Below are 115343 nucleotides of genomic sequence, written 5' to 3'. Positions count from 1 at the left end.
GGCCGCATGACGCTTGCCCCCACGCCGGAGCAGTCGGAACGCGCCTTTGCCTTCTGCGACGTGCTGGTGATTGGTGGCGGCCCCACCGGGCTGATGGCGGCGCTGACCGCTGCGCGTTCGGGGGCTGACGTTATCTTGGTGGAGGAAACTGCCGATCTTGGTGGGCGTCTTTTGTCGGACGGTGACATCATTGATGGCTTGCCCGCCGACATTTGGATCACGGAAACGGTCGAGAAGCTGAAGGAAACCGGCCGCGTGCGCATCATGACCCGCACCACGGCCACCGGCGTCTACGACGGGCTCACCTTTGCCGCCGTAGAACGGGTCGGATGCCACCGCGCCGCAACGCCCGATTTGCCGCAGGAATGCTTCTGGCGCATCCGTGCGGGCCAAGCTGTGCTGGCCGCAGGCGCGTTGGAGCGCCCCATCGCCTTCCCCAACAACGACCGCCCCGGCATCATGATGGCCTCGGCCATCCGCACCTACGTCAACCGCTACGGCGTCAGCCCCGGCGAGCGCGTGGCGATCTTTGCCACCAATGATGACGCCCATAAGACCGCGCTGGAGTTGCAGGAAACCGGCGTTGAAGTAGCCGCCGTGATCGACAACCGCCCGGATGCGCAGGCCATAGGCGACTACCGCCTTCTGGCCGGGGCGCAGGTTACCGGCACCACGGGCCGCAAGGCCCTGCGAGAAATCACGGTGCGCAGCGGCGGGGCTGACATCAAGCTGGAGGCCGACTGCCTCGGCATGTCCGGCGGCTGGAACCCAACACTCCACCTCACCTGCCACTTGGGTGCGCGCCCCGTTTGGGACGACGCGATCCATGCCTTTATCCCCAAACCCGATGCCATTCCCGGCCTGCGCCCCGCAGGGGCCTGCGCCGGCAAGTTTGGCACCGCAAGGTGCCTGAGTGACGGCATCGACGCCGCGTCAGCGGCGGTGAAAGCGCTTGGAAAGCGCGTGCGCAAGCCCGAGCTGCCCCACGCCGAGAGCGCCGCAGGCGCGACCGAGCCGCTCTGGAGCGTGCCCGGCAAGGGCCGCGCATGGCTCGACTTTGCCAATGACGTGACCACCAAGGACGTGAAGCAATCCGCCGCCGAGGGGTTCAAATCGGTCGAGCATATGAAGCGCTACACCACCCAAGGCATGGCCCCCGATCAGGGGAAATCCTCTAACATCAATGCGCTGGCCATTCTGGCGGACACAACCGGCAAGGGTATCCCCGAGACTGGCACCACCACTTACCGCCCGCCTTTCACCCCCGTCGCCCTCGCCACCATGGGGGCCGGTGCCCAAGGCAAAGGCTTCGCACCGGAACGCTTCACCACTTCTGACAAGGCCGCGCGTAGCCGGGGCGCGCCGATGATCTCGGTCGGGCTTTGGTATCGCGCCTCCTACATGCCGCAACCGGGCGAGACACATTGGCGGCAATCGTGCGACCGGGAAGTTGCCATGGTCCGCAATGCTGTGGGGGTGGTCGATGTCTCGACCCTCGGTAAGATCGAGATCTTCGGCAAAGACGCCGGCGCGTTTCTCGACTTCTTATACACAAATAACTTCTCCGCCCTGAAACCGGGCCGCGCACGCTATGGCCTGATGCTACGTGAAGATGGCCACGTCATGGACGACGGCACCACCGCATGCCTTGCGGAAAACCATTACGTGATGACCACCACCACCGCCGCGGCGGGGCAAGTCATGGCGCATTTGGAGTTTGCGGCGCAGGTCCTGCGCCCCGAACTGGATGTGGCCTTCACCTCGGTGACGGAACAATGGGCGCAATTCTCGGTTGCCGGGCCTCTGGCGCGGGATCTGATCAACGGGGTGCTCGACCAGCCGATCGACAACGACAGCTTCCCCTTCATGCAATGCGGCGCGGTTTCGGCCCACGGCATAAAGGCCCGGCTTTTCCGCATCTCCTTCTCGGGCGAACACGCTTACGAAATTGCCGTACCAAGCCGCTACGGCGATGCGCTCTACCGCGATCTTGTCGCCCGGGCCGAGGCTTTGGGCGGCGGCGCCTACGGGATGGAGGCGCTGAACGTCTTGCGGATTGAGAAGGGCTTCATCACCCATTCGGAAATCCACGGGCGCGTGACCGCCTTCGATGTGGGCATGCAGGGCATGATGTCGAAGAAAAAAGACTTCATCGGCAAGGCCGCTGCCACCCGCCCCGGCCTTTTGGACGCCAATCGCGAACGCCTGATCGGGCTGAAACCGGTGGGTGAGGTCAAGGAACTCACCTCTGGGGCGCATCTGTTCGAGACAGACGCCGCGCTGACGCGCGAGAACAGCCAAGGCTACGTCACCTCGGTTGGATACTCGCCTACTTTGGGGCATTTCATCGGTCTAGGTTTCTTGCGCGACGGGCCGAACCGGGTCGGCCATCACCTGAAAATGGTGGACCATATGCGCGGCGTCACCGCTGAGGTTGAAATCTGCGACCCTGTGATCTTTGACCCTGAGGGAGGGCGTGCCCGTGGCTAATCTGACCCCGAAAACGCCCTTCGACGGGCTGCTTCCGATATCGCAGGGAAGCCTGACCCTGTCCGAGGCCTCCTACGATACAATCACATGGGTTGCGCCCGCCAAGGGCAAGGACGCGGCCGTGTCGAAGGCGTTGGAAAAACAGATCGGCGCGGCGTTCCCGGAACCGGAAAAGACCGCTGGGGCCGCCGTTTGGGCCGGACCGCGGCAGGCGATGGTCTTGGGGGAAACCCTGAAGCCGATCACCGGGGCCGCGCTATCGGACCAATCCAGCGCATGGGCCTGCTGCGTGTTGGACGGCCCGCAGGCCAAAGACGTGCTGGCGCGCTTGCTGCCGATAGATCTGCGCGACGCGGCCTTTGCCGTGGGCGACGCGGCGCGGACTTTGTTGGGTCATATGAATTGCGTAGTGATCCGCCGAGGCGCTGACCGGTTTGAGATCATGGTGTTTCGCTCTATGGCGGCATCGGCGGCCCATGAAATTCAGCGGGCTATGGGGATGGTCGCGGCTCGGGAAGCCGCGCAATAAGGGTAGTGGCTCGGGAAACCGCGCTCTAGATGTTGTCGTGGGGTTCCAGATGCCGCGCGTCCAGGGAAAACTCCAAGATTCGCACCAGATCAGCTGCTCGGCCCGGCTGAGAGTAAGCGGGGTCGGCCATGCGACGCGACCACGTGCGGTGGGCATTGCGAACCTGCGCGTCGGTTTTCCTCTCGGGGTCGCTCCAGATATCATAGCGCGAGCCCATGGCATTGGCCGAATAGAACTCTCTCGTGCCTTCCATCAAAACGGTCCGGCGGTCGCGCCCAAAGTTCTGGGTCATGAAAATCAGCTCTGAATCGGTGAGCTCGGAAACGATCTCGTCCGAGATGTTCTCAAGCCCGCCGCTTAACGCGGTGATTGTCGCGAAGGCTGCTCCGACCACTGCGGCGGTCATGAAAACATAATCCACAGTGACCGCGCCGTTTTCGTCGCGCAGGTACTGGGCCAACCGAGTGGCTATGGGAAAGCTCGAAGTCATGGCCCATGACATGGCACCCCAAATCGGCAACAGATAGACTGGAATACGCCACAAATGTGAAACTTCCGAGCGCCCGCCCAGAGTTAACCAATAGGGGCGTTCAGTGGCTAGACTTCCCGTCCCCGCGCTCCGATATTAGGGGCATGTCGATGCCCCCCGGATTCCTTGACGAGCTGCGCACCCGCACCTCCATCGTACAGGTGGTGGGCCGCAAAGTGATGTGGGACAACCGCAAGTCCAATCAGGCCAAGGGCGACATGTGGGCACCCTGCCCCTTCCATCAGGAAAAAAGCGCCAGCTTCCACGTCGATGATCGCAAAGGCTTCTACTATTGCTTCGGCTGTCAGGCTAAGGGCGATATGTTCAAATTCGTCCAGGAAACCGAGAATGTGGGCTTCATGGAAGCCGTGCAAATCCTTGCCACGGAAGCCGGGATGCCAATGCCCGAACGCGATCCGCGCGCACAGCAAAAAGCCGACAAGAACACGGAATTGGCCAAGGTCACCGAAGCGGCGGTTCAGCATTTCCGCCTGCAACTGAAGACACAAGCCGCCTCTGACGCCCGCGCCTACCTGGAAGGGCGAGGCATGGACGCCGCCACCCTTGATCGCTTCGAAATCGGCTTTGCCCCCAACGCGCGCCAAGGCATCCATCAGACCTTGATCGACAAGGGCATGGCAGAAGAGGACGTGATCCTTGCAGGCCTCTCCACCCGCCCCGACGACGGACGCGCGCCCTATGATGCCTTCCGCGACCGGATTATTTTCCCGATCCGCGATGCTCGGGGGCGCTGCATTGGCTTTGGCGGCCGCGCTATGGCGGCGGATGCACGGGCGAAGTACCTGAACTCTCGTGAGACGCCGCTGTTCGACAAGGGCCGCGCTTTGTACAATCACGGCCCCGCGAGGGAGGCGGCAGGTAAGGGCCAGCCCCTGATCGTGGCCGAAGGCTACATGGACGTCATCGCCTTGGTGAAAGCCGGGTTCGGCGCGGCGGTAGCCCCCCTTGGCACTGCGATCACTGAAGATCAGCTGCGCCTGATGTGGCGCATCACAGACGAGCCGATCATAGCCCTTGATGGCGACAAGGCGGGCCTTCGCGCCGCCATGCGCCTGCTCGATCTGGCGCTGCCGCTTTTGGAGGGCGGCAAGAGCCTGCGCTTCGTGATTCTGCCCGAAGGCCAAGACCCCGACGACCTGATCCGCGCGCAAGGGGCCGCCGCTATGCAAGCCCTTCTCGACAAGGCGCAACCGATGGTGACGCTGCTTTGGCAACGTGAGACTGACGGGCAGGTTTTTGACAGCCCTGAACGCCGCGCCGCCCTCGATGGACGCCTGCGCACAGCCCTCCAGCGCATCACGGACCCCGGCTTGCGCCGCCACTACGCCGATGCCATCGCTGAACTCCGCCGGGCGTTGTTTCGCCCGCAGCAATCCAATTGGCAGCAAAGCAAGGGCCAGGGGACGTGGAAAAAGGGCGGCGCATGGAAAGGCCGAGGCTTTGCCGAAGCGCAAATGCCGTTGGCCGCCACCCGTGCCCGTGTCGGTGCCCTCAGCGGGGAAAGCCTGCGCACCGGGCTGATCGTGGCCACCTGCATTCGCTTCCCCGAGCTGATTGACGTGTTCGAAGACCGACTCGACCGCCTGACCCCGCGCGACCCCGATCACGCGCGGCTGTCGGCGCATCTTCTGCGCACCCAAACCCGTGACGCGGCGACCTTGTTGGATGAATTAAATGCCTCCCCCCTCGCGCCTGCCCTTGAAAGCCTTCTGGGGCTTTCCCATCTGGCCATTACGCCCTTCCTGATCGGTGATGGTGATTCCTTTCGTGCCGAAGAATGTCTGACCGAAGAATTTGCCAAACTCGCCGCAGCCCGCGCCATAGAAGATGAGATGTTGGAAGCCAGCCAGGACGTGGCATCGGTTCCCGACGAAGGAGACCCGGCGCTGGCCTACCGCATGAACGAAGCGTTACGGGGCAAACATGCCGCCCAGAACCCGAAGGGTGAGGATAACGCTGAACAATTTGGCGAGACCAACGAAGCACGTTCCGCGTTCCACCAGTTGCTCTCAACCGCGGGACAGGGCAAGAAAAAAGGCGTCTAGGCCTACCCGAATCAGTGATTCGCTTTAAGGTATGGCTTTAGACGGAAGTGATTCGGGCCTCGCCCGATGTAATCCAAGCCCAAAGGGGTAGACGATAATGGCCAAAGACACCGACGATCGTAAGCAGGACGGCGACGAGCCCGAGATGGGCCTGGATATGAGCCAGGCCGCCGTCAAAAAGATGATCGCGGAGGCCCGCGTTCGTGGCTACATCACCTATGACCAGCTCAACACTGTGCTGCCGCCTGAACAGGTCAGCTCCGAGCAGATCGAAGACGTGATGTCGATGCTGTCGGAAATGGGCATCAACATTATCGAAGATGACGAAGCCGAAGAAGGCGACGACAAAACCGCCGGTGAACTTGTCACCGCAGAAGGCTCTCGTGAAGTGGCCGTTGCCGCGACCGAGACCGAAAAACTCGACCGCACCGACGACCCCGTCCGCATGTACCTGCGTGAGATGGGCAGCGTTGAGTTGCTGTCGCGCGAAGGCGAAATCGCCATCGCCAAACGCATTGAGGCCGGTCGCAACACGATGATCGCGGGCCTCTGCGAAAGCCCTCTGACCTTTCAGGCCATCACGATCTGGCGCGACGAACTTCTGGACGAAGACATTCTTCTGCGCGACGTGATCGACCTCGACACCACTTTCGGGCGCACCATGGGCGATGATAACGACACGCCCGTCGTGCCCGCCGGCGTTGGCTCCACCACGCCCACGGCCGCCGCTGCTGCCGCTGCTGCGCCGCCCCCGAAGAAGGAAGAGCCCGCGCAAGAGCTGGACGCCGACGGCAACCCCATCGCCAAAGACGACGATGAGGATGAAGACGAACAGGCCAACATGTCCCTTGCGGCGATGGAACTGGCGCTTAAGCCGCAGGTTCTCGCCACGCTGGACCAGATCGCGAACGACTACATCAAACTGTCCGAAATGCAGGACAGCCGCCTGTCCGCGACGCTGAACGAAGACAACAGCTTCTCGAAGGCGGAAGAGGCCGAATACCAGCATCTGCGCTCGGAGATCGTGGAACTAGTGAACGAGCTGCACCTCCATAACAACCGGATCGAGGCGCTGGTGGACCAGCTGTACGGCATCAACCGCCGCATCATGTCCATCGACTCCAGCATGGTGAAGTTGGCCGACCAAGCCCGCATTAACCGCCGTGAATTCGTGGAAGAATACAAGGGTCAGGAACTGGACCCGACCTGGATGGAGCGCATGTCGCAAAAGTCCGGTCGCGGCTGGCAAGCGTTGATGGAACGGTCCTCCGACAAGATCGAGGAATTGCGCGGTGACATGGCGCAGGTCGGTCAATATGTCGGCCTCGACATCCCCGAATTCCGCCGCATCGTGAACCAAGTGCAAAAGGGCGAGAAAGAAGCCCGTCAGGCGAAGAAAGAAATGGTCGAGGCCAACCTGCGCCTCGTGATTTCCATCGCCAAGAAGTACACCAACCGTGGCCTGCAATTCCTTGATCTTATCCAAGAAGGTAACATCGGCCTGATGAAGGCCGTGGATAAGTTCGAATACCGCCGCGGCTATAAATTCTCCACCTACGCGACGTGGTGGATCCGCCAAGCGATCACCCGCTCCATCGCCGATCAGGCCCGCACGATCCGTATCCCGGTCCACATGATCGAGACGATCAACAAACTGGTCCGCACCGGTCGCCAGATGCTCCACGAGATTGGCCGCGAGCCGACGCCGGAAGAATTGGCCGAGAAGCTGCAAATGCCGCTCGAAAAAGTGCGCAAGGTGATGAAGATTGCCAAGGAACCGATCTCTCTCGAGACGCCGATCGGCGACGAGGAAGACTCACAGCTTGGCGATTTCATCGAGGACAAGAACGCGGTGCTGCCGCTGGATTCTGCCATTCAGGAGAACCTGAAAGAGACCACGACACGGGTGCTGGCATCCCTGACCCCTCGCGAAGAACGCGTCCTGCGCATGCGCTTCGGCATCGGCATGAACACCGACCACACCCTTGAGGAAGTCGGCCAACAGTTCAGCGTGACGCGGGAACGGATCAGGCAGATCGAAGCGAAGGCGCTTCGGAAGCTGAAGCATCCGAGCCGGAGCCGGAAGTTGCGGTCGTTCTTGGATCAGTGAGGGGACCAATGAATAGAGTAACACGTGTCGTCACGACGGAGAGATCGCCCGTGTCCGGCCGATTGGATGCTGGCACAGAAAGCGGCTCAAATTCAGAGCGAACCGTCGTTATTAAGGATCCTAAAACAGGACGGGTGGTCACTACTTCGGCACGTTCTCAACGCGTCTTGAAAGACAGCGCTGAAACGCACAGGGAAGCCCTTGAGCGGCTCGCGAAGCGATAGCAGCACATTACAAAGTGTCCGTTGCTGACGCTTTCGCGGCGCACTTTGACGCACTTGAAGCCGGTGGCGGACGACGGGGTGACGTAAATCTGGCTTTGCTTGAATCTGCTCTGGGTCGTCCCTATTCAGGCTATCATAAACCAATCGCCAGAAAGTCTGCGGCGCTCCTGCACGCTGTCGTTAAGAACCACGCATTCGTCGATGGAAACAAGCGAACGGCGTTTCTTCTTATGGATCTCTTAATCACGCGGAGTGGCTACCAACTCAAGCTATTTGAAGACGATAGGATCGACGACATGGTCGTCGATGTCGCAAGCGATAGTATGGACTTTGAAAGCCTGGTTGAATGGCTCCGTTTACGTTTGGTTAGGTGCTGACAAGCACCACGAATGAGAGCGATACTGCTGAAGCTTCACGGTAGATTACCAGTGGGCAAAGCCGCTCCGCCACCTACCGCCCGGCAGGCTCTTTTGCAGCGCGAATGGTGCCGAGAGGGGGCGGGACTCCCCTCGGCCCGACGCCGGCGGCTCACGGCGCCTTCCGTAGACCGGGCCTAGGCCCGGGACGCCCCTCTGCCGCAGGTGGAGTGAAGCCCACCAACGCCCACGCAAGAATGCTCACCGCCTACGGCAACACCCTCACCGACCGTTACCCGAAACGCGCCGTCTCCGGCGTCACTGCCACACTCAATCCCTAGGCGCTCCCTCGGCATCGCCACCCATTGGGCCGGCGGCACGCACTTTAGCGGCGGCCGCTTTCGCAGCGTGCAAGATTGCGTTAGCTTTTACCTGACCCATATGACCCGGAGCCCCCATGTCCTTCCTCTCCAAACTCTTCGGCGGCAAACCCAAGCCGGAAGCCGAGCCTGTCCTCCACAGCGACTACCGCATTTTCGTGGACCCGCAGTCCGAGCAGGGTGGCTTTCGGGTCTCGGCCCGGATCGAGAAGGATGTGGACGGCGAAACCAAGGTCCATCAGATGATCCGCGCCGATACCTGCCGGACGCAGGAAGAGGCCGCAGACACCTCTTTGTTCAAGGCCAAGATGCTGATCGACCAACAAGGCGACAGCATTTTCCGGTGAGGTCCACGTCCGCCCTGCCCCACGCCCTGCAAGAGCGGTTGCTAGGACGTGATCTGATCGTGTTCGATGGCGAATGCGTCCTGTGCTCGGCCTTCTTTCGGTTCATCATTCGCGCCGACAAAGGACAGCGCTTCCACTTTGCCCATGCCCAATCGGACTTCGGCGGGCAGATCTACGCGGCGCTGGACATGCCGGTTGATGACTTTGACACCAATGTCGTTATCGTGGACGGCATGATTTATGAACGACTTGATGCCTTCGCCGCCGCGATGTCCGCCGTGGGCTGGCCCTACAAAGCGCTGGCCGCGACCCGTTTCATTCCCGAGCCTTTGCGCAGCTTCCTCTATTACCGGATCGCCAAAAACCGCTACGCCATGTTTGGCCGCTATGACGCCTGCATGATGCCCGACGCGGCCTTGCGGGCGCGCTTTATCGACGGGATGATCTGATGCTGTATCCACGCGCTTTAGGCGATGCTTTCAATGACTTACCCGCGCCATTGCAGGCGTTCCATGCGGTCGAGGATACGGTGTTCTACAAAGGCCGTGTGACCGTCACCCACGGCAATGCCCTTACTCGATTGATCGCGAAATCCGGCGGGATGCCGGTGAAGTCCGGTGAAATGCCTTTCAGTTTCCGCGCCACCCGCGACGGCGGCAAAGAGATTTGGGAACGTAACTTTGACGGCCATATGACCCGGTCCCTGCAATGGCTGCACACCGATGGTATCGTAGCCGAACAGGTGGGCACCAGCGAGTTCCTGATGGAACCGAAGGTGGAAGGCGACAAGCTTCTGATCCCGATCACCGGCCTGCGCGGCTTTGGCCTGCCGATGCCTCTTGCGGTACTGAGCAGTGCCGGAGGGGTGGAGGGCGTAACCGAAGACGGTAAGATCACATTCGACGTGCACGCCAGCCTTCGCGGCCTGGGGATGGTGATCCGCTACCAAGGCACCCTCGCCCCCGCGTAACACTTGTTCCGTAATTACGGAACCGTAGGGCGGGCTTAAGCCCGCCTCCCCCCTGCCCGATTTCCGAGGCCCGACGCCCGCTACTTCAAGCCGGCCAAAATCTCTCGTGCCGCTGCCGTTGGCGTCGCCTCACCCATTGCGACCGAACGCGCCAGATCGGCCATCGCAGCCTTCACGCTCTTGTCCTCTCGCAGGCGGGCCAAAAGCCCCTCTCTCACCTCATACTCAAACCAATGGCTTGCTTGGTGCGCCCGCGTCTTGTCCCAATGTCCGTTGTCTCGCCGCCAGGTGGCCAACTGCTGCATCTCGTCCCATGCTTGTTCCAGCCCGTTCCCCTCCACCGCTGAAACAGCCAGCGCTTTGGGGAAATCTGTCGGGTCTTGAGGCCGTTTGCGCAGCAGCCGCAAAGCGCCTGAATAATCGGCGACGGTGCGCGTGGCCGTGGCTCTCAGATCGCCATCGGCCTTGTTGACAAGGATCAGATCAGCCATTTCCATGATGCCGCGTTTCACGCCCTGTAATTCGTCCCCGCCGGCCGGGGCCAGCAGCAACACGAACAGATCGCACATCTGAGCCACCATGGTTTCTGACTGGCCGACCCCTACGGTCTCGATCAAGACCACATCGAAATTGGCCGCTTCGCATAGGGCAATCGCTTCCCTCGTGCGGCGGGCGACGCCGCCCAATGCGGCAGACGATGGTGAGGGGCGGATAAAGGCGTTGGGCTCGCGGCTCAACAAATCCATCCGGGTCTTATCCCCAAGGATAGAGCCGCCGGACCGGGCCGAGCTGGGGTCAACGGCCAGAACAGCCACCCGCAGACCCGCTTTTACAAGCGCCATGCCGAAGGCCTCGATGAAGGTAGATTTCCCGACGCCGGGGGTGCCCGAAAGGCCGATGCGCAGGGCTTGGCGGTTCAACCCGCGCAAACGTTCCAACAGGTCCGCGGCCTGCGCCTGATGGTCAGCACGGGTGCTTTCCACCAAGGTGACGGCGCGGGCCAAGGCGCGGCGCTCTCCTGTCGCAATTCGCTCTGCCAGATCATCGGTCATGCCTGCTCCTTCCTGTGCCCCCACTTGACCCATTGGCGCGCAAAGTGTCCAGCCGTTGACGCAAGCCCAAAGCCCGCCTATCGCCGTTGCCATGGACCTGCCCATTGATGTCATCCTGCCCGATCTGGTGGCCGCCCTGCGCGATCAAGGCCGTGCTGTTTTACAAGCCCCGCCCGGTGCCGGCAAAACCACCCGCGTGCCTCTGGCGCTACTGCCCGAGGTGCCGGGCCGTATCCTGATGTTGGAACCGCGCCGTCTTGCGGCCCGTGCCGCCGCCGAGCGCATGGCGCAGACCATGGGCGAAGACGTGGGGCAAACCATTGGCTACCGGGTGCGCGGTGATAGCGCCGTGGGGCCCGACACAAGGGTCGAGGTGGTGACCGAAGGCATCCTGCCCCGGATGCTGCAAGATGATCCAGAACTGCCGGGCGTCAGCGCGGTGATCTTCGATGAATTCCACGAACGGTCCCTGAATGCGGACCTCGGGCTGGCCCTGACGTGGGAGGTGCGCGGCGCGTTGCGCGATGACCTGTGGATCATCGTCATGTCCGCCACGCTGGACGCCGCCCCGGTGGCCGCTTTGCTGGACGATGCGCCGCTGATCTCGTCCGAGGGCCGCGCCTTTCCGGTAGAGACCCGCTGGCTCTCCAAGCCGCTTCACCGGGACGCGCGGTTTGAAGCCTCCGTGGCCGATCTGGTGGTGCAAGCCATGGGTGACGTCGAGGGCGGCTGTTTGGTGTTCCTCCCCGGAGAGGGCGAAATCCGCCGGGTGGAGGGCGCATTGCGGGGGCGATTGCCCGCAGATGTCATCGTGCGACCGCTTTACGGGGCGCTGAAACTGGCCGAGCAAAGGGCCGCGATCCGGCCCGAGGCATCGGGGCGCAAGCTGGTGCTGGCCACGTCGATTGCGGAAACCTCGTTAACGATTGAGGACGTGCGCATTGTGGTGGACGCAGGCCGCGCCCGTCGCGCGCGCTTCGACCCCGGATCGGGCATGACCCGGCTGGTAACAGACCCGGTCAGCCGCGCCGAAGCCGCCCAACGCCAAGGACGCGCGGGCCGCGTGGCTAAGGGCGTGTGCTACCGGATGTGGACCAAAGGCGCAGAGGGCGCTTTGCCTGCCTTCCCCCCCGCCGAGATTGAGGCCGCTGATCTGACCTCTCTCGCGTTGGAACTGGCACTTTGGGGCCGCGCCGAGGGGCTCGCCTTCCTGACCCCGCCGCCCGAAGGCGCGATGGCCGAGGCGCAGGCATTGCTGCACGGGCTAGGGGCCTTGGAGAACGGTAAAATCACCGCCCACGGACGCAAGCTGGCGCGTTTGCCGCTGCATCCGCGTCTGGCGCATATGGTCGCGAAGGGCGGGTCCGGCGCGGCGCGGTTGGCGGCGTTATTGGCCGAGAGAGATCCGCTTAGGGGGCGAGGGGTGGACTTGAAACTGCGCCTAAAGGCACTGGACGCCCCGAGGGAATTTAACGCCAACGAAGGCGTCATCGCCCGTGTGCGCCAAGACGCCAAACGCTTGCGACGCTACGAGGCAGGAGACAAGCAAAACCCCGGCGCACAGGCCGCCTTGGCCTACCCCGACCGGATCGGCCTGCGCCGCCCCGGAGATCAGCCTCGCTACGTTTTGTCTGGCGGCAAGGGCGCGGTTCTACCCGATGGCGATGGGCTGAGCGGGGCGAGGTTGATCGTGGCCACCGATCTGGATGGTAACCCAAGAGAGGCCCGTATTCGCATGGGCGTCGAAGTCTCCGAAAGGGATGTCAGGGCGCTATACGGTGACCAAATCACTTGGAAGAATGTCTGCCAGTGGTCCAAGCGGCACCGCCGCGTGGAGGCCCGCCAGCAAGAGCGCTTTGGCGCATTGGTGTTAGACGACAAACCCTGGCAAGGCGCGCCGCCGGAGGCGATGATCGGGGCCGCGATGGACGGTATCCGCGACCTTGGCCTTGCAGCGCTCGGCTGGAGCAAACGGGCCCGTCTGTTGCGGGCGCGAGTGGCGTTTTCAGGGGTTGCGGATATGTCCGACGAACGGCTCCTCAGCGCGCTGCCCGAATGGGCCGCCCCCTTCCTCGCCGGCGTGAAGAACGCGGACGACATCGCCCGATTCGACCCGGCCCCGGCGCTAGAGGCTTGGTTGGGTTGGGACGCCCTGCAAGAAGTCTCTCGACTTGCGCCCGATGCGTGGACGACCCCAATGAACCGCCAAATTGCGATAGATTACTCCGGCGAGGTGCCCGAAGTGTCGCTGCGCCTGCAAGAGGTTTTTGGCACGACAGTGCACCCGGTGATTGGCCCCGATCGCCTGCCCCTGAAGGTCACGCTGTTGTCGCCCGCGCAACGTCCGGTGCAGGTCACCACGGATTTGCCGGGGTTTTGGGATGGCTCCTACGCCGATGTGCGCAAGGACATGCGTGCCCGCTACCCGCGCCACCCTTGGCCCGAAGACCCGCGCGAAGCGGACCCTACGCTGCGCGTGAAACCTCGGGGGCAATAGCACGGCCAGTTGCCGCCGAAGGCGGCCTTGCAAAAACGCGCCGAAGGCGCATCAGCCCACTTACGCCGAAGGCACGGGGCGATTTGCGAAGCAAAGCGCAAGCGAGGCCCGAAGGGCGCTCAACCCGACGCGGCTTGGTCTCTGGGGGCCTCTAACTTGATACCCAGATCATCGGCCCAAGCCTGCGCACTGGGGTGCAGCGATTCCGAGGCATCCGCCCCGATCATCCGCCGCCGCCGTTCCCAGAACAACTTCCCAAAACCTGAGAAATTTCCCACCGACGCGGCAAATTCATCTGTGGGAAAGCGCTCTCTCCAATCGGGCGGCAGAGGCAGACCCGTGGCTTCGGCTTCTTCCAACATCCAAACCAATGACAGATTAGCCCTAGGCCGAGCGGCGTCGTTGCCGTTCAACTGCCCCCCGATATCCCCGTGAGAGCCCTTGAACCAAACTTGCGCCACGTCCTGCCCTGCCACGGCGCGGTCCGTATCCCAAAGGATCGGGCGGTAAGCGACCCGCGTTTCGTCCATCGCCAAGGCTTGCCGCGCGACCTTGACATGCTCACCCAGAGTATGAGTATGAAAGGGGTGCGGCAACGGCAAAAACCGCCACACCAATGGATAGCGCATGCCCAAGGCGCGCACTGTATCATAGACACCCAAAAAGCTGATCGGCACATCGTCAGACCGGCAATACTCGGCCCGCATCGCGTTGGCCTGCGCGCTGGCAGGGTCGTTGCGGTACAGGTCATACAGCGCCTCAACACGACTTTCCGTCGCCGAGTCCGAGCGGAGCAACCCCATTTTGTCGATCAGCCCGCCCAAGGATCGCACCGCATAGGCACCGCGCGAATACCCCATCAAAAACACCCGGTCTCCCGGTTGGTAGGACTTTGCCAGCCAGACATACGCGCGGCGGATTTGGCGGTTGATGCCGATACCTGCCATCACCTCATGAGCGTGCAGGATGCCGCGCCATTGGATACCGGGTTCATAATAGATGTTCAGGCGCGGGTCTTTAGCCTGATCTCCCGGTGTGTCCTTCAAAAGCCGATAGGTTAGCCCAATGTTGGTCTCGGACCCCGGCGTGAGAGAGGACATCGTCCCGTCAAGCAGCACCACATGGGTGCAGGGCACACGGGGCGAGGCATCGGGCGCAGGCTCTTGCCTAAAGCCCTTCAGCCACGCCCATATGGTCTTAAGTCCCAGCAATAGAAGCCTCTGTCGGGGCGTTTTGCAGCATCTCCCAGACCCTCAACGGGGTGAAGGGCATGTCCACCTGCTCTATGCCAAGGGGCCACAAGGCGTCTTGCACGGCGTTGGCTACCGCGCCCAATGCGCCGACGGTTCCGGCCTCTCCGCAGCCCTTCATGCCAAGGATGTTGGCGGTGGAAGGGACGACCTCGTTGCGGAACTCGATCATCGGCAAATCATCCGCACGGGGCATGCCGTAATCCATGAAGGTAGCGGTCAGAAGCTGGCCTTCATCGTCAAACACGGTGTGTTCCATAATCGCCTGACCGATGCCTTGGGCCACGCCGCCATGCACTTGGCCCTCGGCCAGCATCGGGTTCATCAACACGCCGAAGTCATCGACAACGCTGTAGCGTTCCACGCGGGTTTCTCCGGTGGCGCGGTCAATCTCGACCTCGGCGATGTGGCAGCCGTTGGGGTAGGACCGCCCCGGTAAGGTCGTCGTCTCGGACGCTTTCGCCAAATCCGCTCGTCCTGCCGCCTTGGCCCGTGCGGCGGCCTCCAGCAAGGTGACCACCACGTTGGAGCCGGGGGCGCGGAATACGCCTTCTTCCGCGTCAAAGCTGATGTCGCGGGCGTCCATATCATCCTCCAGAAAACCAACGAGGCCCGAGATTAGCACATCTGCCGTGGCCCGCATCGCCGTTCCTTGAGTTGTGACCGAGCGTGAGCCGCCAGTGCCGCCGCCCGTGGCGATCCGGTCACTGTCGCCTTGCACGACCTCGATCTGATCGAGGGGCAGGCCGGTCTGGTCGTGCAGGATTTGACGGTAGACCGTTTCATGGCCCTGCCCGTTGGACTGGGTGCCGACGTAAAGCGTCGCCCCTGTTTCCGTCAGTTCGACCGTGGCGGTTTCGTCTGGCGAGCCGAGGATACTTTCAATGTAGAACCCAATCCCAAGGCCACGCAGACGCCCTTTTGCCTCGGATGCGGCGCGGCGGGCAGCGAAACCAGCCACGTCCGCCTCTTCCACGGCACGCGTTAGCACGCGGTCAAACTCGCCCACGTCATAAAGCTCTCCGGTGGCGGAGGTGTAGGGAAAGGCGTCGGGCTTGATGAAGTTCTTGCGGCGCAGCTCCAGTGGGTCCACGCCCAGTTCCCGGGCCGCATGATCCATGGCCCGTTCTAGCGCATAAATCGCCTCGGGGCGGCCCGCGCCGCGATAGGCATCGACTTGGGTGGTGTTGGTGAAAATCCCGCGGTTGCGGAACGCGGTGGTCTGGATGTCGTAGGGGCCACATAGCACTTTGGCGAAAAGATCGGCCTGAATGCCCTGCCCAAATTCTGAGTTATAGGCCCCCATGCTCGACAGACTATCGACCTTGTAGGCGGTGATCTTGTGATCGGAGTCAAAACCCAAGGTGCACGTCACGCTCAGGTCCCGGCCGGCGTTGTCGGACAGCATGGATTCCGTGCGCTCCGCCATCCAGCGTACCGGGCGGCCCAGTTTTTTGGCGGCAAGAGGCACCAAAAGGTTCTCGGGGTAGACCATCGCCTTCATCCCGAAACCGCCGCCCACATCGGGGTTGGTCACGCGGATCTGCTCGGCATCGATGTTGAACAATTTGGCGAGGTCTTTCTTGATCCCCCAAACGCCCTGCCCGTTCACCGACAAATGCAGGCGGTCGCCGTCCAGTTCAGCAAAACACCCGCGCGGCTCCATCGCGTTTACGATCACACGGTTATCGTAGCTGGTATAGGTCACCACATGGGCGGCCTCGGCCAATGCGGCTTGCGTGGCGTCTTCGTCCCCCAAGCCGAAATCGTAGACGACGTTATCAGGGGCGCTTTCATGCAGAACGGGCCCGCCGGGGGCGATGTCCAGCTTCACCGGCAAATCATCCACATCAAAGACGATCAGCTCTGCCGCGTCCTTGGCCTGTTGCAAGGTTTCGGCCACCACAAAGGCCACCGGCTCACCCACAAACCGCACATGTCCTTCGGCAAGCATCGGGCGCGGCGCGGCGTTGCCCTTGGTGCCATCGCGGTTATCCGTCCGGTAAAAGCGCATCGCGTTGGCGATACCTTCGGCCTTCAGATCAGCCGCCGTGATGACCGCATAGACGCCCTCCGCTGTCAGCGCGTCCGAGACATCCAAATCGGTGATGACACCGTGGGCCATAGGGGACCGAAAGACATAGGCGAATAGCGCGTCTTTCGGGGCGATATCGTCCACATAGCCGCCTGCCCCGGTCAGGAAACGGGTATCTTCAAATCGAGTGACAGACTGGCTGGAACCGAATTTCGACATCTGGCGCGCCTTTCAAAAGGGTGATTTGTGCAGACACTAGACGCGGAGGCTGTGGTGTCCAGTAAGTCTTTACCGGAAGGACAGGCCCGGCGTTTGTGTCACCGTCCCGATGCGTTTGGCATCCTGGATCGTCTCGACCAGTTCAGGGGGGATCGCCGCCAAAAGGCCGCCTGCGGTTTGGGGGTCAAACATCAGATCGGCACGCGGGGTCTCTGGGGCCGCGACCACGACCGAGGCCCGGTTCTGCGCCCAAAGGCTTGACCGGATGCCACTGCGGGCCAGCGCCTCGGCCCCGGCCAGTAGCGGCACGGCTTCAAGCGTGATTTCCGCCCCCACGCCAGAAGCTTGGCAAATGTTGCTCAGGTGACCAGCAAGGCCAAACCCGGTCACATCGGTCATCGCGTGGGCAATCGGGGCCAGCGCCTTGGCCACGGCTCCAGAAGACGTCGCCATTGCCTGCCAGCAGGTCAAAACGTCCTCTCCGTTGGCTTTGGTTTGCATCTCTGCCGCCAGAATAACGCCTGTGCCGATGGGTTTAGTAAGTATCAAAGCATCCCCCACCTGAGCGCCCTTGAGGGTGATCGCGGGGCCATCCAGCAACCCGGTGACAGAGAACCCAACCGTCAGCTCTGCCCCGGCAGAGGAATGGCCGCCCACAACCGCCGCGCCTTCTGCGGCGAAGACCTCGGCGGCGGCGTGCATCACCTCGTCCAGCCATTGCCCCTGCAAGCGCGCCGCCACCTGAGGCAAGATCACTTGCGCAAGGGCCGCCTGCGGGGTGGCTCCCATGGCCCAGATATCGCCCAAGGCATGGACAGCAGCGGCCCGGGCCACCAAGGCGGGGTCCAGCGCGAATCCGCGCAGGTGGTCGGTGCTGATAACTTGACGGGCCGCCCCCATTTTCAAAACCGCAGCATCGTCGCCCGGCACGGCCTCCACATCGTCGCGGGCGGCCCCAGTGGTTTGCGCCAAGACACCCTTTAACGCGCCAGAGGCCAGCTTCGCCCCGCAACCGCCGCAGGGCACAGGCCCCTCCATCTCTGTCGCGACACCTAGGGCAGCACCTTTGGGGGCTTGCGGCTGGGGCATATCCGGCAGGTGGCGGAACTTGTCCATGAACGCTTGGTCGATGCGGTTCTTGAGGGTCCAAAGCGCCCTCCCCGCCAGTGAGATCCCGGATTTCTCGGCCACGGCGACCCTGTCGCCCAACGACACCAGCTTCAGGAAATCCTTCTGCGGGTGGAAAGGCTTGGCCCGCTGCCCCAGCAGATCAGCCCGAATGTTATGGGTAAGGATCGGCGCTGCCCGCACGGCATAGACGCCCGCCTTGGGGCGCGGGTCATGGACCAGATGCACGCAATCCCCGGCGCCGTAAATCGACGGATCAGCGGGCGAGCGCAGATATTTGTCGACCTCCAGAAAGCCATCGCGGCAGGGCAGACCGCTTTCCGCCACCCAAGCCTGCGGCGTGGCCCCGGCGGCGCCGATGGTCAGGTCTGACGCGACGCGACGCCCGTCCTCCAGCGCCACAGCATCTGCGGTGACGCGGGCGACATTTGCCCCCTCGATCAGCGTAACCCCGTGGTCGTGCAAACCCGCCAACAGCTTGGCACGGGCCGAGGATGCAACGCGGGAAAGAACCTCGCCCCGGTCAATCACGCTGACACTCGCCTCGCGGCCCAAGGACCGCATCCGGTGGACGGCGGCCATGGCAACCTCGCATCCCGCGACACCGCCGCCAATCACCGCGATCTTAATCGGGCCCTCTTCGCCACAGACCTGCGCCCAAAGGTCCGCAAACCGACCCAGGGGTTTCGCCGCTACGCCATGTTCCGAGAACCCCGGCAGCTTGGGCATTTCCGAGGTGATCCCCACGTCCAGCGACATGATGTCATAAGCCACCGCCCGCCCCGAGGCCAAGCGCACCAGCTTGGCCGCCGGATCAATCGCCACGGCGCGGTCCACCAAAAGCCGAGCATTGGCAAACCGTGCCAGCCGCACCAGATCAATATCAAGGTCTTCGCGGGCGTAATGCCCCGCCAAATGCCCCGGCAACATGCCGGAATAGGGCGCCGTCGCGCCGGGATTAATCAACGTAACCCGCACGCCGGGGACCGGGTTCATGCCCCATTTGCGTAGGACTAATGCGTGGGTATGGCCCCCGCCCACGAACACCAGTTCTTTGACGATCGGGACCATCGGCGTCATGCCTCTTTCCACCCTTCCGCGAACGGATCATCAGGGTAGCCCACCCCGGTCATATACAGCCCATGTGGCGGGGCGACGGTGCCGCATTCAGCCCGGTCACAGGCCGCCAAGGCACGGCGGATGTTATCGGGCTCCCACGCGCCAGAGCCCACATGCTCTAGCGAGCCAACGATAGAGCGGACCTGATTGTGCAAAAAAGATCGCGCTTTCAGGTGAAAGCGGATCTCCTGGCCCGCAGGTAATTTAATCTCCTCCAGCCGGACCTCATCCAGCGTCTTGATCGGAGAATTTGCCTGACATTGGGTGGCGCGGAAGGTGGTGAAATCGTGTTGCCCCAGAAGGTGCTTGGCCCCTTCCGCCATCGCCGCCACGTCCAACTTGCCGCGCACGCCCCAAGCAAGGCCCGCATCATGGATGAGCGGTGCCCGGCGAGAGATCAGGCGGTAGGTGTAGCTGCGCCATTGGGCTGAAAAGCGGGCGTGAAAATCCTCGGTCACTTGCGCACAGGCGGTGATTGCAACGGGATGGGGCCGGAGGTGATGGTTCAACGCCTCAGCCAGCCGGAACGGTGTCCAATTGCGCTGCATATCGGCGTGGGCCACCTGCCCCACCGCATGAACGCCCGTGTCGGTGCGTCCGGCCGTGGCGATGGTGGGCACGTCCTTTTCCAGCCGCGCCAAGGCGGCCTCGATCGTGCCCTGCACCGATGGCAGGTCCGTCTGGCGTTGCCAGCCGACAAAGGGCTGACCATTATATTCGATCTTTAAAGCATAACGAGGCATGTTACGGGGCTATCCCATGTCAGCTTCCCCGTCCATTGGCCCTCGAAACCTTTGGTGCGAATGACTATCTTTAGGCGATCACGAAGCAGAGAGGACGCCCCCCTTGGTCATCGGAGCCATCGCAGACACCCTTGGCCGGGGCATCGAGACCGTGTCGGACACGGTGTCGGAGACGTTTTTTGAACCGGTAATCCGCCTCGGCGTCACCGGATTGGCGCGGTCAGGCAAGACGGTATTCATCACCTCTTTGGTTGCCAACCTGTTGGATCGGGGCCGCATGGCCGGGCTGGAGGCCGCGTCCTCGGGGCGGATCGAGGCGGTATACCTGCAACCGCAACCCGACGACACGGTGCCAAGGTTCGAGTTTGAAAGCCACCTTGCCGCGATGACGGGGACGACGCCCTTTTGGCCCGATAGCACAAGGTCGGTGTCGGAATTGCGTGTGTCGTTGCGGGTGCGCCCCAAGGGATTGCTGTCGGGCCTATCGGGGCCGCGCACGGTGCATCTGGATATCGTGGATTACCCCGGCGAATGGTTGCTGGACCTTGGTCTGCTGGAGCAATCCTACGCCACCTGGTCGGCTGAGGCCCTGGCCAAGGCCCGCGTGCGCAATGAGGGCGCGCGCTTCATCGCACGGCTCGACGCTGTGGACCCAAGCGAGCCGTTGGACGAGGCCGTGGCAAGCGAGTTGGCCCGCGACTGGACGCGCTATCTGAACGCCGCCCGCGACGCGGGCTACAGCGATTGCACGCCGGGGCGGTTCCTGCTGCCCGGTGATCTGGAAGGCTCGCCCGCGTTAACCTTTGCGCCCTTGCCAGAGGGGGCCACGCCGCGCGGCAGCTTGGCCCGCGAATTCGCCCGGCGGTTTGAGGCCTATAAATCGCAGGTAGTGAAGCCATTCTTCCGGTCTCATTTCGCACGGCTCGACCGGCAGGTTGTGTTGGTAGACGCCTTGGGTGCCATTCATAATGGCCCCCGCGCGGTGGAGGACCTGAGGCAAGCGCTAACAGGTATTCTGGGAAGCTTTCGCCCCGGTCGGAACACGTTTTTGACCTCGATCCTTGGCAAGCGGATCGACAAGATCCTGTTTGCGGCCACCAAGGCGGACCATTTGCACCATGAACAACATGGGCGGTTGCAGGCGATAATGGAGGCGCTGGTCGCCGACGCGCGACGGCAGGCGGATTTCTCGGGCGCGGGTACGGGGGCGATGGCCATCGCCTCGCTGCGCGCCACGGTGGAAGAGATGCGGCGCGTAAATGGCGAGGATTTGGGCGTGGTGCGGGGCGCTTTGTTGGACAGCGGACGGCAGGCGGCGCTGCATCCGGGCGACTTGCCCGCTGATCCGAACGCTTTGCTGGCCCCGGCCCGGGATGGGGCAGAGACTTGGTTGGACGGGGATTTCGGCGTTATGCATTTTGCCCCAGCGCCCCTGTCGTTGCGCGCCGGAGAAGGCCCGCCCCATATTCGGCTGGACCGGGCGGCGGAGTTTTTGATCGGGGATAAGTTGCGATGAGTGGCACTGTTGACAGGGGCTCTGCCCCTTATGCGCCTCCGAGGGAGGCGCAAACCCCGGAGTTGTATAGCCAAGGTGAATTAGGGAGCCTCCGCGATGAGCGAGCGTAAGGGCCCCGTGCTGATCGAGTTGGATGAGGCACCGCAAGCCGGGCCAGAAGTGGCGGAGCCAGTGCCTGACGCGGGCGGCGTGGCCGATGGGCGCGCGATGCAGGTCGTGGCGACCTTAGGGGCGAAGCGAGCGTCAAGATTGGCGCGTTTTTTCTGGTCGGCGCTTCTGGGGCTGGTCGGCTTTCTGGCGTCGTTAGCGGCATGGAATTTCGTGACAGGGTTGCTGGCGGAAAACCCCGTTCTGGGGTGGATCGCTTTGGGCTTAGTCGGCGCTGTATTGCTGGCGTTGGTGTTGGTGGCGCTGCGGGAATTGGCGGCGTTCTCTAGACTTGGGCGATTGGACCGGGTGCACCGGGCTGCGGAAGCGGCCTTGGCGGAGGGGGATTTGGCCGGGGCAAGGCGCGTGGTGGGGCAGATCTCTGGCCTCTATGCGGGGCGGCCTGAGTTGCGGCTCGGGCGCGATGCGTTGGAACGGCAGCGGGAGGAATTGTTTGATGCGGCGTCCTTATTTGCTTTGGCGGAAGCAGAGGTGATGACACCGTTGGACCGCGCGGCCAGCGCTGAGATCGAGGCGGCCGCCCGACAAGTGGCGACGGTGACGGCCCTTGTGCCCTTGGCCTTGGCGGATGTGATCGTGGCGCTGACGGCGAATTTGCGGATGATCAGACGGATTGCAGAGGTCTACGGAGGGCGCGCGGGCACCCTTGGGTCGTGGCGACTGACGCGGGCGGTGATGACGCATCTGGTGGCCACGGGGGCCGTGGCCATTGGCGATGATCTGTTGGGGTCGGCCTTGGGCGGCTCGGTCCTGTCGAAGCTGTCGAGGCGCTTCGGCGAGGGCGTCGTGAACGGCGCATTGACCGCAAGGGTGGGCCTTGCGGCGATGGAAGTCTGCCGCCCACTGCCATTCGGAGAGGGTCGGCGGCCAAGCGTGACGGGCCTGATCCGCCGCGCGCTTACGGGTTTGCTGAACCGAGGCGAGGGATAAGTCCGCAGCCACGCATGGCGAGTTGATGACAAGCGCCCCGCACCGTGTCATGGAGGGCCATGGCTGCTTCCACAAACAATGAAGATCGCCCGTTACTCGGCATTCTATTGATGCTGGGGTTTTGCGTGGTCATCCCCTTTTCAGACGCCCTTGCGAAGGTATTGGGGGATGATTTCCCCCTGATGCAACTGGTCGTCGTGCGCTTCGCAACGCAGACGCTTTTGTTTGTGCCGTTGGTACGGATGGCCGGGGCGGCTTTGTTCCCGTCACGCAGAATCGCGGGGCTGACGCTGTTGCGGGCCTGTTTGCAGATCGGCGGCCTGGTGCTGATGTTCTCGGCGCTGAGGGTCCTGCCCTTGGCCGATGCGGTGGCGATTGCCTTTGTGATGCCGTTTCTGATGTTGATCCTTGGACGGTTCTTCTTGAACGAAGAAGTGGGGCCGCGACGCCTGTGGGCCTGCGCGGTGGGGTTCATCGGCACGTTAATGGTGGTGCAACCGAGTTTCGTCGCCGTCGGATGGGGGGCGTTGCTGCCCGTGGGCGTCGCGTTTTGCTTTGCGTTTTTCATGTTGGTCACGCGCGCAGTGGCGAGGGAGATTGATCCCCTAGCGCTACAGGGGGCCTCGGGTATCGTGGCGCTGCCTTTGGTGGTGCCTTTCCTGTTCTTTCCGGTAGCCGAAGTTGCGCCATTGGTGGGCGTTACGTTGCCAGTCGGCGGGGAAGTCTGGCTGTTGGTCGCCTTGGGGATTTTCGGGTCCATCGGCCATTTGCTCATGTCGTGGTCACTGCGCTATGCGCCCTCGGCCACGCTTGCCCCAATGCAATATCTGGAGATCCCCGTGGCAACGCTGGTGGGCTTCTTGATGTTCCGGGACCTGCCCAACGGATTGGCGGCCTGTGGCATCGCTGTCACCATCGCCTCGGGGCTTTACATCGTGTTTCGCGAACGTCGCCTTAGTCGCGAGGGCGCGGTGTAAGCGCCGGCATGGGCGGGATGATATCACCGCAGACAAGCCGTGTCAGAACCAGCGGCAACGGCCATGTCTGGCTAAGGGGCGCTAAAACGTGATCGCGCAAAAGGGGCAGTGCGGTGCTGTCGGATTGATATTGAGGCGTAAAGGCGGCTGAGAAGGCTTGGTAGAGCTTCACATGATATTTGCGCGCTTGGGCGTAGGATCGCAGCGCCTCCTCGCGCCCGACGGGCGCTCCTCGCAGCGCAAGTTGGAGGGCTTGGGCATCCAGTAGCGCCATATTCGCGCCCTGCCCCAATTGCGGAGAGGCACGGTGGGCGGCATCTCCGATATGAACCAGCCCCTCGGCATAAGGGCGGCGCAGGGCACCGTGGGTATAGCGGGCCGGAGTGAAATCTGCGTGAGTCAGATCATCGGGCAGGAAGGCCGCGAAGTCGGGCCAAAGTTGCGTCGCCTCGGCGCGCCAACCGGCGAAGGGACGCGCGAAGTGAGCGTCAATCTCTGACACTGGCAGGGAATAGAAGATCGCGGCCAGTTGCGTCTCTGGCGCATCCGCCATGGACCCTACCGGCAAGATGCCAAGCATCCGGTTCGCCTTGCGATAGCGTTGCGTCAGGCGGCTTTGCGCAAAAGGCGCGTCTTTCGGCCAAGGGACCGTGGCCCAAACCGCGCCGTAAGGCAGGGCGCGGGCAGACAGCGGCGAAAGGGCAGACCCCGCGCCAAGGGCATCAACGATCAGATCAAACGGGCCGCTTTGCTGGCCATTCACCACAAGGCTTTGTCCGTCGCGCCCGGACACGGTGCTAGAGGGCACGATCCGCGCCCCCTCCTTTTGCGCCGCCCGGTAAAGCGCCCCGAACAGAGCGGCGCGATGGATACCGAGACCCTGACGCTCGGGCGTTTTGCCATAGCCCACGGACAAGACGACCTTTCCACTGTCCGCCTCATCCCCGTACATATGCTTAATCAGGGTGCCGCGGGTGGTGGCCTCTGGCGCGGCACCGCAGGCACGAAGCACATCCATGCCGACGGGCTGGATCACCAAGCCAGATCCCACCGGGCGGGGCGCCTCGAACTGGTCGAAAACCGTGACCTCGTGACCATCGCCCGCCAAAAGCGCCGCTGCGGCCAACCCGCCGATCCCGGCCCCTGCAATACCTATATTCATCCTCATAGGGCGCACCTTACCCCACCCCCCGGCGCCGCCTATGCGACCCGGAGTCCCCCTACAGGGTTTCCCGCATTGCAGACAAAATCCGTGCTATGTTTAGATTGCACACTTCAAATTAAGGATTTCTGTCGTGAAGATTTCAGACCTGACCACCCTTTCAAAACTCGCCATTGGTCTCGTTATTGCGGGCGGCGTGCTCAGTTTCCAAATGACCAGTTCGTCGTCTGTCAACGGTGTCTCGACCTGTGAGTTCATAGACTACGGCAAACTAATCTTCGGCGCATTGGCCGTGATCGTGGGCGGCCTGGGCGAATTCGCTGCGCTGCGCCTGACGGACACGCGGATGGTGAACCTTTTGGCCTCGGGCGGGGCGTCAATGTTGGGCATCTTGCTGGTGCTGATGGGCCTCGGCATCATCGGCGGGCCTTGCTAACAGCCCTTTGACCTTACCGGGCCGGGGCGTTATACGCCCCCCATGGCACGGCAATTCGGCATATTCATTCGAATTAGCACCCCGGCGCTCTGATCCAGAGACGCCGGGATTTTCGCGTTGCATTGGGGCTTGAGCCTCTGCGTCGCCCTGCTACACCCACACCAGACATTTGAATATGAGGAGCGCCCGACATGTGCGCCGCTGAACCCGTGGACTACAAAGCCACATTGAACCTGCCCAAAACCGATTTCCCCATGCGCGCGGGATTGCCCAAGCGTGAACCCGACTGGCTGGCCCGTTGGGAAAAAATCGGCGTCTATGACCGCCTGCGCGACAAGGCCGCCGCGGCCAAAGGCACCGATGCCGCGCGCGCGCCCTTCACGCTGCACGATGGCCCGCCCTACGCCAACGGCCACTTGCACATCGGCCACGCGCTCAACAAGACGATCAAAGATATCATCGTCCGTAGCCACCAGATGATGGGCCGCGACGCGCGCTACATCCCCGGATGGGATTGCCACGGCCTTCCGATCGAATGGAAGATCGAAGAGCAGTACCGCAAGAAGGGCCGCAACAAGGACGATGTTGATATCGTCGAATTCCGTCAGGAATGCCGCGACTTCGCCGCCGGTTGGGTGGACATCCAGCGCGAGGAATTCAAACGCCTTGGCGTGACAGGAACGTGGGATAAACCCTACCTGACAATGGACTTCCGCGCCGAACGGATCATCGCCGAGGAGTTCCAGAAGTTCCTGATGAACGGGACGCTGTACCAAGGCTCCAAGCCCGTGATGTGGTCCCCGATCGAGCAGACCGCACTGGCCGAGGCCGAGGTGGAATACCACGATAAGGACAGTTTCACGATCTGGGTGAAGTTCAAGGTGCAGGGGGCCGCGACGGACCTGAACGACGCCTTTGTGGTGATCTGGACCACGACCCCATGGACGATCCCGTCCAACAAGGCGGTCGTGTTTGGCAACGACGTGGCCTACGGCCTCTATGAAGTTACCGACGCGCCCGAGGAATGTTGGGCCGCCAAGGGCGATCGCTTCATTCTGGCCGACAAGATGGCCGCCGATGTTCTGGGCCGCGCCCGTCTGGAAGAGGGCCAGTGGACCCGCGTCCGTGATGTGGAAACTTCGGAACTGGAAGGCGCATCGCTTTCCCACCCCCTTGCCGGAGCCGAAGGCTCGGACGGCGAATGGGATGATCCGCGCGACTTCCGCCACGGCGATTTCGTTAGCGACGAGGAAGGCACAGGCTTCGTCCATTGCGCCCCGTCCCACGGGATGGAGGAATACGAGCTTTATCGTGATCTGGGCATGTTGGAACAGGTCATCACCTACAACGTGCTGGATGACGGCAGCTTCCGGCCCGATCTGCCCTTCTTTGGCGGTCACTTCATCCTGTCGCGCAAGGGCGGCGAAGGCACCGCCAACAAAGCGGTCATCGACAAACTGGTCGAGGTCGGCGGGCTTCTCGCACGTGGCAAGATCAAGCACAGCTACCCGCACTCGTGGCGGTCCAAGGCCCCAATCATCTACCGCAACACGCCCCAGTGGTTCGCTGCCATCGACAAGGCAATGGCCATCGGGGACGATGAATTCACCATCCGTGGCCGGGCCTTGCAGGAAATCGACAAGGTGGAATGGACGCCCAAATCAGGCCGCAACCGCCTGCATTCCATGATGGAGGCCCGCCCCGATTGGGTTCTGTCGCGCCAACGCGCATGGGGCGTTCCGCTGACGTGTTTCACCAAGAAAGGCGCTCTGCCCACGGACCCGGACTACCTGCTGCGCAACGAGGCTGTGAATGCCCGTGTGCTGGAAGCCTTCGAGACCGAGGGCGCGGACGCCTGGTACAAACCTGGCGCGAAAGAGCGTTTCCTGGGCAGCGATGTGGACCCCGAAGCCTACGATCAGGTGTTTGATATTCTTGATGTTTGGTTTGACTCCGGCTCCACCCATGCCTTCGTGCTTCGTGACCGTGAAGACGGGACCGAGGACGGCATTGCCGATGTCTACATGGAAGGCACCGACCAGCATCGCGGTTGGTTCCATTCCTCGCTTCTGCAATCGATCGGCACCCAAGGCCACGCGCCCTATCGCAACGTGGTGACCCACGGGTTTACGCTGGATCAGAAGGGCATGAAGATGTCCAAATCCATCGGCAACACCATCGTGCCCGAGGAAATCATCAAGCAATACGGCGCGGATATCTTGCGCCTCTGGGTGGCCCAAACCGACTACACCGCCGACCAGCGGATCGGGCAGGAAATCCTGAAAGGCACGGCCGATAGCTACCGCCGTTTGCGCAACACGATGCGCTTCATGTTGGGCTCTCTCGCTGATTTCACCGAGGCCGACAGGGTCGAGCCAGCCGATATGCCCGAGCTGGAGCGGTGGGTTCTGCATCGCCTGACCGAACTGGACGCGGTCGTGCGCGACGGCTACGCCAAGTTCGACTTCCAAGGCGTGTTCCAGGCGGTCTTTACCTTCGCCACAACGGACCTGTCGGCCTTCTACTTTGATATCCGCAAGGACGCGCTTTACTGCGATGGCGACACCGATCGCCGCCGCGCGGCACGCACCGTGTTGGATATCCTGTTCCATCGCCTCACCACATGGCTCGCGCCGATCTTGGTGTTCACGATGGAAGAAGTCTGGCTGGAACGCTTCCCCGGCGACGATAGCTCGATCCACCTCACCGACATCCCCGAAACGCCTGCCGCATGGGCCGACGCGGAATTGGCGGCGAAGTGGGCAAAGGTCCGCAGCGCCCGCCGGGTCGTGACTGCCGCTTTGGAAATCCAGCGCCGCGACAAGGTCATCGGTGCCTCGCTCGAGGCCGCACCCACAGTCCACGTGGCCGATGCCGATGTCTTGACCGCGCTGCAAAGCGTACCCTTCGACGATATCGCCATCACCTCGGACGTGGTGTTGCAAGAAGGCACTGGCGGCGCGTTCACGCTGCCGGAAGTGGACGGTGTCTCGGTCGATTTTGCCAAGGCCGAAGGCGAGAAATGTCAACGCTGCTGGAAGATCCTGCCGGACGTAGGCCAGCACGCCCACGAAGGCGTTTGCGGCCGTTGTAACGACGCTTTGAACTGAGATCGGGGGGCCAGCGGGGGAATCCGCTGGCCCCTTCCGCTTTGGCGACCTACGTTCAGGGCAACCTGACACGAGGAGACGCATCATGAGCGACCAAGAAAAGTACACCCCCCCGAAAGTTTGGACATGGGACGCCGAGAACGGCGGCGCTTGGGCGTCGTTGAACCGCCCCATCTCGGGCGCGACCCACGACAAGGAATTGCCCGTGGGGGAACATCCGTTCCAGCTCTACTCCCTTGGCACGCCCAATGGTGTGAAGGTTACGGTACTGTTTGAGGAACTGCTGGAAGCAGGCTTCAGCGAGGCGGAATATGACGCTTGGTTGATCCGCATCGGCGACGGTGACCAATTCGGCAGCGGATTTGTGGAGGCTAACCCCAACAGCAAAATCCCTGCCATGTGGGACCGTTCCGGCGACACGCCCGTGCGCGTGTTCGAAAGCGTCGCGATCATGATGCATCTGGCCGAGAAGTTCGATGCCTTCCAAGGCCCAAAATCCGCCCGCGCCGAGTTGCTGTCTTGGCTGATGTGGCAGATGGGCAGCGCGCCCTTCCTTGGCGGTGGCTTCGGCCATTTCTACGCCTATGCGCCCTACCCGATGGAATATCCGATCAACCGCTACGCGATGGAAACCAAGCGTCAGCTGGACGTGTTGGATAAGCATCTGGAAAAGAACGAATGGATGGTCGGCGGCGAATACACCATCGCCGACATGGCAATCTGGCCGTGGTACGGACGCACCGTCATGGGCGAGTCTTATGACGCCGGAGAATTCCTTTCCGTGCACGAATACAAGCATCTGCTTGCATGGGCTGAACGCATTGCCGCCCGCCCCGGCGCCGCGCGCGGGCGGATGGTGAACAAGACCTCCGGTGATCCGTCCGAGCAGTTGTGGGAACGCCACTCTGCCGAGGATTTCGCCACCAAGACCCAAGACAAAATCGGCTAATCGCACGTCGCACACAGTGCTTCGCCGCCCCGGCGGCGGAGCACATTGCACAGGTTCCGGGTTGATCGCTGCGCCGCCCCGCCTCAGGATCGCCCCATGAGCAACCGCATTTCCCTAGATACTCCCATTGGGCCGACCTGGATCGAGGCCGATGACAGCGCCATTATCGGCGCGGGCTGGGGCCATGTGGACAGGTCAGCCGAGACCCCGCTGTTGCAAGAAGCCGCCGCGGAGTTGCGTGCCTATTTCGACGGCAAGCTGGATCGTTTTACAGTGCCAATCCGCCACGGACGCACCGATGCCACGGGCCGCGTGTTGGAGGCGATGCTGGCTATTCCCCTTGGCGAAACCCGAGAATACGGCGACATCGCAAAAGAGGTGGGTCTGCCCCCGCAAGCCGTGGGTCAGGCCTGTGGCGGCAACCACATTCCGATCCTGATCCCTTGCCATCGTATCTTGTCGGCCAAGGGCCTTGGCGGGTTTTCTGCGCCAGGGGGTGTGGATACAAAAGTATGGCTTTTGCGACATGAGGGGGCGGCAGGGCTATTAATTTAGGCGAATACACTCACAAACGCCGCATCTCTCCCTAATTATCCACAGGCCCGCCCGGCCATGTAACCCGCGCCTCACCCGCCGCCATTTCCCCCTTGGCCCGGTCAAACCGAAGGTAGGCGATGCCCTTTCCGCCCGCTTGAGTGTAAAGCGTTCCGGCGGGTTTTTCCCCAACCAAAATCTCGGTCCCGACTGGGGCGGAACCTTCCACATCCACCGTGACGAAACCCTTCTTCAGCTCCGTCTTGTGCTTCATGCGGGCCGTTACCTCTTGGCCGACATAGCAGCCCTTGCGGTGGTCCACGCCCGCCAGACGGTCAAAGCCGGCCTCCAGGATATAGGTGTCGTTGGGCACCAACTCGATCCCCGTTTCCGGCACGCAAGCGGCGACGCGGATCGCGTCCCAATTTATGCTCGGATCGCCACCCTCCAGCCCATACCCGCGCCAGCCAAGGGCCGGGTCGCGCGGGTCCGCAAAGGTGCCCTCGGGCGCATCCCCAAGGCCGCGCGAAACCGATAGCCCGGTTTCCTTGATCGTCACATCAGCACGAAGGCGATACATCGACAGACGTTGCGCAACCGATGCCGCGATATCAGTTTTCACATCCAGCAACAGGTCATCGCCCCGATCCAGCAAAAAGAAATCCGCCAGATATTTACCCTGCGGTGTCAGCAGCGCCGAATAGGCCAATCCCTCGCCCGCATCACGGGTCACGAGGCCCTTGAGGAAGCCATGGGCATCCTTCCCCGACAGCCGCAAAACTGTACGATCTTCTGCCCGCTCACCGATCATATTCGCCTCCGTTGATATCTGATATCACAGCTAATCATCGCGCGGCTGCTACGCAACATTGACCGACCTAAGGGCGCGGGATACGCCTTTCTCACCATCAGAAAACCGGAGCTTTCCATGACGCTTGCCAACGGCCGCCACTACCTTGCCATCCCCGGTCCTTCGGTCATGCCTGACCGCGTTTTGCAAGCAATGCATCGCGCCGCGCCTAACATTTACACGGGCCAACTGCCCGATATGGTCGCCACCATCGTGCCTGACCTGAAGGCCGTAGCAAAGACCAAGCACAACGTTGCCATGTATATCTGCAACGGCCACGGGGTTTGGGAAGCAGCTTTGGTAAACACCTTCTCTCGCGGGGATCGGATTCTGGTCCTTGGTACGGGGCGCTTTGGCACCGGGTGGGGCGACATGGCCCGGAAATTGGGCATCGAAACGCAGGTGGTAAACTTCGGCGATGACACGGATGTCGACCTGCCCACTGTGGCAAGCGTCTTGGCGGACGATCCCGATCACCGGATCAAGGGCATTCTCGTCACGCAGGTCGATACCTCTACCTCAGTCAAGAACGACGTGTTGGGCCTACGCGAGGTGTTGGACACGGCGGGCCACCCCGCGCTGGTACTGTGTGACAACATCGCGAGCCTCGGCTGCGATGAGTTCCACATGGATGACTGGGGCGTGGACGTGATGATCGCGGCCTCTCAGAAAGGGCTGATGACACCGCCCGGCATGGCTTTCCTCTATTTCAACGACCGCGCCGACGCGGCGCGTGAAACGGCCAATCTCGTCACGCCCTATTGGGATTGGCGCGGCCGGATCGAGCCTGATTATTTCTACGAATACTTTCTTGGCACGGCTCCGACCCACCACCTTTACGGGCTGCGCACCGCGCTGGACATGATCGTCCACGAGGAAGGGATCGAGGCCGTCTGGAACCGTCACAAAGTGCTGGCCGAAGCGATTTGGGCGGCGCTGGAAGTTTGGGGCCAAGCGGGCCCTGTGAGGGCCAATATTACCGAGCATGAGAAACGCTCTCACGCGGTGACGCTGGTGAACTTCGGCCCCGGAAACGGGCTTAAGCTACGGGAATGGATGGAAAAGTCCTATGGCGTTACCCTTGGCATCCCGTTGGACAATGTGGATACGCCCGAGGATTATCTGCGGATCGGCCACATGGGCCATGTGAATGCGCAGATGGTCTTGGGCGTCTTGGCGGGCCTGCAAGCAGGCATGACCGCGCTGCAAATCCCCCACGGCCCCACCGGTCTGGAAGCCGCGATGAAGGTGATCGCCGAGGCCGCCTAAAGCGCCTTCGGCAATGCCTCCGCAAAGATCGCTAGCGCGTCATCCGGAGCACAAGACACCCGGATGCAGCGATCTTGCGGGGCCACAAACGGCATCCGCACGAACACGCCTTGGGCGATAAGCGCCGCCACGACGGCACGCGCATAGTCTCCGTCTTTGCCGCAATCAATCGTCACGAAATTGGTGGCGGACGGTAGCGGCGTCAGGCCATTGGCCCGCGCGATATCGCTGATCTTGTCACGGGCGGCGGCGATCTGCTCGACTGTGGTTTGCAGATACGCCTGATCTTCCAGCGCCGCCAAAGCGGCCTCTTGCGCCACCCTTCCCATGCCGAAATGGTTGCGGATCTTGGCGAAGGACGTGATGAAATCCGCCGCCGCGATGCCGTAACCCACGCGCATCCCCGCAAGCCCGTAAGCCTTTGAGAACGTACGGAAACGGATCACCCGGGGGTGCGTCACATCCAGCGGCGGGATCGCGCCCGCGGGGGCCGTGTCGGCATAGGCCTCATCCAATGCCAGAACACAGCCGTCAGGCAGGGTGTCGATCATCCGTTGGATTACGTCGGCAGAATGCCAGGTGCCCATAGGATTATCGGGGTTGGCGAAATAGATCAGCTTTGCGTCTACCTCTTGGGCCTTCGCGATCAACGCGTCAGGGTCTTCACGGTCATCCTTGTAGGGCACTTTGTGCAGCACCCCACCAAAACCCGCGACGTGGTAGTTGAACGTGGGATAGGCCCCATCCGAAGTCACTACCCCGTCGCCCGCCCCCACGAAAAGCCGCACAAGGTAGCCGAGAAGGCCGTCGATCCCTTCCCCCACGATCAGGTTTTCGGGTGCTATGCCGTGATGCGCCGCAAGGGCATGGCGCAGGCCATGGACCTCTGGATCGCCATACATCCAAGCGCCCGACGCGGCCTGAGAGATGGCCTGCAACGCAAGGGGCGACGGGCCAAAAACGCTCTCGTTGGCGCCAAGACGCGCCTTGAATGATGCGCCCCTAGCGCGTTCCTGCGTTTCAGGGCCCACGAAGGGGACGGTGGCAGGCAAGCATTGAACGAGGGCGGTATAGCGAGGATCAGTCATGGCGTCAGCGATTACGGATTTTTCCCCGCCCTGCAAGAGGTTCGTTGGGCCATAGTGCCGGCCATGAAACAAAATCGACGCGAATTTCTTGTGCTCAGCGCCGCCGCCGCAACGGCCGCGCGCCTTGTCCCAACGCTTGCAGCACGCGCTGGCGGGGGCCGACGCGTGCTGACGCTTGTCTATGACAAAAGCTTGGGGATGATGCGCGCCATCGACAGACTCGTGCCTTAGGCGCGGCACTTAAGAGGTCTGCCGTAGGCGCGGCACTTAAGAGGTCTGCCGTAGGCGCGGCACGAAAAGAATGCGCCGGGAACGGTCGGGGTGGCTCTAGTAGTGATCTTCAGCCAGGTAGCGGGCGTTCACCCAACCGCGCTGGTGGCCGTTCCACGTGACTGTGCACCAAGTCGCTGGCCCACGAGAGGTCGAGATCTGAGCACAATGGCCGACCTGAATGGCACGGGCGTTATAGGGCAAGTGGTAGACCACATGGTTACGAACACCGGGGCCGTGACGGACGTTCAGATGATCGTGGGACGCGACGCCATGCACTCGGTAGTAATCGGGACCGTGACCGTTGTTGTATCCGCCACCGTGGCCGCCTTGCTGACCATAGCCATTGCCGTGCCCGTTGCCATGACCGTGACCGTTGCCCTGACCGTGGTAATTCACGTTAACGGGGCCATAGCCTGTGCCCGGCGCGTACCAAGTCTGGACCGCACCACCGTTGCTATAGGAGGTATACCCATCGGCAGAGGCCGTAGAGGTTGTGGATGTCAGGGAAAGAGCAGCGGTGGCAGCAAGAGCGAGAGCTTTCAGGGTACGCATAATTTGGGGTCCAATTCGTGAAGGGGTATCAATGCCCTCATCATGGTCCAAACGCCGGATTTTCCTCAATGGAGGTATTCCGTATGGAGGTTTTCCAACAGGCCAAGGTTTCTTGTGGAGAAGCCTCGAACGCTTCAGGAGCGCGGGCCATCAGTCCCGTCACCTTCCCCCTCCAAGTCCGCCACAAGGCACAGCCACAGGGCGAAAGTGCCGGCAATCACGAAGAAAATCGCCCCGCCGGTTGCCCCCAGAACCCGCACAATCGCGTGCAAAAGCAAATCGCCTATGTCGTAAATGCCAAACGTGTCGACAAACCACCCCTGCCCCAGACTGAACAGCCCCATGGCGATCAGCCAACACCCGACGCAGAGGAAGATGCCAAAGGCGCGTCTTCCCCAAAGTCGAAGTGTGGCCATCATGATCCTTAAGCCACCTCTGCCAATCGGGCGAGGGCCTGCTTCAGGCGGGCTTCTTCCTCTTCCCGGGCGGCGAGGTTGGCTTTGGTTTCTTCCACCACCTCTGCCGGGGCGCTTTGGGCGAACTTGGGGTTATTCAGGCGCCCGCGAAGGCCACCCAACTCCTTGGCGAGCTTGCCAAGGGTTTTCTCAAGCCGCGCCTTTTCCTCGTCCACGTCGATGATATCGGCGATCGGCATGCCGAAGGTGCCGCCGTCCACGGCAATGGTAACGGTGCCCTTGGGGAAGGCATCGGTTGGCGTGACCTCGGACAGGCGCGCGAGGCGTTGGATCATCGCAGCGTTGTTGGTGAAGGCAGTCTGGCCCGCGGCATCCAGATCGCTCTGCAAAAGCTGCACTTTCAGGCCCGCAGGCACATGCATCTGTTGACGCGCGGAGCGAATGGACTCGATCAGGTTGATGACCCAGGACATCTCGCGCTCGGAGGCATCGTCGATCAGGTCTTCGCCATATGTCGGCCAATCCGTGTGAACCAACATGGTGTCACGGGCGGTAATTTCGCCCCACAGCTCTTCTGTGATGAAGGGCATGGTGGGGTGCAGAAGGATCAAGCATTGGTCGATGACCCAAGCCATCGTGGCGCGGGTTTCCGCGATCACCGCGTCGTCGCCCGAGGCGAACAGAGGCTTGGCGAACTCCAGATACCAGTCGCAGACCTTGCCCCAGACGAACTGGTAAAGGCCCGAGGCAGCGTCATTGAAACGGTAGTTGGCCAGCGCCTCATCATGGGCGATGCGGGCCTTGGCCGTTTCGGTCACGATCCACTTGTTCACGGTTTGGGTCGGGGTCGTGGGGTCGAACGAGGCGTCGGGTTTACACTCGTTCATCTCGGCAAACCGCGCAGCGTTCCACAGCTTGGTGCCGAAGTTGCGGTAGCCTTGGATGCGGTCGGTGCTGAGTTTCAAGTCGCGCCCCATGGCGGCCATGGCCGTCAGCGTGAAGCGCAGAGCGTCAGCGCCGTATTCGTCGATCAGCTCCAACGGGTCGAGAACGTTGCCGATGGATTTCGACATCTTGCGGCCCTTCTCGTCGCGCACCAGCGCGTGGACGTAGACGTCCCTGAAGGGGATGTCGTCCACAACGGCCAGTTGCATCATCATCATACGGGCAACCCAGAAGAAGATGATATCGAACCCGCTGACGAGGGTGGAGGTCGGGAAGTATTTTTCGAGTTCCGGGGTCTGCTCGGGCCAGCCGAGGGTGCCGATGGGCCAGAGGCCGGAGGAGAACCAGGTGTCGAGGACGTCGGGGTCGCGGGTTAGCGCCTTGCCGTCCGCTTGTGCGACGGCTTCTTCCTCAGTGGCGGCGCAATATTGGGTGCCGTCCTCATCATACCAAACCGGGATCTGGTGGCCCCACCACAACTGGCGAGAAATCGTCCAAGGCTCGATGTTTTCCAGCCAGTGGAAATACACCTTACGGTGCTGTTCCGGCAGGATTTTTGTGCGGCCAGAGCGGACGGCGTCCAGCGCAGGCTCAACGATTTTGGCGGTGTCGACGAACCATTGGTCGGTCAGCATCGGTTCGATGATGACCTTGGAGCGGTCGCCGAAAGGCTGGGTGATCGGTTTGGCTTCGACCAGTGGAACCTCCGACGGCTCCTCCGCTTCTGCGTCCTCGCCGCTTTTCTTCTTGGGTTTCAAGCCCAAGCGGGGGTCGTCGGCGGCGCACATGACGGCGAGGCCCTCTGCGGTGATTTCATCAACCACACGTTTGCGGGCCTCGAACCGGTCTAGTCCGCGCAGGTGATCGGGGACGAGGTTAAGGGCATCGACCTCCATTTCGCCAAGGGCCGTCTCGCCGTTGGCAACGGATTGCGCGATGGCAGCAGCTTCGGCGTAGGGCGCACCGTCATCGCGCAGGTGCGCGCGGGTGTCCATCAGGCGGTAGCAGGGGATGTCGTTGCGCTTGGCGACGCCGTAGTCGTTCATGTCGTGGGCGCCAGTGATCTTCACCGCGCCAGAGCCGAAGGTCGGATCGGGATACTCATCGGTGATGATCGGGATCAGGCGGCGGTATTCCTTGGGACCGACAGGGATTTCGCACAGCTGGCCGATGATGGCCTTGTAGCGTTCGTCATCGGGATGAACCGCAACGGCACCGTCCCCGAGCATGGTTTCAGGACGGGTTGTGGCGATGGAGATGTAATCGCGCTCCTCGTCGACAAGGATCTCCCCATCTTCACCTTTTTCCAAATATCGGTAAGTCGCGCCATTCGCGAGGGGGTACTTGAAGTGCCACATGTGGCCGGGTTGGTCGATGTTTTCGACCTCCAAGTCACTGATTGCCGTCTCAAAATGGGGGTCCCAATTAACGAGGCGTTTACCGCGGTAGATGTAGCCCTTGTTGTACATCTCCACGAAAACCTTGATCACAGCGTCGTGGAAATTGCCGTCTTCGCCCTCGGGCGCGCCGGGCGCGCCAGACATGGTGAAGGCTTCGCGCGACCAGTCACACGACGCGCCAAGGCGCTTGAGTTGTTCGCGAATGGTGCCGCCGGATTTGGCTTTCCATGCCCATACGTGGGCGAGAAATTCTTCTCGGGACAGGTCTTTACGGGCGATGCCTTCTTTCGCCAGTTCGCGCTCCACCACCATCTGGGTGGCGATGCCTGCGTGGTCGGTGCCGGGCTGCCAGAGCGTGTCGAAGCCGCGCATCCGGTGCCAGCGGGTGAGCACGTCTTGCAGCGTGTTGTTGAAGGCATGACCCACGTGGAGGACGCCCGTGACGTTGGGCGGCGGGATCATGATGGAGAAGGGCTCGGCCCCCGGCTTGGCGTTGGCACCGGCTTTGAAGGCACCGGCGTCGTCCCATGTGGCGTAGATACGGGCTTCGGCTTCGGCGGCGTTGAAGGTCTTTTCCATGGGTCTCACCCTTTGTTCACTTAAGGGGTGGGGTAGCCGATGGAGCGGGAGGTGTGAAGGGGGGATTGGGGGAGAGTTGGCGGGGCGTGTGGGACGGGTCGGGGTAAATCAATGGTAGATCAATTTCGTTAACGACCCAGGACAGGGGGCCAGCCCCCTGAGCGCATCCGAGGATGCGCTTACCCCCGCGATATTTTTGAAAAGATGAAGGAGGGGGTCAGGTCAGCAGGCGGGCGATTTGCGCGGCGGCGGCGTTGAGTGCGCGGTCAGAGAGATCGCCCGCGTCGATGGTGGCAATGGGCGGCGCTGTTTTGGAGCGGATCAGGCGGGCGTAGGCGGGATCGTAGTGCTCGGAGATCAGGGCATGGGCGAGGGCTTGGGTCTGGTTGGCATTGAGGAGGGAGAGCCATTTTTCCACCGTTTTATGACCCGCGAGGGGGCGGAGGTGGTTGAGGCGCGTCGTCAGTGCCGGCGCGTCGGCGGCGAGGTCCTTGTACGCCGTGGCCAAGAAGCGGGCGCGGTGGTGGGGAGTGGCCTCGACCTCGATCCGGGGGCTGTCCTTCATGGCGTTCCAAAGCGCGGGTGGCAGGCGGATGGTGCCGATGCGGGCAGATTCGGCTTCGATCAGGAGGGGTTTGGTGGGATCGAGCGCCGAGAGGGTTTCGAGAAGGGCCGTTTCAAACCCCTTTTGGGCAGGTTGGACACCGTCGATATCGCCGAGGATGGAGCCGCGATGTTTGGCCAGCCCTTCGAGGTCCAGCACTTGTCCCCCAAGGCGGGCGACGCGGCCCAGAAGCGCGGTCTTGGCGGTGCCGGTGTAGCCATCGAGCCGGATCACCTTGAAGGGCAACGTGGTGTCGTAGAGTTGCGCGACAACATGGCGGCGCCAGCTTTGGTAGCCGCCTTCCAGCACCTGGGCCCGCCAGCCGATTTGTTGCAGGATCGTGGTAAAACTGCCCGAGCGTTGGCCGCCACGCCAGCAATACACCAGCGGTCGCCAGCCGCCTTCGTTATCCAGAAGGTGCGTCTCGATCGCTGTGGCAGCGTTGCGCGCCACCCGTGTTGCCCCGATCTTGCGAGCCTTGAACGGGCTTTCCTGCACGTAGATCGTGCCCACTTCGGCGCGTTCTTCGTTGGACAGCACGGGCATGTTAACCGCGCCGGGGACGTGATCTTCGGCAAACTCCGCCGGGGTGCGCACGTCGATGATGGTGTCGAACCCCCCAGCAATAAGTGCCGGGAGGTCCGTTAAGGGGTAGCCCACGCTAGATTTCGCTATTCATCTTGCGGAACCGTTGGATCAGCGAAGATGTATCCCAACGCCCGCCGCCCATCTGCTGCACCTCTGCGTAGAACTGATCCACGAGGGCGGTTACAGGCATCGACAGGCCCATATCCTTGCCTTGAGCCAACGCGATCCCAAGGTCCTTGCGCATCCAGTCCACTGCAAAGCCGTGGTCGAATTCGTTGTCCACCATGGTTCCTGCCCGGTTTGCCAATTGCCAGCTTCCGCCTGCCCCCTGGCTGACCAGATCGGCCACTTTCTTCGCATCAAGCCCCGCCTCCATCGCCATATAGAGCCCTTCGGACACGGCTTGGATCGCCCCGGCGATGCAGACTTGGTTAACCATCTTGGTCAGTTGCCCCGCGCCCACGTCCCCGAAATGCACGGTGCCTTTGGAATAGGCCGCGATCACCGGCTTGGCGGCAGAGAAGTGGTCTTCTGCGCCGCCGCACATGATGGCGAGTTGGCCGTTTTCGGCCCCCGCCTGACCGCCGGACACGGGCGCATCGACCCAACCGACGTTTTGCTTGGCCGCCACTTCCGCCAATTCGCGCGTGACCAGCGCCGAAACGGTCGTGTGATCCACGAAGATCGCGCCGTCTTTCATGCCAGCCAATGCGCCGTCCTCGCCCAACACGACCGAGCGCAAGTCATCGTCGTTGCCCACACAGGCCATGACAAAATCCGCGCCCTCGGCGGCTTCACGGGGCGTTGCGGCGAAGTCACCGCCAATGTCAGAGGCCCAGTTTTCTGCCTTCGCGGTGGTGCGGTTGTAGACGGTCACGGAATGGCCCGCGTTCAACAGGTGGGCCGCCATTGGGTAGCCCATCACGCCGAGCCCCAGAAATGCTAGTTTCGCCATCGTATCCTCCTGCTGGTTGCTTGGGGCGAACCTAACAGGGCGCGGGGCGGTGTCTAGATAGTCTCTAGGTGGTGCCGTCGCGGGCCATGAGGGAGATTTCCTCGGCTGAGTAGTCGAGCGTCGCCAAGATCGCCGCGGTATCCTGGCCCAATTGCGGGGGCGGGTTAGCGACGGAGGGGCGGGTGCCGTCCAGTTGGAAACCTGCGGTAACCACATCAATGGCGTGGTCCACGCCCGGCACCGTATCGAAATGGGTGACGAGACCCCGATCTGCCACCTGAGGATGGTTCAGAATATCCGGCACGCTCAGGACCGGGCCAGCCGGAATACCGTGGGCGTTGAGTTCTTCCACCCAATGGGCCGCCGGTTTGCGGGTCAACGCCACCTCCAACTCTGCCCGCAGCGCGTGGCGGTTGGCTTTGCGATCCTCGCGCGTCGTGAAACGCGCGTCTTCGAGGAGGTCGGCACGACCGAGGAGTGGCGCGAGTGCTTGCCATTGCGCGTCCTTGTTGGCGGCAATATTCAGCGGCGCGTCCTGCGCCTGAAAGGTCCCCGAAGGGGCCGAGGTCGGGTTCTCATTCCCATGGGCCTGGGGCACGGCCCCGCCGATCAGGTGGTTCGACACGACCCATCCCATGGTTGCCAGCGTTGACTCTAACATGCTGACATCAATGAAACTCCCCCGAGGTTGCGCGTTCAGCGCGGCGGTAATCGCCATCGCTGCTGTCAGCCCGCCCACGGTATCGCTGAGCGGATAGCCCACGCGCGTAGGCTCCCCCGTGCCGGTGATCGACATCACGCCCGAGGCCCCTTGGATGATCTGATCGTAGGCCGGGTTCGCGGCCCAGGGCCCGTCCTGACCATAGCCGGAAATCGCGCAGTAGATCAGGGCCGGATTTTCCGCCCTCAGGGTCTCATACCCAAGGCCAAGACGGGCCATGACGCCGGGGCGGAAGTTTTCCACCAGCACATCCGCCGTTCGCACCAGCCGCTTCAGCGCCTCTTTGCCCGCGTCGTGTTTAAGGTTCAGGGTCAGGCTTTTCTTACCGGCATTCTGCGCCAGAAAGCTGATCCCCATGCCTTTGGCCGACAGCGCGGGAGATGCCCCAAGGTTACGGGCCAAATCTCCGCCATCGGGGTTCTCGACCTTGATGACCTCGGCCCCCAGATGGGCCAGTTGGTGACAGGCAAAGGGGCCTGCCAGCACGTTGGTCAGGTCGAGAACACGGATGCCCGATAGCGGCTTAGTCGCCATCGGCCACGCCCTTCGCCCGATTCCGGGCGCGCGCCGCACGGAAGGTCGGCAGCATCACAAGGAATGCGGCCAGAACCAGAAGGCCAAGGGTCATGGGACGTTCCAGAATGAAGCCCAAGCCTTGGTAGAGCTGCATGGAGCGAGAGAAGTTATCTTCCAGCATCGTGCCCAGAATGAACCCGATCAACAGCGGTGCCAGCGGGTAATCGGCGAAGCGAAGGATCGTGGCAATCACGCCGAAACCCACAAGGATCAACAGCTCTGTCGCGTTATTCTGGCCAATGTAGGCCCCCATCAGGGTGAAGAACAAAATGAACGGGATCAGATAGTTGCGGGGGATCGCAAGGATTTTCGCGATGTAGGGGATCAGCGGCAGGTTCAGCACCAGCAACACCAGATTACCGATATACATCGAGATGATGACGGCCCAGAACACCTGCGGCTCGTCCACCATCAGGCGCGGCCCCGGCGTGACGTTCAGGGCAATCAAAGCGCCCAGAAGGATCGCGGTGGTGCCGGAACCGGGGATGCCGAGGGTCAGCAAAGGCACGAAGCTGCCCGTGCAGGCCGCGTTATTGGCGGTTTCCGGCGCGGCGAGCCCTTTGATGGAGCCCTTCCCGAACTCTGCCTGTTCCTCTTTCGTGGCAAGGTTACGCTCCACCGCGTAGCCAAGGAACGAGGCGATCGTGGCCCCTGCCCCCGGCAAGACGCCGATGAAAAAGCCCTGGATCGATTGGCGCCCAATGACCGGCGCGATGGCCCGCGCCTCGGCCCGGTTGATGCGCAGGTTGTCGATTTTGCCAGAGCTGTCGGCCTCGCCCCCTTGGGAAGACCGCATGGGGTTCATCACCAGAAACAGCGCTTCAGGCAAAGCGAACATCGCCATGGCCAGCGTGATGAAGGAAAAGCCCGATTGCAGGTCAAGGATGCCTGCGGTGAAGCGTGGCATGGCAGCCAAGGCGCCCTCGCCCACCGTCGCCATCATCAGGCCCAGAAGGGTCATCATCACAGCCTTGCCCACCTGCCCTGTGCCCGCGAAAGCAGCAATGGCAGAAAGGCCCACGACCATCAGCGCGAAATATTCGGCCGAGTGAAACAGCAACGCCACGGAAGACAGCATGGGCGCAAAAACCATCAGCAAGATCGCCCCGATGGTCCCCCCCATGAACGAAGAGATCGCGGCAATGGTCAGCGCCTTGCCGGCTTGCCCTTTTCGGGCCATCGGATAGCCATCGAAACTGGTCGCAACGGTGCCCGCGACCCCCGGCGCGTTCAGAAGGATCGACGATGTCGAGCCGCCAAAGATGGCCCCGTAATACACGCCCGCCAGCAAGATCAGCGCCGCGGTCGGGTCGCCCAAGGTGATCGCCACGGGGATCATGATCGCAATAATCGACATCGGCCCCAAGCCCGGCAACATGCCGATAAAGGTGCCGATAATGCAGCCGAAAATGACCATACCGAGGTTAAAAGGGTTAATGGCCGTTTGCAGGCCGATCATGAGTCCTTCAAGCATAACGTTTCTCCCCTCAGGCCAAGAAGAACGGCCAAGGCCGCAGGAAAATGCCAAGGACCTCTTGCACGAGATACCAGACGATAAAGGTGGCAAGCCCCGCTACGGGGATCATGACGTGGAACTTCCGCTCGCCCAGAACAAAGCTTCCGGCGATCAGGAAAAGCGTGGTGGCGGCGATGAAGCCGGCCGGGCGCAGCGCCAGAGCATAGACCACCATGAGGACGAGCAAGCCGATGGCCTGACCCGTGTTATAGTCCTGCAAACGGCGGTAATTGATATCGGTGGCAGAGGGCTCTTTCGCCTCGCCCTGTTTCTCGAGGCCAAGCACAACCACCAATCCGGTGAGAATGCCCGCGATGGCCAGAATTTTCGGAAACGTAGAGGGCCACACCGGGTTGCGCTGCATGAACGGCGGCAAAAGATGGTCCATCGTGAAGAAAGCTGCGTAGCCGTAAGCACAACACATGCCTACAAAAATCAGCGCGATCCAGCGATCGAGCGCCATGGTGTCCCCTCCCAGTATGTTCTTTCAAGTGGTCCCGGGCCGAGGCCCGGTCTACGCGGCGCGTTGCCAGTAGACCGGGCCTTGGCCCGGGGGCCGCCGCGTAGGGCGCGGCAGCAAGGCTGTTCCTTAGAGGAAGCCCAATGTGCGCATCAGATCGCCGATTTGCTGTTCCTGGTTTTCCAAGAACGTCTCGAATTCGTCGCCGGGGTTGTGGATGTTGACCCAACCGTTTTGCGCACGAACAGTTTCCCATTCTGGCGTGTCATACATCGCAGCGATTGCGGCGCGCATGTTTGCAACGGTCTCATCGTCCAGACCCGGAGCGGCAAAGAACCCGCGCCAGTTGACGAATTCAACGTCGATGTCTTGCTCCATCATCGTGGGCGCGTCGGCATAGGCATCCACACGCTCGGGCGCGGTCACGCCGAGGATGCGCACTTCGCCTTGCTCGGCCAGGGTCACAGCCTCGGAGAAGCCGGTGGAAAGCGCTTGGATCTCGCCGGACAGAAGGCCCGCCATCGCCGCGCCGCCTGCGTCATAGGGGATGTAGTTGAAGCCGGTGGGGTCTTCGCCCGCCGCTTCCATCGCCATGGCCGCGACAAGGTGATCCATGCCGCCGGGAACCGAACCGCCGCCAATGGCGAAAGCGGTTGCATCGGTCTGATAGGCAGCCACGAGGTCAGCCATGGAGGTCAATTCGCTGTCCGCAGGCACAACCAAAGCGGCGTAGTCACCGATGGTGCCCGCCACAAGTGTCAGGTCGCGGAAGCTCTGCGGGAATACACCGGTCAGAGAGCGGATTACGATGGGGGTGGAATTCACCATCATCGTGTTGCCCATGCTGTCGGCGTTTTCGATCATGTGGGCAATCGCCACACCGCCGCCGCCGCCGGACATGTTTTCATAGGAAGCAGAGCCGACAAGGCCCGCGCCGGTCAGCGCCTCGCCTGTGCCACGGGCTGTGCCGTCCCAACCACCACCGGCACCGCCGGGGATCAGGAAGTGAAGTTCGTCTAGCACTTGGTGGCCATCGGCCTGCGCTGCACCAGACATTGCCACCATTGCGGCGGCCGCGGTCATCATGACCCGACGCGAAAATTTCATTGGTAGTCCTCCCATTTGACAGGCGGTCGTCTGCCGCCCATTCCTTAAGCATGTCACTTGAAGCTGACAGAAGCCTGACATGGGGAGGATGCGGGACGGATGCGGTTCTTACTCGTTGAAGATAATGAAGAATTAGCCGACAGCGTCGTGCAGCGACTGGGGCTGGATGGCCATGCTGTGGACCATGCAGGCACCTTGGCGGAAGCTGAAGATTGCTTGGCGGTAGCGGAATATGACCTGATTCTGCTCGACGTCATGCTGCCCGATGGCGATGGCCGCGACAGGCTGGCCCGCTGGCGCGACCGGTTGCAAACGCCGGTCATCGTGCTGACCGCGCGTAGCCAGATTTCCGACCGGGTGGGGGCGCTGGACCAAGGGGCCGATGATTACATCACCAAGCCCTTCGACTTCAGCGAGCTAGAGGCCCGCTGCCGCGCCGTGTTGCGCCGAAGGGGCGGTGCTGCGAAGAACGAGGTCGCCCTGGGTGATGCCATCTTCGACCCCACCGCGGGCACGTTGCGCAATGGCGACCTGCTGCTGGAACTGCGCAACCGCGAGATCCGACTGCTGGAGGTTTTCGCCCGCAACCCCGGTCACATCCTGTCAAAATCGCAGCTTATGGACCGGCTGTTTTCCCACGATGCCGACGTCACGGAAAACGCGATCGAGGTCTATGTGGGCCGTCTGCGCCGTAAGTTGGACGGCGTTGGCGTGAAGATCGAAACGGTCCGTGGGGCGGGCTACCGGATGACACCATGAGCGGATCTGCCCGTGCGCGCGGCGTGCGCCCCGGTTGGAGCATCGCCCGCAAGCTGACCCTGTTTCTGGCGGCAATCGTGGCGCTGTTGGCGCTTATCAGCTGGGGCATGGTGACCTCTTTCGCGCGGGAGGCGGCGGGGCGCACCCAAGACAACGTGCTAGAGGCATCGGCCACCTCGATTGCAGAAACACTACGCTCGGAAGGGGGGCAAATACGGCTGGAACTGCCCTATGCCGCCTTCTCGATGTTGGGCGCAATCAGTGAGGACCGGGTGTTCTACCGGGTCGCCACCGGAGAGGAAGTCTTGACCGGCTACGCGGATTTGGAGGGGCCAGAGGTCGCGCCAGGAGATGTCCAGTTTCGCACCCTCAACTACCGCGGGGCGCAGGTGCGGGCAGTCTCTGTCATGCGGGTGGTCCTCAGCAACGCCGAGGCGGTTCCGGTGGTTGTGACCGTGGCGCAAACCCGTGACGGGGTGCAAAGCATCGCGGCAGGCCTGTCGCGGCAGGCGGCGGTCTTGTCGATGGTTGTGTTCCTTCTCGCGGTTGGAATGTCGGCCATCGCGGTGCGGTCATCGCTGCTACCTCTCAACACCATGGCGCAAAACGTGGCGACGCGTGGCCCCTCGGACCTGCGCCCCTTGCGCAGACGCGGCCCGCCCGAGTTGATGCCGCTGGTTCAAGCGCTCAACCGCTTGATGGAGCGCCTTGGCGGGTCGATGAGACGGTCCGAGGATTTTATCGCGGAAGCCGCGCACCGGGTCCGCACGCCATTGGCGATTGTGCGCACGCAGGCCGAAATTGCCCTGCATTCGGTGGAGGAAGACGGCCAGAAGCAGACCTTGCGGCGGGTCATTCGAGCGGTAGATGACGCGTCGCGCTCGGCCTCGCAATTGCTCGATCACGCGATGGTGTCGTTTCGCGCCGACGCGTTGGCCCGCGAACGGGTGGATTTGCCAAGCCTTGCCAGCGGCGTGGCCGATACTTTGCGGCCCACGGCAGAGATGAAGGACATCGACATCGCCTTGACCCTGAGTGCGGGAAGGGTCGAAGGGGATGCGATCTTGCTGCAAAATGCCCTGCGAAACGTGCTGGACAACGCGATCAAATACTCGCCCGCCGAAACCATCGTAAGGGTGGACGTGAGCCAACAAGGGGACGAGGCGCGGATTGCGGTCAGCGATGAGGGGCCGGGGTTTGGAGACGGTTCAGCGGCACATCTGACCGAAAGGTTCAGGCGCGGCGACAAGGTGGAAGGGATCGTGGGATCAGGCCTTGGGCTGACCATCGCGGAAGAGGCGCTACGCGCCCACGGCGGGCGATTGGAATTGGGAAGAGCAGAGGGAGGCGGCGCATGTGTTTGGCTGATTTTACCAGCGTCTTGAAACGGTTGGTGACCGGGCTGCTCCTCGCTACGCTCCTCGCCGGGGCGGCAGCGGCGCAGAACTTCGAGATTGAGAACCGACGCGAGTATCCCGGCACGGGGCCCACTGTTCTACGGGTCATCTCCACTGCTGATCTGGATGTGTTCGAGCCGTTCTTGGCCCGATTTCAGGCCGAGAACCCGCAGGTGGGGATCGACTATGTCGTCGCCTCCTCGGCTGAAGTGCACCGGGCGGTGCGCGGCGGTGCGGCGTTTGATCTGGTGCTCTCCTCGGCCATGGACCTGCAATTCACCCTCGCCAATGACGGCATCGCGCAGACCTATTCCAGCAGTGTGACCCAAGCCTTGCCCGATTGGGCGCGTTGGAATGACAGGCTGTTTGCCTTCACCGCCGAACCCGCCGTGGTCGTCATCAACGACGCCCTATTCAATGGTCTTCCCCTGCCACGCACCCGCGCCGAACTGGTGACGCTTCTGCGCGACAACCCAGACCGGTTCGCGGGGCGTTTAGGCACCTACGACCTGCATGTTTCGGGCCTTGGCTACCTTTTCGCGACCCAGGAAGCGCGATCATCGGACGCTTATTGGCGATTGACCGAAGTAATGGGGCGGCTGGATACACGGCTTTACTGTTGTTCGGGCCGGATGATCGACGACGTGGCCAGCGGCGAATTGGCGTTGGCGTACAATGTCTTAGGCTCCTACGCCGCGCAAAGGTTAACGCGGGTGGAGGGGCTTTCTGTGCTGCCGTTGGAAGATTTCGCCAATGTCATGCTGCGCACGGCCCTGATCCCGGCCACGGCGACGGAAGTGGCAGCGGCGGGCGCAATGCTGGACGCGCTTTTGCGCGAGGGCATGGGCCAAAGCGCCGCCGAGCCGGTTTTGCCGCCCCTGCAAACGCGCGGCGAAGCTGACAGTTCGCCGTTCGGGCCGATCCGCTTGGGACCGGCCCTGATGGTTTACCTCGACCGCTTGAACCGCGAGAGCTTCCTTGCCGCTTGGGGCGCGGCGATGGAGCAATAGCGGCTCAGGCCACAGCGGCCAGAAGCGCTGCGTTACCGCCCGCGGCTGTGGTGTCGATGCAAGTGTGCCGTTCAATCGTGAGGCGCGGCTTCGGGTCGGCCTCCATAATCAGCGGCAGGATTGGGCCATCCATCGCGGCCAGCGCGATCCGATATGGCTGTGCTTCAGGCACGCTGCCCCAGTAGATCACGGCATCAAACGCTGGCAATTCCGCCAAAGCGCCGGGGGCGAGGTCGGGCGCAATGACCGGCGCACACCCCGTTGACGTCGCAAACTGGGCCTGAGCGCGGGCGGCATCTTCCCCCGGCCCTAGGCAGAGAACGCGTCCCCGTGGGTGGGTTGTCAGGCGGTTCGCCTCGCCGGTGGGGCCGGGTAGATCGACGGTGGCAAGCACCTGCTCTGCGGCCATCGCAACGCGGGTATCATGGGCTGCGGCCGCCACATCCGCGGGCACACCCGCGCGTCCCGCACCCATAGGCGCACGGCAGAAACGCGGCACATAGGACGGCCCGCCGGCCTTTGGCCCGGTGCCGGAAAGGCCTTGTCCGCCAAAGGGTTGGCTGCCCACGATGGCACCAATCTGGTTGCGGTTCACATAGAGGTTGCCCGCCTTGATCCGCCCCGTGACATCGGCAATCCGGTCGTCGATCCGCGAGTGGATGCCAAACGTCAGCCCGTAGCCCGTGGCATTGATCTCGTCGATCACACGGTCCAGATCACGGGCCTTGAAGGTGGCGACATGCAACACCGGGCCGAAGATTTCCTCGGCAAGATCGGTGATTGCGCTGACCTTGATAACCGTCGGCGCGATGAAGGTGCCCTTGCTTGGCGCAGTGCCTTCATGAAGGACGCGCCCCTCGGCCCGCGCGGCTGCGATATGCTTGGCGATACCTTCTTGAGCGCGGGCGTCGATGACGGGGCCAATATCGGTGGCCAGCGGCCAAGCGTTGCCCAAGGAAAGCTCATCCATCGCGCCGTAAAGCGCCTTGAGGAAGGCGGGGGCGATGTCTTCCTGCACGTAAAGGCAGCGCAGGGCAGAGCAGCGTTGCCCGGCCGAGCGGAAGGCGGACATGACCACGTCCTTCACCGCCTGTTCCGGCAGCGCGGTGCTGTCCACGATCATCGCATTCAGCCCCCCGGTTTCCGCAATCAGCGGCGCGGAAGGCGCAAGGTTTGCGGCCATCGCCCGGTGGATCGCTTGTGCCGTCGCGGTGGAGCCGGTGAAGGCCACGCCGTCAATCAGCGGGTTGCTGGTGAGCGCCGCGCCCACGCTCGTGCCTTCGCCCGGCAGCAATTGCAGAGCGTTCTTCGGAACGCCCGCTTCGTGCAGCAAAGCAACGGCGCGGGCCGCGATGAGGGGCGTAGTCTCGGCCGGTTTCGCCAGCACCGCGTTACCCGCCGCAAGGGCCGCCGCGATTTGGCCGGTGAAGATCGCCAAGGGGAAGTTCCACGGGCTGATGCAAGTCATGCGGCCCAAAGCGGGGTCTTTCAGATCGGCAATGCGTGCCGCGTAATAGCGCAGGAAATCAACGGCTTCGCGAAGCTCTGCTTCGCAATCGGGAAGGGTTTTGCCGGCCTCGCGGGCGAGCAGAGAGAACAGCTCTGCCGTGTGTGCCTCGTAGAGGTCAGCGGCCTTGTTCAGGATCGCGGCCCGATTAGCGGCATCCCACGGTTCAGCGGCGGCGATGGCTTGGGCGGCGTCTTCGGGCGTGGTCAGGCGCACTTGGCCGACAATGTCACTGGGGTCGGCGGGGTTGGTGATGTCCAGCACCTCGCCCGTTCCTGTACCCGCTTGCCAAGTGGCCTCGCGGAATGGCGCGCGGTCCGCGTCCAGCTTGGCCAGTGTCGCTGGGTCGGCCAAATCAACGCCATGGGAGTTCGCCCGCTCAGGCGCGTAGATTGAACCGGGCAGCGTGACCGGCGTGGCGGGGCGATCGAGGGTGATGAAGGGATCTTCGGCGACCGCCTCAGGGGGCGTTTCCTCATCCATTATCTTATGCACGAAGGACGAATTCGCGCCATTTTCCAGCAAGCGGCGCACCAGATAGGCGAGCAGGTCGCGGTGCGCCCCCACGGGCGCGTAAATCCGACAGCGAGAGCCATTGCCGCGATGCACCTGGTCATGGAGCGCCTCTCCCATGCCGTGAAGGCGTTGGAATTCAAACGCTTGCGGGTCGTCGGCCATCTCGATCACGGCGGCGACGGTATGGGCATTGTGGGTGGCGAACTGCGGATAGATGCGGTCGGTGCGCTCCAAAAGCTGGCGCGCACAGCTAAGATAGCTGACATCGGTGGCGGCTTTGGCAGAGTAGACGGGGAAGCCCGAAAGGCCCGCAACTTGGGCACGCTTGATCTCGGTATCCCAATACGCGCCTTTCACCAGCCGCACCATGATGCGTCGGTCGTGGGCCTCGGCCAAGGCATAAAGCCAATCGATCACCGGGGCGCTGCGTTTGCCGTAGGCTTGCACCACAACGCCGAAACCGTCCCATCCGGACAGGGACGGATCGGACAGTACCGCCTCGATCACATCAAGCGAGATATCCAGCCTGTCGGCCTCTTCCGCATCAATGTTGAACCCCATTTTGGCGGCCTTCGCGGCTTGGGCCAGCTGCAACACGCGGGGCACCAGCTCGGTCAGAACACGGTCACGCTGCGCTTCTTCATAGCGGGGGTGAAGGGCCGAGAGTTTGACGGAAATACCGGGGTTTTCACGGATATCATCGCGGGTGGCGTGTTTGGCCAGATAGGCGATGGAATCGGCATAGGCGGCGTGGAAGGTGTCGGCCTCTGCGGCTGTAACGGCGGCCTCGCCCAACATATCATAGCTGAAGGTATAGCCCTCGGCCGCGCGGTCACGGCCCCGCTTCACGGCGCTGGCGATTGTCTCGCCCAGAACGAACTGATTGCCCATCTCCTTCATCGCGCGGCGGGTGGCGGCCCGAATGACCGGTTCTCCCAAGCGTTTCACCGCGCCTTTCAGCGTACCTGCGATGCCTGCGCCGTCTTCGTCGGACAAAACCGCACCGGTCAGCATCAACGCGAGGGTCGAGGCGTTCACCAACCCTGATTTCGACTTGCCGCGGTGGCCAGACCATTCGGCGGGCACGATCTTGTCTTCGATCAGCGCATCGACGGTGGCGTCATCGGGCACGCGCAACAGCGCCTCGGCCAAACGCATCAGGGCCAGACCTTCCGCGGTCGAAAGGCCATATTCGGCCAAGAAGACCTCCATCAACCCGCCGCGATCCTCGGCCCGGATGTCAGCCACCATGCGCGTGGCCCGTGCAGAGGCCGCTTGGCGGATGTCGCTACTGATCGGATGGGCCTTGGATAGACGCGCCAAGGCGCTGGCGTCGTCTTCCAGGTAGGCTGCGGAAATGGCTTGGCGGAAGGCAGAAAGATTGGACATGGCACGCAGACTCCGGCGCAGGGTTGATAAACCCATGTAGCAGATGCAATGAAGGCAAATTGCCCGAGTATTGCTTGCATGATATAGTTTCGGACCTAAATCACAGTGGATATCAATCAACATGCCTCTCCCTCCGCTAGAAGACAGTGAACTTGACCCAGCCGATATGCGAATCCTTCGGGTGCTGGCCTCGGACGGTCGTATCCCCGTGACAGAACTGGCGTCGCGCGTGGGGCTTTCCAAAACGCCCTGTCAGACCCGCATGAAGCGCTTGCAAGAACAGGGCTACATTCAGGGCTTCCGCGCGATCCTTGATCCCGAGCGACTGGGGCTGGCCCATGTCGCTTTCGTCGAGGTCCGCCTGAGCGACACGAGAGAGCCCGCCCTGCGCGCCTTTAACGATGCCGCCCGCGCTGTGCCCGAGATCGAGCAATGCCACATGATCGCCGGGGCTTTTGACTATCTGCTTAAGGTGCGCTCCACCGACATCGCCGATTATCGCCGCGTATTGGGCGAAGTCATCAGCCGACTGCCCCATGTGACGGCCACCTCTACCCATGTGTCGATGGAGGCTGTGAAGGACGGAAACGACCTTGGTTAACCACTGCGACCTTACAGACGGTCACAGAGCTTGCGTTTGCCTCGCGGGCGCGTAAGCGTGCGCAAAAGTGCGTGCCCAAGAGGGCCCAAACATTCAGGAGGACGCATATGGTGAAAGCGGCATTTGACACGACACCAACGCGCGCAAGCTACGATGTGGTGATCGTAGGCGGCGCCATCATGGGGTCGTCAACGGCTTGGTTTCTAACGGAGAACCCAGACTTTAACGGCTCGGTTCTGGTGGTCGAACGCGACCCTAGTTACGCGCTGTGTTCAACTGCCCACACCAATAGCTGCATGCGGCAGCAGTTCTCGACCGAGCTCAACGTACGCATCAGCCAGTTTGCCGCCGATTTCGTAAAGAATATCCGGGCCCGCATGGGAAATGATGACCGCATCCCTGAACTGTCGATCCGCTCTTTCGGCTACCTCTATCTGGCCGATACGGAAGACTTCGCGGACGTCCTGCGCAAAAACATCAAGGTGCAGCATAAGGCCGGTGCTGCGACGCGGTTGCTGAGCGCCGATGAGATTAAGGCCGCCTACCCTTTCTATAACGTCGATGACATCGTGCTCGGCTCCATCAATACCGTGGATGAGGGCTATTGGGACGGTGCGACCGTGTTTGATTGGTGGAAACGCCAAGCCCGCGAACGCGGCGTTGAATATGTCGCCAACGAGGTGGTGGACATGACCCGCGATGGCGGGCGCATCAGTAGCGTGACGCTGAAGTCCGGCAAGGTTATTGCCTGTGGACACGTGGTTAACGCCTCTGGCCCCCGCGCCGCACGCACCGCGCAGATGGCCGGGATTGACGTGCCGGTCGAGCCACGCAAGCGCTATTCTTGGGTGTTTAAGGCGGAAACCCCGCTGGACCGCGACCTGCCGCTGACCATTGACCCTTCGGGCGTGCATTGCCGCGAAAACGGCGGCGGCACCTATCAGGCCGGAGGCCATGCCGAGATTGATCCGGCAGTTGATTACGATGACTTCCACATGGATCACAGCCTTTGGGAAAACCACGTCTGGCCGATCCTTGCGACCCGAATCCCGGCGTTTGAGGCGGTGAAGGTACAGTCCGAATGGGCCGGGCATTATTCGGTCAACACGTTGGACCACAACGCCATCCTCGGCCCGCACCCAGAGGTGGAGAATTTCATCTTCCTTAACGGGTTCTCGGGCCACGGGTTGCAACAATCCCCTGCCATGGGCCGCGCCACTGCCGAGTGGCTGACCCACGGCGAATTCCGCACGCTGGACATGGGCGCGTTCTCTTACGACAGGGTTCTGCGCAATGCTCCGATCACCGAGACCGCCGTTATCTAAGAGGCTAGAAACATGCTTGAGAAAATCGTCCTAACCGGAGCCGCAGGTCGTTGCGGTTCCATCCTTCGGCCCGCGCTGGCAGCGATGTGCAAAACCCTTGTGAGCACCGACATCGTGGACAGCATCGAAGGGCTGGCCGCGAATGAAACCTACGTGAAGGCCGATCTGGCTGACTACGGCGCAATTGCCGCGCTGATGGACAACGTAGAGATGGTCGTACATTTCGGCGCGATCGTGGATGAGGGACCGTTTGAAGAACTGCTCGGCCCCAACTTCGTCGGCTCTTACAACATCTGGGAAAGTGCCCAGAAAGCGGGCGCGCGGCGGATCGTCTACGCGTCTTCCATCCATGCTGTGGGGATGCACCCACGCCAATCTTATATAGGAACGGACGCAGAGCACCGCCCCGATACGTTCTATGGCCTCGCCAAATGTTTCACCGAAGATTTGGGCCGGATGTATTGGGAAAAGCGTGGGATCGAAAGCGTGCACCTGCGTATCCTGTCCTGCGCCCCGGTCAAGAACGCCCGCGCTTTGGGCACATGGTTAAGCGACGGCGATCTGGTACGCTTGGTAGAACGGGCGGTTGATACGCCGACCACGGGCTTTGCCGTGATCTACGGCGTGTCCGACAATGACCGCGCCCCGGTCGATAACTCCAAGGCCGCGTTTCTGGGCTACAAGCCGCAAGACAACGCCGAGCAATTTGCCGAGGAAATCCTTGCCAATGAAGGCGCGGGCGATCCGACAGATGTATCGCAGATGGTCCACGGCGGGCCATTTGGAACTGTCGCATTGGGCCAAGGGGGCGCATCGGCGGCCGCCAAGGGCGACGATCAGTAGAGAACTACAGATCAGGGTCTGTCCGGCATCCCTTTTGCAGCAATTCGCGCAGAAGTAATGTCGGATAGACCGCCTTCCCCTCGGCATATTGACTGGACGACATCAGCCATTTCCCGTCGATGCAACTTAGGGTGCAAAGGCCTGAGTAACTTTCCAGCGGATTTCCCGCCTTGTCGAGCAGTTGGCTCTCGTGGAGACCTTGGATCTCATTGGGCCCTGCAAACTGGGCCACTGTGCATGTTCGCTTGAGTTTAACTGCGCCCTCAACCGCCCTCATATGCTCTAGCAGCCGATCAAACACGTACCGCACATCTTCGGGTGTCTCCAAATAGACGCGGCCCTCGAAGGTTTCGACCAGATGAGGCAAATGTAAGAAGGGCAGATAGCGAGGGAAATCGGCCAACTGGACAGCATCGCCGCTGCCGTCAAGAACGGCCTGATAGATGCTTTGAGCTAACTGGCCGCCTTGCATTATTGCTATCACCACCTGTGCGCATTTAGGCTCTATAGTGCGACAGCCCCCTGCACGACGCAAGGCGCAGGAACTGCGAGCAAACAGTGGGAAAATTGTATAACAATATCAGAAGCTAGGGATGCTCTGCTTCCGCAAAGGCAATGTCGACCTGCCCGAAAGCGCCGAAATCTGCGCTGATCTGCGTGCCGGGCGGGCATTCCACGGGGCGAATGAAGCTGCCTGACAGGATGATTTGCCCCGGCTCGATGCTCTGCCCGTATTGCGCCATGCGTCGCGCGAGCCAAACGACACTTTCCACCGGATCGTTCAGTACGCCTGCGCCAAGACCGGTTTCCTCAACCTCGCCATTGCGCGAAGTGATCGCGCCGACCCACCGCAGATCATGGGCGTCGGGGGCGTGTCTTTGCGGCCCCAGAACCACGCCCGCATTGGCAGCGTTATCGCTGATCGTGTCGAAAATCTTGCGTGTCGTGCCCGTGGCCGCATCTACCCGCGTGATCCGCGTATCGAGTATTTCGAGCGACGGCGAAACGTAGTCAGTCGCCGCCAGAACCGCGTCCCGTGTGACATCTGCGCCGCCAATGGGAGCCTTCATCACAAAGGCAATTTCCGCCTCCACCCGCGGTTGGATAAAGCGCCCCGCAGGCACTGTGGAACCATGCTCAAACGCCATATCATCAAACAAAATCCCGCTGTCGGGAATGTCGATGTTCAGCGCATATTGCATCGCCTTAGAGGTCAGCCCAATCTTCCACCCAATCACCTTCCGTCCTTGCGACAGCTTGGCCTTGGCGATGGCGTTTTGAACGGCGTAGGCGTCATCCATCTCCATCTCGGGGTGGCGGAGCGTCAGCAGGCCGATCTGTTCGCCCGTTGCCTCGGCCCGCAGAAGATCTTCGGCGGCTTTTGCGTGATCTGCGGGGGTCATAGGACTTCATCCTCAACCGTGTTGCGCAGGGTGCCGATAGTGTTGACCTCGACCTCGACCACATCGCCGGGCTGAAGGTATCGGGGCGGATCAAACCGCGCGCCCGCCCCCGTGGGGGTGCCGGTGACGATGATATCGCCGGGCTGAAGCGTCATGAAGGTGGAGATATATTCGATCTCTCGCCGGATCGGGTGCATCATCCGGTTGAGCGTGTCGTCCTGGCGCACCTCGCCGTTCACCCGCGTGATGATACGGGCGTCGTCCAACTGGCTGGCACCGGTGAAGGGCACCAACCAAGGGCCAAGCGCGGCGGAACGATCCCAGTTCTTGCCTTGCGTCACATTGAATTTCGCATGCCGCACCCAGTCGCGGATCGTGCCTTCGTTGCAGATCGTCAGGGCGGCGATGTGGTCATAGGCGTCCGCTTGGCTGATGCGCCGCCCCGCTTTGCCGATGACAATCGCCACCTCGCCCTCATAGTCGAGCGTATGGTTTTCCGGGGGGCGTATCAGGGGGCGATTGTGGCCCGTGAAGCCGCTGGCAAAACGCGGAAAAAGGGACATGTATTTCGGCGTCTCGCTGCCGTCTTTATATTCTGCATTGCGGTCGGGGAAGTTCACGCCCACGCATAGGATACGGCGGGCGTCGGGCAGAACCATCTCGTACTGGACGTCCGTGTGGGTGACGGATTTGCCGGTTGTCAGGCCCGCGAGTTGATCCAGAGCGCCTGCCCGGATCACGTCGGACAGCGTGGCGAATTGCGGCAAATCGGGGCTGAGCGCGATCATGCCCGCGTCCGTCACGGCCCCATAGAAGGTTTCTCCCTCGGCGGAGTATGTCGCGTATCTCATTGAATAGTCTCCCAAACATCTGCGATCACATCGCGCGCTAGCATCACATCATCGCGGGTGCAGTCGAACTGGCCCACTTGGAAGCGGATCACCTTGCGGCCTTCAAAGGCACCTTGGGTCAGATAGATACGTCCATCGTCGTTCAGTGCATCGACAAGGCGTTGCTGGTCGGCGTCACTGCCGGGGCAACGGAAGGAAAAGAGGCTTAGGATCGGCTCGGATGTGATCTCGAACCCTTCCATCTGCCGGATCGCCTCGCATAATTCCCCGGCCCACAGGACGTGGTTGCGGATGCGCGCGCGCAGACCGTCGAGGCCATAGCAACGGATCAGGAACCAGATCTTCAACGCCCGGAAACGGCGGCCCAAGGGGATCGTCAATTCGCTGTAGTTCGTGACCGCATCGCCCGAGGTCTTCAGAAACTCCGGCTCTATCTTCAGGGTGTCACGCTGCGGCTGCGGGTCTAGCAGGAACTGTATCGAACAATCGAACTGCGCCCCAAGCCATTTGTGCGGGTTGAACACGATCGAGTCGTAGCCTGCCACGCCATCCCAGAAATCTGCATGAAACTCCGGGCAGATCATCGCAGACCCCGCCCATGCAGCATCGAGGTGCGTGTAAAGATCGTGCGCCTTGGCCACTGCAAGCACCGCGCCCAAGTCATCACAGGCGCCGACGCCCGTGCCGCCAGTGATCGCGATGACGCCGGCGGGCGTGTGGCCAGCCTCAATATCGGCAGCAATAGCAGCCTCTAACGCGTCCGCATCCATCGCGAAACGGGCACCTTTGGTGGAGATTTTCACCAAATTGTTTTGGCCGATCCCCGCCACCCAAGCGGCCCGATCAATGGAAGAATGCACTTGCTCTGAGCAATAGATCCGCAGCGCGCCCTTTTCCGAAAGCCCTTCGCGGTTGCCTGTGTAGCCCGTCGCCCTTTCGCGCATAGTTAGCACCGCCGACAAGGTCGCAGACGAGGCGCTATCTTGGATAACGCCTGTGTATTGCGATGGCAGATCAAGCGCTTGGCGCAACCAATCGACCATGACGCCTTCCACCTCTGTGGCAGCGGGAGAGGTTTGCCAAAGCATACATTGCGCGGCAACAGTGTTCACCAACTGCTCGGCCAACATCGACGGAGGGGAGGCATTGGCCGCGAAATACGCGAAGAAACGCGGGTGCTGCCAATGGGTCATGCCCGGCATCACGATGGTTTCAAAATCCGCCATGACCGCGTCCAACCCCTCGGCCCCATCGGGCGGCGCAGAAGGGAGTTGTGCGGCAATTTCACCGGGCGCGGTTTGCGCCCGCACGGGGCGATCGCGCAGGGTCTTGTGGTACGCCGCGCCCCAATCGGCAATCTTGCCGCCCCAAAGGGCGTATTCGTCCCAATCCATTGTCGTAGTCTCCTAAGGGGCAATAATCGGGCTGGCCTTGATCTGGCTGGCCGATGTGTTCACACCCACGAAGGGTGAGCCGTGTTTGAACCAGCTTTCCGGCGCCGGGGCACCCCAAAGGGTCTGGCGCTGAGGATCTTGCAGATCCCATTTTATCGGTTCCAGATCCGGGTCAACCGTCTGATAATCCGAGCAATAAATCTCGGTCCTGTGGCCGTCTGGGTCAAGAACATAAAGGAAGAAGGCATTGGATATCCCGTGCCGCCCCGGCCCCCGTTCAATATTGCCAACGTAGCCGGTGGTGGCCATCAGATCGAGCAGGTCGATGATATTCAGCGGCGTCGGCACCCAGAAGGCCATGTGGTGCAGGCGCGGCCCGGTGCCATTGGTGAACGCCATATCATGGACGCCGCCCTTCCGGTGCATCCACGCGGCCCAGAGCTTTCCGCTATCGGCGTCCTCGGTGTATTCCGTCACGCGGAAGCCGAAGTCCGAGTAGAACGCGACCGAGGCATCCACATCGGGAGAGAAGCAGTTGAAGTGGTCGATCCGCAGGGGCTTCACGCCATTATAGAGCGCGTATTTCTGGTGGATCGAAGGCAGACGGTCCATCTTATGATAGAACTCCAGCGGGATGCCCATATTGTCCGAGGTCAGAAGCGTGCGGCCTTGATAGGGGCGTTTCACCCATTCCGTCGGGCGGCCTTTGGCCTGAAAATACGCCTCGGCCCGGTCGAGATCAGCGTCATCGAAGGTCTTGAAACCCATGACCTCAACCGTGCCGGGCTGGTCGGACTTCTGCAAAATCACGCTGTGATGCCCGCGTTCCTCCATGGCGCGCAGGTAGATGTGGGTCGCATCCTCATCGGTGATTTGCAGGCCAAGGGTATCGACGTAGAACGCCTTGGACGCCGACAGATCGGACACATTCAGGCACAGGTGGCTGAGGCGTATCGTATTGAAATCAGGGTAAAGATTTGGCGCAGGCACGGGCATCAGAGCGCCCCCAACCTGGTGATCTTGTGTTGACCCAGGGCAAATCCCACGTGTTTTTGCTCCATATAGAATTCAAACGACCAATCGCCGCCGTCACGCCCAATACCGCTGTTTTTCACACCACCAAAGGGTGTCGGCAAATGGCGCACGTTTTCCGAGTTCACCCAGATCATGCCCGCCTCCAGCGCATCGGTGAACCGCAGGGCGCGGGTCAGGTCGTTGGTCCATACATAGCCCGTCAACCCATAGGGCGTGTCATTGGCGATTTGCAGGGCCTCATCTTCCGTAGTGAAGGGGATGGAGGTGAGGACGGGGCCAAATATCTCTTCCTGGGCGATACGCATTTGGTTGGTGGCCCCGGTGAACAGAGTCGGTTTGACGAAATAGCCCGCCTCGCCCTCCGCCTCACCACCCGCCGCGATGGTTGCGCCGTCTTGCTTGGCGATATCGAAGTAGCTGGTCACTTTGGCGAAATGTTCTTCGCTGATCAAAGGCCCGATTTCCGTAGCAGGATCCAGCGGGTGACCCACGCGAATGTTGTTGACCCGTTCGACCAGCTTAGCCTCAAATTCCTCACGGATGCTTTCTTGCACAAGAAGTCGGGAAGACGAGGTGCAGCGTTCGCCGTTGATCGAGTAGATCATGAAGATCACCGCATCCAGCGCCCGATCCAGATCGGCGTCCTCGAACACGATGACGGGGTTCTTTCCGCCAAGTTCCAGATGGTTGCGCTTGAGCGTGTCTGCGCCCTGTTTGGTAATCAGGCTGCCCGTCCGGCTTTCGCCCACAAAGGCGATGGCGCGGATTTTCGGATGTTCGCACAGGGCTTTGCCCGCTTCTTCTCCGAACCCGTTGACGGTGTTCAACACACCGGGCGGCAGGCCAGCTTCCTCCGCGATCTCCACCAACAGGCGCGCTGTCAGAGGCGAGGCTTCGGCCGGCTTGTGAACCACCGTGCAACCCGCCGCGAGGGCTGGCGCAATCTTCCAGGTAGACAGCATGAACGGCGTATTCCAGGGGGTGATGACCCCCACGGGGCCAATGGGCACACGGCTGGTGACGTTCATCAAGGTCGGCGATTTCAGGTGTTGCCCGTCGCGAGCCTGCACCACTTGGTCGGCGAAATAGCGGAAGTTCTCGGCGCCACGCAGGGCGGCTTTGGACATGAACTTGAAGGCTTGGCCCGTGTCCCAACATTCACAAAGCGCGATTTCCTCGGCACGGGCTTCAATCGCCTCGGCCACGCGGATCAGGATGCGCTTGCGCTCAGCCGCGGGCATGTCGCGCCAAGCGGGAAACGCGGCAGCGGCGGCCTGCGCGGCCTTGTCGATATCAGACGCCGTGCCATGGGCCACGTCGCAGATCACGCTTTTATCCACGGGCGATATCGTCTGGAACACGCCCCCCGCCCCGGCGACATCTTCCCCCGCGATGCGGTTGCGAATGCCGGTGTCTTGGAGTCGTGCCAGATAGCCGCTTAGTTTCGCAATGTTGTCGTCCAGCTTGCTCATGGGGTGCCTTTCAGGTGGTCTCGGATCGTGCCGCATTTGGGGGACAGCGCGGCGTCGATGTCGCGCATCTCAGCCGACAAAGCGATGGAATGAGAGGCCATCGCAGGCGCAAGAGCCGCCTTCGCAGCGTCAAAAATTCGGGTGATTGCATCTTGCTTCACCTCCGCCGGGCGGCCTTCGCGCAACCGGACCGAAATATCAATGAACCCATGTTTCGGGTTTCCATCGGCAATCGCATAGTGATCGACACGCGTGGCGCGGACGCGGATGCCGGCCAAGGGAAAAGCCGCAATCGTAGCAGCCTCGGCCCGGATCACCTCACACAAGGCGGCCATATCCACGGTGCCGTCGAGGTTGGCGGAATAGTCGATCTGGAAATGCGGCATGATACCCTTAACATGTTAATTGTTGCGAAGTTAAGTAAATACGTGTTGTAATGTCAAGCCTGCCTTGGCAGCACAAGACAACGTTACAGATGGCCCGCCCTATGCAGAAACTCCCCCCCACTTCGCGATCTTTGCCCATCGCGCTGATCCGCGCCCGCGAAGGCGTCATGGCCCCGATCCGCGACATGCTATCGGAGACCGGTATCACCGAGCAACAATGGCGTGTCTTGCGGGTGCTGTCCGAGAATGGTCCGTTGGACGCCACCACTCTGGCCGAGCGTGCCAGCCTATTGTTCCCCAGCCTCACCCGGATCGCGGCGAAGATGCGTGAGAAGGGGCTGGTGAGCCAGACACGGGACGATGTGGACCGCCGCCGCCATTTCATCGCGATCACCGATGAGGGGCAGAAGATCATTGACGAATGCTCCGGCACCGCGGCTCAGATCGCCGCAGATACCCGCGCTCAATTGGGGGACGAGAATTTCGAAAAACTGCTCGATCTTCTTGCCCTGCTGGAGCCGGGCGCAAAGGGGTAGCCCAAGGGCGGGCCGTAGAACGCCGGACAGGGCGTATTAGGGGGAAGTAACCGGCGTCCCCGGCGGGTTCGGCACGGCCAGATAATCCGCCTTGGGGATGCGGATGATCCCTTTCAGGCCGAGGGCTTGGGCGTCATCCGACGCAAGCGTGGCGATGGCGTCTTGCACCACTTCAAAGACCGCGTCTGCGTCGTTTCGCGCCGCTGTGATGAGCGGCAGGCCGGGGGTTGGGGCGGTCCAGTCGAGCACCCGCAGTTGCGCGGTGAATGCCTCAAACCGCTCCATATTGCGCCATGACACGGCATCAAGCGCCGCGATATCTGCCGCTCCTTCTGCCACCGCGCGGGCCGAGGCCAGATGCCCCCCCGTCTGCACCCGATCCGCGAAGAAAGACCCGCGCGCCTGAAGGTGCCAATAGGGGGCTGCGAAGCCTGATTGGGAGAAGTTTTGATTATACGCAAACCGCGCGGTTCCGAACACGGAAAGGTCCACACGCGGATCATCGGCGCGCACCACCAAGGCGCTGCGATAGTACCCCGGAGGGCAGCCATCGACGCCGTAATCCGGCGTACCAACCAGCGAAACCTGATCGTGCAGCCAAAGCCGATACGGCATTCCGCAGGTCTGGCTCAGCGCCAAATGCGGGTCACGCCATACGGTGAATTCATCGGCCTCCTGCGATAAGGCGTCGGGCGCTTGGATGCCCCGGCCCCGCAAACCATCGCGGATCAGTACCCACAGGCGATCATGGGCCACCGACAGCTCTGCCCGTTGGTACATCATCAAGCTGGCAATCATCGGGTTGAGCCTTTCAGGAGACATTAGGCGGGGCCCCGCCAAAAGCCTACAGGCGCACCAGATGATTGTCGAAGGCCCGCGTGTGGGAGGTCAAGTTGTGTACGGCTGCGCCGCCGTCAAACCGCCCCACCGTGCCACTGCCGTTGGTGAAGCAGAAGCCGCCAGCGGGGTGCTGGTTTAGCCCGCAAACATCGCCCGAGGAAGCGCTCTCGATAAAATCGCCCCGCGCCACGTCAAAGACCTGAAGCAACCCGCCACGGGGCGAGGTGATGCCGACACGCCGATGATCGCCCGAGAACGACACGCTGCCTGCATAGCCTTGCATCGCGCCGTGGCGCGCGGCGTCAGGGGCCAGCAAAACCGCCGCCTCCCCCTGCCGGTGCAGGCCCAGAAGCGCCGGGGCCGTCGCCGGATCACCCTGCCATTGCATCGCAAATGCCACGGTGCCGTCGGGGGTCACATCAAGGTGCCGGATCGAGTTCAGGTGATCTTCTGGCGCGGGCTCAAACTGGTCCAGAAGAACGCCTTCGGACGACAGGTAGCTCAGGTTGGGGCGCATGATGGGCAGGTTCAACTTGGCCCGACCGCTATCAGGATGCGTCTCGATCCCACCATTGGCCACCACAAGGGTGCCGCTTCCCGGCAGGCGCAAAATATCATGAGGTCCAACCCCACCTGAGGCAAATTCACCGATCCGACGATAGCCCCGCGCCGCATCCCAGATGCCGATCATCCCACGGGCGGCGTCATAGTCGTTCTCGGTGGTGAACAACCGCGAACCATCGGCCGAAAACACCCCGTGGCCGTAGAAATGCCGGCCCTCTGGTGCCTCGATCCGGGCCACTTGCGCACCGGTGCTGCAATCGATCACGATCGCAAAGGTGCCGGGGCGACGGGCGAAGGCGATAGCCTCGGGGCGGCTTGGATGCACCGCCGCTGCGTGGCCCCTGTCAGGCAGCGCTACCTCGAACGTGAGGTGGCCTGAGGGGTCCAAACCGCAGAGGGAATAGACCCCATCGGGACGTAAAGACGCGGTGACATAGGCCGGATGCCCCGCATCGGCCCAAGAGGTTTGAGGCGACAGGCCCGTCGCCAAAAGCCCCGCCAGAACAGCCCGACGCGCGACCATCAGTCCCCGTCCAGAGAGTTAAAGCCCGCCGAGACCCCAAGGCTTGGCCCCATCTCTGTCAGGATCAACGTGCGCAATTCGTTGATACGCTGTTGCAAAACCTCGACCCGGAACCGCCGTTGCGGATCGCTGACGCCTGCCAGCGCTGGATCATCCAAGGCCTCCAGCCCTTCGTTCACTGCATCGAAATGCGCCGCGACATCTGCCTGCATGTCGGGGCTGCCGTCAGCCAAAGCCCCGGTCAATTCGGACAAGCCCTGCATAGAGGCCACCAGCATTGGCACGCTACGCTCGGACCGTCTCGCCTCGGCCCGATTGGGGCGGGGGCGATCAAAGGTGCCAAGGGGGCGACCAAGGCGGACATCGGCGTTGAACTCCAACCCGGTGGTGAGCGCATTGAACAGGGCGCGCATCGCCTCCTCCGGGGATTGATAGCGGTCATTGCTGCCCGCGCTGCGCATCAGGTCGGCGTGCGTGCCTTCCCAATCCGCCGCGATCTCGGCGGTGGTCGTGGCCATGTCCGTGGCCATCACCTGGATCAGGTCACACCGGTAATCCGCCCCGCCCCTTTCGGTGAACTCTGGATCAAACAGCAGGAACTCCATCGCGTAAAAGCCCCGCCCTGCCACGGAAACGCTGGTGAACTCGGCCAAGTCACCGACGACCGGATCGCTGTCGTCGATCAGTTGCGCCAAGGCGCGCGGCGTGGCGCCGCGACTGTCGGGCCAAAAAGCCAAGGCGAAGGCGCGGTTGTCAGCCTCGAACGGGCCAAAGCGCAAATGCGCCACATGGGCCCAAGCATCGAACGCCGTGTGGTAGGCCGGGATCAGCGCCGACGGCGTGCAATCCTGCGCGGCGGCATCGGCAAACGCGGCGCTGGCCGATGCGAGCTCGGCAACGCCCGGCAAGACATGGGTATCAAGGGCCGCATCTATGGCAGCCGAATGGTCTTGAGCCGCAACAGATGTGGGCAGGGCAGCAAGCAGGGCAAGGGTGGGGAGGCGCATGTTAAAGGCTTTCCAAAAAGGCAATCAAAGCGGCACGATCGGGGGCAGGCATGGCGACGACTGCATCGCGGGCGGCTTCGGCCTCTCCACCATGCCACAACACAGCTTCCAGCAAGGACCGCGCGCGGCCATCGTGTAGGAAATAGCTGTGGCCGCTGACGGTTTGCGTCAACCCGATGCCCCACAGCGGCGCGGTGCGCCACTCGCGGCCCGTCGCGCGGCCTTCGGGCCGATTGTCGGCCAGCCCTTCGCCCATGTCGTGCAACAACAGGTCCGAGTAGGGCCAGATCAACTGGAAGCTGGTGGCCGGGTCGCCCTCTTGCCGATGGGTCACGTAACTTGGCACGTGACAGGCAGCGCATTGGGCAGCGTGAAAGACCTCTCTCCCCCGCAACACGGTGGGATCATCGACGTCACGGCGTGCCGGAACCGCAAGGCTTTGGCTATAGAACGTCACCAGATCGAGGCCGATATCGTCAATCTCGAATCCATCCTGCTCTGCGTCACCCCCATGAAGCGCCGCGCGGCAATCGGCCTGAGCCAAGGTGCATTCGCCCCACCCGCCGGGATGCAGCGGGTTAGAGATGCCGATATCCCCCGCAAAGGCCGCCGCGCTTTGTTCGCGGATCGTGGGATTGCCCGCCTTGTGGCCGAAACGGCCCAACATCGGTTGGTCGTATTCCAACGACCAGACAATCTGCGGACGGCCAGAAATCCCGTCTCCGTCAAGGTCATCGGGGTCGGCATTGGCAAGGATATCCTCTACCGGAATAGCCTCGATCATTCCCAGTCCGATCATCTGGTTCGCCACGCGCGGGGATAGCATCGCGTCGGGGTGTAGCGGGCCATATCCAAGGTCCGCTGCCCGGTAAGTGGGCGCACGCAGGGTGGCAGTCTCGCCATCGGACAGGGGAACTTCGACCTCCTCATAGGTTACGTCGAAGGAGTATTCCGCCCCATGGCCCGGCAAGCTGAAGTCTTGCAATTGGGTGCCATAGGTCGGGTCGCCCTGAGTGGCGATGTAGTCTGCAATCTCGGACAAAGGCCCGCCCGTGATTGTGGGTGCAGGGATAGAGATGCGCAGGAAAATGGACACGGCGCTATCGTCTGGCCCCTCGGGCGGATGCCCGCGCCCGTCCTTCAAGTGGCAGCGCTGACAAGACCGGGCGTTATATAGCGGGCCGAGGCCGTCGCTAGCCAAGGTCGAGGCAGGCGGCGAAACCCAAAGCCTGCGGAACAGCCCGTTGCCGACGCGGAAGTTCAGCTCATCCTCAAAGCTCAGGTTATCCAACGGCTGCGAAAACGCATCGGCATTGGCCCGCGGGCGCACGGTCCCTGCCCCGGCAGAGTTTTCCTCGAACGGAAGCGCCGTGGTGAAATCCTCCGGCGCTGCGGTGACCGCCGCGATGCGGGCGCGTTCTTCATCGGTGCGGGGAATAACGTTCAGGTGAACATCAGCCAGCCCTTCCCACGCGGGCACAGGCAAAGAGGTGTCGCCTTGGGCCGCAATGCCAACGGCAAGGGCAATCGTGCCAACCAGTAGGGGGAGCGTCTTGTTCATTTTCAAAACCTTAAAGGGCGACACATAGATATCCCATGTACCGCCCCCTTAAAGATATGTGACCGACCGCATCACCTAGGCGCAATCGCGGCCCGAAAGCGCGTTACTCGGCCTCGTCCATCTTTGTCGCGTTCAGATGCGCGTAGTTCTGTTCGCCCATTTGGGCGATCAGATCCAACTGCGTTTCCAGGAAGTCGATATGGCCTTCCTCGTCCGTCAGAAGCGCGTCAAACAAATCTTTGCTGACGTGATCGCTGACCGAAGAACAATACTCGCGAGCCTCGGTGTAAAGCGCGCGGGCTTCCAGTTCAGCTGCCAGATCGCATTCCAGCGTCTCTTTCGGGGTTTCCCCGATGCGCAGGCTATCTAGCTTTTGCAGGTTCGGATGCCCTTCCAAGAAAATCACCCGCTCGATCAGCTTGTCGGCGTGGTTCATTTCTTCGATGGATTCCTCACGGCTTTTCTTTGCCATGTGGCCCAAACCCCAGTCTTCCTGAAGTTTGTAGTGCAACCAGTACTGGCTGATTGCGGTTAACTCGCTGCGAAGGGCTCGGTTGAGATACTCAATTACCTTGCTGTCGCCTTTCATGGGCAGTTTCCTTAATTGATGGGGCCTCAGGCATGCGGAAGCCTGTGGGGACCTTGTGATTTTCGTTGCTTTTCATCGTCTCGAGGAAGAGCGGTAGACACCCGCCACACTCTGCACGCTTTTGCAGGGCCCGGTAAACCTTGCCCGGTGTGATGACCGTTTGCGCATCCGCGGTTCTCATCCAGTTGATAGCCGCATGAATATCGTGGTCTGAAATGGATTGGCAGTGGCAAACGATCATCGGGAAGCTCCGTTTATTCGAATACGGCCGAAGGGTTGTCGAGGCTGTCAGAGCCTTCAAACGCGATGGCATCAAGGTCCAGCTCGGCAACGATCCGTTCAATCGTCTGGGTCTGTTCGATGAAGCCGTTGACGCCGCCCATGACCAGCGCTTCGCCCGCTTCGTTGCCACGCTCCAGCATTTGGTCGTAAGCAAAGCCACTTTCCGCAGCCGTCACGATCTGGCCCAGTTCGCGCATCGTGTTGGACAGACGCACGCGCATTTCCGTATCAAGGTCCGGGTTGCTTGCCGCTACCAGATCAGACAGCGAAGGCCCGCTAACAACCGAACCATCGGCGCGGACGTATTCGCCCAAGTAAACGTTCTGGACGCCCAAACCATCAAGGTAGTGGTCGTTGTGGGTGTTGTCGGAGAAGCAGGAGTGTTCCTCCTCGGGGTCGTTCAGCATCACGCCAAGGCGCATCCGCTCGCCCGCGACTTCGCCGTAGGAAAGCGAGCCCATGCCCGTCAGCATCGCAGAGATACCCGCATCCGGGTTTTCCGCCAAAGCCGTGCGCACGTCGCCGCCCGCAGACCACTGGCCCGCCATCCATTCCAGATCGCTCACCAACAAATCGGTCGCAGCAACAAGGTACTGGGCGCGGCGGTCGCAATTGCCGCCGGTGCAATCGTCGCCTGTGGCGTAATCCGTCCAGGGGCGGTTGCCTGCGCCTGCGCCGTGGCCGTTCAGGTCTTGGCCCCACAGCAGGAATTCAATGGCGTGGTAGCCGGTGGCCACGTTTGCCTCGATCCCGTCGGCTTCGTGCAGGGTCTCTTCCAACAGCGCGGGTGTGATTTCGGACGCGTCAATTTCGGTGCCCGAAAGGGTGAAGGTCGCATTGGCGATCACGTTCAGCGCGGCAAATTCGTTTTCGTCGCTAGGACCGCCATAGCCACCGTCCACATAGTCGATCAGGCCCTCGTCCAGCGGCCATGCGTTCACGCGGCCTTCCCAATCATCCACCACGGCATTGCCGAAACGGTACACTTCGGTCTGCTGGTAAGGCACGCGGGCCGCAAGCCACGCGGCACGAGCGGCCTGAAGGTTCTCAGCCGATGGCGCTTCCACAAGGGCGTTAACTGCGACCTGCAACGCCTGCGCGGTGGTCAGGCTGTCGGCATAGGCTGCCTCGGCAATGTTGCCATAGGTTTCAAGCACATCGGCACGATCTTGGGCGACGGCGAAACCCGTGGACAGCGCAAGCGCGCTGGTGGCGAGGGTAAGGAGGAGAGGGCGGCGGTTCATGTGGGGTGTCCCTTGGTCTGTACAAATCTAGCACCGCGACGACAGAACAGACGCAAGGCCCGCTGGTCGACTCGGCTTCATCGCCATAGCTGACTAATTTAGTCGCCTATGGCAAGTCTTAGTTTTTCTATCAGGTATACAGCGCGGCCCCGAAGCGCAGTTGTCGTTCGCCAAAATTGGCACGATAATGGCGCAAAGGTTTTATGATTTCGGTGCAATTTTATGAGCACACCTACGATGGCGGCAGGTTTCGCCGCTTCATTTGCAGATTTCGCCGTAGACGCGGGCGCGGACCGCGCAAGCCTGCTGCAAGCCAGCAACCTGACCGAAGCGGACCTGAGCAATCAGGACAACCGCATTCCCGTGGCCGCCTACCAGGCCATGATTGCCACAGCGATGGGCCAGACGGGTGACACGGCCCTGCTACTGCGACACACGTTTCAATCCGATCTGGAAACCATGTCAGTCGTGGGGCAAATCGTTCACACCTCTGCCTCGCTCGCCCATTCGATCGAGCAATTGAACCGCTACATGCGGCTGATGTCCGACGAGATGCCCCTTCATGACGGCGAAAGGTTTGAGCTGCTGGAAACGCCCGAGGGGTTATGGATCGTGGATCACGAAATTCTGCCGGCGACCGAATTTATCGGCACCGAAACCAGTTTTGCGCGGTTCATCAGCGAATTCCGCACGGCCTTTCCACAACTGACCTTCGGGATCAGCCTGGAGGTCGCCTACGCACCGCCGCCCCATGTGGACGAATACCCCGACTTGTTTCGCCTTCCCGTGACCTTCAACGCCCCGCGCAACGCGCTACGGATTGATCCGATCTGGAACACGCCGGATTCGGATTTTGAACCGGGCCACGCCTATGCTTTCGGCATCTTCACCCGCCACGCCGATGCCCTGTTGCAAGAGCTGGAGACCGACACCACCGCCCGCGGATTGGTAGAGACCCACGTTCTGCCGCATCTGCACGAGGGCAGCATCTCCATGGACCGTGTCGCCAAAGACGTCGGCATGAGCCGTCAAACCCTCTACCGTCGCCTAAAAGATGAAGGCCTCACCTTCGGAGAGGTCCACGACGCCCTGCGCAAACGCATGGCGCTGGATTACCTCAGCGCACAAAAGGTGTCGGTGAATGAAACCGCCTATCTGCTTGGGTTCTCGGAAGCGTCGTCCTTTGTGCGTGCGTTCAAGCGGTGGACGGGCCTTAGCCCCACTGCCTACTTGGCAAAAGGCGCCTAAAGCCGCGTTCTGTTACCAAGTGTCAAACACCTGATACCAGCGGTCATGCCGGTTTCAGGGGCGCTCCCCTATCTGCCTTCTCATCACATTGACGAGAAAGGTCACCCCATGAAGTCCCTCACGATCAGAGCATTTTCCGCCACCGCGATTGCGGGCGTTTGCTTTCTGACAGCCTGCGCCGATAGCGGCGCGAACTACACACCCATCCTGGACGGCACGCCGACGCCCGCGTTCCAATCGGACCTATCGTCGTGCCAAACGCTGGCCCGCAACCAACGCCAGTTTGACGAAGACACGATGGGGGCGGCGGTTCTGGGCGCAGGCGCGGGCGCCCTTTTGGGCCATGTGGATTCCGGCGGCGATGCCTTTGGCGGCGCGATTGCGGGCGCTTTGGCGGGCGGGGTTTCCGGCTCGGTCGAGGCGAGCGAGCGGCGCGAGTCCATCGTTGTGGAATGCCTGCGGGGCCGTGGCCACGCGGTCGTCGGATAAACGGGGGAACCACACCATGATCAACCATAGCATCCTTCATTGCCGCAGCCGCCGATACGTGGCCCTGCACGCGCTTCTGACCGGATTGAGCCTGCGCTCAATCTCCCGACGGCGCGCCTAACCCACCCCTATAGCCAGACCGGAAACGGAGCTTCCCATGACCCCAGCCACCCCCGCCTTGATCTACGCCGCCTTTTGCGCCCTGCCAATCGCTATGCAAATCGGCCTTATCCTGGGGGCACCCTGGGGTCGCTTCGCCAATGGCGGGCGGCATCCGGGCGTCTTGCCACCCGCTTGGCGGGCGCTGGCCGTGGTGCAGGGGGCTTTGTTGGCCGCGATGGCTTGGGTCGTTCTGGCCCGCGCGGATGTCATCGCGGCGCGGGTGCCCGCTTTGGTATTTTGGGGCGCGGTGGGCATCACGATCTTGTCGTTGATCGCCAACGCCATCAGCCCCTCTCGCCCCGAGCGCTTTTTATGGACGCCGGTCCTTTTGGCCATGACCGCCGCCGTGCTGTGCGTTGCGTTTCTTTGAGAGTTTGGAGTTAAGAGAATGAAAACCGTATTTATTGCAGGTGCCACCGGCTATCTTGGCCGCTACCTTTGCGAAGAGTATCAGCGGCGCGGCTGGTACGTCGCGGCCCTTGTGCGCGATGCGTCCCGCGCCAAATCCCTTTGCGCCGATCAGTTGATCGAGGCCGAGGCCACGGAACCCGCCACATTGGTCGGCACGATGTCTGGCGCGGATCTTGTCATCTCGGCCCTTGGGATCACTCGCCAAGCCGATGGCTTGGGCTATTGGGACGTGGATTATCAAGCCAATCTGAACCTCCTGCGCGAGGCGGAAGCGGCGGACGTTGGCCGTTTTGCCTATGTCCATGTGCTTCATGCGGACACCATGGGCCATGTCCCCCTTGTCGCCGCCAAATCCGCATTCGTGGAGGCGCTGAAACAAAGCGCCCTGCCCTCTACCGTGATTGCCCCATCTGGGTATTTCTCGGACATGGGCGATATTCTGGCGATGGCTGAAGCCGGGCGGGTGTGGCTGTTTGGCGATGGATCTTGCCTGATCAACCCCATCCACGGCGCGGATCTGGCCCATGCCAGCGCCGAGGCAATTGCTCAAGAGCGCCCCTGGATCGACGTGGGTGGGCCCGAGGTCTTTAGCCTGAAACAAGTGGCGAGCCTTGCGTTTGCCAGCCGTGAAGCACCCGCCAAAATCACCCTGCTTCCCGATGGCCTGCGTCGCGCGGCGCTTTGGCTGCTGCCTCGGGTCACGCCGCGCAAAATCCACGGGCCAGCACAGTTTTTCTTGACCGCGATGGCCCAAGACATGGTGGGAGAGCGGCACGGAACGCGCCGCTTGTCCGACCATTTCACCAACACGCTTACCCAGTGAAGGGACACCGAGATGAACCTGCAAACTACTGGCGGTTTGGCCGCCCTGACCTGCGCCGGAACCTACCTGTTTGGCTTCGCCTTCCTCGTCACGCTGCTGGCCCCCTTGGGCTTTGGCACAAACCAGATCGACATCAACGCAGCCGTTGCCTTTACGACAGAAAATCCCGGCCTGATGATTACGTTCAACACGGTGATCTACATCGTGAACGCGCTGGCTTTGGCGGTTCTGGTGATGGCGTTGGACGCCCGGTTGCGGGGGGCGGCTCCAAACTTCAGTTCTCTCACGCGCGGGTTTGGGATGGTCTGGGTGACACTGGTACTGGCCGCAGGCATGGTGGCCAATGTCGCCGTCGAACGGGTGACCGTCCTGCCCTCCGACGCGGCTGTGTCCCTCTGGCAAACCCTGCACGCGGTAGAGCTTGGCTTGGGCGGCGGCAACGAGATTGCGGGCGGCGTCTGGATCACCTGCATCTGCCTGATGGCATGGCGGGCCAACGGCCTTGCCAAGCCGGTCTGCGCCCTCGGCCTACTGGCGGGCGGCGCGGGCATCGTCACGCTGATCCCGGCGCTGGGGGATGTGGCAGGCGCGGTCTTTGGGCTTGGCGCAATTGCTTGGTTCCTTGCCGTCGGGCTGACTTTCCTATGGCCAGACCGCAAGGGGGGCGTGCCCGTCTAGTCCTACGATTCGTCCGGGAACCGGGACCGGGTCCGATTGGCGAACGCCACAAGGGACAGCATCACAGGCACCTCTACCAACACACCGACGACGGTGGCCAAAGCCGCGCCAGAGTTCAGGCCAAACAGGCTGATGGCCACCGCCACGGCGAGCTCGAAAAAGTTCGACGTGCCAATCAACGCGCAAGGTGCCGCGATCCTGTGCGGCACGCGCAACATCAGGGCAGCCCCGTAAGCGACCGCGAAAATGCCGTAGGATTGCAAAAGGATCGGCACCGCGATCAGCGCGATCACCTGCGGACGGTCCAGGATCACCTGACCCTGCAAGCCGAACAAGATCACCACAGTGGCGATCAGGCCGATGACGGACCACGGTTTGATCCGCCCCTGAAACGCTGCAATCCGCACCTCGGTTTGCAAATAGCGCCGGGTCAGGTAGCCCGCCAGGAAGGGCAATACCACGAACAGCACAACCGACAGCACCAGCGTTTCCCAAGGCACCACGATATCGGTCACGCCCAACAAAAACGCCACGATCGGGGCGAAGGCGAAGACCATCACCACGTCATTCACCGAGACTTGCAACAGGGTGTAGCTCTCGTCGCCACGGGTCAGTTGCGACCACACGAACACCATAGCCGTACAAGGCGCAGCCCCCAGAAGGATCAAGCCCGCAAGGTATTGTTGCGCATCCTCTGGCGCGATCAGATCGGCGAATACAACCTCAAAAAACAAGACGCCAAGGGCAGCCATCGTGAAAGGCTTGATAAGCCAATTCACCACCAGCGTTATCGCCAGCCCCTTGGGTTGCTTGACCACATCGCGCAGGCTGGCAGGGTCCACGCCCACCATCATCGGATAGACCATGGCCCAGATCAAAGCCGCTACCACAAGGTTAACGCTTGCCACCTCGGCCGCGGCAATGGCCGAGATCAGCCCCGGCGCGGCGCTGCCAAGGGCGATCCCCGCCCCCATCGCCAGCGCGATCCAAAGGGACAAATAGCGTTCAAACGTACCCATCAATTGGTGCCTTCCTCGATTTCCGGGGCCAATTGCCCCGCTGCCATTACCGATGCTGTCACCATGACAGCCGCTGTTCCCAGCATTAGGGGCAAGCCGCCAATCTGATACGTCAGGCCAGACAGAAGCGTGCCCAACAACCTGCCCGCAGCGTTGGCCATGTAGTAGAACCCAACGTCCATCGTCACCCGGTCAGCGTGGGTGAAGGATAGGATCAGGTAAGAGTGCAGCGCGGAATTGACCGCAAACACCGCCCCGAACACCAACAAGCCCGCCACCAGCACGATCGTCAGCCAAAGCTGCGGTGCGTCCGTGGCCAAAGCCGCCAGCGTCAAGACGGCGGGCACAAGGGCCAAGCCCCACGCCCATTGCCTTGCCGCGCCCAGAAGATCGGCCTGCGTCCGGGATTTGGCGCGAAGGATGCGGGGCGCATTAGCTTGGACGAAACCGTAAAGGATGGTCCAGCCTGCCATGAAACTGCCAATCAGGAAGAAGGTGGCGCGGTTCCCGGCCTCGGACCCATCGGACAGCACGGCGTAGAAATAGATCGGGATGCCGACGACGAACCAAACGTCCCGCGCCCCGAACAGAAACACCCTTGCGGCGCTGAGCCAGTTCACGTTGGCGGACTTGGAAAACACCTCGGAAAACTTCGCGCCCTTGCGGCCCTTGGGCAGGCCCGCAGGCATGGCGACCAGCACCGCCAGCAGGATCACGGCTAGGATTGCGGCCATCCCCAAAACGGCGGCGACAAACCCCACGCTCGCCAGCAATGCCGCCCCCAAAAGGAAGCCCCCCCCTTTCACCGCGTTCTTAGACCCGGTCAGCAGGGCCACCCACCGAAACAACCCGCCGCCCTCGGACGGGGCCAGCAGCTTCACCGCCGATTTAGAGGACATTTTCGCAAGGTCTTTCGCCACCCCGCTCGCGCCTTGCACCGCCATGACATAGGCGACCGAGGCGCCTATCGCCCAGGACGGGTCCAGCATCGCCAAGGCCAACAGCGCGATGACCTGCAACCCAAGGCCCGCATAGAGGGTGGAGGTCAGGCCAAACCGGGCCGCGATCCATCCCGCGCACAGGTTCGTACCCACGCCCGCCACCTCATAAAGGACGAACAGATAGGCCAATTGAACCGGTGAAAAGCCCAAGGTGTGAAAGTGCAACAGCACCAACATCCGCAACGCGCCATCCGTCAACATGAAGGCCCAATAGGCGGCGGTCACAGTGACATAGGCCGCTGCCCCACTGGGCTTTTGGGCGGCGTGGCTCACAGGCTGGCCCCGACCAACATGGCCACATCAACCAAGCGGTGCGCGTAGCCCATTTCGTTGTCGTACCAAGCGTAGATCTTCACCTGCGTCCCGTTCACAACCATGGTGGAGGGCGCGTCCACGATGCTGGAGCGTTCGTCGTTGGTGTAATCGGTGGACACGAGGGGACGCTCTTCATACCCAAGGATGCCTTTCATCGGCCCCTCCGCAGCGGCCTTGAACAGCGCGTTGACCTCCTCTGCCGTGGTGGCCTTTTCAACCTCAAACACGCAATCGGTGAGAGAGGCGTTCAACAGCGGCACCCGAACCGCGTGGCCGTTCAGGCGACCTTTCAGCTCGGGATAAATCAGGGTGATCGCCGTGGCGCTGCCCGTGGTCGTGGGGATCAGCGAGTTCAACGCAGAACGCGCCCGCCGCAGGTCTTTCGCGGGGCGGTCCACAATGGTCTGCGTGTTCGTCACATCATGAATCGTGGTGATGGAGCCATGCTTGATCCGCAGGTTTTCATGGACCACCTTCACCACCGGGGCGAGGCAATTGGTGGTGCAACTGGCTGCCGTCACAATGCGGTGCTGGTCGGGTGAATAGACGTCGTTATTCACCCCCATCACGATATTCGCGGCGTTGCCGTCCTTTACCGGTGCCGAGACGACAACTTTCTTCACGCCGGCCTCAAAATAGGGGCTTAGCGCGGCTTCGGTTTTGAAGACGCCCGTGCAGTCGATGACGACATCCACGCCTTCCAAGGGCAGGTCCCCGAGATTGCGCGTCCCGATGAAAGGAAGCCGCGTGCCATTTATGGTCACGCTATCGGCATCATGGGCAAAGTCAGCTTTCCACCGCCCGTGCACCGTATCGAACTCCAGCAAATGCGCGTGCATTTCTGGGTCGCCCACGGCGTCGTTGATCCAAGCAATATTCGCGCCGCGTTCCAGCAGAGGCTTCAGCGCCAGCTTTCCAATGCGGCCAAGACCGTTGAGGGCATAGGTCGTCATGTCAGCATTCCTTCTTTGTCAGATTGGCCCAAATCGTCCACCGCCCTTTGAACAGCCAAAGGACTCATTGAGGCGAGCGGCAGCGCTGCAAAACCGCTTATGCGGTGCTCCAACACGTCAAATGCCTCTTGAAACGCGCGGGCCCTGTCAGCATCGGTGCCAGAGACAGCAACCGGATCAGGCAGCCCCCAATGGGCGCTGACGGGATGCCCCTGCCAAGTCGGGCATTCTTCATTTGCGGCTTGGTCGCAAACAGTGAAAACAAAATCAAACGCCGGGGCGGCGGTAGTTTGGAAATCCGCGATGCTTTGAGGGTAGAGACCGTCAGCATCGTGCCCGCGCTGGCGCAACACCGATAGCGCCAAGGGATTAACGCCCTCTCTCGGATTGGTGCCTGCGGAGTAGGCCTCGAACCGATCCCCCGCCACATGACGCAGTAGCGATTCCGCAAAGATCGACCGGGCAGAGTTTCCGGTGCAGATGAACAGGACATTGGCCTTGCGGGCGGATTCTTCACGCAGGGCGGCAACATTCGGCATGCAAACCTCGGGCCGGCCTCGGCAGCAATCGTTCAACAGATAGTCAATGGTTTCGCGGGCGGCATCCATATGGATCGCGTAGCGCAAAGAGGTGCCGACCCTTTCCTGCGTCACTAATCCGGCCTGCATCAGCGCGTTCACGTAAGTGGAAAGCGTGTTGGGCTTGATCGAAAGGGCCCGCGCTAGCTCGGTTGCCGGAACGCGATCTGGATAACGACGCATCAGCAGTCGGAACACCGCAAGGCGCTGCGGATGGCCAAGGGTCGAAAGGCGGTTGGGAATCACTATTTCCATAATTCACGAATATATGAATTAATGAACCGTGCAAAGTGACAGTTTGATGAAAACGCGCGCGGTGGGCGCCCCCCCCCTCAGCGATCCACTTCGTTCAGGAACTGTTCCAACGCTTCATCCGGGATCGTGGCTGTTTCGCTTGCCTGCGGAAACGCCGCGCCTGCAACGTCTTTGCGGAACGCGCTGAGCGCGCGAATACGCTCTGCCTCAACCTGCCGATTGAGGCTGGCAAGATCCCCGTATTTGCGCGCGTGGCGCGGCACAGTGTCAGTTTCTCCGCAGATGTCGGACGAAAACAAGAACGCCACCTCGGCGCTTGGGCCGGACCCCAGCGAGATCGTCACAAGGCCGGATCGCTGCGTGATTTCCGCCATCAGTCGCGCGGGCACCAGCTCACATTCCACGGCGAAGGCCCCGGCATCTTCAAGGCGGCGGAACTTGTGGAACAGTTCTAGCGCCTCGTCCCCGGTTTTGCCGACAGCGCGGATGTTGCCAACCCAAGTGGATTTGCGCGGCACGAAGCCGAGGTGGCCCACGACGGGGATGTCTTCAGACGCCAGAAGCGACACGACCTCGAGCCGCCGCCCGGTCAGCACCGCGTCGGCCCCGTCGATGAGGGCGGCGAAGGCTGTGCGCAGGATTTCCTCGTCCGTGATGGCATTGGCGAACCCCAACGCAGCGGTGATGAAAGCGCGGGGGGCGCCTTTGCGGACTTTGGCCACGTTGCTGGCGCGACAGACCAGCATCTCGATCCCGGCCTCAGACGCGGCATGGGCCTCGGCCTCTGTTTCGGCGGTGACTTGGGCAAAGGCCCCAAAGCTGCCTTTTGCCGCCTTCAATGACGCAACGGTTGCATCACGGTCGCTGACCTGCGCCGCCCAACTGAAAATCCGAGTCATGGGATACCTGTTTACTTGAGTTTCTTGGCGTATTCTGGCGGTGCAACGACACCGGGTTTCGAGAACCACTTGGGCACATCAACACCGGAATACAGCAGCACGTTGCCCCAAGGATCAAACGCCCCCGTGCGCACGATAACTTTCGCCTTCGCCGCCATTTCACCCAAGATCACCTCGTGGGGGATCATCTCGTGATCGGCATCGTCGAACTGGTCCTTAAGGTAGTCGAGAAGCACCGGATTGTAGTCGGGCAAGGCGTCGGCGTAGCTGACTTTTTCGGTAATGAAAGCATCATTGACCAGGGACAACACTGTCTGCAAGTCTGGCAAATCCTGCTTGATTGCCAAGTCGATCCGCCACGCGTCCGATGGGATCGGAAAACCAGCATCGCACACGATCATCAAGTCGCCGTGCCCCATCTGAGCGATGGCCGCCGACAGTTCTGCGTTTAGCAATTCACCACGTTTCATTGAGACTTCCTTTGTTGAGATGGTTGGTTTGGGCGCTAAAGTCAGCCAGTTCACGCCGGGTGGCGAGGCTGGGAATGACGCCAAGACGGGTGCAGGCGTGCGCACCGGCGGCAGTGCCCACGGCAATGCTGGACAGCAGCGGATGCCCCTCGGCCAAGGCCGCCGCAAAGCCCGCATTGAACGCATCACCTGCGCCGGTGGTATCGACGACCTCCACCTGAGGCGATGGTACGACAGTATCGGTATCAGGCCCCAACACCAGCGCACCGTTGGGGCCCATCGTAACAATCACCGTTCCCACGCCGCGTTCCCGCAGGGCCATGGCCAAATCGCGGGTGCCAGTAGGGTCGTCGGCGGGCAGACCCAGCAAAATGCGTAGCTCGCTCTCATTAGGCGTCAGGAAATCAACATTGGCGAAAGCATGATCTGGCAAAGGCGTGGCCGGCGCGGGGTTCAGGATCGTCTTGGCCCCACCTGCCTTGCCGATTTCCATTGCCGTACAGGCCGCTTCTACCGGGATCTCAAGGACTGCCATGACGACATCACTGGCGGCAATCTGGTCGCTTGCCTTTTCTACGAAGGCGCGGTCCATCAACTCATTCGCGCCCATGTCGAGGATGATGAAGTTGTTCCCTTCCGAGTTCAGCACGATCACGCCCGCGCCCGTCGCGCGGCGGTCATCCTGAGTAACGAAGTCGCTGCTAACGCCTTCTTCGCGGTACAGGTTCAGCGCCACATTGGCCAATTCATCCTTCCCCACGCAGGTCACAAGACCCACATCCATGCCAAGGCGCGCCAGTCCGACCGCTTGGTTAGAGCCCTTCCCCCCCGGCCCGAAATCGAAGTCTGATCCCAAGATGGTTTGCCCAAAGATCGGCATTTCCGGCGTGCGAATGGTCAGCCCCACCGCGAAACTTCCGACGACTGTTAAACGGCTCATGCTACCGCCTCCTGATTGCGCGTTGCGGTGCCGTGATCATGGGTGCCCCCGACGGCAAGTTCCATGATCGCTTCTTCATTAATTTGCAGACCCGATAGATGGCCCGCCACGACCCCGTCGGCCATCACAATTACCCGACCACTGTGCAAAACGACCTCGGGCAATTCGGACGAGATCATCAAGATCGCCAAGCCTTCAGCGGCGAGTTCCTTGAGGATACGATAGATTTCCGCCTTCGCCCCCACGTCGATGCCGCGTGTGGGTTCATGTAGGATCAGAATACGTGGTCCGTTCAGCAACCCGCGAGCAAGGATAATCTTCTGCTGGTTCCCGCCGCTCAGCGTACCGATCTTCTGACCGAGGCCCGAAATTCGTGCATCCAGGTTTTCGACACTTTTCTGTGCCTCGCTACGGATCGCGCGGTTCTTTAGAAAACCCATGTTCATGAACCGCTTGAGGGACGACGATACTGTGTTTTCGGCAACGCTCATTTCTAGCAGAGCGCCCGCTCCCCGACGATCGGCAGGCACAAGAGAAACACCTGCGGCGATGGTGTGGAATGGGCGATGGGGTTGCAGGCGAATACCGCCTACCTTCACGTCGCCACCGCGCGGGCAGAGGCCGAAAATCGCCTCCGCAAGAATGTCTTTGCCACTGTCAGGCAGCCCCGCCACCCCCAGAATTTCGCCCGCGCGGAGCGAGAAGGTTGCGTCGGTAATCTCTCCCGGGACGGAAAGCTGGGTGACATCCAGAACCACTTTGCCCAAATGCGCATTGGCATCGGGGCGCAGGGCATATTGATCGTGGGCATCCAGCGTACGGCCCACCATATGGGTGACCAAGGCTTCAACCGAGACATCAGGCCCGGCTGGCACAGTCGTAATCATCTGCCCGTCGCGCATCACAGAGATGGTGTCAGCAAGGTCCAAGACCTCTTGCAGGTGGTGCGAGACATAGATGATCGCCACACCTTCGGCCCGCAGCGCTTTCACGATATCGAACAGGCGTTCGCTTTCACGGGGCGACAGGGCCGAATTCGGCTCATCCAGGATCAGAACGCGGGCGTTTTGGGAAATCGCACGGGCGATCTCGACCAATTGCTTCTGCGCCACGGTCAAAGAGGCCACGGGGGTGCTTGTCTCGATCTCGCCCAATCCGATCCGGTCGAGCGCGGCACGGGCGGCTTTGGCACTGCGATGGGGCGACAACGGCGACAGCGCATTGCGGGCGCCAAACTCTGACAGCAACACGTTTTCGCCCACCGTCAGGTTCTCACACAGAGACAGTTCTTGGAAAACGACGCTCACCCCTTTGGCGCGGCTGACCAGCGGTGAAGCCAGCACAATGGGCGCACCGTCGATAAATACCTCACCACCATTGGGCTGCAAATCGCCCGCGATGATGTTCATCATGGTGCTTTTCCCGGCACCATTTTCGCCGATCACAGCATGAACTTCGCCGGGGCGAAACTGGATCGAAACCGAATCCATCGCCACGACGCTGGCAAAGCGTTTGGTGATGTTGCGTAGTTCTAGAATTGGCTGCATCAGCATCCCCGACAGCAAAACAAGGCAGTGCTGCGCAGGCAATCCCCGCGCAGCACATTGTGTAATTAGTTCAGGATTTCCGAGATGTTGTCAGGTGTGTAAACGCCGACACCGGTATCAAGGTCATCAATCGCCTCGCCGGACAGGAACTGAACCAGCAAGTTGACCGCCTCATAGCCCTGACGGGCGGGGGCTTGGTCAATGGTGGCTTGGATCACGCCATCGGCGACCAGCTCCACTGTTTGGTCCAGAAGGTCAAAGCCCACGATTTGAACGTCACCGGCACGGCCATTGCGGGCCACCCATTCTCCTGCGGCAGGTGTGGTGCAGCATTCCATCGACAAGATACCGGTGATCGAAGGATCTGCCAGCATCGCGTTCTCGATGGCCGAATAGATTTCCTGCGGGTCGGTGCCAGTGTTCAGGGTGCGGACAACCTCGATGCCGTCAAACTCGGCCAGCGCTTCGCGCGCGCCGCCTTCACGGTCAAGCGACCATTGCGCCGCCGCATCCAGCGTTGTGATGATAACCCGGCCTTCGCCGCCCAAAACTTCGCCCATCAACGCGCCAGCCGCACGGCCGGATTCAACCAAATCTTGGCCCGCAAATACCAAGCGTGCGCTGTCGGGGTTATCGGTGTTGTAAGTGATAACGGGAATACCCTCGCCCACCAAACGGTCAATCAGCGGCGACAAGGCATCGGTGCTGACTGAAGAAATCGCCAAGGCGTCGTACTGGCCGATCAGCGTCTCAATTTCCGAGATCTGCGCGTCCGCATCGGCACCCACGGGGCCGACCATGCGAGCATTCACGCCCTCTTCCGCATCGGCGCGCTCAACGCCTTCCCGAATGAACGGCGCGAATTCGTTCGAGACATCATGGTATGAGACCAAGATGTCGAAATCATCGCCCGCAGCGATGCCGTCCGCGATCCGTTGCGCCAGATCGAAGTCGGCCAGTGTCACTTCTTCCGCAAAACTTGCGGCAGGCACCATGGCGCCCGCGGCGACCATTGCCAGTGTCCAAGACAGTTTCATTGTTAGTCCTCCCTTTGAATTCTGAATGGGCGGGCCCCTCCTAGGCCCGGCCCTGACGGCTGCTCCACTTGTCGATTGCAACCGCAATGATGATCACTAGTCCGATCATCACTTCCTGCATGAACGGAGAGACCCCAGACAGGATCAGCCCGTTTCGCAGTACGCCGATGATGAACACGCCCAGAACCGTGCCCAAGATTGTCCCCGTCCCTCCCGACAGAGATGCACCGCCGACGACGACGGCGGCGATCACGTCCAGCTCTAGCCCCACGCCCGTGCGGCCAGCCTGGCCGCTTGGCAAGAACGCCATCGCCAAGATCCCCGCAAAAGCGGCCAACAGGCCCATGATGATGAAGGACCAGATTTTTGTGGTCTCCACATGGATGCCCGACACGCGGGCGGCTTTGGTGCTGCCGCCAACGGCAAAAAGCCGGAAGCCAAAACCCGTTTTCGACAGCAACAGCCAGCCAAGCACGGCCACCAGCAAGAAGAAGGCCAACTGCATCGGCACTACGCCAAACAGATAGCCCTGCCCCATGGTCGTAAAGGCATCATAGGTGCTTTCCATCGCGCCACGGCGCACGTTGACCGTCACGGGCTGTCCATCGGTCATCAAAAGAGCAGAGCCTCGGATGACGGACATCATTCCAAGCGTCGCAATCAGCGACGGCAAGCGCCCATAGGTGGACAACAGACCGTTCACCAGACCAGCGGCCGCGCCAATTGCCAGACCCATCATGATGGCCGGAAACAGTGTCCACCCCATCACAATCAAGGCACCGGTCGATAGGCCGCAAAGCGCGTAGATGGAGCCGATCGACAGATCAATCTCGCCCGAGACCAGCACGAAGGTCATCCCCACGGCCATGATCCCCAGCAGCGAAATTTGTCGCCCGACGTTCAATAAGTTCGTCGTCGAAAGGAAGTATTCGTTGCTGATCGACAGAACGACGCACATGACCAGCAACGCCAAAAACACCCCCGTTTCTTTCTTCGCCAAGGCGGCGCGCAGAAAGGAGGTGTTCCCCCGAGCGTTTGCAGCTCGGGGTGGTTGTTGGCTGGCGGGGGGAGCGCTTGCTTTCATGTCACCCCCCATCATGCGACCATGAAGCTTCCGGCGGGCACCGTCTTCAATTGTTCAAAGTTACCGTAGTCCCGCATCCGCGCAAACGGCGCGTTGTGAACCGCATTGTAGGACACGATGTAACCCCAGCGATAGGTGTCACTGTTATTGGCGTCCGAGCGGTGCAACAGGTTGCAGTGGAAGACCAAAGCGTCGCCCGGCTCCATCTCTACGTAGATGCGCTCATAGCGTTCAATCGCGGCTTCCAGATGCTCGGCCTGCACGTTGGTCTGACCGTCTTCCCGTAGATGGTTCAAGCGCCCAAGCTCGTGCGAGCCTTTCAGGACTTGCAAGCAACCGTTTTCCTTCGTGGCCGGATCAAGCGACACGTAAACCGATAGCATTTCAGGCGAAAGGCACGCGTTTTCATACCAGTAGCCGAAATCTTGGTGCCATTCCCAAGCGCCACCTTCACGGGGCTGCTTCATCGTCATCTTGTGGCTGTAGAGGTAAATGTCCGAGCCAATCAGCGCCTCGGACATGCGCACCATACGCTCGTCGCGAGCCAGCAGACCGTACTTGTCATCGCCCGCCGTGTTCCACAGCTTCAGGAGGGTCGTTTTGCCGGACTTGTCGCCCTTTTGCATGACATCACCGGCGGCGTTTTCTTCTTCCAACTGCTGCCGGGCGGAATCGCGGAAATCACTCACTTCATCGGTGTTCAGGAACCCTTTGCGAATGAAGTACCCATCGACTTCATATGCGCGCATTTCTTCTTTTGTCGGTGCCAGCATCGGGCCCTCCCATTCTATCTCTGCGCCATCTGTCGATGTTTGCGCAGTATCCTCTTCCCACCTCAACCCTAGGTGCAGATTCGCGCCGAAAACATGGACACAATCATCCAATTCATGTATAAAACGCGCATGAGATATTTTCCATGACCGCGACAATTCACGAAAGCCATTACTACGTTCCCAGTAGTGCGCATGACATGAACCTGTTCACCGTTCTGCGCGCCGGATGGCTTGACGCAGCGGCAGGCGACACGGTGCGACGCGCCTTTTGTCCGGGGGATGATATTATCTACTGCCTGTCGGGAAAGGGCACCGTCACGATCGACGGCACCAAGATCACGGTTGCCCCCGGCCAGTTGGTTTGGATGCCCGGTGATCGGCCCCATGCCCATGCCGCATCCGAACAAGATCCGTGGTCCGTGATGTGGTGTCGGGTGCAGGGGAGCAACTTGGCAGCCCTGCGAGAACGGGTGATGGGAAAATCTGAAACCCGCCTTGCAATCAAAGAAGGTCACTCCCTAGTGCGTTGGTTCAATGAACTATTTAGCGGCCTTCGCACGCAAACCATCGACACAGATCTAAAGCTGAACACCGCCGTTTCTTCCCTGCTGGAGCTGATGGTGGAACAAAAGAGAATTGAGACAAAGCGCCAATCCCCCCGCAGTTTGGACCGGGCCGTGGCCGCCATGCGCGCAGACCCCAGCGCCCCCTGGACGGCAGCGGAGATAGAGGAAACCGCAGGGGCAAGTGCGGCGCAGATCCGGCGGTTGTTCCAAAAACACATCGGCCTGACACCCCGAGAGTTCCTGCGGGGCCTGCGCCTAACCATGGCCCAAAAGCTGATGCTGGAAACGAACCAGACGCTTGATGAAATATCTCTGCAATGCGGGTTCTCGGACCCCTATCATTTTAGCAAGGACTTCCGCCGAGTTGTAGGAAAACCCCCTTCAGAATGGCGCCGGATTGAAATTGGCGGATAGGCCACGTCCGGCCCGTGCCAAACGTCCCGTCCCAAAGAACCTCGCCCGCGCAGGATCACGTCACGCGCATGACAGTATTCGCGCCGCACAAATTTTAGGCAATCTCCTATGCATCGCCCAAAAATGCGCCCCTCGCCGCCGAGCGGGGCCAATTCCGGCCATGCACGCTGCAAGAACACGGCGTCCTATGCTCAGAAAGTGACCGTTACGATAACCCTCGGGAGCGTCCGATCACCCTGCACACCGCCATACCTACAGCCGCCGCCAATGCGGCGCAGCCTCGGGCCCTTGGGTCCGGGACGCTATCGGTTTGCGCCGATAAGGGCGGGCGCACGCGGTTAAAGAACCTCCGTCAATCGGGCTCCACGAAGCTGGTGTTCCCCCGCACGCCGACATCGGACATCGAAGTTGTCATGGTTAACACAGCGGGCGGCATCACGGGGGGCGATCAGTTTGGTTTAAACGTCGCGGTCGAGCCGGGTGCGACCCTGACCCTGACGACCCAAGCGGCAGAGCGTGCCTACCGCGCCCAACGCGATGAGGTCGGGACGCTGACCACCGAACTCGACGTCCAAGCGGGGGGGCGCCTGAATTGGCTCCCGCAGGAATTAATCCTGTTTGAACGCTGCAATCTACGCCGCAGGCTTACGGTCTCTCTTCAAGCAGACGCGCAACTTCTGCTGGTGGAACCGATTGTCTTTGGCCGCACCGCCATGGGCGAAGCCCTGCATGATGCGCGGTTCCAAGACCGGATCTCGATCACCCGCGCAGGCCAACCACTTTACATTGATGGCATGAACCTCGGCGGCAACTTTGCGTCGCTTCTGCAACGGCCTGCCACGGCGGCAGGGGCCACTGCCATGGCCAGCGTTGTGATGGTGTCACCTGATGCCGCCGCCCATTTCCCCGCAATTCAATCCGCCCTGCCCCCCACTGCGGGCGCCAGCCTTTTGGCCGAAGATCTGCTGGTGATCCGGCTTCTCGCCGCCGACAGCCTAGAGTTGCGCCGCGTGCTGATCCCCGTGCTGGAGCGCCTGAACAACAACACTTTACCCATGTCTTGGAGGCTTTAGCCCATGCAACTTACGCCACGGGAAAAAGACAAACTGTTAATCGCCATGGCCGCAGAGGTCGCCCGCAAGCGATTGGCGCGGGGGGTGAAACTGAACCACCCCGAAGCCATCGCACTCATCACCGATACGGTGGTGGAAGGCGCCCGCGATGGTCGCTCGGTCGCAGATATGATGGAGGCCGGCGGCCACGTCATCACCCGCGATCAATGCATGGAAGGCATCGCCGAGATGATCCACGACGTGCAGGTCGAGGCAACTTTTCCCGACGGCACCAAGCTTGTCACCGTTCACAACCCAATTCGCTGATCCCGCTCAAGGAGACCTCACCATGAAAACCGTCCTTTCCGCCCTCCCCCTTCTTCTGGCTGCCAGCGCCGCCTCTGCCCATGGCACTGGCGCTATTCATCACCACGCGGGCGACCCGTTTTGGATGCCACTTCTGGGCGGGCTGTTCCTTGGCGCGGCAGCGGTGGCTTACATCGCTTGGTGCCGCAAATGATCCCCGGCGAATTGCTTCCTGCCGAGGGGGCGATTACCCTGAACGCCGGAGCCGAAGCGGTCACGCTTGTCGTGGCCAATACCGGCGACCGCCCCGTGCAGGTCGGTAGCCATTACCACTTTGCCGAAACCAACCCGGCGTTGGATTTTGACCGTGACGCGGCGCGTGGGTTGCGGCTCGATATTGCGTCGGGCACCGCCGTGCGGTTCGAGCCCGGCCAACGCCGCGAGGTGCATCTGATCCCCATTGGCGGACGTCGGCACGTCTATGGTTTCAACGCTCAGATCATGGGGGCGCTGTAAATGCCCGTAGAAATTCCCCGCGCGCAATATGCCGCTATGTATGGCCCCACGACCGGTGACAAGCTGCGCCTTGCCGATACCGACCTGATTATCGAGGTTGAACGCGACCTGACCACCTACGGCGAAGAAGTGAAGTTCGGCGGCGGCAAGGTGATCCGCGATGGCATGGGCCAGTCCCAAGTCACCCGTGCGGGCGGCGCAGTGGATACCGTAATCACCAACGCGCTGATCGTGGACCATTCAGGCATCTACAAAGCCGACGTGGCGCTGAAAGACGGGTTGATCCACGCCATCGGCAAAGCGGGCAACCCCGATACGCAATCGGGGGTCGATATCATCGTCGGCCCCGGCACCGAGGTGATTGCTGGCGAAGGGCGTATTCTGACGGCAGGCGGCATGGACAGCCACATTCACTTCATCTGCCCGCAGCAGATGGAAGACAGCCTGCATTCAGGCGTGACCACTTGCTTTGGCGGCGGCACCGGACCTGCCCACGGCACGTTGGCCACCACCTGCACCCCCGGCCCCTGGCACATCGGGAGGATGTTGCAGAGCTTTGATGGCATCCCGATGAACATCGGCCTGTCGGGCAAAGGCAATGCCAGCCAGCCCGACGCGCTGGTTGAGATGGTGAAAGGCGGGGCCTGTGCCCTGAAGCTACACGAGGATTGGGGCACCACGCCCGCCGCGATTGATTGCTGCCTGTCCGTGGCCGACGACATGGACGTGCAGGTTATGATCCACACCGACACGCTGAACGAATCCGGCTTTGTCGAACATACCGTGGGCGCCATGAAGGGCCGCACGATCCACGCGTTCCATACAGAGGGCGCGGGCGGAGGCCATGCGCCGGACATCATCAAGATTTGCGGTGATGCCAATGTCTTGCCGTCCTCCACCAACCCCACGCGGCCGTTCACAGCCAATACGTTGGAGGAGCATTTGGATATGCTGATGGTGTGCCACCACCTCGACAAATCCATCCCGGAAGACATCGCCTTCGCCGAAAGCCGCATTCGCCGTGAAACGATTGCGGCAGAAGATATCCTGCACGATCTGGGCGCGTTCTCGATCATCGCGTCCGACAGCCAGGCCATGGGTCGTGTGGGCGAGGTTCTGATCCGCACCTGGCAGACCGCCGACAAGATGAAGAAACAGCGCGGGCGGCTTTCCGATGAGGTCGGAGAGAATGACAACTTGCGGGTGCGCCGCTACATCGCGAAATACACGATTAACCCCGCCATTGCCCAAGGCGTAAGCCACGTTTTGGGCGATATCAGCATCGGCAAACGGGCCGATCTGGTGCTGTGGGACCCGGCGTTCTTTGGGGTGAAACCGGAAATGGTTCTGATGGCGGGCTCGATTGTTGTGGCGCAGATGGGTGACCCCAACGCCTCTATCCCGACGCCGCAACCGGTCTACACGCGGCAGATGTTTGGGGCCTTTGGCTCGGCGCGTCAGCATACGTCTGTCAGCTTCGTGTCCGAGGCTGCGCAGGCAAATGGTTTGCGGGACACCCTTGGCCTCAGCAAGCAGACGATTGCGGTGAAAAACACCCGCAACATTGGTAAAGCCGACATGATCCTGAACGACGCCCTGCCCCAGATTGAGGTGCATCCCGAAACCTACGAGGTCCGCGCCGACGGCGAACTGCTTACCTGCCAACCGGCAGAGGTTTTGCCGATGGCCCAACGCTACTTCCTATTCTGAGAGGCTCCATGACATCCCTTCCCATCGCCCAAACCCTGCACCGCAGAGGCCATTGGGCCGACCCGACGGAGCTGTGCGAACTCGATTACGCCGAGCGGTTCTTGCGTCGCAAACGGCTGACCACCGCCAAGGGCCGCCCGTTTCTGGTGGACTTGCCCCAAACCACGTCGCTGGATCATGGCGATGCGCTGGAACTAGACGACGGGACGATGGTGGAAATCGTCGCCGCGTCCGAGGCGCTTTTTCGCATCACCGGCCCGGACTTGGTGCGCCTTGCGTGGCACGTGGGCAACCGGCACACCCCCTGCCAGATTGCGGCGGATCATCTGTTGATCCAGGCTGATCCGGTTATTGGCCACATGCTCGAACACCTCGGCGCGACCGTCGCCCCCGTGACCCTGCCCTTCACGCCAGAAGGTGGCGCCTACGGGCACGGGCGCACGCACTCTCACGAACATGTCGCCACGGCCCATGCCCATTGAAGGCGACATTCTGGCGCTGGCCCAATGGCTTTCCCCAAGCTTCCCGGTGGGGGCATTCGCCTATTCCCATGGGTTAGAGACTGCCATTCACGATGGCACAATCGCCACCTCTGAGGGGCTTCAGACTTGGCTAGAGGATGTCTTGCGCCACGGCACGGGCCGCAACGATTGCATCTTGCTACGCGCCGCCCATGCAGCCCCCACACCTGATGACCTTGCGCAGATCGGTGCCACGGCGCGGGCGTTTTGTGGCTCGGCGGAGCGCGTGATGGAAACGACCCTGCAAGGCACAGCATTCAGCACAACCGCCGCCGCCATTTGGGGCGGCGACGCCGCGGATTTTCCCTACCCCGTGGCCGTTGGCGCCGCCAGTGCAGCCTTGAACATTGACGTGACCACGACCGCCGCGATGTACCTACACGCCTTTACCAGCAACCTTGTGTCCGTTGCCGTACGCGCCGTGCCCTTGGGCCAGACCGAGGGACAGGCCGTTTTGGCCGCCCTGACACCGCTCTGCCTTGCCATCGTAGAAGAAACCGAAACCGCGACGCTGGATGACCTGCAAAGCACCGCGTTCCTCTCTGACATTGCCGCCATGCGCCACGAGGCGCTTCAGCCAAGGATTTTCCGTTCATGACCAAACTTAATGGACCGCTTCGTATTGGCATTGGAGGCCCCGTGGGTGCTGGCAAAACGACCTTCACCGCCGCTTTGGCCCGGGCGCTGCACCCGCAGCTTTCCATCGGTGTCATCACCAATGATATCTACACCCAGGAAGATGCCGAGGCGTTGATGCGGATGCAGATCCTGCCCCAAGACCGAGTTATCGGAGTGGAGACCGGCGGGTGCCCCCATACGGCGATCCGGGAAGATGCCTCGATCAATCTGGCCGCGATTGCCGAGTTGGAGAAGCGCCACGCAGACCTGCAAGTGGTGATGATCGAAAGCGGGGGCGACAACCTGTCGGCCACCTTCAGCCCCGAACTGGCCGATCTGACCGTCTATGTGATTGACGTGGCCGCGGGCGAGGAAATCCCCCGCAAGGGCGGACCCGCGATCACGAAATCCGACTTGCTGATTATCAACAAGACCGACCTCGCCCCCCATGTCGGCGCGTCGTTAGAGGTGATGAAACGCGATAGCGACAAAATGCGTGGCACACGGCCCTACGTGTTCTGCGCCCTGCGCCACGGGGAAGGCATGGACGAGGTTTTGGCGATCTTAACGGAAATGGGCGGGCTACCGCTGTAACCCGCCCATTCCGACTGTGTTTGGTGCAGAATGGCGCTTCAGACCCGCTCTAGCGCGATGGCGATGCCCTGACCGACGCCGATACACATGGTCGAAAGGCTCTTTTCGCCGGACTTGAGGTCATGGATCGCGGTGCCTGTGATCCGCGCCCCGGACATGCCCAAGGGATGGCCAAGCGCAATCGCGCCGCCGTTGCGGTTCACCCGTGGGTCATCGTCGGCAATCCCCAGATCGCGCAGCGTCGCCAAACCTTGCGAGGCAAACGCCTCGTTCAATTCAATGGTGGCGAAATCGTCGGTGCTGAGCCCAAGCCGTGCCATCAGCTTCTTGGACGCGGGCGCTGGCCCGAATCCCATGATCCGCGGCGCAACCCCAGCGGTCGCCCCGCCCAACACGCGGGCCAACGGCGTTAGCCCGTGTGCCTTAACCGCCGCTTCCGAGGCTAAGATCAACGCCGCCGCCCCATCGTTCACGCCCGAGGCATTGCCCGCCGTGATCGACCCATCGGCTTTGACGAAGGTCTTGAGCTTTCCCAAAACTTCCAGCGTCGTGGCGCGAGGATGCTCGTCCGTGTCCACGACCTTCGGGTCGCCCTTGCGCTGTGGGATCGTGACCGGGGTGATCTCCTTTGCCAAACGCCCTGACGCGATGGCCGCTGCCGCACGGTCTTGGGAACGCAAAGCGAAAGCATCCTGATCGGCGCGGGAAATGCCGAAGTCTTCGGCCACGTTCTCGGCCGTTTCAGGCATTGAATCGACGCCGTATTGCGCCTTCATCACCGGATTAACAAAGCGCCAACCGATGGTGGTGTCATAGACCGCGTTGGACCGGCTGAACGCGGATTCCGCCTTAGGCATTACGAAAGGTGCGCGCGACATGCTTTCGACGCCCCCCGCAATAGCAAGGTCCATTTCGCCGGACCGAATGGCCCGCGCCGCCGCGATCACCGCATCCATGCCAGACCCGCACAAGCGGTTCATCGTGGTGCCCGGCACCTCCACCGGCAGGCCCGCCAGTAGCGCCGACATGCGGGCCACGTTGCGGTTATCTTCGCCCGCTTGGTTGGCGCAGCCATAGTAGACTTCCTCGACCGCGGCCCAATCAATATCATGGCGCGCCATCAACGCCGCGATAGGGATCGCACCCAGATCGTCGGCGCGAACTGACGACAGGCTACCGCCAAAACGGCCAATGGGCGTGCGCGTGTAATCGCAGATAAAGACGTCATTCATGCCAGTTCCTCCGGGCAGATTAGATCGAGCACCTCCGCTTCCCCATGAAGCGGCGCGCCAGTTAAAGATTGTAAATCGTCCATGGAAATGGCCGGGACTTTCTCTCGTAGAATAAAGCGGGCGTCGACCACATCCACAACAGCCAAAGACGAATAGATGCGTGTGACACAGCCCACGCCGGTTAAGGGCATGGTGCAGGCCTCCACCAATTTTGGCGCGCCTTTCTTGGTGACGTGATCGGTCAGCACCGCGATACGCTTGGCCGATTGCACAAGGTCCATCGCGCCGCCCACGGCCGGAATACCGCCCTTGCCCGTGGACCAATTGGCCAAGTCTCCGTTTTGCGCCACTTGATAGGCACCCAAAACGGCAAGGTCCAAATGCCCGCCCCGCACCATGGCGAAGCTGTCGGCGTGGTGGAAGAACGCGGTGCCGGGCTTCAGGGTAATCGCCTTTTTGCCCGCGTTGATCAGGTCCCAATCCTCATCCCCCGGCGCAGGCGCTTCACCGAAATCGAGCACGCCATTCTCGGTATGGAATATCGCTTGCTTCCCCTCGGGCTGGAACCGCGCCACCATCTCTGGGAAGCCGATGCCAAGGTTTACATAGGCGCCGTCTTCGATGTCTTGCGCCGCGCGCCATGCGATCTGCGCGTTGGACAGTTTGATGTCTGAGATGTCGATCATGGGTAAACGGCCTCCGCCCGGTTCAGCGTTTCTTCTTGGGCGGGGTTTGCGACCTCGACCACATGGGACACGAAAATACCCGGCGTGATGACATGTTCCGGGTCAATCCCCCCCAAGGGCACGATTTTAGAGACCTGCGCGATGGTGGTTGTCGCGGCCATGGCCATGACGGGGTTAAAGTTCCGCGCGGCCATGCGGTAGGTCATGTTTCCGTGGCTATCACCGAGTTCTCCCTTGATCAGCGCGAAATCGGCCTTCAGCCAGCGTTCGCGCACGTAGAAGCGCCCGTCGAATTCCTCGATATGCTTTCCCTCGGCCACTTCGGTGCCATAGGCGGTGGGGGTGTAGAACGCCGGGATGCCCGCGCCGCCGGCGCGAATGCGTTCGGCCAAGGTGCCTTGGGGCACGATTTCCAGCTCGATTTTTCCAGCGTGATAGGTTTCCACAAACACGCTCGGATCGGCGGAGCGGGGGAACGAACAGATCAGCTTGTCGACGCGGCCCTGTTCGATCAGTGCTGCCAGACCAACATGGCCATTGCCTGCGTTGTTGTTCACCACCGTCAGGTGCTTTGACCCGTGGTCGATCAGCGCATGAATAAGTTCAATCGGCGCGCCAGAGCCGCCAAATCCGCCGATCATCACCGTTGCGCCATCGGGTATCTGGGCCACGGCCTCGACCAAGCTGCCTAGGGTTTTATCCATCTCGCGTTCTCCTTCACCCGAAGGCCTAGCGACCCTTTGGGTCCGTGTTCCAGAGATTTCGTTCGCATGTTGACCTTTGTTCAGATCAAGGATCAGTCTGTGCGCATGGTGAACAAATCTACAGATACAATCGCATCGCTCGCCAAGGGGCTTCAGGTGATCGAGTGCTTTGGGGCCGAAAGCCCCCGGCTTACGATATCCGACGTGGCAGGGCGCACGGGGCTGGATCGCGCCACGGCGCGGCGATGCCTACTGACGCTTCACGCGCAGGGATACGCGGAGTTCGACGGGAAGTTTTTCACCCCCACGCCCCGCATTCTGCGACTTGGGATGGGGGCATTGGCGGCGCTGCCCTTGCCGCAGATCGTTCAACCTTGGCTGGACCAACTCTCGGATCAAATCGGGCAATCGACGTCCGTTTCCATCCTTGATGATACCGAAATCGTCTACCTCGCCCGCGCCGCGCAACGGCGGGTGATGTCCATCGGGCTATTGCCGGGGTCGCGCTTGCCCGCCCATTGCACGTCGATGGGGCGCGTGCTTTTGGCGGCCCTCCCTATTGAGGATCAACGCGCCGCGCTGGAACGGTCCGACCTCAGCCCGCGCACGCCCAACAGCTTGACCGAACCGGCGGCGATCTTGGCCGAACTAGCCGCGATCCAAGCCCAAGGCTTTTGCGTTATAGATCAAGAGGTTGAAATGGGGCTCCGTTCTATCGCCGTGCCCCTGCTGAACGCCCACAACCAAGTGGTGGCTGCGGTGAATGTGGGGGCGGCGGCGTCACAGCCCAATGCCGCGGAAATGGTGGCAGACTACAAGGCACCGCTCCTGCGGCTTCAGGCAGGTCTGAAACGCGTTCTTCGCTAGGAAAACAGGCGGTTAGTGGCGCTTAATGCGTCCACGCACCCCGGCGGTTGGTAGCGAAGTTTTCGCCGTAGCCGCCCGGGCGGATGTTGGGCTTGCGGGACTTGGGCTTTAGAACAACCGCCTCAATTCCGTGATCCGCCGCATAGGCCTTGGCCGCTTCCGCTGTCTCGAACCGCAAACGCACTTGGCTGTCCATGTCAGACGATGAGGTCCAGCCCATCAGCGGGTCAATCCGGCGCGCCTGTGCCGGCAAAAAATCCAGCACCCAGTCCTTGGTTTTAGCAGTGCCTGAGGACATGGCGGTCTTTGCGGGCTTGTAAATACGTGCGCTCATCGTGATCTCCGAGTCTGATTGCTGGCTTTATGGGCAAAGGCGCGAGCCAGATCAATGCGCCAAAATCACTCGGGATTGCGGATTGTCACGGGCAGCCGCATCAAATCCCTGTCCAGGTCGCCGGAGCCGAAGTTGAGCCGGGTGAAATAGAGGTGTGCAGACGCGCCCGTCGTCTCAAAGTTCGCGCTGTCGCTGTCGTGATCGATAAGCGTTGGGTAAAGATAGACGGTGTCGCGCCCGGTGGCGCGCCAAGGCAGGCGCACCTCCAACAGCGGTTGGCGCATCTCCCAAGTTATAAGGTCCTCGGACAGCGCATAATAGAAGCCATAGGGGTTTGGGATGCGCGAAGGATCGCTGCTGGTTCCCACCAGAATGAACCGGTCAAGAACAGTGTTCCACGTCACCCCCTCGTACATCTGGGCGATTTGCGGCAAGGCGATGGGCGTACAGGTCGTCGCGCGCAAGGCACGCAGGTCATCGCGGTAGGGATCGGCGAAAATACCATTGAACCCTGCCCCGTCCCAAAACCGCCAACTGTCTGGGTCTTCCAGCGTGGCGGTCCGCATCAGGCAAGTATGCTGCGACTCCAGCGGGTAGGTTTGCACCTTGAAGAACGCGTAGAAATGGCCGCCGTGTTCGATGATGTTGGATGGGCTGAAGACGCCGAAAATGCCCTCATCCGGGGCGTATTGCTCGGGGATGGAGGCGACCAAATGCGCGGGCGGGGCAAAAGGGTAGCGAAAGCTCGCGCCGCCGTCGTCCGAGCGTGCGTAGGTGATCGTGTTGTACCAGCAACTGAAATAATCCGCTGTCTGGCATTCCGGGTAGCGGTTGCCTTGGTATTCATTGTGCAGCAGCGCGTGAACGATGTCGCCCTGCGCATAGGTGGCGGCGATCCATTCCAAGTTGGCGAACTGGTCGGCGTGGCGGGCGCGGGTGGACGACAAGAGGATCTCACAGTCCACGGCGAGGGTATCGAAATCCGGGCCACGCATACGGCGGGTTAAGTGGTGGCCAAGGATCAGGCTAACGCCTCCATCGGCCTGCGCCCCATCGCGGTAGGCGCGCACTGGAAGGTCGGGAATGTGGTGTTCCTCGCAGGCGTCCGTGGTCCAGTCAAACACGATCTCGGCCGGGCCGCTGACCTCCACCGCGCCGCCCATGACCGGACGCGGCGGGTCTGCATCGGCCACAGCCGGTTGGGAGGCTGCGAGTAGGATCAAAAGGACACGGTGCATCGCTGGCTCCGACAACGAAATAGATGAACGAAGCCTAGCACAGCCCGTTTGAGGACCAGGAAAAATGAATTGCGCTATGGGAGGGGGGGGGAGAAAGGGGTTGCCAACCCTGACTGTGGAGCGAGGGGTGGGTGGGTACGGCCAGGGCCGGCAACCGCTTCTGCTGCTTGCCTGTTCTGTTTACGTTCTTGCCGCTTTCAGATCAAAGGTATTGTCCGAAGAATTGCCCTTACTTCCCTAACCTTTTGGTCATACTTCTGGCCTCCAGCCCGCCATACCATGACAGTCTCCTGACACCATGCTGTCACTAACTGACACCCTAGACCCTTGCAGCTTCGCCCGAAGGCTCCATTCTATGGAGTAAGGAGAGACGCCCATGCACAACAACTCGCCCGAGCAAATGCCCGACACCGGCCGCGCTGTGGACCAACTGCGCGCGCAGTTAAAGATGGAGGGTGGCAAGCCCTTCGTCTTGCACACCGAGTTTGAACCGGCGGGCGATCAGCCCACCGCCATCGCAGAGCTGTCTGAAGGCATCCGCAATGGTGACCGTGATCAAGTGCTGTTGGGCGCGACAGGCACCGGCAAGACCTTCACCATGGCCAAGATGATCGAGGAAACCCAACGTCCCGCGATCATTCTTGCGCCCAACAAAACGCTCGCCGCACAGCTGTATTCCGAGTTCAAGAACTTCTTCCCCGACAACGCCGTGGAATATTTCGTCTCTTACTACGACTACTACCAGCCCGAAGCCTATGTGGCCCGCTCCGATACCTACATCGAGAAAGAAAGCCAGATTAACGAGCAGATCGACCGGATGCGCCACTCGGCCACCCGCGCGCTGCTGGAACGCGACGACGTGATCATCGTGGCGTCTGTGTCGTGCATCTACGGTATCGGCTCGGTCGAGACCTACGGCGCGATGACCCAAGATTTGCACGCGGGGCGCGAATACGACCAACGCAAGGTGATCGCCGATCTGGTGGCGCAACAATACCGCCGTAACGACGCCGCGTTTCAGCGCGGCACGTTCCGGGTGCGCGGTGACAGCCTAGAGGTCTGGCCCGCCCACCTTGAAGATAGCGCGTGGAAGCTGTCTTTCTTCGGGGAAGAGCTGGAAACGATCACCGAATTCGATCCTTTGACCGGCCAGAAGACTGGCACCTTTGACAAGATCCGCATTTACGCGAACTCCCACTACGTGACCCCGCGCCCCACGATGCAACAGGCGATGAAGGGGATTAAGGCCGAGCTGGTCGCCCGCCTTGACCAGATGATCGGAGAAGGGAAACTGCTGGAAGCGCAACGACTTGAGCAACGCACGAACTTTGATCTGGAGATGTTGGAGGCCACCGGCGTTTGCAACGGGATCGAAAACTATTCGCGCTATCTCACGGGCCGCGCCCCCGGCGAGCCGCCCCCAACCCTGTTTGAATATATCCCCGACAACGCCATTGTTTTCGCGGATGAAAGCCACGTCAGCGTGCCGCAAATCGGCGGCATGTATCGTGGTGACTTCAGGCGCAAGATGACGCTGGCCGAACACGGGTTCCGCCTGCCCTCTTGCATGGATAACCGCCCCCTGAAGTTCGAGGAATGGGACGCGATGCGCCCGCAATCTGTCTTCGTTTCGGCCACCCCCGCCGCGTGGGAATTGGAGCAAGCCGGCGGGGTTTTCACCGAACAAGTGATCCGCCCCACGGGGCTTATTGATCCGGTGATCGAAATCCGCCCCGTTGAGATGCAGGTCGATGACTTGCTGGACGAGGTCCGCAAAGTCTCGGCCGATGGCTACCGCACCCTTGTCACCACACTGACCAAACGCATGGCCGAAGACCTGACGGAATACATGCACGAACAGGGCATTCGCGTGCGCTACATGCACAGCGACATTGACACCTTGGAAAGGATCGAAATTCTGCGTGACCTGCGCCTTGGGGCCTTTGATGTGCTGATCGGGATCAACCTTCTGCGCGAGGGTTTGGACATCCCCGAATGCGGGTTGGTGGCTATTCTGGACGCCGATAAGGAAGGCTTTCTGCGCTCTGAAACCTCACTGATTCAGACCATTGGCCGGGCCGCAAGGAACGCCGGTGGTCGTGTCATCATGTATGCTGACAAGATCACCGGAAGCATGGAACGCGCCATGCGCGAGACCGAGCGTCGTCGCGTTAAGCAGTTGGCCTACAACGAAGAACACGGCATTACGCCCGCCACGATCAAGAAAAACGTCGATGATATCCTTCTGGGCGTTTACCAAGGCGACACGGACCAAAGCCGCGTCACAGCCAAGGTCGAAAAACCGCTGGTGGGGGCCAACCTGCAAGCCCATCTTGATGGTCTTCGAGAGAAGATGCGCAAAGCCGCCGAGAACCTCGAGTTTGAGGAAGCCGCAAGGTTGCGCGATGAGGTGAAGCGGCTGGAGGCCGTTGAGCTGGCGATTGCTGATGATCCGTTGGCACGACAATCCGCAGTCGACGCCGCTGTGGAAGATGCCGCGAAGGCCGGCGGCCGCAGCACCGGGGGGCGCGGCGGAATGCGCGGAGGCAAAGCGCGGCCCGGAAGCTCTCGGCGCTAAAAAAAGGGGCCTGCGCAATGTAGGCCCCAAATCGCCGCCCCCACGGGAAACCGGGGTCAGGCGACCAAGGCGCTATCGTCCAGCCACAATGCCCCGGCTTTGTAGCCGCCTTTGATGAGCGTGCCGGGCTTTGCCACCTCGGGGAAGTCCTTGGCCCAATCGCGGAAGCGATCGTTGGTGATGACCTTGGCATTCAGCTCGCGCGCGGCGGCAAGAATGGTTGGGTCTGCGGGCTCTCCGTTCCGGACAACGACGACGCAATCGCCGGGCAGGTTCAGCAGCTTGGCAAAATCTGCGTCGTCCAGATAGCGATCACCCAGCTTGTAGCCCGCGTTCGCGTCGAAGATCACGCCGGGGCGGTAGCCCATTTCCTGCAACTGCGCCAAAACATCTTGCAGCGTGTCCAAGCGCGGCACCTCTCCGTTCCAATGCATCACGTTCGAACCATCCACCACGACCCGCGGCTCGGGGCGGGTCAAGGCGCCGGACTTCACAAGGGTATCAGCCTTGCGGTTGACGCTGCGGTTCCGGCGCGATTTCAGCTGTGACTTCAACGGCTGCGGCTGTTCCACCTGGCGCTGCGGCAATGCGGGTGCCGCGCGGCGCAATCCAGCTTTCAGGGCCAAAAAGGCGGCCGCGATTGCCGCCAACAGGGAGATCGCGAGGGGGAGAGTTAACACCGGACCGAATGCCACGATGGAGATGCCAGAACAGGCAAGGGACAGAAGTAATAGTACAAGTGGCGTGCGCATTAGGGGTCACATTATTGAAGGTGCGTGGGCCTTGTCGCATCGCTTGGTGGCTATTCTATGGCATGAAGGTCGTAATTGAGTGGCAGTGTGTGGTTTTTCGCCGTCACTTGAAGGCGATTCTTTCGCGCTATTCGCAGGGCAAGACCACCGTGGCACGCCATCGGCGCTTTTACGCAAGAAGCTGACAGTTTGCCGCCACAGCATGGCCTTCCGCTTGGGGGGCGAACGCACGCCCTGCCCGTTCGCCTCAGGTCACATAACCGACAGGAAGCAATTGAATTATAACAATAATCGCACCCACACTTGCGGCTCGCCTAGCCCTCAAACACCTCTATCCCCATCTCAAGGATGGCCCGATCGCCGGAAACTTCCCCCTGCAAGTTCGCGTGTCTTGTGTGCATCTTTGGCGGGGAATTTTATTGCAATTCGCAGCGGAGGTGTCGCCCGCACGGCAAGGCACTTATGATGGTTTGGGCAGGGAAGCTGCATTCTGTTTTGGGAAGTCGAGTTTGATGATTGGGTATCGCGGGTATCTTGGACTAAGCGTGGCCGTCATGGCGTTGATGGTGCCGGGGTATCTGTTGCCCGGACGCGCCGACGATGCGCAAAGCCTTTCTGGTCGCCCGACGCTCAATACCTACGGCCTTCCGGGCTTGATCGACATGCCCACCGCCAACACTTTGCCGGACGCCGAATTGGGCTTCACCGTGTCCAGTTCTGCCGTGGGAAATCGGGGCACCTTGGCGTTTCAAATTCTGCCTAACGTGACAGCGACGTTCCGCTATGCAGGCATTGATCTGGCTCGCGCAGGCACCCGGGTTTTAGCCTTTGACCGTAGCTTCGACATCCATTGGCAAGCCTTGGACGAGGATACCTGGGGCTGGTCACCCGCCGTGGCAATCGGCGTCCGCGACATTGCCGGCACAGGCATCTACGGCGGCGAATACGTCGTAGCGACCCGCCATTTCGGTGCGCGTGACCAACTGGCGGTTACTGCGGGCCTTGGTTGGGGGCGTTTGGGAGAACGGAACAGCTTCAGCAACCCGTTGGGTGTCATCGACGATCGTTTTGAAACCCGTCCCGGGCGCTCTTTCGGAAACGGCGGTACGGTTAATTTCGATCAGTTTTTCCGAGGCGATGCGGCGGTTTTTGGTGGTGTCGAATGGCAGGCAACCGATCGCCTACGGCTTCAGCTTGAATATTCCACCGATACTTACACCATCGAAGCGGCCGATGGTCTGACCGATGCCAGCTCGCCCTTCAACTTCGGGGCCACCTATCAGCTTTCCGACGGTGTCCGCGGCGGCGCGTATTTTGTTGGCGGGGATACCATTGGCCTGTCGCTGGCCATGACGCTGAACCCCCACCGCCCGCCGACGCCCGCAAGCTCCGGTGATCCTGCCCCACGCCCGGTGGCGGTACGCGCCCCGCAGGCAATCCCTTATGAGACGGATTGGGTCAGCCAACCTGGCGGCGGAGAAATTTTGCGCGATAACTTCGCATTGCTGTTTGAGGATCAGGGCCTGCACCTTGAACGGCTGACCATGGACGCTCACCGGGCCACGATCCGAGTGCGCAACACGCAGTATAATTATACTTCTCAGGCTCTTGGCCGCGTTCTACGCGCCATGAGCGCCGCGCTCCCCCCCTCGGTCGAGGTGTTTGAAGTCATCTTCGTTGAAGAAGGTCTTGATACGTCACGGGTGCGGATCGCGCGGACCGATCTGGAACTGCTCGAATTCGACCCGGGCGGGGCCGAAGTTCTGTTGGCCGTGGCCGAGGTCGAAGATGCCCGTACTGTCCAAGACCCCGAAGGCCTTGAAGTCACCGTTCCGGCATCGCGCTTCACGTGGGGCATTGGTCCCTATGTGGAAGGGTCGATCTTTGATCCGGACAACCCGATCCTTGTGAACGTGGGCCTTCAGGCGCAGGCAGAATACCGCTTCGGCAACGGCTTTGTCGCGGAAGGGGCTGTTCGCGCCTCTCTTGCCGGGAACTTCGAGAATTCGCAGATCGTTAACGAAAATTACCCAGCCAATGCGCCCCCACCCGTCCGCACCGAGGCCGCCCTCTATCGGCAACAATCCGACATCTATGTAGAGCGCCTGACGCTCGCCCATTTCGGGCGGCCCGCAGAAAACCTCTATAGCCGCGTCAGCTTTGGCTACCTTGAGCGTATGTACGCGGGCGTCTCGGGAGAGCTTCTTTGGCAACCCGCGAATTCGCGTCTGGGTTTGGGGCTAGAGGTTAACCACGTTTGGGCCCGCGACTATGACGGCGGCTTTGGCTTGCGCGATTACAATGTCACCACCGGTCATGTCTCTGCCTACTACCGCCTGAACGACAATTTCGACCTACAGATTGATGCCGGCCGCTATTTGGCGGGCGACTGGGGGGCGACATTCTCGCTTGACCGGACCTTCCGCAACGGCTGGCGCGTCGGGGCCTATGCAACCTTTACGGACGTGTCGTTCGATAGCTTTGGCGAAGGGTCCTTCGACAAGGGTATTGAGGTCGAGATCCCCTTGGCTTGGTTCCTAGGCACGTCCAACCAACGCTCGACAGACTTCCGGCTGCAACCGGTGTTGCGTGATGGCGGGGCAAGGGTGCAAGTGGAAGGCCGCCTGCATGATCTGGTGATCGACTATACCCGGCCTCGGCTGGAAGATTCGGAGGCAATGATATGGCGTTAGCATCCCGTTTGGCCGCGCTGGTTGCGTTGGCCAGCCTTTCTGCCTGTGGCGCCGCGGCTGACGATCCGCTGTTGGGCGTGGCCCGTGATTTGTCCCAAGGCGTATTCAACCGCTCTGAGGCCGCACCCGCCGTTGATCCCCGACAGGTTCTAACCCGCGACCTGATTAACCAAGCGGCCGTGCCGCTGATCTTGGTGGATACCCCGCAGGGTACATCTTCCACCGCAACCCGGATTCAGACGAATCGTACGAACGAAACCTGGCAGGGCAATGGCGACGTTTCCTTCACGCTTAGTCGCGAAGGTGTCCTGAGCGCCACACGCGGTTTGGGACACGATCTGTTCGCCGCCGATATCGCGGCGACTCGCGCTGCCCTCGCCTCCCGGCGGTCTGGTCCGGTAGAACGGCTGTATGTCCGTGTGACGGGCGACCTTGCACAAATCAACGATGGCTACACCTGCGAGATTCAGTACTCCGGCCCGGAACGTGTCGCTAGCTTTGGCATCACCCGCAACCTCACGAGGGCCACCGAGACTTGTAGCCAACACCGTACGGGTCAAACGGTCGAAAATCGCTACTGGATTGACGGAACGGGATTTGCCTGGGCCTCAGAACAATGGGTTGGCCCGGAAGTTGGACATTTCCGATTTGAGCGACTTTATCGCTAACCCAGAGGCGGCAAGAAATCGCCGTTAACGCTTATTTCATTGACCCTTTTGCGTTTCAAAGGTAGTAAAGGGACAAATAAATCTATCTGGAGAGATCCCATGAAAACTGGCATTTTCACTGCCGCACTATTCGCCGTCGCCGGAACCGCCGCCACTGCTGGTGGTGTTGCTCCTGTCGCACAAGTTTCCCCTGACTCGGGCGTGATCGTGGGCGAGCCTGCTCCTGCCATCAACCCGCTTCTGTTGGCCGGTGGCGCACTGCTTCTGATTGGCGGCGCCTTGGCCGCGTCTTCTTCTTCCGACGGCACCAACTAAGTCGCTTCGCAAGTTACGAAAAAGCCCCGCCGGATCATTCCGAGCGGGGCTTTTTTGTGTCTGCATGACCGATTTAAACGCCTACGCCATCGCGAAGGGATCGGGCGCAGACCAATCTGGTACCGCGCCCCGACCTCGGAAACTGATTAGTTAACGGCCGCCGCGCCAAGGTTGATGATCGACGGCGTAATCTGGTCAATCACCCGATTCCACCGGGTCACAGGCTGTTCAGCCACAAAAATCACATCACCCGGGCGCAGCTCCAACCGCGTGGCGAGCACAAGGTTGGCCGCATTCGATCCATCCAAACGATACGCCGTGACCGAACTGAGGTAGGCCGAGCTTTCCAACGCCCGCATCAAGTAAATCTGCGAGGGGTTGCCAGTGCTTTCGCTCCAACCGCCGGCATCGAACAGGGCATCGGCAAGGACGGCAGTGTTTTCAAACGGCAATTCGAAACGGCCCGGTTGGCCAACTTCCCCGGCGATATAGACATATTCGCCCCCCTCTGCGCCAAATTCTACGCGGTCGCGGAAGTTCTGACGGCTTTCTTCCAAAGCACCGCGGCGAATGGAAACCTCGGTCTGCAATTCCGCAATAGCATTGGCGCGGGCAGATTGGGTGTATTGAGCACGGGCAATGATTTCTTCGAAATAGGCCGAAGCCTGTTCGAAATCATAGGCCGTATCCACAAATAGGCTATCGCCGTCCACAAGCCGAATACGTTGTAGGCCCTGATCGGAGTAAAGATCCGCCGTCGGAATTTGGTAGAGCGAGCCGTCGCGGTAAATTCGGATCACCGAGAAGTCGTCTTCGGTTGTCGACAAGCCACCGGCAGAGGCCAAAACCTCATCCAGATAGACAGGCGTCATACCCACAGGCACCACGCCCGGGTTGCGCACCGCGCCGCCGACTGAAACGCGCTGAGAGTTGAACTCTGCGACTTCAAGGCTGAAGGACGGGTCGATCCGGGCGGCGATCAACCGTTCAAAAATTGCGTCTTCGGCCTCGGCCAACGTCATGTCGCCTACGTTGATCCGCCCCACATCGGGGATCGCGATGTCGCCATCGTCTTGAACGGTGTAGCCCTGTCGCTGGTTCTGTGCGGCCACCAATCCGGCCAATTCCTCGACCGTGGATTCGCCGCGAGGTGTTGCCAAAAGCAGCACGTCCGCTACGCCGATCCGGTAGGAGCCGGGGTTTGCGGGGGGCGGCACGCGAAGTTCCAACGCGCCGGGCCGGGTTTGTTCGTCGAACACGGGGGCGGGCAGCCGCGCGGCCCCCCGAGCGCCCGAACCGCCGCCTGCGATGCGAGAAAACGCGGCAGGCAAAGCTTGCGGTTGATAAGCTGAACGGTTCGCGTGGGCGACAACAGCAGGAGACAGGTCAATCACTTGGACGCCGTCTTCACCGCCAAATTCCGACACATCGGACGAGATGTACGCCGCCCCACAAGCTGACAAGCCCAAGAACCCCAAGCCCGCGACTGCGGCACGAAAACTGAACATAGAACGCCCTCCGAACGACCGCCGCGATTCTCGACGGTCCTAAAATCTCACCCCTCCTTATACCGAGTCCGGCAGGTCATGAACCGGGCACCGAGGGGGAAAAGTCAGAGATTTGTCTACTCAGGTGCAATCAAGTCACGGTCCATGCCACCTCGAGGATGCGCAGACATTTATTATCTATTAAGAAGCAGGGGTGCGCCCGTAACATCACGCTTCTGGCGGTATCTTAATTTGTGCTCGGCGGGTCTCCGCCGTTAAGGAATTGCGAATCATGACGAATTGGCCCGCGCCTGCCCCGAAGGAAGTTGTCTATGTGATCGGCGACGTTCACGGATGCGTCGGGAAGCTGGAAAGACTGCTCGTTCAAATTGATGAAGACGCAGCGCGGCAGCCGGATGTGCCAAGTAAAGTGATCTTTGTGGGCGACTACATTGATCGCGGCGAAGGCAGCGCCACAGTGCTGCAATTCGTGGCGGAAATGACGGCATCCCACCCCGGTCAAGTGATTGGTTTGATGGGCAATCATGAGCGAATGCTGCTCGACTTCCTGTCCGATCCCACGGGCTCTGCAAAACGCTGGATTCGCTATGGGGGGCTGCAAACCTTGGCGAGTTTCGGCCTTGGTGGCGGGCTTACCACCGATAGCAGAAATGCAGGGGATCTGCTGGACGCTGCGGGCGATTTGATGGAGGCGATGGGCCAAACCTTGGTCGACTGGGTGGCAAATCTGCCGCTCTCGTGGTCGTCGGGCAACCTGTGGGTCGTGCACGCTGGGGCAAACTCGGAAAAAACGATGGAGAAGCAATCCTCTCGGACTTTGCTTTGGGGCAACGACGCCTTCCTAAAACAGCCACGGACCGACGGGCAATGGGTGGCGTTCGGGCATCAGCCGTTTGAAACGCCTTTCGCCGAGCAGGGCCGCATCGCCGTTGATACCGGGGCCGTGTACGGCGGCGCGATGACCGCCGCGCGGATTGATCCCACGGGCGACGTTCGCTTTCTGAGCGCCTAAAGTGCCCTAATCACCGCGCCCGGTAACAATTGTCACCAAGGTACGCCACACGATCCACAGGTCCATGCGAAACCCCGCTTGATTAATATACTCAATATCGCGCAACGCCTTGGCGCGCGTAGCCTCCATCCCTTCGGCATAACCAAGGGTGATCTGCGACAACCCGCTTATCCCCGGACGCACAGACAACCTCCGCCGATATTCGGGGATTTTCGCCAGAAACTCCTGCGCATGGGGCAGCGAATCCGGGCGGGGACCGATCAGGCTCATCTCGGCCCGTAGCACATTCACTGCCTGTGGCAGCTCATCCAGCCCCATGCGGCGCAACATCCCGCCAAGCGGCGTTATGCGGCCCTTTTCAACCGGATCAGTCGCGCCGCGCGCACGCGCGCCGCAAGTCATCGTCCTGAATTTATAGACAACAAAGGCCCTCCCCCCCTGCCCCATCCGAAGTTGGCGAAACAGCAAAGGACCCGGGTTTAACATTGGGTTCAGCACCGCCAATACGACAGCAAGAGCGGCGGCAAGCAGCAATAACAACAGCGCACCAATCCGATCAAACACCGGCCGCGCGCGCCAATAAACCTCCGACCCGCTAACGCCCATGGGTTGGCGCTGACCCTGTGCCGGATTCAAACCGACTGGCAGCGCGGTGGCGCGGTCAAAATCGGGGACAATAGTCATCACATTCCCTTTACATCAGGCCCTCCACATCGGGGCGACGGGCAAATGGCTGCCCAAACACAAGCAAAAGACCTGACACACAGGCCGTGCCTCCACTCAATCTCAAGACGTTAAACATCCGGTTAAAGCTTTGGAGGTAGGATCACCGATCAGAGCACTCAATCGTGCGATGGCGCCACGGGCACGGCGACCTTCAGCGCGACCATCAAATGACACTTCACTGCCAAGGGACTGAAATGGCGCATCAAAAAAGCCACCGAATTGCGATCTTAGGAACGGTCGGCGCGCCCGCGCGATACGGTGGATTTGAAACACTTGCCGATAACCTCGTGCAATTTCATGCGGCCCATTCCCGGCCCGAGGCGCTTTGCGTCTATTGCAGCCGTCCCGCCTACCCCGATCAGCCGAAGATCTATGGCAATGCGTCGCTTCGGTATTCTCGTTTCCGGGCCAACGGGGCGTCCAGCGTGCTCTATGATGCGGCCACCCTGCGCGATGCGATCGCAAAAGGCACCGATGTGGCGCTTCTGCTTGGGGTGTCCGGGGCTATTGCCCTGCCTGCCTTGGCGCGAAAAGGCACCCGCATCGTGACCCATGTGGATGGGTTGGAATGGCGGCGCAAGAAATGGTCCAAGCCCGCCCGCGCGTTCCTGCGCTGGTCCGAGCGATTGGCCGTGCAGCATTCCGACGCCATCATCGCCGACAATCCCGCCATCGCAACCTACCTGCGCCACACCTACCGGATTGAACCAGAGGTCATCGCCTATGGCGGCGACCACGGCCCAGACGCACGCCAGATCACGCCAGCGCCGCCGTGGAACCTCCCCAAAGACTACGCACTGGCCCTATGCCGGATCGAGCCGGAAAATAACATCGGCATGATCCTTGCGGCCTGTGAAAAGACCTCTAACCCGTTGGTTTTCGTGGGCAATTGGAACAGCAGTGCCTATGGGCGGGCGCTAAAGCAGCAATATTCCGGCGTGGCTGGTCTGCGTCTTCTCGACCCGATTTACGCGACCGATGCTCTGTTTACCCTACGCCGGAACGCGGCGCTTTATATTCATGGCCATTCCGCCGGGGGCACCAATCCCGCTTTGGTAGAGATGATGCACTTTGGCCGCCCGACCTTGGCCTTTGACTGTGAATTCAACCGCGCCACAACCGCCGGTGCAGCACAGTTTTTCGCCAGCGAGGCGTCCCTTGTGGCCGCACTTCAAGGGCCGGTGCCCAGCAATGGCGACACGCTGCGCGAAATTGCCAAGCGCGACTACCTTTGGGAAGATATTGGCGCCCAATACTTCGATTTGTTTAACCGGCTGGCAGAACAGCGCACCGCCACGCCCCGCACCAGTCCGACGCGGGAGATCGTACTCACCCGCCCACTGCCGCTTCAATTTGACGGGCAATCTCGGCGGACCAAGCCCCGATGATGGGTAGGAACTCGATCTGGCTGAGCGCCCAGATGATGACCGACAGCAAGACCGTCGCCCCGATTACCGTGCCAAGGCCCACGGCCATCCCAACCCCGAAACGGAGCAAAAGGATACGCGGAACCGACTGATAGACCTGAAACATCCGGTGCTGGCGCAGAAAGGAAAGCTCTTCCCTCAGGGCGCGGACCTCATCCTCTAGGCGGGGCGGTTGCGGGGCGGCAGGATCGGAATCCGTGTCCGGCATAGGCTTCCCTTTCTTGTCAGGCACTTGGGGCGGCTGGAACAGCAATATACCACCCGCGACGCGTTAGTCACGGCGGTCATGAAAAGCCTTTGTCTTATGGTGGGAGAAAGCGCCTAGGGCCGAAAAACCGGCAGGCAGGGTGATCTGACAGGCAAAAGAACCGCTCTCGCCGCTTACCGAGCTGCAAACTCCGCCGCGGCGTCGAATTCCACTTCGAACTCGCGGCTCACTACGTCTGCGTGAGCCTCCATGGCGTGGTTCCGGGCAGTGCTCAAAACCATCATCATGGATACAAGCCCCAAGGCAACACAGCCGGCACCGACCACGACCCAGTCAACCTTGGGCGTGTCGTGCTCACTATCGAGGCCTTGCTTATCTTTAGCGAACATTTGGTGCCGCTCCGGGTCATTACTTTCGTCGTCCAGTCTAAATGATCCCGAAAATATGGCGTTCTGCGGGCACATCCACGGCGGTGTCTTGATTTTTTGGGGTCCGGGGTGCGGCCTGAGCCTACGAAAGAAAGGCCCGCATCGCCTGATATATGACCGCTGTCGCTGCATTCGACAGGTTCAGTGACCGGATATGGTCCGAGCGCATGGGCAAATGAAATGTTCGCTTGGCGCGACCCGACAACACCTCCGGCGGGAGGCCCTTGGTTTCCTTACCAAAAATCAGAAACGCATCGGAGGGATATTCTGGCTCGTAGACCGAGCCCCCCTCGCCGTCGTTCTCAAACAGAAAGAGCTGGTCTTCCCTTGGGGCGCGATCACGGATGAAGTCTGCCCAAGAATCGTATTCACTCAGGCGGACGTGTTTCCAGTAGTCGAGCCCCGCCCGCCGCACCGATTTGTCCGAGATATCGAAGCCCAAGGGGTGGATCAGGATCAATTCCATATCCAACGCCACGCAGGTCCGCCCGATTGTGCCAGTGTTCCCGGGAATTTCCGGGTGGACCAGCACAACCTTCATATCCGGCTGCACGGCGCCAGTTTCCGCCCCGGTATGAGGGGCCAATTCCGTGTCAGGCATGGGGGCGATCGCGCCCTGCAATGGCACCCCAACGCCCCGGGAGGGCTTTCGCGGCCCGCGCTTGCCGCGCCAATTGCGCTTGCACAGCGTTGCGCCATGGCCCCTCGAGCCGGGTCTTGGCGAAGCCATCGGCCCAATCCAACACTTCTTCCGCATCATTGGGGCGCAGGCGCAGGGCACCGTCGATCAGCGTCTGTACCGAGCCCGCGGGGGTATACCACCTGTCCTGCATGTCGCGCAGGCGACCGGGCAGAACTTTCCCCAATCCACGCACAAGGCCATTATCCGCGAAACGCTGGATCAGATGGCCCATCTCATCTCGGCTGTACGAGATCAGGGGCGGGAAGGTATCAAGAAACAGCGGGCCGTTTTCGTCCATGCCAAACCGCTCGATCTTGGCGTGGAAGCCAACCCGTTCCGGGCGTTGGGCGACACGGCGCCAGAACTCGGCCACATCCGTTGCGACCCGGTCCAGCAAGCCAATTGCGGCCTTGGGGCCAGCCTTGCGAAACAGAGGCTCGAACATCGTATCGTCGGCCACGGCCTTCTGCACGATCACGGGGCGTTGCACGCCTGCATCGTCAATCAACCGCAGATGCGTTTCCGGCACACGAATGCCCGCCAGCCGCAGGCAATCCACATAGGCATCATGGCGACGGGCCAGCAATTCTTGCACCTCTGGGTCACGTCCGCCGCGATAGACCGTCAGGTAATGCCCCGCCAAAGGCCCCGAAACGGGCTGTAGCGGCACACCAAAATAGCGCCGCTCCGCAGGGACGGTGCTGCCCTCGGCAAGGGCCACTCGGATCAGGCTGGTAAGGTCAGACATGATTAAAAACGGCCCAAGAAACGAGCGCACCAAAGGAACAGATGGTTGAACGTGCGGCGGCCAAAACAGCGATCCCCCCGAATCTGTAGCGTGGCTTTGGCCGAGCATGGACGTGCCTCTGCAACAGCGGCAAGTCACGTTAGGGGTTTGTTAACGCTATCCGGCCTAAATCAAACTTATGCGTTGCGGGAGGGTCACGGTTTTGGGTCTTGGCATGGTGGCGGGGCTCTGCGCCCCTCCGGCCAATGCAGGCCCGTGGGCAAGGGGGGCGGGCGATGTGTTCATCTCGTTCCAAATCTCGGCCGAGGAAGCCCCCTCAGATGTTATCGCTGGCCTGTGGGAACCGGAAACATACCTGAGCGCCTATGCAGAAGTGGGCCTTGGGCAAAGCCTAACCCTTGGCGCGGATCTTGGGCAGGGCGACACCAGCCAACAGGCCGTTGGATTTTTGCGCTATTCCCTCAGCTCGCCCGAGGCACTTTGGCAGTTCGCCGTCGATGCCGGGTTGGGGATGCGACAGCTCAGCGATGCGGACCCCCATGGGTTGGTGCGTCTTGGCGCATCGCTTGGGCGCGGCTTTGGGGCGGGCGGCGAGGCTTGGTATATGCCCCTGCACCACCGCGGTGGATGGGCCACCCTTGATCTAACCGCGCTTTACGATCTAGAGGTGCAGGAGACCATTTTGCAGGCCGAGACCACCCTTGGCTTCAATCTGTCTTCCCGTGCCTCGTTGATCTTTTCCCTAAAGGCCGAGGATTGGCCGGACGCCGATTTCCTCGTCACGGCCTCTCCTTCCTTCGTGTTTCAGATCGTGGACAGCACCTCTCTCCGCCTTGGCGCGCGCGGCGCGTTGATGGGAAGTGATGCCGTCGGCATGTCGCTGTCGTTGTGGCACGAGTTCTAACGCCCTGCCCCCTCGCCCCCCGTCGCGCGGGCTGGTAGGGTGCCCCATGACCAAACGAGACCCGATCCGCCCCACCGATGACGATGCCCGTGCCCTTGCGCGAACCCTGATCGAGAGCGCCCGTTTCGCCGCCCTCGCCGTGCTGGACCCAGCCACAGGCGCGCCGGTTGTGACCCGCATCGCGCTTGTTCCCGGCCCCGATGGCCTGCCGCTGACCCTGATTTCCAGCCTCGCCACCCACACGAACGCCCTGACAGCGAACCCGACATGTTCCCTCCTGATCGGAGAGCCCGGCCTCAAGGGTGACCCCCTAACCCATCCGCGCCTGACGCTTCAGGCCACGGCCACACCGGCGCAGAAGGCGGATCTGCGCGACCATTATCTTGGCCTCTATCCCAAGGCGCAGCTCTACTACGACTTTTCCGATTTCCAGTTGATCCGGTTTACGCCGGTTAGCGCCCTTCTGAACGGCGGCTTCGGCAAGGCCTTTCACCTGACGCCCGCCGATCTTGTGGCCCAAACGCCGGAAATCTGACCCGCGAGATGCGTTACCCATTAGGCACAGCGAAAATTCCGTGCCATTCTATCGTCATGACAAACCTCGCCCTAGACCAAGCCCTGATCGGCATCTGGCTGCTGCCCGGCCAACCTCAGACCTATGAGATCACCGAAGACGGCAGCTATTACATTGCCGAACCCGATGAGCCGCTGCACTTTCGTGAAGGCGGCGCGCAGATGGTGTGGGGCGGGCGCAGCTACACCCGCGTGATCGGAGAGGGCGAAACACCCGTCGGCACGTGGCGCGAGGATGCAACGGGCGACGGCTGGGATTTCACCGCCGATCACGCCTATACGATCCTTAGCGCCACCGACGAAACCGGCGAAACCTTCACCGGCATCTGGGCTTTGCGCAACGAAGGCACCAGCCTTTGGACCTGCGAAAAACAGGCTGACCTGGAGACTGACGGCGCGCATCTGAGTTTCCTGCCCCCCTCGGGCGAGGCACTTCGATATGGCTACGCCGTGGATGAGGGGCTGCTGACTCTTCTTGATCCTGACACCTGGCAAGAGCTGACGCGCTATATCAGCGCCGAACGCATGGTGCGCAGCGCCGCCGGGTAAGCCGTGCTACCGCCCAAATGAGCCCTTGATCCGCCCGGTCAGATTAGGCGTGACCCACCCGCCGTAAATATCGCCGGGCTGGGGAATCACGCGGATATCCCCGACAAAGGCGGCATCCAGCGACGTGGCGAAGAAGGCAATGTAGTCGCGCAGGGGCTCATAGCGGGCGGTGGGGGCAGGAAAGCTCCACGCCGCGCGGCTGGCACGGCGGCCATTCACCACAAGATCATAATGGATTGCACGGCCTTTCCAGTTGCAAAAGGTCTCGTGACCCACCGGCACAAGAGCAGACATCAAGATATCTGTTTGAGGGAAATAATAGGCGGGCGCACGGTCCATTTCGATGACACGAAAGCCCGCCTGCGTGTCAGCGATCGGGATACCTCGAAACACCGCGCGCAGCCGTTGCGCCACGGGCTCCACCGCCGGGGGGCGCGGATATTCGGATACGTTTTCAACAGGTAGCACGGCGGTTTTTCCCCAAGGCTCGCCCGCGTGTACCGTGCCTGCGCCCCGGACGCCACAGCCCCTCGACCTGCCGCAGCAGGGTCCGGGGGGCTGTGGGTATTTATAGAAGAAGGCGGCAGCCCGTCTGGTTCAGTTATCGCACCGCGCGGTGACATAAGCCGCGCCCTTCACGGCTTGCGACCACGTCACCCGCAGGGTCTGCCCGCCCACGCTTTGGTAGCCCTGCGCATAGGGAGCCGAGTAGATCACCACGTTCGAGCTGGAGCGCAAAGGACCATCGGGCAGGACCGACAGCGCGTATTTCACCGGCGCGCCAAAAGGGAGGTAATCGCTCAGGTCGACGTTCCAGCTTTGCACCGCCGAGCCTTCGACCGCCCGAACCGAGATCGGGTTTTCGGTCCGCTTCACGATGCCTTGGAAAACGTTGCCCTTGAACTCCAGATCCGCCGTCCGGTTGAGATCAAGCGGCGCAATGGAATCGTCCACGCCGTCCACGGCCTCCAACTGCGCGCCGTTTGTCTTCTTGAACAGGTTGCCAGTGATCGACATGCCGTTAATGAAATGGTCATCCCCGTGGGGTTTGATCGAGATGAACCGCATCCAGGGTGCCGTGTTTGTGGCAAAGAAAATGTTGCCCTGCACGGTCAACCCGTGGAACGACAGGCCGCCCGTGAAATCCGGGTTGGGGTCCTTTTCGTTCGTCCATTCGATGTAGCAATTGTCCACATAATTGCCCGTGAACGTACACTTCGCATTGGCGTCTGCGATCACTAACCCCGGTGACCGGACCCCTTCAACGATACCATCGCCTTGGAAAAAGTGGTTGCCCGAAATGATGTTGCCAGACCCGGAAATCACCCCGAAATGCAGGAACTTGTTGGCCCGGTTATCCCGGATCTTACAATCGCTGGAGTTGATGTTGAAGCAGATCGACTTGCGTTGGGGCACGTTGATCGTTTGCTCGTTCGACAGGAACTGACAGCGGTCAATCTGCATCCCCTGACAGCCCTCATCCGCGCTGGTGATCGCCCGGTCCTTGGGGCCGGTGAAGTAGCAATCCTGAATTTGGAACACCAAGCCATCCAGCGCCAGATTGACCGCGGAACACAGGCCGCCACACAGGAACTCGACATCGGACACGATGAACCGTTGCAGGTTTTGCCAGCCGATGAAGTCCAGCAAGTATTTGAAGCGCGTGAACGTATAGGTCTGGTTGGCCGGGGCAGCGGAAAGAGGCGACGACAAGTAAACCTTGCTCTGGGCCGCATTGACGGCCCGTACATAGACCTCTCTCCCCACCCCTTGCGGCGCTGTGACAAGGGAGCCGATCTCGATCGAGGCGGCGTTGGACACGCCGGTCAACTCAAAAGACGAAGACGATGACCACCCGGCGCTGCGCGTCTCCACCGTGTCATTCCACGCTGTTGATGCGGCCGCCGCGAACTGTCCATTCCGCAGAACACGCCGGTTGGCGTAGGTGTTCTTGTTGCCCACAACCGCTTGGACATCCAACGGCTCATCCAGAATGATCCGACGCCCGCAGAGGTCAAACGCCTCGAAATCCGATTGATTGAACAGCTGTTGCAGGCCCTTCTTCAACCCTATGACCTCATCCCCGAACGCCTCGGCATAGCCGTCCAGATCGAAGTTTTCGTTCAACGCAAGGCGGGTGCTGTCGCCCATGATGAGGCGGCCCTCGAAACGGGCCGGATTGGTGAAGGTCAGGTTCGATCCGATGAAGAAATCACCCGTCGGCACCATCACCTCGCGCCCATTGGCGGCGGCGTCGGCAGCGGCAAAAGCCTCGCGGTCATCGGTGGTGCCATCGCCCACCGCCCCGAAGTCACGCACATCGACCCAATCCATCATCTGACGGTGGAAAACGCTGGTGACGTCCTCAACCGTGATGCTCTCAATCCGCAGTTGCGCGCCGTTGGGGCCCGTCAGATCAAGCCCAACGTGGGCGTAACTCGGCCCCGTTCCCCACGCCAGATCGACACCGCCACGATCGCCTGTGCCAAGGATCGCGGTGACCGTCACGATCGAGCCGTAGGCGGTGATATCAACGTCAGCCGCCGCCTCGGTCAGGCCAGAGACATGAACATCAGACCCCGAGCCCGGCCAAGCGGCAATACGCACGTCCGGCAGGTTACCCGACAGCACTTTCAGGCGGGCCGAGATGCGCAGATACATGCCCGGAATAATTGGCGTCTGCCCCATCCAGCGTATTTTGGTGGTGGCATCGGTTTTCAGGATCTCAAGGCAATCGCCGAAATCACTGTCGGCGGCCACAATCGCCGCATTCGGTGCCGTCGCCCATGTATCGCTGCCCGGACGGCCATCCTGCCGGGACCAATCGCCCAGGCCATCGGCAAATGCTGGCGGCATCAGGATTAGGCCGTCTGTGATCACCTGGTTCATGTCATACCCCTTTTCCGCACGGGACCATGCGCCCGTTTCAAAGGGGCCCCGCGTCATCCAAGACCGGAACAGGGGCAACCGAGGCGCCTGAACGGTCACCTCGGTTGTTTTGCAATGTCTGTAAGTCACCGGGTCCGGCCGACTGGGACGGCAGATGACCCGGATTGCGCCGTCATGATTAGGCCATAAAGGTTAAGGGGTCGTTAATATTGCCCAAGACACTCGAAGAATTCCCGAAAGTCTTTGGCAAGAGCCGGTCGACAGACCGCACTGCACCCTGCGCCCGCAGGGCGACGGCGAAGCCGGCGCAATCCCAAGGCCGGGCGCACCGCCAAAGAATGCCTCAGACCCCTATATCGGGTGCCCGCAATATCTGAACCCCGTTGATCCGCCAGCCCTCTGCCAGTTCTACCATTGAATAGCCAAGATAATGCAGGTTCCCCGCCTGATCGACAACTTCCACCCGCTGCACGATCATCGCGCCCAACGTCTGCAAGTCGATGAAATTCACCTGCCCCGGTTGCCACACCATCGGGAAGGCTTGCTCAACCATGCGTCCAAAATTCTGAACGTCGCCAAATTGTCCTTGGATCGACGGGCTGGCGTATTGCCAAGCCTCCAGCACGTCCTCGGCGCGGAAGGCGTTCAACTGGCTGCCAATAACGGCTTCAATTCGTGGGTTGGGGGGCAGAAGCTCTTGCGAGGCGACAGGTAAAACCGCCGCTAAACCGATAGCGACAGACAGGACTAAGGCACGGATCATAGGGCATCTCCTTCTTGGGATGCCCCATCATCTAGCCCGCGCGACGCAAAAGTCAGCCCGCCAGCTTGCCCGCCAGACCGTCCTCGATCAGTTTCACCGTCTCATCAACACCATAGAGCGCGATGAACCCGCCGAACCGAGGCCCCTGAGAGGCCCCAAGGCAGACCTCGTAGAGCGCCTTGAACCAATCGCGCAGGGGCTCGAACCCGTGGTCCTTGCCCACCGCAAACACGATGGTCTGGATCGCCTCATCTTCGATCGGGCCATCATAGGCCTTCAGACGCGCGACCAGATCTTCCATCGCCGCCCGTTCTTTGTCGTCGGCCGCGCGGAACACCCGTGTGGGTTTCACGAAGTCGTTGTAGTAGCGCACCGCAAAGCCCGCTGCCTGATCCAGATCTGGGTGCGTTTCGGCGCTGGCATCGGGCGCATAGCGGCGGATGAAGCCCCAAAGCCCCTCTTTATCCTCAGCCGAAGCGACCGACGCGAGGTTCAGCAACATCGCGAAGCTAACGATCATGGTCGAGGTCGGCACGTTATGGCCGTGGATATGATAGACCGGGTTCGCAAGACGCTTGGCCGTGTCTTGATCCGCATAGGCGCGCAACTGCTGGTGATATTCGTCCACCGCCTTGGGGATCACGTCGAAATGCATCCGCTTGGCCGTCTTGGGCTTGCCGTACATGAAATACGACAGCGATTCCGTGGATGCATAGGTCAGCCATTCGTCAATGCTGATGCCGTTGCCAGATGTCTTGGAGATTTTCTGGCCGCCCTCATCCAAGAACAGCTCATACGTGTAGGTCTCGGGCGCTTTTGTCCCGAGGATATCGCAGATGCGCGAGTAGATCGGCGCGTTGGTGGAATGGTCCTTGCCGAACATCTCGAAGTCCACGCCAAGGGCGGCCCAACGGGCACCGAAATCAGGCTTCCATTGCAGCTTCACGTTGCCGCCCGTCACCGGCAACGTCCATTCGCGGCCCTCTTCATCATCGAAGGTGATCGTATGATCGGCGGCGTTCACCGACTTCATTGGCACATACAGAACCCGGCCCGTTTCGGGGTGGATTGGCAGGAAGATCGAATAGGTCTGCTGGCGCTCTTCGCGCAGGGATTTCAACATCACTTTCATGATGTCGTCATAGCGTTCCACGGCACGCTTCAAGATCTCATCAAACTGGCCGGTCTGATAGAACTCGGTCGCGCTGATGAAGTCGTACTCGAACCCAAAGGTATCAAGGAACCGCCGCAGCATGGCGTTGTTGTGGTGACCAAAGCTTTCGTGCGTGCCGAAGGGGTCGGGCACGCTGGTCAACGGCCGCTGCAGATGCGGTTTCAGGCTATCGGCGTTTGGGACGTTGCCCGGCACCTTCCGCATCCCGTCCAAGTCGTCCGAGAAACAGATCATTTTCGTCGGGATATCCGAGATCACCTCGAACGCGCGGCGGACCATCGTGGTGCGCAGCACTTCACCGAACGTGCCGATATGGGGCAGTCCCGAGGGGCCATAACCTGTCTCGAACAATACGTATCCCTTTTCGGGCGGTGCCTTCTCGAACCGTTTCAACACACGGCGCGCTTCTTCAAAGGGCCAAGCCTTGGAGGTCATTGCAGCGTCGCGCAGATCGGTCATCTCATCTCATCCTATGGAAACGGGCCTATCAATCGGACCCAAAACGATGACACCGCCCTATTGTCTGAGACGCCCCTCGTCAATAAATGACAGGCACACATGAGGAGAGACAGCAATGACCGAACATAGCTTCACCCCAGAAGACAGCCTTGTGGCCGTGATGGTCGGCATTTCGGTATCCGATCAAACAATCCGCACGTCCGAGTTGCTCTCGATCGAGCAGATGGTGAACTATTTGCCTGTTTTCGGGGCCTATGACGCGGATCGAATGCGGTTGGTTGCGAACATTGTCTTCGATCTGTTCGAGGATGAAGACGGGTTGGACGCGCTCTTCGGGCTGGTGAAGGAAGACCTGCCGCCGCATCTCTATGAAACCGCCTATGCGCTGGCCTGTGACGTCGCCGCTGCCGATGGCAAACTGGCGCAGGCGGAGCTACGTTTTCTTCAGGAAATGCGTCATTCCCTCAACATTGACCGCCTCCATGCCGCCGCCATCGAACGCGGCGCACGCGCCCGTCACCTGACGGTATAGCAGCGCAAGCTAGGCGCGCAGGCGGGTCAGGTTCTCATCCACAAAGGCCCGTTCCCCGGGCGTCAGCACCGTGACCCGAGGGTAAATCGGGTCATGGCGGTCGTCGCGGATCGGCATGTGCCATCCGCGAGTGTCATTGAAAAACGCCTCTGCGCCGTCTTCTCCAAACTCTGCCAGGAAGCCTTGGATCACCGTATCGAGGTAGCTCAGAAGGATCGGATATGCGCCCGCATCCTGGTGCTGCGGCTCTACCGCATAGATTTGCACAACCAATGGGCCCGTAAGGCTGTGGCTGATCCGGTCCACCGGATGGCGGGCATAGGCCGCTTCCCTTTCATCCAGCGCCGCCCAATCGGCGCCGGGAACGGAGGCGATCAGCCCTTGGGTGACGGCAGACGAATCACGCTCCACCGTCAGATAGGCCAGATTGCGCAGCTTTGTGCCCTTCCAGACCCGTCGCCAACCGCGCACCTGCGCGGGCATCGCATCGGGATATGCATGGGTTTTGCGGTTCACGAGGCTGCCATAGCCAAAGAAATACGGGTCAGTCATGGCATCCCAAATGAGGCAATTGAAGATATCTATCAAGCCTCTTGATCCGGCCCCGCGCATCTGTATTCTGCGCCTCGCACCCATAGGGAGACGTGGGCTTGCCGATCCCGGCAGGCTTGGGCCGAAGGAGCAACCGCCCCGGTAAACTCTCAGGCAAATGGACCTGTGACGTGCAAAGATACTCTGGAGAGTGAGGGTAAAGCCCCTCCGCCGAAGGGATAACGATCTCAGGCCAAAGGACAGAGGGGGCATCAGGAGGACGCTGCGCATTGCAGTGTTAGCGTGATGCCGGGCCATTCGCCCCGCACGAAGGGGAAGTAGATGGCGACGGATGATCTGAAAACATTGGCACTGGCGAACTTGCACGCAGAGTTGGGCGCAAAGTTTGTGCCGTTCGCGGGCTA

Annotated in this window: 110 protein-coding genes and 1 riboswitch (2 of these 111 running past the window's edge); of the genes, 49 read left to right on the top strand and 61 right to left on the bottom strand. The window is 61.3% G+C overall.

What is annotated here, in order from left to right:
• Both K3728_04980 and K3728_04975 read left to right on the top strand, forming a co-directional pair.
• On the top strand, positions 1–2490 hold the 3' portion of the coding sequence (locus tag K3728_04980) for a sarcosine oxidase subunit alpha family protein (protein ID UWQ96589.1). The gene continues 441 nt to the left of window position 1, outside the view; 2490 of the gene's 2931 nt are visible here — the last part of the coding sequence; its start codon lies off the left edge, out of view; it ends in the stop codon at positions 2488–2490.
• Positions 2483–3019 carry a sarcosine oxidase subunit gamma gene (locus K3728_04975; protein ID UWQ96588.1) on the top strand — a complete coding sequence of 179 codons (537 nt, stop codon included), beginning with the start codon at positions 2483–2485 and terminating at the stop codon, positions 3017–3019. The genes K3728_04980 and K3728_04975 overlap by 8 nt, the downstream gene beginning before the upstream one ends.
• Before the next feature lie 25 nt (positions 3020–3044).
• On the opposite strand, the gene K3728_04970 is transcribed toward K3728_04975, so the two are convergent.
• The gene (locus K3728_04970; GenBank protein ID UWQ96587.1) at positions 3045–3563 is read right to left on the bottom strand and encodes a hypothetical protein; all 519 of its coding nucleotides are present in this window, start codon (positions 3561–3563) and stop codon (positions 3045–3047) included.
• A gap of 89 nt (positions 3564–3652) precedes the next feature.
• On the opposite strand from K3728_04970, the gene dnaG reads away from it, so the two are divergent.
• The 5 genes from dnaG to K3728_04945 all read left to right on the top strand — a co-directional run bounded on the left by dnaG (position 3653) and on the right by K3728_04945 (position 10001).
• Positions 3653–5614 carry a DNA primase gene (gene dnaG, locus K3728_04965; GenBank protein UWQ96586.1) on the top strand — a complete coding sequence of 654 codons (1962 nt, stop codon included), beginning with the start codon at positions 3653–3655 and terminating at the stop codon, positions 5612–5614.
• 94 nt (positions 5615–5708) lie between these two features.
• Entirely contained in the window at positions 5709–7724 is a 2016-nt protein-coding gene (gene rpoD, locus K3728_04960) for an RNA polymerase sigma factor RpoD (GenBank protein ID UWQ97454.1), read from the top strand.
• A gap of 238 nt (positions 7725–7962) precedes the next feature.
• A complete protein-coding gene (locus K3728_04955; GenBank protein UWQ96585.1) occupies positions 7963–8325 on the top strand; it encodes a type II toxin-antitoxin system death-on-curing family toxin in 363 nt (120 codons plus the stop codon).
• Positions 8326–8745: 420 nt separating this feature from the next.
• The gene (locus K3728_04950) at positions 8746–9480 is read left to right on the top strand and encodes a DCC1-like thiol-disulfide oxidoreductase family protein (protein ID UWQ96584.1); all 735 of its coding nucleotides are present in this window, start codon (positions 8746–8748) and stop codon (positions 9478–9480) included.
• Positions 9480–10001 carry a DUF4166 domain-containing protein gene (locus tag K3728_04945; protein UWQ96583.1) on the top strand — a complete coding sequence of 174 codons (522 nt, stop codon included), beginning with the start codon at positions 9480–9482 and terminating at the stop codon, positions 9999–10001. The genes K3728_04950 and K3728_04945 overlap by 1 nt, the downstream gene beginning before the upstream one ends.
• Before the next feature lie 80 nt (positions 10002–10081).
• On the opposite strand, the gene meaB is transcribed toward K3728_04945, so the two are convergent.
• Positions 10082–11053 carry a methylmalonyl Co-A mutase-associated GTPase MeaB gene (meaB, locus tag K3728_04940; protein ID UWQ96582.1) on the bottom strand — a complete coding sequence of 324 codons (972 nt, stop codon included), beginning with the start codon at positions 11051–11053 and terminating at the stop codon, positions 10082–10084.
• A 91-nt stretch (positions 11054–11144) separates the two neighbouring features.
• On the opposite strand from meaB, the gene hrpB reads away from it, so the two are divergent.
• On the top strand, positions 11145–13550 hold the full coding sequence (gene hrpB, locus K3728_04935) for an ATP-dependent helicase HrpB (GenBank protein ID UWQ96581.1): 2406 nt from the start codon (positions 11145–11147) through the stop codon (positions 13548–13550).
• A gap of 119 nt (positions 13551–13669) precedes the next feature.
• On the opposite strand, the gene K3728_04930 is transcribed toward hrpB, so the two are convergent.
• The 4 genes from K3728_04930 to truA all read right to left on the bottom strand — a co-directional run bounded on the left by K3728_04930 (position 13670) and on the right by truA (position 20044).
• Positions 13670–14650: a DUF2235 domain-containing protein gene (locus K3728_04930; GenBank protein UWQ97453.1), complete on the bottom strand. Its 981-nt coding sequence runs from the start codon at positions 14648–14650 to the stop codon at positions 13670–13672.
• 97 nt (positions 14651–14747) lie between these two features.
• On the bottom strand, positions 14748–17054 hold the full coding sequence (locus K3728_04925; protein ID UWQ96580.1) for a xanthine dehydrogenase family protein molybdopterin-binding subunit: 2307 nt from the start codon (positions 17052–17054) through the stop codon (positions 14748–14750).
• 69 nt (positions 17055–17123) lie between these two features.
• Entirely contained in the window at positions 17124–19262 is a 2139-nt protein-coding gene (selD, locus tag K3728_04920; GenBank protein ID UWQ96579.1) for a selenide, water dikinase SelD, read from the bottom strand.
• Positions 19259–20044 (bottom strand): tRNA pseudouridine(38-40) synthase TruA, encoded by a 786-nt coding sequence (gene truA, locus K3728_04915; GenBank protein ID UWQ96578.1) that lies wholly within the window; start codon positions 20042–20044, stop codon positions 19259–19261. Before truA ends, selD begins: the two co-directional genes overlap by 4 nt.
• A 103-nt stretch (positions 20045–20147) precedes the next feature.
• Between truA and K3728_04910 the strand changes: the two genes are divergently transcribed.
• The 3 genes from K3728_04910 to K3728_04900 all read left to right on the top strand — a co-directional run bounded on the left by K3728_04910 (position 20148) and on the right by K3728_04900 (position 23635).
• Positions 20148–21560 carry a YcjX family protein gene (locus tag K3728_04910; GenBank protein UWQ96577.1) on the top strand — a complete coding sequence of 471 codons (1413 nt, stop codon included), beginning with the start codon at positions 20148–20150 and terminating at the stop codon, positions 21558–21560.
• Positions 21561–21656: 96 nt separating this feature from the next.
• Entirely contained in the window at positions 21657–22658 is a 1002-nt protein-coding gene (locus K3728_04905; protein ID UWQ96576.1) for a YcjF family protein, read from the top strand.
• A gap of 59 nt (positions 22659–22717) precedes the next feature.
• Positions 22718–23635, top strand: coding sequence for a DMT family transporter (locus tag K3728_04900; protein UWQ96575.1), 918 nt, complete (start codon positions 22718–22720; stop codon positions 23633–23635).
• On the opposite strand, the gene K3728_04895 is transcribed toward K3728_04900, so the two are convergent.
• A complete protein-coding gene (locus K3728_04895; GenBank protein UWQ96574.1) occupies positions 23613–24803 on the bottom strand; it encodes an FAD-dependent monooxygenase in 1191 nt (396 codons plus the stop codon). The two genes, K3728_04900 and K3728_04895, sit on opposite strands and share 23 nt — an antisense overlap.
• 127 nt (positions 24804–24930) lie before the next feature.
• Between K3728_04895 and K3728_04890 the strand changes: the two genes are divergently transcribed.
• From K3728_04890 to K3728_04875, 4 genes are all read left to right on the top strand, one after another.
• Positions 24931–25233, top strand: coding sequence for a hypothetical protein (locus K3728_04890; GenBank protein ID UWQ96573.1), 303 nt, complete (start codon positions 24931–24933; stop codon positions 25231–25233).
• Between the two features lie 191 nt (positions 25234–25424).
• Positions 25425–28343 (top strand): isoleucine--tRNA ligase, encoded by a 2919-nt coding sequence (ileS, locus tag K3728_04885; protein UWQ96572.1) that lies wholly within the window; start codon positions 25425–25427, stop codon positions 28341–28343.
• 85 nt (positions 28344–28428) lie between these two features.
• Positions 28429–29292, top strand: a complete 864-nt coding sequence (gene yghU / locus K3728_04880; protein UWQ96571.1) for a glutathione-dependent disulfide-bond oxidoreductase — start codon at positions 28429–28431, stop codon at positions 29290–29292.
• Between the two features lie 96 nt (positions 29293–29388).
• Positions 29389–29847, top strand: coding sequence for a methylated-DNA--[protein]-cysteine S-methyltransferase (locus K3728_04875; GenBank protein UWQ96570.1), 459 nt, complete (start codon positions 29389–29391; stop codon positions 29845–29847).
• A 31-nt stretch (positions 29848–29878) separates the two neighbouring features.
• Here K3728_04875 and K3728_04870 read toward each other — a convergent pair whose 3' ends face one another.
• Positions 29879–30637, bottom strand: a complete 759-nt coding sequence (locus K3728_04870; GenBank protein ID UWQ96569.1) for a folate-binding protein — start codon at positions 30635–30637, stop codon at positions 29879–29881.
• A gap of 117 nt (positions 30638–30754) precedes the next feature.
• Between K3728_04870 and K3728_04865 the strand changes: the two genes are divergently transcribed.
• Entirely contained in the window at positions 30755–31945 is a 1191-nt protein-coding gene (locus K3728_04865) for an aminotransferase class V-fold PLP-dependent enzyme (GenBank protein ID UWQ96568.1), read from the top strand.
• On the opposite strand, the gene K3728_04860 is transcribed toward K3728_04865, so the two are convergent.
• The 10 genes from K3728_04860 to K3728_04815 all read right to left on the bottom strand — a co-directional run bounded on the left by K3728_04860 (position 31942) and on the right by K3728_04815 (position 43725).
• A complete protein-coding gene (locus K3728_04860) occupies positions 31942–33033 on the bottom strand; it encodes a pyridoxal phosphate-dependent aminotransferase (GenBank protein ID UWQ96567.1) in 1092 nt (363 codons plus the stop codon). The genes K3728_04865 and K3728_04860 overlap by 4 nt on opposite strands.
• Before the next feature lie 327 nt (positions 33034–33360).
• Complete coding sequence (locus K3728_04855) at positions 33361–33858, bottom strand: hypothetical protein (protein ID UWQ96566.1); 498 nt, start codon at positions 33856–33858, stop codon at positions 33361–33363.
• Between the two features lie 134 nt (positions 33859–33992).
• Positions 33993–34277: a hypothetical protein gene (locus K3728_04850; GenBank protein ID UWQ96565.1), complete on the bottom strand. Its 285-nt coding sequence runs from the start codon at positions 34275–34277 to the stop codon at positions 33993–33995.
• A 5-nt stretch (positions 34278–34282) separates the two neighbouring features.
• A complete protein-coding gene (locus K3728_04845; protein UWQ96564.1) occupies positions 34283–37198 on the bottom strand; it encodes a valine--tRNA ligase in 2916 nt (971 codons plus the stop codon).
• A gap of 217 nt (positions 37199–37415) precedes the next feature.
• Positions 37416–38462, bottom strand: a complete 1047-nt coding sequence (gene mnmH, locus K3728_04840) for a tRNA 2-selenouridine(34) synthase MnmH (protein UWQ96563.1) — start codon at positions 38460–38462, stop codon at positions 37416–37418.
• A 1-nt stretch (position 38463) separates the two neighbouring features.
• The gene (locus tag K3728_04835; GenBank protein UWQ96562.1) at positions 38464–39345 is read right to left on the bottom strand and encodes an NAD(P)-dependent oxidoreductase; all 882 of its coding nucleotides are present in this window, start codon (positions 39343–39345) and stop codon (positions 38464–38466) included.
• A 64-nt stretch (positions 39346–39409) separates the two neighbouring features.
• A complete protein-coding gene (locus K3728_04830; protein ID UWQ96561.1) occupies positions 39410–40600 on the bottom strand; it encodes a CoA transferase in 1191 nt (396 codons plus the stop codon).
• The gene (locus K3728_04825) at positions 40590–42116 is read right to left on the bottom strand and encodes a tripartite tricarboxylate transporter permease (protein UWQ96560.1); all 1527 of its coding nucleotides are present in this window, start codon (positions 42114–42116) and stop codon (positions 40590–40592) included. The genes K3728_04830 and K3728_04825 overlap by 11 nt, the downstream gene beginning before the upstream one ends.
• A 13-nt stretch (positions 42117–42129) precedes the next feature.
• Complete coding sequence (locus K3728_04820) at positions 42130–42621, bottom strand: tripartite tricarboxylate transporter TctB family protein (protein ID UWQ96559.1); 492 nt, start codon at positions 42619–42621, stop codon at positions 42130–42132.
• A 126-nt stretch (positions 42622–42747) separates the two neighbouring features.
• On the bottom strand, positions 42748–43725 hold the full coding sequence (locus tag K3728_04815) for a tripartite tricarboxylate transporter substrate binding protein (protein UWQ96558.1): 978 nt from the start codon (positions 43723–43725) through the stop codon (positions 42748–42750).
• Between the two features lie 99 nt (positions 43726–43824).
• Between K3728_04815 and K3728_04810 the strand changes: the two genes are divergently transcribed.
• Genes K3728_04810 through K3728_04800 form a run of 3 tightly spaced genes read left to right on the top strand, consistent with a single transcriptional unit; the run spans position 43825 to position 46891 of the window.
• Entirely contained in the window at positions 43825–44484 is a 660-nt protein-coding gene (locus tag K3728_04810) for a response regulator transcription factor (protein UWQ96557.1), read from the top strand.
• Complete coding sequence (locus K3728_04805) at positions 44481–45869, top strand: sensor histidine kinase (protein ID UWQ96556.1); 1389 nt, start codon at positions 44481–44483, stop codon at positions 45867–45869. Before K3728_04810 ends, K3728_04805 begins: the two co-directional genes overlap by 4 nt.
• Positions 45839–46891 (top strand): ABC transporter substrate-binding protein, encoded by a 1053-nt coding sequence (locus K3728_04800; protein ID UWQ96555.1) that lies wholly within the window; start codon positions 45839–45841, stop codon positions 46889–46891. The genes K3728_04805 and K3728_04800 overlap by 31 nt, the downstream gene beginning before the upstream one ends.
• Before the next feature lie 4 nt (positions 46892–46895).
• Here the strand turns inward: K3728_04800 and putA are convergent, their stop codons facing one another.
• Positions 46896–50303, bottom strand: a complete 3408-nt coding sequence (putA, locus tag K3728_04795; protein ID UWQ96554.1) for a bifunctional proline dehydrogenase/L-glutamate gamma-semialdehyde dehydrogenase PutA — start codon at positions 50301–50303, stop codon at positions 46896–46898.
• Between the two features lie 121 nt (positions 50304–50424).
• Between putA and K3728_04790 the strand changes: the two genes are divergently transcribed.
• The 3 genes from K3728_04790 to K3728_04780 all read left to right on the top strand — a co-directional run bounded on the left by K3728_04790 (position 50425) and on the right by K3728_04780 (position 53072).
• A complete protein-coding gene (locus K3728_04790; GenBank protein ID UWQ96553.1) occupies positions 50425–50904 on the top strand; it encodes an Lrp/AsnC ligand binding domain-containing protein in 480 nt (159 codons plus the stop codon).
• 107 nt (positions 50905–51011) lie between these two features.
• A complete protein-coding gene (locus K3728_04785; protein UWQ96552.1) occupies positions 51012–52229 on the top strand; it encodes an FAD-binding oxidoreductase in 1218 nt (405 codons plus the stop codon).
• A 12-nt stretch (positions 52230–52241) separates the two neighbouring features.
• On the top strand, positions 52242–53072 hold the full coding sequence (locus K3728_04780) for an NAD(P)-dependent oxidoreductase (protein UWQ96551.1): 831 nt from the start codon (positions 52242–52244) through the stop codon (positions 53070–53072).
• A gap of 4 nt (positions 53073–53076) precedes the next feature.
• On the opposite strand, the gene K3728_04775 is transcribed toward K3728_04780, so the two are convergent.
• The 7 genes from K3728_04775 to K3728_04745 form a co-directional block, all read right to left on the bottom strand.
• Entirely contained in the window at positions 53077–53544 is a 468-nt protein-coding gene (locus tag K3728_04775) for a hypothetical protein (protein ID UWQ96550.1), read from the bottom strand.
• Between the two features lie 115 nt (positions 53545–53659).
• Entirely contained in the window at positions 53660–54475 is an 816-nt protein-coding gene (hpaH, locus tag K3728_04770; GenBank protein UWQ96549.1) for a 2-oxo-hepta-3-ene-1,7-dioic acid hydratase, read from the bottom strand.
• Positions 54472–55326, bottom strand: a complete 855-nt coding sequence (locus K3728_04765) for a fumarylacetoacetate hydrolase family protein (GenBank protein ID UWQ96548.1) — start codon at positions 55324–55326, stop codon at positions 54472–54474. The genes hpaH and K3728_04765 overlap by 4 nt, the downstream gene beginning before the upstream one ends.
• On the bottom strand, positions 55323–56720 hold the full coding sequence (locus K3728_04760) for an aspartate aminotransferase family protein (GenBank protein ID UWQ96547.1): 1398 nt from the start codon (positions 56718–56720) through the stop codon (positions 55323–55325). The genes K3728_04765 and K3728_04760 overlap by 4 nt, the downstream gene beginning before the upstream one ends.
• Before the next feature lie 12 nt (positions 56721–56732).
• Positions 56733–57716, bottom strand: a complete 984-nt coding sequence (gene hpaD / locus K3728_04755) for a 3,4-dihydroxyphenylacetate 2,3-dioxygenase (GenBank protein UWQ96546.1) — start codon at positions 57714–57716, stop codon at positions 56733–56735.
• Complete coding sequence (gene hpaE, locus K3728_04750) at positions 57716–59227, bottom strand: 5-carboxymethyl-2-hydroxymuconate semialdehyde dehydrogenase (protein UWQ96545.1); 1512 nt, start codon at positions 59225–59227, stop codon at positions 57716–57718. The genes hpaD and hpaE overlap by 1 nt, the downstream gene beginning before the upstream one ends.
• Positions 59224–59613: a 5-carboxymethyl-2-hydroxymuconate Delta-isomerase gene (locus K3728_04745; protein ID UWQ96544.1), complete on the bottom strand. Its 390-nt coding sequence runs from the start codon at positions 59611–59613 to the stop codon at positions 59224–59226. Before K3728_04745 ends, hpaE begins: the two co-directional genes overlap by 4 nt.
• An 89-nt stretch (positions 59614–59702) precedes the next feature.
• Between K3728_04745 and hpaR the strand changes: the two genes are divergently transcribed.
• Entirely contained in the window at positions 59703–60149 is a 447-nt protein-coding gene (hpaR, locus tag K3728_04740) for a homoprotocatechuate degradation operon regulator HpaR (GenBank protein UWQ96543.1), read from the top strand.
• A 36-nt stretch (positions 60150–60185) separates the two neighbouring features.
• Here the strand turns inward: hpaR and K3728_04735 are convergent, their stop codons facing one another.
• From K3728_04735 to K3728_04705, 7 genes are all read right to left on the bottom strand, one after another.
• Entirely contained in the window at positions 60186–60947 is a 762-nt protein-coding gene (locus tag K3728_04735) for a PhnD/SsuA/transferrin family substrate-binding protein (GenBank protein ID UWQ97452.1), read from the bottom strand.
• Between the two features lie 46 nt (positions 60948–60993).
• Positions 60994–62076 (bottom strand): DUF1513 domain-containing protein, encoded by a 1083-nt coding sequence (locus tag K3728_04730; protein UWQ96542.1) that lies wholly within the window; start codon positions 62074–62076, stop codon positions 60994–60996.
• Positions 62076–63083, bottom strand: a complete 1008-nt coding sequence (locus tag K3728_04725) for an imelysin family protein (protein UWQ96541.1) — start codon at positions 63081–63083, stop codon at positions 62076–62078. The genes K3728_04730 and K3728_04725 overlap by 1 nt, the downstream gene beginning before the upstream one ends.
• A gap of 1 nt (position 63084) precedes the next feature.
• On the bottom strand, positions 63085–64644 hold the full coding sequence (locus K3728_04720; GenBank protein ID UWQ96540.1) for a c-type cytochrome: 1560 nt from the start codon (positions 64642–64644) through the stop codon (positions 63085–63087).
• A gap of 103 nt (positions 64645–64747) precedes the next feature.
• Complete coding sequence (gene bfr, locus K3728_04715) at positions 64748–65233, bottom strand: bacterioferritin (protein ID UWQ96539.1); 486 nt, start codon at positions 65231–65233, stop codon at positions 64748–64750.
• A complete protein-coding gene (locus K3728_04710) occupies positions 65208–65474 on the bottom strand; it encodes a (2Fe-2S)-binding protein (GenBank protein ID UWQ96538.1) in 267 nt (88 codons plus the stop codon). Before K3728_04710 ends, bfr begins: the two co-directional genes overlap by 26 nt.
• Before the next feature lie 13 nt (positions 65475–65487).
• Complete coding sequence (locus K3728_04705) at positions 65488–66759, bottom strand: peptidase (protein UWQ96537.1); 1272 nt, start codon at positions 66757–66759, stop codon at positions 65488–65490.
• Between the two features lie 222 nt (positions 66760–66981).
• Here K3728_04705 and K3728_04700 point away from each other — a divergent pair, with 222 nt between their 5' ends.
• The 5 genes from K3728_04700 to K3728_04680 all read left to right on the top strand — a co-directional run bounded on the left by K3728_04700 (position 66982) and on the right by K3728_04680 (position 70570).
• On the top strand, positions 66982–68007 hold the full coding sequence (locus K3728_04700; protein ID UWQ96536.1) for an AraC family transcriptional regulator: 1026 nt from the start codon (positions 66982–66984) through the stop codon (positions 68005–68007).
• A 108-nt stretch (positions 68008–68115) separates the two neighbouring features.
• Positions 68116–68496, top strand: coding sequence for a glycine zipper family protein (locus tag K3728_04695; GenBank protein UWQ96535.1), 381 nt, complete (start codon positions 68116–68118; stop codon positions 68494–68496).
• A 157-nt stretch (positions 68497–68653) separates the two neighbouring features.
• Positions 68654–69028, top strand: a complete 375-nt coding sequence (locus K3728_04690; protein UWQ96534.1) for a hypothetical protein — start codon at positions 68654–68656, stop codon at positions 69026–69028.
• Positions 69029–69046: 18 nt separating this feature from the next.
• Positions 69047–69892 (top strand): SDR family oxidoreductase, encoded by an 846-nt coding sequence (locus K3728_04685; protein ID UWQ96533.1) that lies wholly within the window; start codon positions 69047–69049, stop codon positions 69890–69892.
• A gap of 12 nt (positions 69893–69904) precedes the next feature.
• Positions 69905–70570 carry a hypothetical protein gene (locus K3728_04680; GenBank protein UWQ96532.1) on the top strand — a complete coding sequence of 222 codons (666 nt, stop codon included), beginning with the start codon at positions 69905–69907 and terminating at the stop codon, positions 70568–70570.
• 2 nt (positions 70571–70572) lie between these two features.
• On the opposite strand, the gene arsB is transcribed toward K3728_04680, so the two are convergent.
• The 11 genes from arsB to K3728_04625 all read right to left on the bottom strand — a co-directional run bounded on the left by arsB (position 70573) and on the right by K3728_04625 (position 81441).
• Positions 70573–71589: an ACR3 family arsenite efflux transporter gene (gene arsB, locus K3728_04675; GenBank protein ID UWQ96531.1), complete on the bottom strand. Its 1017-nt coding sequence runs from the start codon at positions 71587–71589 to the stop codon at positions 70573–70575.
• Complete coding sequence (arsJ, locus tag K3728_04670; GenBank protein UWQ96530.1) at positions 71589–72863, bottom strand: organoarsenical effux MFS transporter ArsJ; 1275 nt, start codon at positions 72861–72863, stop codon at positions 71589–71591. Before arsJ ends, arsB begins: the two co-directional genes overlap by 1 nt.
• A complete protein-coding gene (locus K3728_04665) occupies positions 72860–73858 on the bottom strand; it encodes an ArsJ-associated glyceraldehyde-3-phosphate dehydrogenase (GenBank protein ID UWQ96529.1) in 999 nt (332 codons plus the stop codon). Before K3728_04665 ends, arsJ begins: the two co-directional genes overlap by 4 nt.
• Complete coding sequence (locus K3728_04660) at positions 73855–74691, bottom strand: helix-turn-helix domain-containing protein (GenBank protein UWQ96528.1); 837 nt, start codon at positions 74689–74691, stop codon at positions 73855–73857. The genes K3728_04665 and K3728_04660 overlap by 4 nt, the downstream gene beginning before the upstream one ends.
• A 77-nt stretch (positions 74692–74768) precedes the next feature.
• Positions 74769–75590 (bottom strand): 3-methyl-2-oxobutanoate hydroxymethyltransferase, encoded by an 822-nt coding sequence (locus tag K3728_04655; protein UWQ96527.1) that lies wholly within the window; start codon positions 75588–75590, stop codon positions 74769–74771.
• An 11-nt stretch (positions 75591–75601) separates the two neighbouring features.
• The gene (gene rbsD, locus K3728_04650) at positions 75602–76060 is read right to left on the bottom strand and encodes a D-ribose pyranase (protein ID UWQ96526.1); all 459 of its coding nucleotides are present in this window, start codon (positions 76058–76060) and stop codon (positions 75602–75604) included.
• On the bottom strand, positions 76047–77000 hold the full coding sequence (locus tag K3728_04645; GenBank protein ID UWQ96525.1) for a ribokinase: 954 nt from the start codon (positions 76998–77000) through the stop codon (positions 76047–76049). Before K3728_04645 ends, rbsD begins: the two co-directional genes overlap by 14 nt.
• A complete protein-coding gene (locus K3728_04640; protein ID UWQ96524.1) occupies positions 76997–78553 on the bottom strand; it encodes a sugar ABC transporter ATP-binding protein in 1557 nt (518 codons plus the stop codon). Before K3728_04640 ends, K3728_04645 begins: the two co-directional genes overlap by 4 nt.
• 59 nt (positions 78554–78612) lie before the next feature.
• Positions 78613–79584, bottom strand: coding sequence for a substrate-binding domain-containing protein (locus K3728_04635; protein UWQ96523.1), 972 nt, complete (start codon positions 79582–79584; stop codon positions 78613–78615).
• A gap of 40 nt (positions 79585–79624) precedes the next feature.
• The gene (locus K3728_04630; GenBank protein UWQ96522.1) at positions 79625–80668 is read right to left on the bottom strand and encodes an ABC transporter permease; all 1044 of its coding nucleotides are present in this window, start codon (positions 80666–80668) and stop codon (positions 79625–79627) included.
• 11 nt (positions 80669–80679) lie between these two features.
• Positions 80680–81441, bottom strand: a complete 762-nt coding sequence (locus K3728_04625) for a phytanoyl-CoA dioxygenase family protein (protein UWQ96521.1) — start codon at positions 81439–81441, stop codon at positions 80680–80682.
• A 143-nt stretch (positions 81442–81584) separates the two neighbouring features.
• On the opposite strand from K3728_04625, the gene K3728_04620 reads away from it, so the two are divergent.
• The 9 genes from K3728_04620 (at position 81585) to ureG (ending at position 87738) form a co-directional block, all read left to right on the top strand.
• On the top strand, positions 81585–82421 hold the full coding sequence (locus K3728_04620; GenBank protein UWQ96520.1) for an AraC family transcriptional regulator: 837 nt from the start codon (positions 81585–81587) through the stop codon (positions 82419–82421).
• Positions 82422–82669: 248 nt separating this feature from the next.
• On the top strand, positions 82670–83494 hold the full coding sequence (locus K3728_04615; GenBank protein UWQ97451.1) for an urease accessory protein UreD: 825 nt from the start codon (positions 82670–82672) through the stop codon (positions 83492–83494).
• A gap of 3 nt (positions 83495–83497) precedes the next feature.
• On the top strand, positions 83498–83800 hold the full coding sequence (locus K3728_04610) for an urease subunit gamma (GenBank protein UWQ96519.1): 303 nt from the start codon (positions 83498–83500) through the stop codon (positions 83798–83800).
• A 22-nt stretch (positions 83801–83822) separates the two neighbouring features.
• Entirely contained in the window at positions 83823–83993 is a 171-nt protein-coding gene (locus K3728_04605; GenBank protein ID UWQ96518.1) for a hypothetical protein, read from the top strand.
• Positions 83990–84295: an urease subunit beta gene (locus K3728_04600; protein UWQ96517.1), complete on the top strand. Its 306-nt coding sequence runs from the start codon at positions 83990–83992 to the stop codon at positions 84293–84295. Before K3728_04605 ends, K3728_04600 begins: the two co-directional genes overlap by 4 nt.
• Positions 84296–86005 carry an urease subunit alpha gene (gene ureC / locus K3728_04595; GenBank protein UWQ96516.1) on the top strand — a complete coding sequence of 570 codons (1710 nt, stop codon included), beginning with the start codon at positions 84296–84298 and terminating at the stop codon, positions 86003–86005. It abuts the gene before it with no gap.
• A gap of 8 nt (positions 86006–86013) precedes the next feature.
• Complete coding sequence (locus K3728_04590) at positions 86014–86487, top strand: urease accessory protein UreE (GenBank protein ID UWQ96515.1); 474 nt, start codon at positions 86014–86016, stop codon at positions 86485–86487.
• On the top strand, positions 86477–87124 hold the full coding sequence (locus K3728_04585) for an urease accessory protein UreF (GenBank protein UWQ96514.1): 648 nt from the start codon (positions 86477–86479) through the stop codon (positions 87122–87124). The genes K3728_04590 and K3728_04585 overlap by 11 nt, the downstream gene beginning before the upstream one ends.
• Positions 87121–87738, top strand: a complete 618-nt coding sequence (ureG, locus tag K3728_04580) for an urease accessory protein UreG (GenBank protein UWQ96513.1) — start codon at positions 87121–87123, stop codon at positions 87736–87738. Before K3728_04585 ends, ureG begins: the two co-directional genes overlap by 4 nt.
• Before the next feature lie 38 nt (positions 87739–87776).
• Here ureG and pcaF read toward each other — a convergent pair whose 3' ends face one another.
• Genes pcaF through K3728_04565 form a run of 3 tightly spaced genes read right to left on the bottom strand, consistent with a single transcriptional unit; the run spans position 87777 to position 90360 of the window.
• Complete coding sequence (pcaF, locus tag K3728_04575) at positions 87777–88970, bottom strand: 3-oxoadipyl-CoA thiolase (GenBank protein ID UWQ96512.1); 1194 nt, start codon at positions 88968–88970, stop codon at positions 87777–87779.
• Positions 88967–89647 (bottom strand): 3-oxoacid CoA-transferase subunit B, encoded by a 681-nt coding sequence (locus K3728_04570; GenBank protein ID UWQ97450.1) that lies wholly within the window; start codon positions 89645–89647, stop codon positions 88967–88969. Before K3728_04570 ends, pcaF begins: the two co-directional genes overlap by 4 nt.
• 5 nt (positions 89648–89652) lie before the next feature.
• Entirely contained in the window at positions 89653–90360 is a 708-nt protein-coding gene (locus K3728_04565) for a 3-oxoacid CoA-transferase subunit A (protein UWQ96511.1), read from the bottom strand.
• A gap of 105 nt (positions 90361–90465) precedes the next feature.
• On the opposite strand from K3728_04565, the gene K3728_04560 reads away from it, so the two are divergent.
• Positions 90466–91227 carry a helix-turn-helix domain-containing protein gene (locus K3728_04560; GenBank protein ID UWQ97449.1) on the top strand — a complete coding sequence of 254 codons (762 nt, stop codon included), beginning with the start codon at positions 90466–90468 and terminating at the stop codon, positions 91225–91227.
• A 22-nt stretch (positions 91228–91249) separates the two neighbouring features.
• On the opposite strand, the gene K3728_04555 is transcribed toward K3728_04560, so the two are convergent.
• Together K3728_04555 and K3728_04550 are read right to left on the bottom strand one after the other, a co-directional pair.
• A complete protein-coding gene (locus K3728_04555; protein UWQ96510.1) occupies positions 91250–91561 on the bottom strand; it encodes an ETC complex I subunit in 312 nt (103 codons plus the stop codon).
• Between the two features lie 65 nt (positions 91562–91626).
• The gene (locus tag K3728_04550; protein ID UWQ96509.1) at positions 91627–92799 is read right to left on the bottom strand and encodes a hypothetical protein; all 1173 of its coding nucleotides are present in this window, start codon (positions 92797–92799) and stop codon (positions 91627–91629) included.
• A 400-nt stretch (positions 92800–93199) separates the two neighbouring features.
• Here K3728_04550 and uvrB point away from each other — a divergent pair, with 400 nt between their 5' ends.
• Positions 93200–95377 carry an excinuclease ABC subunit UvrB gene (gene uvrB, locus K3728_04545; protein ID UWQ97448.1) on the top strand — a complete coding sequence of 726 codons (2178 nt, stop codon included), beginning with the start codon at positions 93200–93202 and terminating at the stop codon, positions 95375–95377.
• 56 nt (positions 95378–95433) lie between these two features.
• Here uvrB and K3728_04540 read toward each other — a convergent pair whose 3' ends face one another.
• Positions 95434–96129, bottom strand: a complete 696-nt coding sequence (locus K3728_04540) for a hypothetical protein (protein ID UWQ96508.1) — start codon at positions 96127–96129, stop codon at positions 95434–95436.
• A gap of 512 nt (positions 96130–96641) precedes the next feature.
• Here K3728_04540 and K3728_04535 point away from each other — a divergent pair.
• From K3728_04535 to K3728_04525, 3 genes are all read left to right on the top strand, one after another.
• On the top strand, positions 96642–98822 hold the full coding sequence (locus K3728_04535) for a YjbH domain-containing protein (GenBank protein ID UWQ96507.1): 2181 nt from the start codon (positions 96642–96644) through the stop codon (positions 98820–98822).
• The gene (locus tag K3728_04530; protein ID UWQ96506.1) at positions 98813–99490 is read left to right on the top strand and encodes a YjbF family lipoprotein; all 678 of its coding nucleotides are present in this window, start codon (positions 98813–98815) and stop codon (positions 99488–99490) included. The genes K3728_04535 and K3728_04530 overlap by 10 nt, the downstream gene beginning before the upstream one ends.
• A 99-nt stretch (positions 99491–99589) precedes the next feature.
• The gene (locus K3728_04525) at positions 99590–99805 is read left to right on the top strand and encodes a hypothetical protein (GenBank protein ID UWQ96505.1); all 216 of its coding nucleotides are present in this window, start codon (positions 99590–99592) and stop codon (positions 99803–99805) included.
• A 146-nt stretch (positions 99806–99951) separates the two neighbouring features.
• Here K3728_04525 and K3728_04520 read toward each other — a convergent pair whose 3' ends face one another.
• Positions 99952–101313, bottom strand: coding sequence for a polysaccharide biosynthesis/export family protein (locus K3728_04520; GenBank protein ID UWQ96504.1), 1362 nt, complete (start codon positions 101311–101313; stop codon positions 99952–99954).
• Positions 101314–101584: 271 nt separating this feature from the next.
• On the opposite strand from K3728_04520, the gene K3728_04515 reads away from it, so the two are divergent.
• The gene (locus tag K3728_04515; GenBank protein ID UWQ96503.1) at positions 101585–102325 is read left to right on the top strand and encodes a metallophosphoesterase; all 741 of its coding nucleotides are present in this window, start codon (positions 101585–101587) and stop codon (positions 102323–102325) included.
• A 6-nt stretch (positions 102326–102331) separates the two neighbouring features.
• On the opposite strand, the gene K3728_04510 is transcribed toward K3728_04515, so the two are convergent.
• Positions 102332–102931: a sugar transferase gene (locus K3728_04510; protein UWQ97447.1), complete on the bottom strand. Its 600-nt coding sequence runs from the start codon at positions 102929–102931 to the stop codon at positions 102332–102334.
• Positions 102932–103245: 314 nt separating this feature from the next.
• On the opposite strand from K3728_04510, the gene K3728_04505 reads away from it, so the two are divergent.
• On the top strand, positions 103246–104439 hold the full coding sequence (locus K3728_04505) for a DUF1972 domain-containing protein (GenBank protein ID UWQ96502.1): 1194 nt from the start codon (positions 103246–103248) through the stop codon (positions 104437–104439).
• Here the strand turns inward: K3728_04505 and K3728_04500 are convergent.
• The 4 genes from K3728_04500 to K3728_04485 form a co-directional block, all read right to left on the bottom strand.
• A complete protein-coding gene (locus tag K3728_04500; protein ID UWQ96501.1) occupies positions 104381–104686 on the bottom strand; it encodes a hypothetical protein in 306 nt (101 codons plus the stop codon). The genes K3728_04505 and K3728_04500 overlap by 59 nt on opposite strands.
• Positions 104687–104859: 173 nt before the next feature.
• On the bottom strand, positions 104860–105075 hold the full coding sequence (locus K3728_04495; GenBank protein ID UWQ96500.1) for a hypothetical protein: 216 nt from the start codon (positions 105073–105075) through the stop codon (positions 104860–104862).
• 121 nt (positions 105076–105196) lie between these two features.
• A complete protein-coding gene (locus tag K3728_04490) occupies positions 105197–105655 on the bottom strand; it encodes a tRNA (cytidine(34)-2'-O)-methyltransferase (GenBank protein UWQ97446.1) in 459 nt (152 codons plus the stop codon).
• Between the two features lie 52 nt (positions 105656–105707).
• Entirely contained in the window at positions 105708–106544 is an 837-nt protein-coding gene (locus K3728_04485; protein UWQ96499.1) for a hypothetical protein, read from the bottom strand.
• A gap of 178 nt (positions 106545–106722) precedes the next feature.
• Between K3728_04485 and K3728_04480 the strand changes: the two genes are divergently transcribed.
• From K3728_04480 to K3728_04470, 3 genes are read left to right on the top strand one after another with little or no spacing between them, the layout of a single operon-like run.
• On the top strand, positions 106723–107448 hold the full coding sequence (locus K3728_04480; protein UWQ96498.1) for a hypothetical protein: 726 nt from the start codon (positions 106723–106725) through the stop codon (positions 107446–107448).
• A 46-nt stretch (positions 107449–107494) separates the two neighbouring features.
• Positions 107495–107983, top strand: coding sequence for a pyridoxamine 5'-phosphate oxidase family protein (locus K3728_04475; protein ID UWQ96497.1), 489 nt, complete (start codon positions 107495–107497; stop codon positions 107981–107983).
• 56 nt (positions 107984–108039) lie between these two features.
• Positions 108040–108570, top strand: a complete 531-nt coding sequence (locus K3728_04470; protein ID UWQ96496.1) for a hypothetical protein — start codon at positions 108040–108042, stop codon at positions 108568–108570.
• Positions 108571–108576: 6 nt separating this feature from the next.
• On the opposite strand, the gene K3728_04465 is transcribed toward K3728_04470, so the two are convergent.
• The 4 genes from K3728_04465 to K3728_04450 form a co-directional block, all read right to left on the bottom strand.
• Positions 108577–109038, bottom strand: a complete 462-nt coding sequence (locus tag K3728_04465) for a DUF427 domain-containing protein (protein ID UWQ96495.1) — start codon at positions 109036–109038, stop codon at positions 108577–108579.
• Between the two features lie 129 nt (positions 109039–109167).
• Positions 109168–111459: a right-handed parallel beta-helix repeat-containing protein gene (locus K3728_04460; GenBank protein ID UWQ96494.1), complete on the bottom strand. Its 2292-nt coding sequence runs from the start codon at positions 111457–111459 to the stop codon at positions 109168–109170.
• Between the two features lie 343 nt (positions 111460–111802).
• Positions 111803–112222 carry a DUF4864 domain-containing protein gene (locus K3728_04455; GenBank protein ID UWQ96493.1) on the bottom strand — a complete coding sequence of 140 codons (420 nt, stop codon included), beginning with the start codon at positions 112220–112222 and terminating at the stop codon, positions 111803–111805.
• A gap of 52 nt (positions 112223–112274) precedes the next feature.
• Positions 112275–113855: a lysine--tRNA ligase gene (locus K3728_04450; protein UWQ96492.1), complete on the bottom strand. Its 1581-nt coding sequence runs from the start codon at positions 113853–113855 to the stop codon at positions 112275–112277.
• 115 nt (positions 113856–113970) lie between these two features.
• On the opposite strand from K3728_04450, the gene K3728_04445 reads away from it, so the two are divergent.
• Positions 113971–114387 carry a tellurite resistance TerB family protein gene (locus K3728_04445; protein ID UWQ96491.1) on the top strand — a complete coding sequence of 139 codons (417 nt, stop codon included), beginning with the start codon at positions 113971–113973 and terminating at the stop codon, positions 114385–114387.
• 9 nt (positions 114388–114396) lie between these two features.
• Here K3728_04445 and K3728_04440 read toward each other — a convergent pair whose 3' ends face one another.
• Positions 114397–114939, bottom strand: coding sequence for a gamma-glutamylcyclotransferase (locus tag K3728_04440; GenBank protein UWQ96490.1), 543 nt, complete (start codon positions 114937–114939; stop codon positions 114397–114399).
• Positions 114940–115112: 173 nt separating this feature from the next.
• Positions 115113–115192, top strand: a riboswitch (glycine riboswitch).
• Positions 115193–115260: 68 nt separating this feature from the next.
• Here K3728_04440 and gcvT point away from each other — a divergent pair.
• Positions 115261–115343, top strand: the 5' end (the start) of a protein-coding gene (gcvT, locus tag K3728_04435; protein ID UWQ96489.1) for a glycine cleavage system aminomethyltransferase GcvT. It continues 1024 nt past the right edge of the window; 83 of the gene's 1107 nt are visible here — the first part of the coding sequence; the start codon lies at positions 115261–115263; the stop codon falls past the right edge of the window.

It is taken from the genome of Rhodobacteraceae bacterium M385, from assembly GCA_025141835.1.
Classification (GTDB): domain Bacteria; phylum Pseudomonadota; class Alphaproteobacteria; order Rhodobacterales; family Rhodobacteraceae; genus Gymnodinialimonas.
Note: the sequence above shows the minus strand (reverse complement) of the source record. Positions and strands in the feature narration are given on the sequence as shown.

Bases quoted from the DNA above. Each gene is read 5' to 3' on its own strand.
- hpaD (UWQ96546.1), bottom strand. From the start codon at position 57,716: ATGCCCGTGCCTGCGCCAAATCTTTACCCTGATTTCAATACGATACGC.
- K3728_04630 (UWQ96522.1), bottom strand. From the start codon at position 80,668: ATGAAAGCAAGCGCTCCCCCCGCCAGCCAACAACCACCCCGAGCTGCA.
- K3728_04835 (UWQ96562.1), bottom strand. From the start codon at position 39,345: ATGGCGAAACTAGCATTTCTGGGGCTCGGCGTGATGGGCTACCCAATG.
- K3728_04550 (UWQ96509.1), bottom strand. From the start codon at position 92,799: ATGCACCGTGTCCTTTTGATCCTACTCGCAGCCTCCCAACCGGCTGTG.
- K3728_04870 (UWQ96569.1), bottom strand. From the start codon at position 30,637: ATGATCGGTGAGCGGGCAGAAGATCGTACAGTTTTGCGGCTGTCGGGG.
- bfr (UWQ96539.1), bottom strand. From the start codon at position 65,233: ATGAAAGGCGACAGCAAGGTAATTGAGTATCTCAACCGAGCCCTTCGC.
- K3728_04520 (UWQ96504.1), bottom strand. From the start codon at position 101,313: ATGTTCAGTTTTCGTGCCGCAGTCGCGGGCTTGGGGTTCTTGGGCTTG.
- K3728_04780 (UWQ96551.1), top strand. From the start codon at position 52,242: ATGCTTGAGAAAATCGTCCTAACCGGAGCCGCAGGTCGTTGCGGTTCC.
- K3728_04895 (UWQ96574.1), bottom strand. From the start codon at position 24,803: ATGAGGATGAATATAGGTATTGCAGGGGCCGGGATCGGCGGGTTGGCC.
- K3728_04700 (UWQ96536.1), top strand. From the start codon at position 66,982: ATGAGCACACCTACGATGGCGGCAGGTTTCGCCGCTTCATTTGCAGAT.
- K3728_04860 (UWQ96567.1), bottom strand. From the start codon at position 33,033: ATGACTGATCCTCGCTATACCGCCCTCGTTCAATGCTTGCCTGCCACC.
- K3728_04665 (UWQ96529.1), bottom strand. From the start codon at position 73,858: ATGACGACCTATGCCCTCAACGGTCTTGGCCGCATTGGAAAGCTGGCG.
- K3728_04505 (UWQ96502.1), top strand. From the start codon at position 103,246: ATGGCGCATCAAAAAAGCCACCGAATTGCGATCTTAGGAACGGTCGGC.
- K3728_04765 (UWQ96548.1), bottom strand. From the start codon at position 55,326: ATGAGATACGCGACATACTCCGCCGAGGGAGAAACCTTCTATGGGGCC.
- K3728_04745 (UWQ96544.1), bottom strand. From the start codon at position 59,613: ATGCCGCATTTCCAGATCGACTATTCCGCCAACCTCGACGGCACCGTG.
- K3728_04810 (UWQ96557.1), top strand. From the start codon at position 43,825: ATGCGGTTCTTACTCGTTGAAGATAATGAAGAATTAGCCGACAGCGTC.
- K3728_04720 (UWQ96540.1), bottom strand. From the start codon at position 64,644: ATGAACAAGACGCTCCCCCTACTGGTTGGCACGATTGCCCTTGCCGTT.
- K3728_04690 (UWQ96534.1), top strand. From the start codon at position 68,654: ATGACCCCAGCCACCCCCGCCTTGATCTACGCCGCCTTTTGCGCCCTG.
- K3728_04760 (UWQ96547.1), bottom strand. From the start codon at position 56,720: ATGGATTGGGACGAATACGCCCTTTGGGGCGGCAAGATTGCCGATTGG.
- K3728_04620 (UWQ96520.1), top strand. From the start codon at position 81,585: ATGACCGCGACAATTCACGAAAGCCATTACTACGTTCCCAGTAGTGCG.
- K3728_04625 (UWQ96521.1), bottom strand. From the start codon at position 81,441: ATGCTGGCACCGACAAAAGAAGAAATGCGCGCATATGAAGTCGATGGG.
- K3728_04805 (UWQ96556.1), top strand. From the start codon at position 44,481: ATGAGCGGATCTGCCCGTGCGCGCGGCGTGCGCCCCGGTTGGAGCATC.
- K3728_04730 (UWQ96542.1), bottom strand. From the start codon at position 62,076: ATGGTCGCGCGTCGGGCTGTTCTGGCGGGGCTTTTGGCGACGGGCCTG.
- ureC (UWQ96516.1), top strand. From the start codon at position 84,296: ATGCCCGTAGAAATTCCCCGCGCGCAATATGCCGCTATGTATGGCCCC.
- K3728_04925 (UWQ96580.1), bottom strand. From the start codon at position 17,054: ATGTCGAAATTCGGTTCCAGCCAGTCTGTCACTCGATTTGAAGATACC.
- K3728_04865 (UWQ96568.1), top strand. From the start codon at position 30,755: ATGACGCTTGCCAACGGCCGCCACTACCTTGCCATCCCCGGTCCTTCG.
- K3728_04845 (UWQ96564.1), bottom strand. From the start codon at position 37,198: ATGGAAAAGACCTTCAACGCCGCCGAAGCCGAAGCCCGTATCTACGCC.
- K3728_04850 (UWQ96565.1), bottom strand. From the start codon at position 34,277: ATGATGGCCACACTTCGACTTTGGGGAAGACGCGCCTTTGGCATCTTC.
- ureG (UWQ96513.1), top strand. From the start codon at position 87,121: ATGACCAAACTTAATGGACCGCTTCGTATTGGCATTGGAGGCCCCGTG.
- ileS (UWQ96572.1), top strand. From the start codon at position 25,425: ATGTGCGCCGCTGAACCCGTGGACTACAAAGCCACATTGAACCTGCCC.
- hpaR (UWQ96543.1), top strand. From the start codon at position 59,703: ATGGCCCGCCCTATGCAGAAACTCCCCCCCACTTCGCGATCTTTGCCC.
- K3728_04655 (UWQ96527.1), bottom strand. From the start codon at position 75,590: ATGACTCGGATTTTCAGTTGGGCGGCGCAGGTCAGCGACCGTGATGCA.
- K3728_04875 (UWQ96570.1), top strand. From the start codon at position 29,389: ATGAGCAACCGCATTTCCCTAGATACTCCCATTGGGCCGACCTGGATC.
- K3728_04480 (UWQ96498.1), top strand. From the start codon at position 106,723: ATGCGTTGCGGGAGGGTCACGGTTTTGGGTCTTGGCATGGTGGCGGGG.
- K3728_04930 (UWQ97453.1), bottom strand. From the start codon at position 14,650: ATGTCCTCTCTCACGCCGGGGTCCGAGACCAACATTGGGCTAACCTAT.
- K3728_04785 (UWQ96552.1), top strand. From the start codon at position 51,012: ATGGTGAAAGCGGCATTTGACACGACACCAACGCGCGCAAGCTACGAT.
- K3728_04695 (UWQ96535.1), top strand. From the start codon at position 68,116: ATGAAGTCCCTCACGATCAGAGCATTTTCCGCCACCGCGATTGCGGGC.
- K3728_04905 (UWQ96576.1), top strand. From the start codon at position 21,657: ATGAGCGAGCGTAAGGGCCCCGTGCTGATCGAGTTGGATGAGGCACCG.
- K3728_04685 (UWQ96533.1), top strand. From the start codon at position 69,047: ATGAAAACCGTATTTATTGCAGGTGCCACCGGCTATCTTGGCCGCTAC.
- K3728_04645 (UWQ96525.1), bottom strand. From the start codon at position 77,000: ATGAGCCGTTTAACAGTCGTCGGAAGTTTCGCGGTGGGGCTGACCATT.
- K3728_04495 (UWQ96500.1), bottom strand. From the start codon at position 105,075: ATGTTCGCTAAAGATAAGCAAGGCCTCGATAGTGAGCACGACACGCCC.
- K3728_04530 (UWQ96506.1), top strand. From the start codon at position 98,813: ATGGCGTTAGCATCCCGTTTGGCCGCGCTGGTTGCGTTGGCCAGCCTT.
- K3728_04605 (UWQ96518.1), top strand. From the start codon at position 83,823: ATGAAAACCGTCCTTTCCGCCCTCCCCCTTCTTCTGGCTGCCAGCGCC.
- K3728_04815 (UWQ96558.1), bottom strand. From the start codon at position 43,725: ATGAAATTTTCGCGTCGGGTCATGATGACCGCGGCCGCCGCAATGGTG.
- putA (UWQ96554.1), bottom strand. From the start codon at position 50,303: ATGTCCAATCTTTCTGCCTTCCGCCAAGCCATTTCCGCAGCCTACCTG.
- K3728_04660 (UWQ96528.1), bottom strand. From the start codon at position 74,691: ATGGAAATAGTGATTCCCAACCGCCTTTCGACCCTTGGCCATCCGCAG.
- K3728_04450 (UWQ96492.1), bottom strand. From the start codon at position 113,855: ATGACCGATCTGCGCGACGCTGCAATGACCTCCAAGGCTTGGCCCTTT.
- K3728_04600 (UWQ96517.1), top strand. From the start codon at position 83,990: ATGATCCCCGGCGAATTGCTTCCTGCCGAGGGGGCGATTACCCTGAAC.
- K3728_04485 (UWQ96499.1), bottom strand. From the start codon at position 106,544: ATGTCTGACCTTACCAGCCTGATCCGAGTGGCCCTTGCCGAGGGCAGC.
- K3728_04585 (UWQ96514.1), top strand. From the start codon at position 86,477: ATGCCCATTGAAGGCGACATTCTGGCGCTGGCCCAATGGCTTTCCCCA.
- K3728_04475 (UWQ96497.1), top strand. From the start codon at position 107,495: ATGACCAAACGAGACCCGATCCGCCCCACCGATGACGATGCCCGTGCC.
- truA (UWQ96578.1), bottom strand. From the start codon at position 20,044: ATGCCTCGTTATGCTTTAAAGATCGAATATAATGGTCAGCCCTTTGTC.
- arsB (UWQ96531.1), bottom strand. From the start codon at position 71,589: ATGGGTACGTTTGAACGCTATTTGTCCCTTTGGATCGCGCTGGCGATG.
- K3728_04555 (UWQ96510.1), bottom strand. From the start codon at position 91,561: ATGAGCGCACGTATTTACAAGCCCGCAAAGACCGCCATGTCCTCAGGC.
- K3728_04535 (UWQ96507.1), top strand. From the start codon at position 96,642: ATGATTGGGTATCGCGGGTATCTTGGACTAAGCGTGGCCGTCATGGCG.
- selD (UWQ96579.1), bottom strand. From the start codon at position 19,262: ATGACGCCGATGGTCCCGATCGTCAAAGAACTGGTGTTCGTGGGCGGG.
- meaB (UWQ96582.1), bottom strand. From the start codon at position 11,053: ATGACCGATGATCTGGCAGAGCGAATTGCGACAGGAGAGCGCCGCGCC.
- K3728_04950 (UWQ96584.1), top strand. From the start codon at position 8,746: ATGACCCGGAGCCCCCATGTCCTTCCTCTCCAAACTCTTCGGCGGCAA.
- K3728_04440 (UWQ96490.1), bottom strand. From the start codon at position 114,939: ATGACTGACCCGTATTTCTTTGGCTATGGCAGCCTCGTGAACCGCAAA.
- hpaH (UWQ96549.1), bottom strand. From the start codon at position 54,475: ATGACCCCCGCAGATCACGCAAAAGCCGCCGAAGATCTTCTGCGGGCC.
- K3728_04640 (UWQ96524.1), bottom strand. From the start codon at position 78,553: ATGCTGATGCAGCCAATTCTAGAACTACGCAACATCACCAAACGCTTT.
- K3728_04825 (UWQ96560.1), bottom strand. From the start codon at position 42,116: ATGCTTGAAGGACTCATGATCGGCCTGCAAACGGCCATTAACCCTTTT.
- K3728_04565 (UWQ96511.1), bottom strand. From the start codon at position 90,360: ATGGATAAAACCCTAGGCAGCTTGGTCGAGGCCGTGGCCCAGATACCC.
- K3728_04705 (UWQ96537.1), bottom strand. From the start codon at position 66,759: ATGAACCGCCGCCCTCTCCTCCTTACCCTCGCCACCAGCGCGCTTGCG.
- uvrB (UWQ97448.1), top strand. From the start codon at position 93,200: ATGCCCGACACCGGCCGCGCTGTGGACCAACTGCGCGCGCAGTTAAAG.
- K3728_04610 (UWQ96519.1), top strand. From the start codon at position 83,498: ATGCAACTTACGCCACGGGAAAAAGACAAACTGTTAATCGCCATGGCC.
- K3728_04710 (UWQ96538.1), bottom strand. From the start codon at position 65,474: ATGATCGTTTGCCACTGCCAATCCATTTCAGACCACGATATTCATGCG.
- K3728_04775 (UWQ96550.1), bottom strand. From the start codon at position 53,544: ATGCAAGGCGGCCAGTTAGCTCAAAGCATCTATCAGGCCGTTCTTGAC.
- K3728_04455 (UWQ96493.1), bottom strand. From the start codon at position 112,222: ATGATCCGTGCCTTAGTCCTGTCTGTCGCTATCGGTTTAGCGGCGGTT.
- K3728_04470 (UWQ96496.1), top strand. From the start codon at position 108,040: ATGACAAACCTCGCCCTAGACCAAGCCCTGATCGGCATCTGGCTGCTG.
- K3728_04800 (UWQ96555.1), top strand. From the start codon at position 45,839: ATGTGTTTGGCTGATTTTACCAGCGTCTTGAAACGGTTGGTGACCGGG.
- yghU (UWQ96571.1), top strand. From the start codon at position 28,429: ATGAGCGACCAAGAAAAGTACACCCCCCCGAAAGTTTGGACATGGGAC.
- K3728_04515 (UWQ96503.1), top strand. From the start codon at position 101,585: ATGACGAATTGGCCCGCGCCTGCCCCGAAGGAAGTTGTCTATGTGATC.
- K3728_04590 (UWQ96515.1), top strand. From the start codon at position 86,014: ATGACATCCCTTCCCATCGCCCAAACCCTGCACCGCAGAGGCCATTGG.
- K3728_04500 (UWQ96501.1), bottom strand. From the start codon at position 104,686: ATGCCGGACACGGATTCCGATCCTGCCGCCCCGCAACCGCCCCGCCTA.
- K3728_04945 (UWQ96583.1), top strand. From the start codon at position 9,480: ATGCTGTATCCACGCGCTTTAGGCGATGCTTTCAATGACTTACCCGCG.
- K3728_04460 (UWQ96494.1), bottom strand. From the start codon at position 111,459: ATGAACCAGGTGATCACAGACGGCCTAATCCTGATGCCGCCAGCATTT.
- K3728_04900 (UWQ96575.1), top strand. From the start codon at position 22,718: ATGGCTGCTTCCACAAACAATGAAGATCGCCCGTTACTCGGCATTCTA.
- K3728_04725 (UWQ96541.1), bottom strand. From the start codon at position 63,083: ATGCGCCTCCCCACCCTTGCCCTGCTTGCTGCCCTGCCCACATCTGTT.
- hpaE (UWQ96545.1), bottom strand. From the start codon at position 59,227: ATGAGCAAGCTGGACGACAACATTGCGAAACTAAGCGGCTATCTGGCA.
- K3728_04510 (UWQ97447.1), bottom strand. From the start codon at position 102,931: ATGGGCGTTAGCGGGTCGGAGGTTTATTGGCGCGCGCGGCCGGTGTTT.
- K3728_04830 (UWQ96561.1), bottom strand. From the start codon at position 40,600: ATGGCGACTAAGCCGCTATCGGGCATCCGTGTTCTCGACCTGACCAAC.
- dnaG (UWQ96586.1), top strand. From the start codon at position 3,653: ATGTCGATGCCCCCCGGATTCCTTGACGAGCTGCGCACCCGCACCTCC.
- K3728_04790 (UWQ96553.1), top strand. From the start codon at position 50,425: ATGCCTCTCCCTCCGCTAGAAGACAGTGAACTTGACCCAGCCGATATG.
- K3728_04855 (UWQ96566.1), bottom strand. From the start codon at position 33,858: ATGCGTACCCTGAAAGCTCTCGCTCTTGCTGCCACCGCTGCTCTTTCC.
- K3728_04560 (UWQ97449.1), top strand. From the start codon at position 90,466: ATGGTGAACAAATCTACAGATACAATCGCATCGCTCGCCAAGGGGCTT.
- K3728_04635 (UWQ96523.1), bottom strand. From the start codon at position 79,584: ATGAAACTGTCTTGGACACTGGCAATGGTCGCCGCGGGCGCCATGGTG.
- pcaF (UWQ96512.1), bottom strand. From the start codon at position 88,970: ATGAATGACGTCTTTATCTGCGATTACACGCGCACGCCCATTGGCCGT.
- K3728_04540 (UWQ96508.1), bottom strand. From the start codon at position 96,129: ATGCGCACGCCACTTGTACTATTACTTCTGTCCCTTGCCTGTTCTGGC.
- K3728_04820 (UWQ96559.1), bottom strand. From the start codon at position 42,621: ATGGCGCTCGATCGCTGGATCGCGCTGATTTTTGTAGGCATGTGTTGT.
- hrpB (UWQ96581.1), top strand. From the start codon at position 11,145: ATGGACCTGCCCATTGATGTCATCCTGCCCGATCTGGTGGCCGCCCTG.
- K3728_04490 (UWQ97446.1), bottom strand. From the start codon at position 105,655: ATGAAGGTTGTGCTGGTCCACCCGGAAATTCCCGGGAACACTGGCACA.
- rbsD (UWQ96526.1), bottom strand. From the start codon at position 76,060: ATGAAACGTGGTGAATTGCTAAACGCAGAACTGTCGGCGGCCATCGCT.
- K3728_04445 (UWQ96491.1), top strand. From the start codon at position 113,971: ATGACCGAACATAGCTTCACCCCAGAAGACAGCCTTGTGGCCGTGATG.
- K3728_04525 (UWQ96505.1), top strand. From the start codon at position 99,590: ATGAAAACTGGCATTTTCACTGCCGCACTATTCGCCGTCGCCGGAACC.
- K3728_04680 (UWQ96532.1), top strand. From the start codon at position 69,905: ATGAACCTGCAAACTACTGGCGGTTTGGCCGCCCTGACCTGCGCCGGA.
- K3728_04735 (UWQ97452.1), bottom strand. From the start codon at position 60,947: ATGATTGCCAGCTTGATGATGTACCAACGGGCAGAGCTGTCGGTGGCC.